The organism is Acinetobacter sp. PK01 (genome assembly GCF_022819285.1).
GTDB lineage: Bacteria > Pseudomonadota > Gammaproteobacteria > Pseudomonadales > Moraxellaceae > Acinetobacter > Acinetobacter tandoii.
The window spans coordinates 634385-749727 of sequence record NZ_CP094643.1 but is presented as its reverse complement, the minus strand read 5'-3'; the positions used below and the strand labels follow the sequence as shown (position 1 = coordinate 749727).

The 115343-nt window shown below is 39.9% G+C and carries 125 protein-coding genes and 1 tRNA gene (2 of these 126 running past the window's edge); 60 read left to right on the top strand and 66 right to left on the bottom strand.

What is annotated here, in order from left to right:
• The 9 genes from MP622_RS03595 to MP622_RS03555 all read right to left on the bottom strand — a co-directional run.
• A protein-coding gene (locus MP622_RS03595; protein ID WP_243792557.1) for a terminase small subunit crosses the window boundary here: on the bottom strand, window positions 1-387 show its 5' portion. 117 nt of this gene lie to the left of the window's left edge; 387 of the gene's 504 nt are visible here — the first part of the coding sequence; the start codon lies at window positions 385-387; its stop codon lies beyond the left edge, outside the window.
• 147 nt (window positions 388-534) lie between these two features.
• Window positions 535-984 carry a glycoside hydrolase family protein gene (locus MP622_RS03590; protein WP_243792556.1) on the bottom strand — a complete coding sequence of 150 codons (450 nt, stop codon included), beginning with the start codon at window positions 982-984 and terminating at the stop codon, window positions 535-537.
• A complete protein-coding gene (locus tag MP622_RS03585) occupies window positions 981-1352 on the bottom strand; it encodes a hypothetical protein (protein WP_243792554.1) in 372 nt (123 codons plus the stop codon). The genes MP622_RS03590 and MP622_RS03585 overlap by 4 nt, the downstream gene beginning before the upstream one ends.
• 274 nt (window positions 1353-1626) lie before the next feature.
• Complete coding sequence (locus tag MP622_RS03580) at window positions 1627-2172, bottom strand: hypothetical protein (RefSeq protein WP_243792552.1); 546 nt, start codon at window positions 2170-2172, stop codon at window positions 1627-1629.
• Window positions 2173-2329: 157 nt separating this feature from the next.
• Window positions 2330-2716 carry a hypothetical protein gene (locus MP622_RS03575; RefSeq protein WP_243792551.1) on the bottom strand — a complete coding sequence of 129 codons (387 nt, stop codon included), beginning with the start codon at window positions 2714-2716 and terminating at the stop codon, window positions 2330-2332.
• A gap of 9 nt (window positions 2717-2725) precedes the next feature.
• Complete coding sequence (locus tag MP622_RS03570) at window positions 2726-3157, bottom strand: hypothetical protein (protein ID WP_243792549.1); 432 nt, start codon at window positions 3155-3157, stop codon at window positions 2726-2728.
• 160 nt (window positions 3158-3317) lie between these two features.
• Window positions 3318-4244: a helix-turn-helix domain-containing protein gene (locus MP622_RS03565; protein ID WP_243792547.1), complete on the bottom strand. Its 927-nt coding sequence runs from the start codon at window positions 4242-4244 to the stop codon at window positions 3318-3320.
• 12 nt (window positions 4245-4256) lie between these two features.
• Window positions 4257-4706 carry a phage regulatory CII family protein gene (locus tag MP622_RS03560; RefSeq protein ID WP_243792545.1) on the bottom strand — a complete coding sequence of 150 codons (450 nt, stop codon included), beginning with the start codon at window positions 4704-4706 and terminating at the stop codon, window positions 4257-4259.
• Window positions 4707-4730: 24 nt separating this feature from the next.
• Window positions 4731-4982 (bottom strand): hypothetical protein, encoded by a 252-nt coding sequence (locus MP622_RS03555; protein ID WP_243792543.1) that lies wholly within the window; start codon window positions 4980-4982, stop codon window positions 4731-4733.
• Window positions 4983-5116: 134 nt separating this feature from the next.
• On the opposite strand from MP622_RS03555, the gene MP622_RS03550 reads away from it, so the two are divergent.
• From MP622_RS03550 to MP622_RS03540, 3 genes are read left to right on the top strand one after another with little or no spacing between them, the layout of a single operon-like run.
• Complete coding sequence (locus MP622_RS03550) at window positions 5117-5779, top strand: S24 family peptidase (protein WP_243792541.1); 663 nt, start codon at window positions 5117-5119, stop codon at window positions 5777-5779.
• Between the two features lie 12 nt (window positions 5780-5791).
• Window positions 5792-6919, top strand: coding sequence for a DUF262 domain-containing protein (locus MP622_RS03545; RefSeq protein ID WP_243792540.1), 1128 nt, complete (start codon window positions 5792-5794; stop codon window positions 6917-6919).
• Window positions 6900-7622, top strand: coding sequence for an MAE_28990/MAE_18760 family HEPN-like nuclease (locus MP622_RS03540; RefSeq protein WP_243792538.1), 723 nt, complete (start codon window positions 6900-6902; stop codon window positions 7620-7622). The genes MP622_RS03545 and MP622_RS03540 overlap by 20 nt, the downstream gene beginning before the upstream one ends.
• Here MP622_RS03540 and MP622_RS03535 read toward each other — a convergent pair.
• Window positions 7617-8633, bottom strand: coding sequence for a DNA cytosine methyltransferase (locus MP622_RS03535; RefSeq protein WP_243792536.1), 1017 nt, complete (start codon window positions 8631-8633; stop codon window positions 7617-7619). The two genes, MP622_RS03540 and MP622_RS03535, sit on opposite strands and share 6 nt — an antisense overlap.
• A gap of 422 nt (window positions 8634-9055) precedes the next feature.
• Here MP622_RS03535 and MP622_RS03530 point away from each other — a divergent pair, with 422 nt between their 5' ends.
• From MP622_RS03530 to MP622_RS03520, 3 genes are read left to right on the top strand one after another with little or no spacing between them, the layout of a single operon-like run.
• A complete protein-coding gene (locus MP622_RS03530; protein WP_243792534.1) occupies window positions 9056-9556 on the top strand; it encodes a class I SAM-dependent methyltransferase in 501 nt (166 codons plus the stop codon).
• Window positions 9546-9812 (top strand): hypothetical protein, encoded by a 267-nt coding sequence (locus MP622_RS03525; RefSeq protein ID WP_243792532.1) that lies wholly within the window; start codon window positions 9546-9548, stop codon window positions 9810-9812. The genes MP622_RS03530 and MP622_RS03525 overlap by 11 nt, the downstream gene beginning before the upstream one ends.
• Before the next feature lies 1 nt (window position 9813).
• Window positions 9814-10956: a tyrosine-type recombinase/integrase gene (locus MP622_RS03520; RefSeq protein ID WP_243792529.1), complete on the top strand. Its 1143-nt coding sequence runs from the start codon at window positions 9814-9816 to the stop codon at window positions 10954-10956.
• Between the two features lie 287 nt (window positions 10957-11243).
• On the opposite strand, the gene MP622_RS03515 is transcribed toward MP622_RS03520, so the two are convergent.
• The 4 genes from MP622_RS03515 to MP622_RS17375 form a co-directional block, all read right to left on the bottom strand.
• Complete coding sequence (locus MP622_RS03515; RefSeq protein WP_104441810.1) at window positions 11244-12191, bottom strand: hypothetical protein; 948 nt, start codon at window positions 12189-12191, stop codon at window positions 11244-11246.
• A gap of 1306 nt (window positions 12192-13497) precedes the next feature.
• On the bottom strand, window positions 13498-13713 hold the full coding sequence (locus MP622_RS03510; RefSeq protein WP_243792527.1) for a hypothetical protein: 216 nt from the start codon (window positions 13711-13713) through the stop codon (window positions 13498-13500).
• On the bottom strand, window positions 13710-14576 hold the full coding sequence (locus MP622_RS03505; RefSeq protein WP_243792525.1) for a Rha family transcriptional regulator: 867 nt from the start codon (window positions 14574-14576) through the stop codon (window positions 13710-13712). The genes MP622_RS03510 and MP622_RS03505 overlap by 4 nt, the downstream gene beginning before the upstream one ends.
• On the bottom strand, window positions 14573-14704 hold the full coding sequence (locus MP622_RS17375) for a hypothetical protein (RefSeq protein ID WP_279577667.1): 132 nt from the start codon (window positions 14702-14704) through the stop codon (window positions 14573-14575). The genes MP622_RS03505 and MP622_RS17375 overlap by 4 nt, the downstream gene beginning before the upstream one ends.
• Window positions 14705-14995: 291 nt before the next feature.
• Here MP622_RS17375 and MP622_RS03500 point away from each other — a divergent pair, with 291 nt between their 5' ends.
• A complete protein-coding gene (locus MP622_RS03500) occupies window positions 14996-16153 on the top strand; it encodes a hypothetical protein (RefSeq protein WP_243792523.1) in 1158 nt (385 codons plus the stop codon).
• 190 nt (window positions 16154-16343) lie between these two features.
• Complete coding sequence (locus tag MP622_RS03495; RefSeq protein ID WP_243792522.1) at window positions 16344-17441, top strand: hypothetical protein; 1098 nt, start codon at window positions 16344-16346, stop codon at window positions 17439-17441.
• A 72-nt stretch (window positions 17442-17513) separates the two neighbouring features.
• Here the strand turns inward: MP622_RS03495 and MP622_RS03490 are convergent, their stop codons facing one another.
• The 3 genes from MP622_RS03490 to MP622_RS03480 all read right to left on the bottom strand — a co-directional run bounded on the left by MP622_RS03490 (window position 17514) and on the right by MP622_RS03480 (window position 21079).
• Complete coding sequence (locus MP622_RS03490; protein ID WP_243792520.1) at window positions 17514-18206, bottom strand: hypothetical protein; 693 nt, start codon at window positions 18204-18206, stop codon at window positions 17514-17516.
• A gap of 93 nt (window positions 18207-18299) precedes the next feature.
• Entirely contained in the window at window positions 18300-19295 is a 996-nt protein-coding gene (locus MP622_RS03485) for a phage portal protein (protein ID WP_243792519.1), read from the bottom strand.
• On the bottom strand, window positions 19295-21079 hold the full coding sequence (locus MP622_RS03480) for a terminase family protein (RefSeq protein ID WP_243792517.1): 1785 nt from the start codon (window positions 21077-21079) through the stop codon (window positions 19295-19297). The genes MP622_RS03485 and MP622_RS03480 overlap by 1 nt, the downstream gene beginning before the upstream one ends.
• A 145-nt stretch (window positions 21080-21224) precedes the next feature.
• Between MP622_RS03480 and MP622_RS03475 the strand changes: the two genes are divergently transcribed.
• From MP622_RS03475 to MP622_RS03355, 26 genes are all read left to right on the top strand, one after another.
• Complete coding sequence (locus MP622_RS03475) at window positions 21225-22046, top strand: GPO family capsid scaffolding protein (protein WP_243792515.1); 822 nt, start codon at window positions 21225-21227, stop codon at window positions 22044-22046.
• Window positions 22047-22063: 17 nt separating this feature from the next.
• Window positions 22064-23074: a phage major capsid protein, P2 family gene (locus MP622_RS03470; RefSeq protein ID WP_044738530.1), complete on the top strand. Its 1011-nt coding sequence runs from the start codon at window positions 22064-22066 to the stop codon at window positions 23072-23074.
• A 7-nt stretch (window positions 23075-23081) separates the two neighbouring features.
• Window positions 23082-23765 (top strand): phage terminase small subunit, encoded by a 684-nt coding sequence (gpM, locus tag MP622_RS03465; RefSeq protein WP_243792513.1) that lies wholly within the window; start codon window positions 23082-23084, stop codon window positions 23763-23765.
• 95 nt (window positions 23766-23860) lie between these two features.
• Complete coding sequence (locus MP622_RS03460; RefSeq protein ID WP_151503854.1) at window positions 23861-24313, top strand: head completion/stabilization protein; 453 nt, start codon at window positions 23861-23863, stop codon at window positions 24311-24313.
• A complete protein-coding gene (locus tag MP622_RS03455; RefSeq protein ID WP_243792512.1) occupies window positions 24310-24519 on the top strand; it encodes a tail protein X in 210 nt (69 codons plus the stop codon). The genes MP622_RS03460 and MP622_RS03455 overlap by 4 nt, the downstream gene beginning before the upstream one ends.
• 2 nt (window positions 24520-24521) lie before the next feature.
• Window positions 24522-24881 (top strand): putative holin, encoded by a 360-nt coding sequence (locus MP622_RS03450; protein ID WP_044738534.1) that lies wholly within the window; start codon window positions 24522-24524, stop codon window positions 24879-24881.
• Entirely contained in the window at window positions 24878-25150 is a 273-nt protein-coding gene (locus tag MP622_RS03445; RefSeq protein ID WP_243792510.1) for a phage holin family protein, read from the top strand. The genes MP622_RS03450 and MP622_RS03445 overlap by 4 nt, the downstream gene beginning before the upstream one ends.
• Window positions 25147-26001: an N-acetylmuramidase family protein gene (locus tag MP622_RS03440; RefSeq protein WP_243792508.1), complete on the top strand. Its 855-nt coding sequence runs from the start codon at window positions 25147-25149 to the stop codon at window positions 25999-26001. Before MP622_RS03445 ends, MP622_RS03440 begins: the two co-directional genes overlap by 4 nt.
• Window positions 25998-26528 carry a phage tail protein gene (locus MP622_RS03435; protein ID WP_243792506.1) on the top strand — a complete coding sequence of 177 codons (531 nt, stop codon included), beginning with the start codon at window positions 25998-26000 and terminating at the stop codon, window positions 26526-26528. The genes MP622_RS03440 and MP622_RS03435 overlap by 4 nt, the downstream gene beginning before the upstream one ends.
• Before the next feature lie 8 nt (window positions 26529-26536).
• Entirely contained in the window at window positions 26537-26977 is a 441-nt protein-coding gene (locus MP622_RS03430; protein WP_243792504.1) for a phage virion morphogenesis protein, read from the top strand.
• Between the two features lie 94 nt (window positions 26978-27071).
• Complete coding sequence (locus MP622_RS03425) at window positions 27072-27701, top strand: phage baseplate assembly protein V (protein WP_131321795.1); 630 nt, start codon at window positions 27072-27074, stop codon at window positions 27699-27701.
• Complete coding sequence (locus MP622_RS03420; RefSeq protein ID WP_044738540.1) at window positions 27698-28042, top strand: GPW/gp25 family protein; 345 nt, start codon at window positions 27698-27700, stop codon at window positions 28040-28042. The genes MP622_RS03425 and MP622_RS03420 overlap by 4 nt, the downstream gene beginning before the upstream one ends.
• The gene (locus tag MP622_RS03415; RefSeq protein WP_243792502.1) at window positions 28039-28944 is read left to right on the top strand and encodes a baseplate J/gp47 family protein; all 906 of its coding nucleotides are present in this window, start codon (window positions 28039-28041) and stop codon (window positions 28942-28944) included. The genes MP622_RS03420 and MP622_RS03415 overlap by 4 nt, the downstream gene beginning before the upstream one ends.
• On the top strand, window positions 28941-29471 hold the full coding sequence (locus tag MP622_RS03410; RefSeq protein WP_016168136.1) for a phage tail protein I: 531 nt from the start codon (window positions 28941-28943) through the stop codon (window positions 29469-29471). Before MP622_RS03415 ends, MP622_RS03410 begins: the two co-directional genes overlap by 4 nt.
• 3 nt (window positions 29472-29474) lie before the next feature.
• Complete coding sequence (locus tag MP622_RS03405; protein ID WP_243792500.1) at window positions 29475-32402, top strand: phage tail protein; 2928 nt, start codon at window positions 29475-29477, stop codon at window positions 32400-32402.
• Window positions 32402-32815 carry a hypothetical protein gene (locus tag MP622_RS03400; RefSeq protein WP_243792498.1) on the top strand — a complete coding sequence of 138 codons (414 nt, stop codon included), beginning with the start codon at window positions 32402-32404 and terminating at the stop codon, window positions 32813-32815. Before MP622_RS03405 ends, MP622_RS03400 begins: the two co-directional genes overlap by 1 nt.
• A 103-nt stretch (window positions 32816-32918) precedes the next feature.
• Window positions 32919-34094, top strand: coding sequence for a phage tail sheath protein (locus MP622_RS03395; RefSeq protein WP_044738545.1), 1176 nt, complete (start codon window positions 32919-32921; stop codon window positions 34092-34094).
• Between the two features lie 37 nt (window positions 34095-34131).
• Window positions 34132-34647, top strand: a complete 516-nt coding sequence (locus MP622_RS03390; protein WP_044738546.1) for a phage major tail tube protein — start codon at window positions 34132-34134, stop codon at window positions 34645-34647.
• A 62-nt stretch (window positions 34648-34709) separates the two neighbouring features.
• Window positions 34710-35048 carry a phage tail assembly protein gene (locus tag MP622_RS03385; RefSeq protein WP_044738547.1) on the top strand — a complete coding sequence of 113 codons (339 nt, stop codon included), beginning with the start codon at window positions 34710-34712 and terminating at the stop codon, window positions 35046-35048.
• Window positions 35045-35182, top strand: coding sequence for a GpE family phage tail protein (locus tag MP622_RS17420; RefSeq protein ID WP_151503994.1), 138 nt, complete (start codon window positions 35045-35047; stop codon window positions 35180-35182). Before MP622_RS03385 ends, MP622_RS17420 begins: the two co-directional genes overlap by 4 nt.
• A gap of 15 nt (window positions 35183-35197) precedes the next feature.
• Window positions 35198-38149, top strand: a complete 2952-nt coding sequence (locus MP622_RS03380) for a phage tail tape measure protein (RefSeq protein ID WP_243792497.1) — start codon at window positions 35198-35200, stop codon at window positions 38147-38149.
• 5 nt (window positions 38150-38154) lie between these two features.
• Window positions 38155-38595, top strand: coding sequence for a phage tail protein (locus MP622_RS03375; RefSeq protein ID WP_243792495.1), 441 nt, complete (start codon window positions 38155-38157; stop codon window positions 38593-38595).
• Entirely contained in the window at window positions 38592-39899 is a 1308-nt protein-coding gene (locus MP622_RS03370; RefSeq protein ID WP_243792494.1) for a contractile injection system protein, VgrG/Pvc8 family, read from the top strand. The genes MP622_RS03375 and MP622_RS03370 overlap by 4 nt, the downstream gene beginning before the upstream one ends.
• 141 nt (window positions 39900-40040) lie before the next feature.
• On the top strand, window positions 40041-40316 hold the full coding sequence (locus MP622_RS03365; protein ID WP_151503841.1) for an ogr/Delta-like zinc finger family protein: 276 nt from the start codon (window positions 40041-40043) through the stop codon (window positions 40314-40316).
• On the top strand, window positions 40309-40509 hold the full coding sequence (locus MP622_RS03360; RefSeq protein WP_131321813.1) for a TraR/DksA C4-type zinc finger protein: 201 nt from the start codon (window positions 40309-40311) through the stop codon (window positions 40507-40509). The genes MP622_RS03365 and MP622_RS03360 overlap by 8 nt, the downstream gene beginning before the upstream one ends.
• Window positions 40506-40667, top strand: coding sequence for a hypothetical protein (locus MP622_RS03355; protein WP_243792492.1), 162 nt, complete (start codon window positions 40506-40508; stop codon window positions 40665-40667). Before MP622_RS03360 ends, MP622_RS03355 begins: the two co-directional genes overlap by 4 nt.
• Window positions 40668-41138: 471 nt before the next feature.
• On the opposite strand, the gene MP622_RS03350 is transcribed toward MP622_RS03355, so the two are convergent.
• The 5 genes from MP622_RS03350 to MP622_RS03330 all read right to left on the bottom strand — a co-directional run bounded on the left by MP622_RS03350 (window position 41139) and on the right by MP622_RS03330 (window position 46325).
• Window positions 41139-42113, bottom strand: coding sequence for a hypothetical protein (locus tag MP622_RS03350; RefSeq protein ID WP_243792490.1), 975 nt, complete (start codon window positions 42111-42113; stop codon window positions 41139-41141).
• A gap of 148 nt (window positions 42114-42261) precedes the next feature.
• Window positions 42262-43005: a hypothetical protein gene (locus MP622_RS03345; RefSeq protein WP_243792488.1), complete on the bottom strand. Its 744-nt coding sequence runs from the start codon at window positions 43003-43005 to the stop codon at window positions 42262-42264.
• A 3-nt stretch (window positions 43006-43008) separates the two neighbouring features.
• Window positions 43009-44004: a hypothetical protein gene (locus MP622_RS03340; RefSeq protein ID WP_243792486.1), complete on the bottom strand. Its 996-nt coding sequence runs from the start codon at window positions 44002-44004 to the stop codon at window positions 43009-43011.
• A 73-nt stretch (window positions 44005-44077) separates the two neighbouring features.
• A complete protein-coding gene (locus tag MP622_RS03335) occupies window positions 44078-45424 on the bottom strand; it encodes a hypothetical protein (RefSeq protein ID WP_243792484.1) in 1347 nt (448 codons plus the stop codon).
• Window positions 45425-45542: 118 nt separating this feature from the next.
• On the bottom strand, window positions 45543-46325 hold the full coding sequence (locus tag MP622_RS03330) for a hypothetical protein (RefSeq protein WP_243792483.1): 783 nt from the start codon (window positions 46323-46325) through the stop codon (window positions 45543-45545).
• A gap of 311 nt (window positions 46326-46636) precedes the next feature.
• On the opposite strand from MP622_RS03330, the gene MP622_RS03325 reads away from it, so the two are divergent.
• The 3 genes from MP622_RS03325 to MP622_RS03315 all read left to right on the top strand — a co-directional run bounded on the left by MP622_RS03325 (window position 46637) and on the right by MP622_RS03315 (window position 47981).
• A complete protein-coding gene (locus tag MP622_RS03325) occupies window positions 46637-46831 on the top strand; it encodes a hypothetical protein (RefSeq protein WP_243792481.1) in 195 nt (64 codons plus the stop codon).
• 2 nt (window positions 46832-46833) lie between these two features.
• Window positions 46834-47652, top strand: coding sequence for a Rha family transcriptional regulator (locus tag MP622_RS03320; RefSeq protein WP_243792480.1), 819 nt, complete (start codon window positions 46834-46836; stop codon window positions 47650-47652).
• Window positions 47653-47765: 113 nt separating this feature from the next.
• Window positions 47766-47981 (top strand): hypothetical protein, encoded by a 216-nt coding sequence (locus tag MP622_RS03315; protein ID WP_243792478.1) that lies wholly within the window; start codon window positions 47766-47768, stop codon window positions 47979-47981.
• 31 nt (window positions 47982-48012) lie between these two features.
• Here MP622_RS03315 and MP622_RS03310 read toward each other — a convergent pair whose 3' ends face one another.
• Together MP622_RS03310 and MP622_RS03305 are read right to left on the bottom strand one after the other, a co-directional pair.
• Window positions 48013-48999, bottom strand: a complete 987-nt coding sequence (locus MP622_RS03310; protein ID WP_243792476.1) for a hypothetical protein — start codon at window positions 48997-48999, stop codon at window positions 48013-48015.
• Window positions 49000-49022: 23 nt separating this feature from the next.
• A complete protein-coding gene (locus MP622_RS03305) occupies window positions 49023-49367 on the bottom strand; it encodes a helix-turn-helix transcriptional regulator (protein ID WP_243792474.1) in 345 nt (114 codons plus the stop codon).
• Window positions 49368-49459: 92 nt separating this feature from the next.
• Between MP622_RS03305 and MP622_RS03300 the strand changes: the two genes are divergently transcribed.
• The 3 genes from MP622_RS03300 to MP622_RS03290 all read left to right on the top strand — a co-directional run bounded on the left by MP622_RS03300 (window position 49460) and on the right by MP622_RS03290 (window position 52819).
• Window positions 49460-49651: a DCL family protein gene (locus MP622_RS03300; protein WP_243792472.1), complete on the top strand. Its 192-nt coding sequence runs from the start codon at window positions 49460-49462 to the stop codon at window positions 49649-49651.
• 93 nt (window positions 49652-49744) lie between these two features.
• Window positions 49745-52465 carry a toprim domain-containing protein gene (locus tag MP622_RS03295; RefSeq protein ID WP_243792470.1) on the top strand — a complete coding sequence of 907 codons (2721 nt, stop codon included), beginning with the start codon at window positions 49745-49747 and terminating at the stop codon, window positions 52463-52465.
• A 75-nt stretch (window positions 52466-52540) separates the two neighbouring features.
• On the top strand, window positions 52541-52819 hold the full coding sequence (locus MP622_RS03290; RefSeq protein WP_044738563.1) for an HTH domain-containing protein: 279 nt from the start codon (window positions 52541-52543) through the stop codon (window positions 52817-52819).
• Window positions 52820-52852: 33 nt separating this feature from the next.
• Here the strand turns inward: MP622_RS03290 and MP622_RS03285 are convergent, their stop codons facing one another.
• The 8 genes from MP622_RS03285 to efp form a co-directional block, all read right to left on the bottom strand.
• Window positions 52853-53878, bottom strand: coding sequence for a site-specific integrase (locus MP622_RS03285; RefSeq protein WP_044738564.1), 1026 nt, complete (start codon window positions 53876-53878; stop codon window positions 52853-52855).
• A 144-nt stretch (window positions 53879-54022) separates the two neighbouring features.
• Window positions 54023-54099 (bottom strand) — tRNA-Val (locus MP622_RS03280).
• A 28-nt stretch (window positions 54100-54127) separates the two neighbouring features.
• Window positions 54128-56155, bottom strand: coding sequence for a DUF3488 and transglutaminase-like domain-containing protein (locus tag MP622_RS03275; protein ID WP_243792468.1), 2028 nt, complete (start codon window positions 56153-56155; stop codon window positions 54128-54130).
• A gap of 3 nt (window positions 56156-56158) precedes the next feature.
• Window positions 56159-57085, bottom strand: a complete 927-nt coding sequence (locus MP622_RS03270; RefSeq protein WP_044740301.1) for a DUF58 domain-containing protein — start codon at window positions 57083-57085, stop codon at window positions 56159-56161.
• Complete coding sequence (locus MP622_RS03265) at window positions 57085-58080, bottom strand: AAA family ATPase (RefSeq protein WP_243792466.1); 996 nt, start codon at window positions 58078-58080, stop codon at window positions 57085-57087. The genes MP622_RS03270 and MP622_RS03265 overlap by 1 nt, the downstream gene beginning before the upstream one ends.
• A 50-nt stretch (window positions 58081-58130) precedes the next feature.
• Window positions 58131-58433 carry a YbdD/YjiX family protein gene (locus tag MP622_RS03260; protein WP_116759280.1) on the bottom strand — a complete coding sequence of 101 codons (303 nt, stop codon included), beginning with the start codon at window positions 58431-58433 and terminating at the stop codon, window positions 58131-58133.
• 46 nt (window positions 58434-58479) lie between these two features.
• The gene (locus MP622_RS03255; RefSeq protein ID WP_044740298.1) at window positions 58480-60579 is read right to left on the bottom strand and encodes a carbon starvation CstA family protein; all 2100 of its coding nucleotides are present in this window, start codon (window positions 60577-60579) and stop codon (window positions 58480-58482) included.
• A 170-nt stretch (window positions 60580-60749) separates the two neighbouring features.
• A complete protein-coding gene (gene efp / locus MP622_RS03250; protein ID WP_016166692.1) occupies window positions 60750-61319 on the bottom strand; it encodes an elongation factor P in 570 nt (189 codons plus the stop codon).
• A 90-nt stretch (window positions 61320-61409) separates the two neighbouring features.
• Between efp and epmB the strand changes: the two genes are divergently transcribed.
• Genes epmB through MP622_RS03235 form a run of 3 tightly spaced genes read left to right on the top strand, consistent with a single transcriptional unit; the run spans window position 61410 to window position 66279 of the window.
• The gene (gene epmB, locus MP622_RS03245; RefSeq protein WP_151503825.1) at window positions 61410-62426 is read left to right on the top strand and encodes an EF-P beta-lysylation protein EpmB; all 1017 of its coding nucleotides are present in this window, start codon (window positions 61410-61412) and stop codon (window positions 62424-62426) included.
• A 14-nt stretch (window positions 62427-62440) separates the two neighbouring features.
• Window positions 62441-64186 carry a hypothetical protein gene (locus MP622_RS03240; protein ID WP_026441062.1) on the top strand — a complete coding sequence of 582 codons (1746 nt, stop codon included), beginning with the start codon at window positions 62441-62443 and terminating at the stop codon, window positions 64184-64186.
• The gene (locus MP622_RS03235) at window positions 64168-66279 is read left to right on the top strand and encodes an EAL domain-containing protein (protein WP_243792465.1); all 2112 of its coding nucleotides are present in this window, start codon (window positions 64168-64170) and stop codon (window positions 66277-66279) included. Before MP622_RS03240 ends, MP622_RS03235 begins: the two co-directional genes overlap by 19 nt.
• An 83-nt stretch (window positions 66280-66362) precedes the next feature.
• Here the strand turns inward: MP622_RS03235 and rpmE are convergent, their stop codons facing one another.
• From rpmE to MP622_RS03215, 4 genes are all read right to left on the bottom strand, one after another.
• Entirely contained in the window at window positions 66363-66590 is a 228-nt protein-coding gene (rpmE, locus tag MP622_RS03230) for a 50S ribosomal protein L31 (RefSeq protein WP_016166696.1), read from the bottom strand.
• A gap of 201 nt (window positions 66591-66791) precedes the next feature.
• Entirely contained in the window at window positions 66792-67769 is a 978-nt protein-coding gene (locus MP622_RS03225) for a bile acid:sodium symporter family protein (RefSeq protein WP_151503823.1), read from the bottom strand.
• A 160-nt stretch (window positions 67770-67929) separates the two neighbouring features.
• A complete protein-coding gene (gloA, locus tag MP622_RS03220) occupies window positions 67930-68331 on the bottom strand; it encodes a lactoylglutathione lyase (RefSeq protein WP_016166698.1) in 402 nt (133 codons plus the stop codon).
• A 1-nt stretch (window position 68332) separates the two neighbouring features.
• A complete protein-coding gene (locus MP622_RS03215; protein ID WP_243792463.1) occupies window positions 68333-70492 on the bottom strand; it encodes an MFS transporter in 2160 nt (719 codons plus the stop codon).
• A gap of 182 nt (window positions 70493-70674) precedes the next feature.
• Between MP622_RS03215 and MP622_RS03210 the strand changes: the two genes are divergently transcribed.
• The 3 genes from MP622_RS03210 (at window position 70675) to MP622_RS03200 (ending at window position 75388) form a co-directional block, all read left to right on the top strand.
• Window positions 70675-73317 carry an ATP-binding protein gene (locus tag MP622_RS03210; protein WP_243792461.1) on the top strand — a complete coding sequence of 881 codons (2643 nt, stop codon included), beginning with the start codon at window positions 70675-70677 and terminating at the stop codon, window positions 73315-73317.
• A 240-nt stretch (window positions 73318-73557) separates the two neighbouring features.
• Window positions 73558-74517 carry a hypothetical protein gene (locus MP622_RS03205; protein WP_243792460.1) on the top strand — a complete coding sequence of 320 codons (960 nt, stop codon included), beginning with the start codon at window positions 73558-73560 and terminating at the stop codon, window positions 74515-74517.
• Between the two features lie 4 nt (window positions 74518-74521).
• The gene (locus MP622_RS03200) at window positions 74522-75388 is read left to right on the top strand and encodes a histone deacetylase (RefSeq protein ID WP_243792458.1); all 867 of its coding nucleotides are present in this window, start codon (window positions 74522-74524) and stop codon (window positions 75386-75388) included.
• A gap of 61 nt (window positions 75389-75449) precedes the next feature.
• On the opposite strand, the gene MP622_RS03195 is transcribed toward MP622_RS03200, so the two are convergent.
• The 3 genes from MP622_RS03195 to MP622_RS03185 all read right to left on the bottom strand — a co-directional run bounded on the left by MP622_RS03195 (window position 75450) and on the right by MP622_RS03185 (window position 77829).
• Window positions 75450-75806, bottom strand: a complete 357-nt coding sequence (locus tag MP622_RS03195; RefSeq protein ID WP_243792457.1) for a roadblock/LC7 domain-containing protein — start codon at window positions 75804-75806, stop codon at window positions 75450-75452.
• Window positions 75807-75866: 60 nt separating this feature from the next.
• Window positions 75867-76850 (bottom strand): hypothetical protein, encoded by a 984-nt coding sequence (locus MP622_RS03190; protein ID WP_243792455.1) that lies wholly within the window; start codon window positions 76848-76850, stop codon window positions 75867-75869.
• A gap of 436 nt (window positions 76851-77286) precedes the next feature.
• The gene (locus MP622_RS03185) at window positions 77287-77829 is read right to left on the bottom strand and encodes an ATP/GTP-binding protein (RefSeq protein ID WP_044740290.1); all 543 of its coding nucleotides are present in this window, start codon (window positions 77827-77829) and stop codon (window positions 77287-77289) included.
• Between the two features lie 545 nt (window positions 77830-78374).
• On the opposite strand from MP622_RS03185, the gene MP622_RS03180 reads away from it, so the two are divergent.
• Window positions 78375-78719 (top strand): hypothetical protein, encoded by a 345-nt coding sequence (locus MP622_RS03180; protein ID WP_044740289.1) that lies wholly within the window; start codon window positions 78375-78377, stop codon window positions 78717-78719.
• Window positions 78720-78921: 202 nt separating this feature from the next.
• Window positions 78922-79968 carry a nitronate monooxygenase gene (locus tag MP622_RS03175; protein ID WP_243792453.1) on the top strand — a complete coding sequence of 349 codons (1047 nt, stop codon included), beginning with the start codon at window positions 78922-78924 and terminating at the stop codon, window positions 79966-79968.
• Window positions 79969-80009: 41 nt separating this feature from the next.
• Here the strand turns inward: MP622_RS03175 and dusB are convergent, their stop codons facing one another.
• From dusB to MP622_RS03075, 20 genes are all read right to left on the bottom strand, one after another.
• Window positions 80010-80984, bottom strand: a complete 975-nt coding sequence (dusB, locus tag MP622_RS03170) for a tRNA dihydrouridine synthase DusB (RefSeq protein WP_243793443.1) — start codon at window positions 80982-80984, stop codon at window positions 80010-80012.
• A gap of 597 nt (window positions 80985-81581) precedes the next feature.
• On the bottom strand, window positions 81582-82016 hold the full coding sequence (locus tag MP622_RS03165) for an excinuclease (RefSeq protein ID WP_044740285.1): 435 nt from the start codon (window positions 82014-82016) through the stop codon (window positions 81582-81584).
• Between the two features lie 16 nt (window positions 82017-82032).
• Window positions 82033-83256, bottom strand: a complete 1224-nt coding sequence (locus MP622_RS03160) for a beta-ketoacyl-ACP synthase (RefSeq protein ID WP_151503817.1) — start codon at window positions 83254-83256, stop codon at window positions 82033-82035.
• A complete protein-coding gene (locus MP622_RS03155) occupies window positions 83256-83981 on the bottom strand; it encodes a 3-ketoacyl-ACP reductase FabG2 (protein WP_243792452.1) in 726 nt (241 codons plus the stop codon). Before MP622_RS03155 ends, MP622_RS03160 begins: the two co-directional genes overlap by 1 nt.
• The gene (locus tag MP622_RS03150) at window positions 83978-84415 is read right to left on the bottom strand and encodes a 3-hydroxylacyl-ACP dehydratase (RefSeq protein ID WP_243792450.1); all 438 of its coding nucleotides are present in this window, start codon (window positions 84413-84415) and stop codon (window positions 83978-83980) included. Before MP622_RS03150 ends, MP622_RS03155 begins: the two co-directional genes overlap by 4 nt.
• The gene (locus tag MP622_RS03145) at window positions 84412-85608 is read right to left on the bottom strand and encodes a beta-ketoacyl-[acyl-carrier-protein] synthase family protein (protein ID WP_243792448.1); all 1197 of its coding nucleotides are present in this window, start codon (window positions 85606-85608) and stop codon (window positions 84412-84414) included. Before MP622_RS03145 ends, MP622_RS03150 begins: the two co-directional genes overlap by 4 nt.
• Window positions 85601-86158, bottom strand: coding sequence for a DUF3261 domain-containing protein (locus MP622_RS03140; RefSeq protein ID WP_243792446.1), 558 nt, complete (start codon window positions 86156-86158; stop codon window positions 85601-85603). Before MP622_RS03140 ends, MP622_RS03145 begins: the two co-directional genes overlap by 8 nt.
• Entirely contained in the window at window positions 86148-87449 is a 1302-nt protein-coding gene (locus MP622_RS03135) for an NAD(P)/FAD-dependent oxidoreductase (protein ID WP_243792444.1), read from the bottom strand. The genes MP622_RS03140 and MP622_RS03135 overlap by 11 nt, the downstream gene beginning before the upstream one ends.
• Window positions 87450-87467: 18 nt before the next feature.
• Window positions 87468-89792 carry a hypothetical protein gene (locus tag MP622_RS03130; protein ID WP_243792442.1) on the bottom strand — a complete coding sequence of 775 codons (2325 nt, stop codon included), beginning with the start codon at window positions 89790-89792 and terminating at the stop codon, window positions 87468-87470.
• The gene (locus MP622_RS03125; RefSeq protein WP_243793442.1) at window positions 89767-90408 is read right to left on the bottom strand and encodes an outer membrane lipoprotein carrier protein LolA; all 642 of its coding nucleotides are present in this window, start codon (window positions 90406-90408) and stop codon (window positions 89767-89769) included. The genes MP622_RS03130 and MP622_RS03125 overlap by 26 nt, the downstream gene beginning before the upstream one ends.
• Before the next feature lie 5 nt (window positions 90409-90413).
• On the bottom strand, window positions 90414-90833 hold the full coding sequence (locus tag MP622_RS03120) for an acyl-CoA thioesterase (RefSeq protein WP_005090845.1): 420 nt from the start codon (window positions 90831-90833) through the stop codon (window positions 90414-90416).
• 9 nt (window positions 90834-90842) lie between these two features.
• The gene (locus MP622_RS03115) at window positions 90843-92375 is read right to left on the bottom strand and encodes an aromatic amino acid ammonia-lyase (RefSeq protein ID WP_243792440.1); all 1533 of its coding nucleotides are present in this window, start codon (window positions 92373-92375) and stop codon (window positions 90843-90845) included.
• Window positions 92376-92380: 5 nt separating this feature from the next.
• Window positions 92381-93295 carry an acyltransferase gene (locus tag MP622_RS03110; protein ID WP_243792439.1) on the bottom strand — a complete coding sequence of 305 codons (915 nt, stop codon included), beginning with the start codon at window positions 93293-93295 and terminating at the stop codon, window positions 92381-92383.
• A 17-nt stretch (window positions 93296-93312) separates the two neighbouring features.
• Window positions 93313-94047: a glycosyltransferase family 2 protein gene (locus MP622_RS03105; protein WP_044740276.1), complete on the bottom strand. Its 735-nt coding sequence runs from the start codon at window positions 94045-94047 to the stop codon at window positions 93313-93315.
• A gap of 13 nt (window positions 94048-94060) precedes the next feature.
• The gene (locus MP622_RS03100; RefSeq protein WP_243792437.1) at window positions 94061-95722 is read right to left on the bottom strand and encodes an AMP-binding protein; all 1662 of its coding nucleotides are present in this window, start codon (window positions 95720-95722) and stop codon (window positions 94061-94063) included.
• A 51-nt stretch (window positions 95723-95773) separates the two neighbouring features.
• Entirely contained in the window at window positions 95774-96328 is a 555-nt protein-coding gene (locus MP622_RS03095; RefSeq protein WP_243792436.1) for a septation protein IspZ, read from the bottom strand.
• Window positions 96325-96573, bottom strand: coding sequence for an acyl carrier protein (locus MP622_RS03090; protein WP_016166723.1), 249 nt, complete (start codon window positions 96571-96573; stop codon window positions 96325-96327). Before MP622_RS03090 ends, MP622_RS03095 begins: the two co-directional genes overlap by 4 nt.
• A gap of 9 nt (window positions 96574-96582) precedes the next feature.
• Window positions 96583-96843, bottom strand: coding sequence for a phosphopantetheine-binding protein (locus MP622_RS03085; RefSeq protein WP_016166724.1), 261 nt, complete (start codon window positions 96841-96843; stop codon window positions 96583-96585).
• On the bottom strand, window positions 96836-97639 hold the full coding sequence (locus MP622_RS03080) for a lysophospholipid acyltransferase family protein (protein ID WP_016166725.1): 804 nt from the start codon (window positions 97637-97639) through the stop codon (window positions 96836-96838). Before MP622_RS03080 ends, MP622_RS03085 begins: the two co-directional genes overlap by 8 nt.
• Window positions 97633-98256 carry a beta-ketoacyl synthase chain length factor gene (locus MP622_RS03075; protein WP_016166726.1) on the bottom strand — a complete coding sequence of 208 codons (624 nt, stop codon included), beginning with the start codon at window positions 98254-98256 and terminating at the stop codon, window positions 97633-97635. Before MP622_RS03075 ends, MP622_RS03080 begins: the two co-directional genes overlap by 7 nt.
• Window positions 98257-98564: 308 nt before the next feature.
• Between MP622_RS03075 and MP622_RS03070 the strand changes: the two genes are divergently transcribed.
• Complete coding sequence (locus MP622_RS03070; protein ID WP_243792434.1) at window positions 98565-99779, top strand: DUF1615 domain-containing protein; 1215 nt, start codon at window positions 98565-98567, stop codon at window positions 99777-99779.
• A complete protein-coding gene (locus tag MP622_RS03065) occupies window positions 99746-100393 on the top strand; it encodes an HAD-IB family hydrolase (protein ID WP_016166728.1) in 648 nt (215 codons plus the stop codon). Before MP622_RS03070 ends, MP622_RS03065 begins: the two co-directional genes overlap by 34 nt.
• A 79-nt stretch (window positions 100394-100472) precedes the next feature.
• On the opposite strand, the gene grxD is transcribed toward MP622_RS03065, so the two are convergent.
• Window positions 100473-100814, bottom strand: a complete 342-nt coding sequence (grxD, locus tag MP622_RS03060; RefSeq protein WP_016166729.1) for a Grx4 family monothiol glutaredoxin — start codon at window positions 100812-100814, stop codon at window positions 100473-100475.
• Between the two features lie 239 nt (window positions 100815-101053).
• Here grxD and MP622_RS03055 point away from each other — a divergent pair, with 239 nt between their 5' ends.
• Window positions 101054-102265 (top strand): aspartate aminotransferase family protein, encoded by a 1212-nt coding sequence (locus tag MP622_RS03055; RefSeq protein WP_243792433.1) that lies wholly within the window; start codon window positions 101054-101056, stop codon window positions 102263-102265.
• A gap of 75 nt (window positions 102266-102340) precedes the next feature.
• Here MP622_RS03055 and MP622_RS03050 read toward each other — a convergent pair whose 3' ends face one another.
• From MP622_RS03050 to surE, 3 genes are all read right to left on the bottom strand, one after another.
• Window positions 102341-103270, bottom strand: a complete 930-nt coding sequence (locus MP622_RS03050; protein WP_243792431.1) for a LysR family transcriptional regulator — start codon at window positions 103268-103270, stop codon at window positions 102341-102343.
• A gap of 95 nt (window positions 103271-103365) precedes the next feature.
• Entirely contained in the window at window positions 103366-104175 is an 810-nt protein-coding gene (locus tag MP622_RS03045; RefSeq protein ID WP_016166732.1) for a peptidoglycan DD-metalloendopeptidase family protein, read from the bottom strand.
• Between the two features lie 126 nt (window positions 104176-104301).
• Window positions 104302-105069 carry a 5'/3'-nucleotidase SurE gene (surE, locus tag MP622_RS03040; RefSeq protein ID WP_044740268.1) on the bottom strand — a complete coding sequence of 256 codons (768 nt, stop codon included), beginning with the start codon at window positions 105067-105069 and terminating at the stop codon, window positions 104302-104304.
• Window positions 105070-105173: 104 nt separating this feature from the next.
• Between surE and MP622_RS03035 the strand changes: the two genes are divergently transcribed.
• From MP622_RS03035 to MP622_RS03020, 4 genes are all read left to right on the top strand, one after another.
• Entirely contained in the window at window positions 105174-105545 is a 372-nt protein-coding gene (locus MP622_RS03035) for a hypothetical protein (RefSeq protein ID WP_016166792.1), read from the top strand.
• Between the two features lie 178 nt (window positions 105546-105723).
• Window positions 105724-106107 (top strand): hypothetical protein, encoded by a 384-nt coding sequence (locus MP622_RS03030; protein WP_016166793.1) that lies wholly within the window; start codon window positions 105724-105726, stop codon window positions 106105-106107.
• 118 nt (window positions 106108-106225) lie between these two features.
• A complete protein-coding gene (gene dacC / locus MP622_RS03025; RefSeq protein WP_016166794.1) occupies window positions 106226-107374 on the top strand; it encodes a D-alanyl-D-alanine carboxypeptidase PBP5/6 in 1149 nt (382 codons plus the stop codon).
• A gap of 100 nt (window positions 107375-107474) precedes the next feature.
• Window positions 107475-108014, top strand: a complete 540-nt coding sequence (locus MP622_RS03020) for a gamma carbonic anhydrase family protein (RefSeq protein ID WP_243793441.1) — start codon at window positions 107475-107477, stop codon at window positions 108012-108014.
• A gap of 113 nt (window positions 108015-108127) precedes the next feature.
• Here the strand turns inward: MP622_RS03020 and MP622_RS03015 are convergent, their stop codons facing one another.
• Window positions 108128-108664 carry an isochorismatase family protein gene (locus MP622_RS03015; protein WP_243792429.1) on the bottom strand — a complete coding sequence of 179 codons (537 nt, stop codon included), beginning with the start codon at window positions 108662-108664 and terminating at the stop codon, window positions 108128-108130.
• A gap of 454 nt (window positions 108665-109118) precedes the next feature.
• Between MP622_RS03015 and MP622_RS03010 the strand changes: the two genes are divergently transcribed.
• The 5 genes from MP622_RS03010 (at window position 109119) to MP622_RS02990 (ending at window position 113670) form a co-directional block, all read left to right on the top strand.
• Window positions 109119-109604, top strand: a complete 486-nt coding sequence (locus MP622_RS03010) for an NUDIX hydrolase (protein WP_044740265.1) — start codon at window positions 109119-109121, stop codon at window positions 109602-109604.
• 4 nt (window positions 109605-109608) lie between these two features.
• On the top strand, window positions 109609-110745 hold the full coding sequence (gene mnmA / locus MP622_RS03005) for a tRNA 2-thiouridine(34) synthase MnmA (protein ID WP_243792427.1): 1137 nt from the start codon (window positions 109609-109611) through the stop codon (window positions 110743-110745).
• A gap of 14 nt (window positions 110746-110759) precedes the next feature.
• The gene (gene hflD / locus MP622_RS03000; RefSeq protein ID WP_016166800.1) at window positions 110760-111491 is read left to right on the top strand and encodes a high frequency lysogenization protein HflD; all 732 of its coding nucleotides are present in this window, start codon (window positions 110760-110762) and stop codon (window positions 111489-111491) included.
• A gap of 61 nt (window positions 111492-111552) precedes the next feature.
• The gene (purB, locus tag MP622_RS02995) at window positions 111553-112941 is read left to right on the top strand and encodes an adenylosuccinate lyase (RefSeq protein ID WP_243792426.1); all 1389 of its coding nucleotides are present in this window, start codon (window positions 111553-111555) and stop codon (window positions 112939-112941) included.
• A 78-nt stretch (window positions 112942-113019) separates the two neighbouring features.
• Window positions 113020-113670: a DUF2238 domain-containing protein gene (locus tag MP622_RS02990; RefSeq protein ID WP_243792424.1), complete on the top strand. Its 651-nt coding sequence runs from the start codon at window positions 113020-113022 to the stop codon at window positions 113668-113670.
• A 251-nt stretch (window positions 113671-113921) separates the two neighbouring features.
• On the opposite strand, the gene sohB is transcribed toward MP622_RS02990, so the two are convergent.
• Window positions 113922-114884 (bottom strand): protease SohB, encoded by a 963-nt coding sequence (gene sohB, locus MP622_RS02985; RefSeq protein ID WP_016166803.1) that lies wholly within the window; start codon window positions 114882-114884, stop codon window positions 113922-113924.
• Between the two features lie 197 nt (window positions 114885-115081).
• Window positions 115082-115343, bottom strand: the final stretch of a protein-coding gene (gene pstB / locus MP622_RS02980; protein WP_016166804.1) for a phosphate ABC transporter ATP-binding protein PstB. The gene runs 650 nt beyond the window's last position; 262 of the gene's 912 nt are visible here — the last part of the coding sequence; its start codon lies beyond the right edge, outside the window — the gene reads right to left on this strand; it ends in the stop codon at window positions 115082-115084.

Below are 115343 nucleotides of genomic sequence, written 5' to 3'. Positions count from 1 at the left end.
GACTGCGCGCTGTGGAATATTCATCATGTTTGAACGGATGGTCCCGAAAACAATAGATTGAGCACGTTCAAATTCAGCGATCAAGGCAACTTCACCCTTCTTTTCCGCCAACTCTAACTCAGCCAATTCTGTTTCTGCTTTGGCTTTTCTTATTTTTAAAAGATTAATGTCATCAGGGATTTCACCTGTAGCTTCATCGGCTGCCTTATCTTGTAACCACTTGGCAATATGCGCTGTATTAAACTGCCATTCTTGCCCTTTTCCACGCCCTCGGACTACAACTGGACAGTCCTGACGAACCCAAGAATCAATCGTAGTTAAGGCAACTCCAAAAACGTCTGAAAGCCCCGTCCTGTTTACGATCTGACCCTTTTTAGCATCCGCCATACCAACCCATTTTCCAGCCCAAATTTATATTGAGATATAGTAGTTTGTTGTGATTTTAAAATTCACGCAGATATGAAATCCTGCGAGGTCTTTGCCCCCGCAAGCAGTACCCCCCAGAAAGTACCTACAGAAATGATTTTTCTCACTTTAAAATCCATTCTTAATCACCCATTTGCCTGTACGCATTTGCTCTGAGTGGCGCTTGGCTCGTTGTGGTGTCTGCTTTGCCCAGAGTGAGTTGAGCATGCCTTTAGCCGCATCTGTGTAGCGACCAGTACGTACCATCTCTAGCGTATTCTTAAAGCCAAGCAATCCATCTGTTCCCATTTGGAATGCCATAGACAGCAATACACCACGGCGGGCTTCATCAAGCTCCTTGACCCATGGCAATTTACGTTCAAGCTCACTCAGTTTCTTTTGAATGTCATTGCTGAGTAGATAGGCTGATTCTTCTGCAGTGATGCCACCGCCCTTGCGTGCATCAATTAAACGACCGACACCAATAGTCGAATAGCCCAAATGATCTTTATATTCAGTAAGGACTTCGCCTTCTTCCCCACGTAATAGCCGCGTGATGTTTGATGTGAAGTCTGTCATTTCTTACGCCCTTTGCTTAACCAGTCTTTAAACATGTCTAGCAAGTAATTAAAAAAGCCGACCTCTTTCCAAGCTCCTAACTTCACCCATTGGAATAGCTCTTGGAACATCAAACCGCCTAGAGCACCTGTTAGAAAGCCAATACCACCAGCATGTTCTGGTGCAAGCTTGGTAAAGTACATAATCAACAGAGTTAGGTAATGTGCAGTAAATGCACCTGACAGTAAAAACACGGCGTAGTCTTTGGGTGTTTTAAGCTGTTCTTTGTTGTATCGAGTTGCCACGGCTGCCCCCATCATTCCTGCAACAAAATATTGAAGTTCGCTCAAATATTTCATTGCAGCTGCTAACCAGTCTGGAAATGACATTCTTATTGGTCTCTAGATTTGTGAATATATTGCGTATTGTTGTTCTATATACAGGGCAATTTCATTATTCACTTTTTCACATAATCAACTCAGCAACATGACTTCATACAATAAAAAAACCACCTGAAGGTGGTCTAGTTTTACAGGTAAATCAGTGATCAAATGGTTTTTCAAAGGTATAATCAAAGCTCAACTTAGACACTTACGCCAACTTTTTTATAAATTTCGTGCTTGAATCACTAAATTCTCATTATTTAATAAACACACCTAATCCTTATAAATCTTTTCTAATGTCACCCATATAAACAAGTATTTCAACAGCAGACTTTCTTAATTTTTCAACTTCATCACTTAAATATTCTTTTAGATCGTCTATATCAGTTTTATTATCAACTGATAACTTAAATTCATTAAATTTATAGTCTAAATCAGAATTTATTAAACTTAATCTAAGTGGATTAATAAAAAATTCAGAATTCCTGTCCATGTTTAAAAGCAAATTATAATTTGTCTGATAGCTCCAATATTTGTTTTTAAATTGATCATAAGACTCTTGATATTTTTTTTCTTCAATTTCTATCTTGCTACTATTTTCATTCTGTAGTTCAAAGATACGAAATGAACAATATTTAACCATAACTGTTAAATGTAATACATGAGCTTCAAAAAAACTCTTCTCCAGATCGAAGAGATGATCTCTTATAAAAGAATAATCGTGCTGTCTTTTCCACTTGATGAATAGAATTAGAGCGAGTATAAAAGCTAAAATAGTGCAGATGTTAGAAAATAGTGCTACATATTCTTGAAAATCATTCGGCATTTTATTCTTTCTAAAAACATACTTTTTACTAAGCTACATCAATTAGTTAAATCAAAAAAGCCCTTATTTCTAAAAGCTTCATCTTAATATTCAGACATGCCTAAATAAGCATCATTTTTTCAGTTTTTCACAAATCAACTTCGATAAACCATAGACTCTAGCTATACGCCGTGATCTGCACCGTCCGAGTCGATAAATTAAAATACTGGGCAATTTCATCTACTCTAAAGCCCTGCTCAAGCATGGATTTGATTCCTGCATTACGGTTTTTTATCAGAATGTGTTTACACTGAGACAACACCAACAACTCACCCCCAAAGACCAGACACAATTTCTGAGCATCTTCATACCCTAGTATGGTCACAAGGTTATGATCCATCTTTAAACGGGTAGCTTGTGGTACATATAAAAAGAGCTGACCAACACCTGTTCTTTTTTCTGTTTTATATTTCGGACATTGGCTCACCAGATATAATGCTTTCTGCCGTCCAATGACTTCGGCAACTGATCGCAAATCCCCTTTTAAATCTAAAATATTCTCCATGCTTCCCCCTTAAAATCTCGCAAAACGGCGGTGGACTAACATAGCTGCATCTCGCGCGTGTTCATTGGTTCGACCAAGCCAACCGGTAATTCTTTTAAAGGTGTCCGCTTTATATTTGGTACTGTTGTTCTGTGGGTGAATCATCTTGTGAAGATAACCCTGCTCTTTACACCAGTCTTCCCATATCTGTGCATCACGTTTAACAGATCCAACGCCCTGTGCCTTTTCACGGCCACCCGTAAACCAAGTACGTTGCCGAGCATCTTCTATATACAAGCAAACGTTTTGGATTCCCCATGTCTGTACTTGCTTTTGTACTTTCAGCATTGCCTGTGTAATGGATAAAGACTCTACCTGTTCTAGCTCACCGCCATTGCCTCGGTCTGCTGCAACGGCGAAGCCTGTATTCACCCCTGTATCAATCCCAATCATTATTTTCATGCGTACATCGTCCCCAATTCGCTTTTGTTGTCTAAGAACATCTGATTGACTGCCCCGATGTATCCGCACCATCCAAAGACATCACTCCAGTAAGTCCAAACGCCGTTGGTGCAATTCCAAAAGGTTCCATCGTTTTCAATGTGTGTTGCGCCGTGTGGAATCATGCTGCCTCCCGCAAGTTGCCACTGAAGCCAACCTGTTTCAGGTAGGACTCCCATTTTTTGGCTTGGGTTGGATCTTCGAGTTTTACGGCGATACGTGCTGCGAGTTTTTCAAAGGACTCACCTGGTTCGCTGTACTTGCCTGAAAACTCAGGATGGTGAGCAAGTTTCTGTGCGAAAGTGGCTATCTGTTTTTCAGTCAGATGCTTTGGGTTATTCGCTGCAGGTGTTTTACTGTACCCAGCTTTGGTGTCTTGGGAATACTTGCTTCGATAGGCGTTTAGCAACCAATCTGCAAAGTGGAAGTTCATGAGTTCATCGCAAAGGGATTTGTCTTGGTTGTAAATCTCGAATGCTCGTTTTTCCCGTTCCGCCCATTTCGCTGTCAGGATGGTTTTTGGATCGATGCTGTCATCGGCCAAAGAAATTTCTTCTCGAAGTTTTTTGAAGCAAAGCCAATCTTTTTTGTTTTTAGATTCTATTGGAAGATTCCTTGGGAGATTCTGTGTCCCAATTTCGGTACTGGTCTCGGTACCGTTTTCGGGACTGGTTCCAGTGCCGTTTTCGGTACTAGTCCCAATATTGGAACCTGTACCGAAATTGGAACTAGTTCCGTTTTTACCACTAGTCCCCTTTTTGGTACTGGTTGATTCATCTTCCCGACCAACCACACCCAGCAATTGGTAAACTTTTACGCCGTTGCCGACGATCATACCTGTAAATTTAATCAGGGCTTTTTTCTCTAGGTCGTCTAAAACTTTGATGATGGTTTTGCGGTTCATCTTGGTGTCTTTAACCATTCGCATAATGCTTGGGTAGCATTTGTGGTCTTCCCCTGCACGGTCTGCCAGTGAAAGTAATATGAGGCGTTGTGTAGAACTGTCTACTTCCGCTCTCCAAGCCCAAATCGTTGCATCTAAACTCATATGGGTTACCTCTTATTCGTCATCTACGCACTGGTGTATTTGTGCGTCCAGTTCGGCAAGTATTTCGTGTAGTCGGTGAATGACCTTAGACATGTCTATGGCTTCCCCGCGTGTGATGCGTCCGTCTGCCATCATTTCTTTAAACAGCGTGTAGACGTTTCCGCCTTTCATGCCAAAGCTCAGCACTAAATCTGTGAGTGCTGTATCTCGGTTTTCTGGTATATCGGGCAGATCTATAGCGACCTTGCCGTGTACGGCATTTAGGCTTTGTAGAATTCGGTAGTCGTTGGTCAGCGTCATCAACTTGGATGCTTCCAGCAACGTTAAGTGATGGGTGTCTGTATTTGGATTGACTTTGCTATTGAGCACGGCGGGACTTTTGATACCCATGCGAGGTGCGAGTGCATTTGCTCCACCTTTGTAGTCGTGCACAGTGTGGTAAGCAGCATCTAATATGTTCATAACGGGTTCCTTTGAACGTGTTTATTAGATGGTTGATTTATTACCATTTTGGTTGTTGTCAACTAATGCAGGATATAAACCAAAATGTTGATGTATTTCAGCTTCAGAAACTTTTCCTTTACTCGCTGTAGACAAGGCTTTGCGTAGATTTTTACGAGGCTCTTTATACCCATAAAATAAATGAGTTTTTATATAACCAACTGTTGTTCCTGCATCTTTTGCATATTGTTCTAATTCATTTGGGCTTTGCTGAAGTATGAAATCTCGGAAATTCATTGATTGATCCTCTCGTATCAATCGAAATATTACCTTTTAGGTAATGTAAATACAATCTTTTTTCTTGTTTACCTTTTTGGTGATGAAACTACAATTATCAAATGTGACTTGTCACAGAAAATTAAAGGAAATATATGGACAGCAAATCAATCAGATACAAAAACACTCGCTTACTTGTTGATCAAGTTGGCGGCGTGTCTAGTTTTGCTGACAAAATTGGGAAAGGACAATCTCAGACTAGCCAATTTGCAGGTACGAACCCAATCAAAGGTATTGGCAATAAAGTAGCCCGTGAAATTGAGGTAGCTTTCGATAAGCCACATGGTTGGTTAGACCTACCACATGATGAGCAAAATATAACTGATGGAAATGTCTCTGAACCAATCCCTATGAAAGGTGAATTTGTTCCTGTTATTTCTTGGGTTCAAGCTGGTGCTTGGACAACTGTTGAAGCTGTGCCTGCGGGTACACAGTTTGAAGAATGGTTACCACCAAACCCAAAGTGTGGAAAACACGGTTACGGACTAGAAGTATCAGGTGAGTCAATGCTCCCAGACTTCCGCCCTGGCGATAAAATTTATGTAAATCCTGATTTTCAAATAAGTGATTTAAAAACAGGGGATTTAGTTATCGTTGCTTGCGACGGTGAAACAGAAGCTACTTTCAAAAAATTGATAGTAGAAAGCAATGGTATGTATTTAGAACCTTTAAACCCCAAATGGCTTGGAAAAATCATGGAACTTCGTGAAGGATGCAAACTTGTTGGAAAAGTTGTTGGGTTATATAGAGATGTTTAAGGAATCATTAAAATGAAAGATGTAGAATTATTTCAAACAGATCTATTTTCTTCTTTTGATCAAACATTAATTGAAGATGAAATTAAAAAAAATCAGAAAGATTTCGATTTTGATATTCGTGAATATACAGTCGATTTTCTAGTTCAGCAATTTAATCCTAATCCTGATGGTAATTCAGACATTTTTATACCTGAATACCAACGAGATGATGTATGGTCTGATAAGCAAAAATCTTTATTTATTGAGTCATTATTAATTGGCTTACCAATTCCATATATTTTTGTTGCTGATGTTGATGATAATGAACTCGAAGAATCTGATGGGCGAATAGAAATTATTGATGGAGCCCAACGTACTAGAACCATCCATCAGTTTAGAAAAAATAAATTGAAACTCTGTAATTTGGAACGTCTTCCATCTCTCGAAGGTGGAAGATATTCTGATTTGCCTCCTGCAAGACAACGTCGTTTTAATCGCACAACTGTCCGCCTAATTGAATTAAAAAATATTAATGAGGACGGGCGTAGGTTAATGTTCGATAGATTAAATTCTGGTGGTAGCCCACTTACTGAAATGGAAAAACGTCTCGGTACTGAGAGTGGGAAATTTATTGAATTTTTACGTAGATTAGCAAGTGATACGCGATTTGTCGAACTTACGCCAATGCAATCCAAAAAGGAAACTCGTAGAGAAAGAGCTGAATATGTTTTAAGGTTTTTTGCTTATCGAGAAAACTACTTAAATTTTGAGAAAAGCGTCCGAGACTTCCTAGATGATTATCTTGATTTGAAAACTAAATCCTTTTCTGATGCTGAAGAAAAGAAGCTTGAGCAAATGTTTTTTGAAATGTTAGATTTCATTAAATTAAATTTTAGTTTTCAGTTTAGAAAAGCAAAAAATACTTCAAATGTTTCACGAATTCGATTTGAAGCTACTGCTGTCGGAACATCATTAGCACTATCAGTCAATCCTAATTTGCGATTTGCTGATGAGGTTGATACATCTTGGGCTTATCAAGAACCATTTTTAACAATGATGCGTTCTGATGCAAGTAATTCAAAACCTAAGGTAAAAGCTCGAATTGAGTTTGTTCAAAATAAGTTATTAGGTTTCGAAACGAATGAGCTCTATACAGATTAATAACACTCATTTATTTGATGCTTATTTAGAATTTCAAGATAAATGTGATGAAATAGAAAGATATATCGCATTTTTAGATAAATTAGATAGTGGCAGTGACAATCATCTTTTATCTAAAAATAAAGATAGCTTTTGGGAAAATACACCCATTACCCGTGAGGTGCAAAAGACTATCCGCGCCTCTACATACCTTCTAATTTATAATTTACTTGAATCCTCAATGTGTAATGCGTTAGATGCAATTCACTTAACATTAGAAAGTGAGAGTATTGATATACAAACAGTATCAACCAAGATTAAACGTATTATTTATAACAATCTTAAAAATGGTTTAGGTGAAAAATCTATCGATGAATTGGTTACAAATAATATCGATTTAAGACCTATTATCATGAAACATGGTTACAACAAAAAAGACCTACTAAGTGGGAATCTTGATGTCGATGTGCTACGTAAGATTGAAAAAAAATATGGCTTTGAATCTTTTCCTGTAGATGGAAAAAATGGCTTATATTCGCCTAATACAATTAGGGAAATCAAAGTTAAAAGAAATGAATTAGCTCATGGCTCATTATCATTTGAACAATGTGGTCAACAAATTCCCATTCTATCAATGAGTAGCAAATATAAAGATGCTAGAAATTTAATGCTTGCTGTATTTAATGGTCTTAATAATTTTCTTAATCAAAAGAAATATTTATGACTGTAAAATACTCAAACCTATAACTTCACCTAATCTTACTGGAACCGCATTACCAATCATTCGACCAACAGCCTTGAAACTTATCTGTTTAGGAGTCTCGGTAAATTGATAATTTTGAGGAAATGTTTGTATTAATGCGGCTTCTCTTAAAGATATACCTCTGTCTTGCTCAGGATGACCGAATCGACCATTACCATATCCATAACATAATGTAGTCATAGTTGGAGCTGGTTTATCCCATTCCATACGCCCGTATACAGAAGGATAAGTTTGTCCTGAATTTCTTTTATGGCATTCAGCTCTTAGCTCTTCAGGCCAATCTCTCCAAGTACCACCTGGTTTTGAATATTGAATACGTTTCATATTCAATTCGGACAAAGTAGCAGAAATATGTAATGGATCTTTATTTACACGTACACCTGCGCAAATTGGCTCAAGACTACCAATTGTTTCTTTTACCGTGATCGGTTTTTGATGCGTAGGTGGTATCAGTTCAATTTTTCCGATTCGCGATGCAAGAACGACATGACGTTTTCTTGTCTGTGGGATTCCATAATCTACACAGACCACTTCTTTAGCAAAAACTTGATACCCTAAACTCTCAAGTTCATCAATAAAATCTTGATAAACTTTATGACGAATAACTTCAGGAACATTTTCCATTGTTACTAATTCTGGGTTTACTTCTTTAATCAAACGAGAAAAATGGTACAGCAAAGGCCATTTTTTATCTTTAGTTGTGTCCTTACCTTGATTGTAAGTAGAAAATGGTTGACATGGTGCGCATCCTGCCAAAAGGCGAATTGCAGATTCTGAGTACCACGATTTAATCTCTTCTGCTGTTACCTCAGCAACATCTTTATGAACAAACTGTGCTTTATTATTTGTTTCGTATGCGAATTTACATTCGTTAGCAATGTCATAGCCTGCTTTGACAACAATACCAGATTTGATCAAACCCGCTGTCAACCCGCCAACACCACAAAATAAATCTACAGCTTCAATTTGCATTTAAAGTACACCTCACAACAACATATATCATATATGTTTTTTCCACTGACATCGAGCAGCTAATAAAAAATATTTAAATAATTTAAAGCGCGATTCATTATAAATATTGCCAAAAATATTATTTAATTATTGCATAAAATTACCTTTTTGGTAATATTAATTTCGTAAACAACAAAAAAGCACCCCTGCCTTCGAACTCATGGGTGCTTTTACAACTTAATGCGAGATAAGTATGAAACAAAAGCCTATATCCAGTCAAACGACACCTATCCTTTTCCAACACCCTACTACAGTAGAACTGCGACCTGCGCTTCGCTCAATCATTTGGGCGAACTTACGTGACTTTGCTCTTTTCCTAGGTCTAGCTTTCGTATGCTGGTTAGTTATCACTGCCATTTTAATATCTGTTGGAAGTTAAAGTTATGAAAGCTAAAGTCTTAGACCCTTGTTGCGGTTCCCGCATGATGTACTTTGACCGCCAAAATTCCAATGTAGTTTTTGGCGATATACGTACTGAATCTCATATTCTATGTGATGGTAGAACACTTGAAGTATCACCAGATATAAAAATGGATTTCCGTGAAATGCCTTTTACTGATGGCCAATTTAATCTAGTTGTATTTGACCCGCCACATTTAATTAAGGCAGGTCCATTAAGTTGGTTGGCTTTGAAGTATGGAAAACTCCATGAAAATTGGCGCGACGACTTAAGAAAAGGTTTTGAGGAATGCTTTCGTGTATTAGCAACTGGTGGAGTTCTGATTTTTAAGTGGAATGAAACACAAATTAAAGTAAGTGAGATTTTAAATCTAACCGATCAAAAGCCAATATTTGGTCATATCAGTGGTAAACGTGCAAATACACACTGGTTTACTTTCATGAAGCTGGAAAACTTCAAGGAGGAAACTCCAAATGACATCTAATATCCAACGCCTCAAGCTCAGCGTATTTGCTGAACGCTATTGGCAAGACGAAGCATCCCGCCCAAAACGCGACACATTGGTCAGCCATATAAAACGTGGTTGGCTCAGTGGTAAAAAAATTGGTAAACAATGGTATGTCGAATGCACATCTTGGGGTGCGCCTTTGTACTATTCAGATGATGTGCCTAAGGTGGAACTAGAGTCTCCACCTAAAACGGGTAACTCTATTGCAGACCGAATATTAGCGGAGATTTAATATGGCTCCTCAAGGTCGTAAATCGGGGAACTTGGACTTACCTCCCCATGTCGAAGTCGACAAAAAGCCCAATGGCACTATGTACTTTCGCTACCTACTACCAAACGGACAGCGTAAGTCACTGGGTAAAGACCGTAATGAAGCCATTAAGGCAGCTCAGGCACTCAATACAGTGCTTGAGCGTAACCCAGACATTGTGTCTAAAATTCTATCTTCAGTAGAAAAAGCACATAAACAAAGTAGTGTTCCCAACTTTGGCCAAGCCTTGGGTGAATATGAAAAGCTACATTTACCCAAGAAGAAACTTGCCAAAAATACCTTGGTGAATGTCACGGCGAATATTGGGAAATATCAGGACATGTGGGGGCATCTTTACTGTACCGATATTACCCTGCTCATGATTTCAGAATACCTGAAAAAGCAAACAGACTTTCAGGCAGAAAAGCACCGTTCACAGCTTATCGATATCTGGAAATATTTAGTGGCCAACGGCTGGGCACCAGATAATATTGCCGAGAAAACTTTAAAACCAATACGACCTGAAAAGCTGCGTACTCGTCACTCCAACGAGTCAATTGAATTAGTAAAGTCGGTTTGTCCGCCCTGGTTAAAACTGGCAATAGATCTTGCACTGCATTCTATTCAACGGCGTGCTGATCTGGTGGTAATGGAACGTTCAAGCATTAACATTAAAGACAACACTATGACCGTACTGCAGCATAAATCGCTGAATTACGACAAGCCTGTGTTTATTGAAGTGGACATGCATCCAGAGTTAAGAGAAGTTGTGCTGCAGTGTGTAGAGCATTCTATGAAGCTGCGCTGCCCTTACCTGATTGCAACTCGACCAGAACGCATTAACGAGCAAATCCGTAATGCGAAACTGCATCCTTTTGCAGTAACGGAAGATCACATTACCAAGCAGTTTAAGAAGTATCGGGACTTGTCTGGTGCGTATGATCATTTGGAACCAAACCAACGTCCATCACTGCATGACTTACGTGCCTTGGGAATTTATAACATTACGCAAAAGTATGGGAAGAAGTACGCGCAGGCACTGGCTGGACATGCAAATGTGAAAATGACGGATCACTATTTAGAAGGTCATGAAGCGCCAAAACCAGAGCGGATTAGCTACCGTTAGTCATACCAATAAGCTGATGCTTTCATTTCATGGATCATCAGCTTTGGTAGATTTAACCCAATTTAAAAATTTGTATAATCGCCTTATGTTAAATGGCAGAAAGTATAATTTTTTATTATAAAAAATTACCTACTTAAAGATAATGCATAAAATCTTGACTGGTTTAGTTAGTTCATTGTGTAACTTTGACTTTGGTCGATCTGGAAACAAGACGCTATCTTATCCTATCTCATTTCTTATCTAAATTAATCGCTGTTGTCTTTCGTCTTAGAATCTAATATTTAACTTTATTCAGTTTCAGCAATCATGCCACATGCAGTGACGAATATTTTTCTATATTTATTAGCATATGCTGGTTTTCTTAGTGCTCCTGCACTCCAGAATAATCCAAATTTTTGTACTTGGTTAGGGTGATCTAAAGCTAGATTTCTATCTTTATATAAGTCTAAAATATAAAAATCATCTATTATTTCACCATCTACTTGGTCTAAGCGTAAGTCTAGCTCTTCTTGATTATAAGCACCCTCATTTTCTGTCTTGTCTCTGTTTTTTCTAGAAATTGGGACATTATTGTACTTAATAAGTTTATCAATAAAATCGCGGTCACAACAAAACTTATATATATCATAAGATCTTAATTTATAAAGTTTATTTTCTATTTTTTGAACGCTTGATAGGGGGTAAATTTGAAGATTAGTAGAGCCCCTTCCCCAATCTGTCACAAACGAATAATCTTTAGGTAAATTTTTTAAATATGTAATATCAATTTTATTATCTTCATTGAAAAGGCTATGCATTATTGTTCTATCAAAATTATATAGACTTTTTCCACAATTCCCCTTACCAAACCTACAATGTATTAATTGATCCCGAGCAAAATATTCTGGCATTGACCCAATAGCAATAAATCCGAAATTTTCTTCTAATGATTTGTTTATATCTGATTTTGCCATCAACTCTATGATTTTTTCTTCATCATTTAAATCATATTTAGAAATATATAAATTGGCATCCCAATTATCGTCATAATTTTTACTCCAATCTTCTAAAAGAGCGACAATTAGATCTACTTTTAGATTTTGTAATTTTTCTTCTTCTGTCAGATATTTTCCTTCTGCGGTACAGAAACCTCGTCTTTCATTGTATGCCTCATATTGCCAAACAATTAGTTTGAACAACAAATAAATCAGTAATATCGACATTCCGCCAAGCATAATTTTATGTGCTAATTTCATCTATTATCCTTGTTTATCACAATGCAACTTTCTTGGACTCATTTTTTCCTCATCTTCTATGAGATGGCCGTAATGTATATTTTTAGTTAATGATTTATTCATAGATTTTTAATTATGATTTTAAAATTTTTCTAAAATTAACATAATGCGCGTTAAATGCAATTCATTTTCTATTTCATATAATTCAGTGTGTTAATTGGTTTGATAAATCCCAATTCAAATGTATTGGTATTTTTGAATAGTTTATCATGTTCCATGATTGCTTATTAAACAATGTTCCACGGCTTTGTGTAGTCTCATTTAACCCTAAAAAAGAAAAAAATGTCCAGATGAAATAAGAAGAGATGTCCAAGTAGCTATTTACTTAGCTACCGTTAGTCATCGTTTTTAAATTTAAATGGGCGAGTTATTAACAGTAGGAAAATATTTCATTCCCCGAAAATACCCCGAAAGTTCCCCGAAAACAAAAAGCCCACTTTTGAAGTGGGCTTTAAGTTGCTGAATTAACAGCTATATTTGGTAGGCATATCCAGACTCGAACTGGAGACCTCTACGATGTCAAATTCAGCACATCTTATTTAAAAATAATGGCTTATATCAGGCTGGGGAAAATTTGGGGAATTTTCGCGATATATAGACAATTAAATAAAGTCCCATAAATGATGATTGATCATTAAAAAGACAATTTTAGGCAAATCTTAAAATAATTCTTAACTTTTGGGTATGGTTCAAAAGCTGTAACTAGAGTAACGATTTTTAAAAGTAGTACTTAATATATTGAAATAAATATAAATATTACCCTTAGAGATACTGTAACGATTGCGTGACGATTCTGTAACGAGTTACGGTGTTTTACTGTAACCCTCGGTTTCAAAATATATTATTTATTATCAATAATTTACTTAATTTTAAAGGCTTGGGGTTTCGCTAAGTTACTCACCTTGAGTAACCGTGTAAGTCATTGTTTATACGTTAATAAAATCGTGAATTTAGCGTTATTTAGACGGGGTTACAGAATTCGGGAAAGTCGTTTTGACCCTTAGATTCCCCTACTTTTCCCTTGCTGTCTTATGGTCAGTTTTTCTTGAGTGCAGGGTTTTGCAGATTTGACGGGATTTTTGCAGAACTGCCCTTTCCTCTGTTTTTTCTGTGCCAAGCCCAGTCTATATAAGGCGTTGGGGAGAGCTTTTTGTCCCGAAATTTTAAAGTGATTCCGAGACAAAAAGCCCGCAGGTGACGTGGGGGGTCAACCGCCCGTGTGAATCCTGAATGTGCAGGTGGCTGCACATTCGTAGGATGGTTGGGTTCATGGTTTTGCTGCGAGTTGCTGTTGGATCTCGTGGACTTGGAGGTGAAGGCTGCACATGATGGCGTTGAACTCGTCACTTGGAATGCCATCGTCATAGTGCATGCGGGACATGGCAGAGATGAACAGCTCCAGCTTTTCTATGGAGTCGCCTACTGTTTCCAATAGGTCTTCTAAGTCTGCTGGTGGGTTGCCTGCTTTAAGATGTGGAATCATGCTGCACCTCCCAACTGTACTGCGGTTTGCTTGAACACTATACAGCGATGGGTTTTGTCATCTATCACACTACGCACGGCATGACCGTGTTGTATGTAGTGCGGGTATGGATAAGTACTGGCTACAAGTTCCTGTATGAGTGCTTTGCTGTCTGGTAGTCCGTGGATGGCTGTGCAGACTTGTGGTAGGTTCAGTGCGATGTGGTCTGGCTTGTGGCTATGGTTGAGTAGATGTAAACCGTACTTGTGGATGGCTTCCCAAAAGTGTTGCAGCACTGCATTGTTCCGAGCGACCACTGGGACGACTGCATGTATAGACAGTGTGGTTTTGTGCAGTCGGTTGCTAAACCATGTGACTTCGACTTGGTCGAGTATGCCTTCGGCATTGGTCATGAGTTGGTTTACGGTAAGTTCTGGACTGCCTGAGTTTAGGCGTACTTTTGTGCCGACTTGTATGCCCTGCTGCTCGATGAGTTGTTGGTTTTGGAGTAGCGTTGCCATGGCATTAAATGCATTGATAAATGCGATTTTGATTTGTGCGGCTTTCTCTCCAGTAAAGCCCATGACCAAGAACATCCAACCGTCTTTGGTCATTTCATACTTAGGAAGTAGACGGCCAGTTGAATCAATATATTCACTCGTCACAAAATTGTGCTGAGTAAATTCAACCAGCTCAAATGTGAGCGCGTTATCTTCACTGAGCGCAATATTGCGCTCAGTTGTATTAGAGTCACATTTTAGCTTTTCAATTTTACGCAACACATCTCTATGATTCTTACCAAACGCATCAGCAACTTTAAGACTATCGGTTTTGATTTGTTGATCTTGAATAAAGACAGCTTGGCTTAGGTCGAGTGCATTCATTTTGCACCGCCTTTCACCCAATGGATGATGCGTGATTTAAAACTTAGTTTTTGTGCAAAGTCTGGAGAAGTTAGACGTTGATAGCAGATTTCATCTAGGCATAACTGTGCCTTAGTTTTTTTATTCATGTCGGAATACCTGTGTTTGGTTTGTTATGCCATCCCAGCGACCAAACTAGGGTGGCAGACCGAACGGGGTTGGTCGACCGTGAAACACAGGTAAAACGGCAGGCGTTAGCCTCCCCATCCGATCCACCATAACAACGGGTGTACCGAATTATAGACAAAAAAAATCCGCTAGTAGCGGTTGTCTACCATATGTTTCTAAACGAGCGACCAAACTCGACCACGATGTAGGTGGTTTTTTTAGAGTAGCTTAGATACTATACGCGGGTCAATACTTTATAAAAATTTTAGAGAATGTATCTTTCTATCATCATTTTAATAGGCACTATCGTCTTATTATTTGGCTATATAAAATTCCATATTGATTTACAGTTTTCACCTGACGAACGAAAATGGTATGAAAAAATTCGCTTTGTTTTTCCCATACTAGTAATACCTATATTTGGGGTTATTTATTATTATTGGAATAAATATCCTGATATCTTGATTGATAGAGATACTCAATTAGCTTCTAAGGAAGTAAGTACCCAATTAGTGTGGACTATTGAAGGATTACTCACTCCTCAAAGTTCTCCTGAGCCTATGAGCAAATTTGAAGAAACTGGAAGTAAATATGGGACATTTGGAGACAGCTATGGCTCATTAAACACATTGTTTACTGGCTTTGCTTTTTCAGGCTTAATTATTTCTATTTTTATTCAACTTCTTGAGTTAAGACAAACACGTAAAGAACTTTCTGGTCAGAAAAAAGCTCTTACGGATCAAGAGATACAATTAAAAAAACAAACTTCTATTTTAAAAAACCAATATGAATTAACTAGTTTTCAGCATATTGAAGCCATCAAACAAAATTTTTACCATCAATTTTATGCACTAATGGAAGAAAGAAGATTTAGGTTAAAAAATTTAGAAGTGTACACAGACCTTAACGCAAATTTAAGTACTCATCAATATGAATATACAACAAAAAATTCAGTAGTAGGCATTAATGCCTTTAGGGTTTACCTTGAACAAATTGAAGCTCAATTATGTACCAAAATTAATAGAGTTAAACAAACAAAAAAAACAAATATACTTTTTATGCGACATTTATTTTTCTGTTTTGAATCACAAAGATTTTATCAAATTTCACCAATATTAAATTTAACAGATAACTTATTAATGACCATTAAAGATTTGAATCGGAACATTAGTATTGATCAGGAAATCGATATTGAAATTTATATTAATTTAATAGCTTCATCGCTATACCCTGAAGAAGCAGCAATTATTTTTTGGTATGGAATTCTCAGTCCTGAATGGAAAAAACTTATTGAAGAGACTGCTTTATTAAGATATTTCAGCTATGGTCATGCTCATGATTTAGCACCGATTTTCTATGATCTTAAAGCTTTTGGTGAAAATAATAATTGGAAGTCAATTTACGAAAAATTTAACACATATCAGCAGTAGAGCTATATAGTTAAAAAATTTAAATCATTATTTTGATTATTCTAGAGTTGGAGCCGTTTCTTGGTTTTCATGAAGTCTTAAGTATGAATTTTGTCATTATCCTTTAGAAACTTAGATACTCAAAATAAGTCAATAATGTTGTATAGTTAGCATAAATTTTCTTTTTAATAATTATAGTTTGGGGTTGGTTGTGGCGGATAAGAAAGCTGAAGCGTTGAAGATAGTAGAGGATGAAGTAGAAGTACCCACTTCATCCAGAGCCGATCATGAAGCATGGTTTGATGGAAATATCCATCACTATAAAACATTAGCTGCCGTGGTCGCTGCGACTTTGAAAAGCACCCTTGATGGTCACGGAATTAGCTATGTAGATATCCCTTATAGAGAAAAGGGAAAGAAAAGCTTTTTAAAGAAAATTGATGATAAAAAGAAAAAGAAAGATTACTCACCTGATGATATGACAGATTTAGCAGGTATTCGTGTTATCACGCTAATTGAATCTGATATTCAAAAGGTAAGCGACTTAATACATAAACTATTTAATGTACATAAAGAAGATAGTGTCAATAAAACTGAATCATTGGGTGAAGATAAAGTTGGCTATAGATCCGTTCATTTTGTTTGTGATATTGGTGAAGCACGTGAAGAATTACCAGAATGGAAATTTCTTAAAGGTCGCTGTTTTGAGATTCAAGTTCGAACAGCATTAATGCATGCTTGGGCTGAAATTGAGCATGATCGTGGTTACAAACTAGGTGGAAAACTCCCCTCTGATCTAGCACGTAGATTTGGGCTTTTATCTGGTCTATTAGAATCTGCTGATCTAGAGTTTAATAGGCTGACAGTTGAAATTGAAGAATATGCGAAGTCATTAGATACTAATATAAAAGAAAATAATTTGGATATTGAACTTACAACACTTGGTGTTTCTAAATTAATAAAAAAACGACTTGAATTTCTTAATTATATGATAAGTCCTGAAGAGCGTTTATCAACTGTAATTAAAGAACTTGAAGATTTTGGTATCTACAATTTAAATGACTTTGATAAAGAAATATCAAATCTTATAAAATATATTTCTAAGGACTATAAATCCACAGAAATCGGAATTATTAGAGCTGTTATGATGTTCTCAGATTTAGATAAATACTTTAATAAAGTCTGGATAAACTCAGAGTTTAAATGGGAACATATCAATAAAAATAAAATCAGTTTTCTACAAAAAAGATATCCTGATTTAAATCTAGAGAAATATCTTCATAGCCTTGATATTGACATAATTGAATAAAATTTAGCTTATAAATTTTCCTAATAAAAAACCTGCGTATAGCGCAGGTTTTTTTATTTTATGCTTTCAAAATTAAGAAACCAGATTATTAAGCTCAACAATAACTTGATCAAACTCATTTTTAAAAGAATCGTATTTAGCAAGAATGCTAGGTAAAAATTCTGCTGCAATTAGATGGTTATTTCCACCTTCATAAAGAACAAATGTATCGACTTGAAAACCAGATTCTGCATTTCCTCCACTAAATGCTACCCCCCCTACATTTGTTAGTGGAATGAATTTATGCTTTAGTGTGTTGGCTAATGACGAAAAATATTTAAAGCTATCATTTTCGAAACAATTCAATGCATTCAACAAACTTGTATATACGCCCGTTGTTTCTTCTGATAATTTATTCCTAACATTGTTAAAAGTAATTTTATCAATAGTTAACTCATGACCAGATCTTGTTTGCAATTCAACCAACCCTAATTCATAGATTAACTGAGCCGTCAAATCTGCTAAGCTGTGAATTTGAATTGTCATTGCATACAATTGATTGGTTAAAAATAATTCTAAAAAATTTTGTGAATCATCTTCTGAATAATCAGTTGAGTTAGCAATCAGTCGCTTTAAGTGGTTATAAAATGTAACTTCACTTGTTAAAAAATTATCACTCGTTGTAATAAAATTCTTATTCAAATGAATCATTTCTAATACATTCTCAATACTCTTAAAACTTTCACAATTGTGAAGGCTATTTGTTTGGGCAACTAGTTCTGTCACTTTTTATTCTCAAGTGGTAAAAAAATATTAATCTGATCCAATCGTTTTTTTTCAACCCTATCTAACAAAAATTTTATTTGAAAATTTAATTGACTATTTTTCAACAAACTTGATTATTTCTTTACTCAACCACTCATTAATCGGATTCGCAATCCGTTGCATGAGTGGTTTAATCTCTGCATTCCAGTGAACCTCTTGCGCTTCCGTAATCGACCCAAAACCCCCCGTATTATTTGGAATAATGCCAAGCAACTGGGGCGGTGTACGCATAGCTGCCAAAATGTCATCCCTAGTAATGGACTTAATATGTGCAAACTCATCCTTTGCCGCCACTTCAGACACAGGTATCAACTTAATACCATCGGGCTTACCACTCGGTGAGTACAAAAACAGATTTCTAAAGTTCCCTGGTCCTTTGCTGTCCTTGAGTGCCTGACGTAAATTGTTTACATCGTCTTCATTCTGCTGTGGATCGGTCAGGTACAAAATAAACCCAGCATGAGAACCATTGTTATAGTACTTGCGACGGAACAAAGTTGCAGACTCATTGAGCCAAGCTGACTGCAAAGCTGCTAAATACTCAGGTGTACCATACACTTCCTGATTAATATCGCACTCACGTATCTGAAAAACTGAATCACGCTCAAAATGGTGGTACTTCCAGTTTTCCGTAATCATTAAAAACTCTTTCGGGTCTTGCTTACGTCGCATGTATTTGGCTAATGGCGTAGTCACCTGCACCACTTGGTTTGAACGACTTTTAATGGCTTCTACATAACCCATGCCAAACACCAAAAAGTCCATAACCAATTGTTCAAAGGCTTTGGAAGACATCAACTTATTCGGCTTAAAAGCAGACACCAACTGATTACGCTTATAAATAATAGCAGTCGACAAATAAGGTGTAGAACGGAAAGACTTTGCCAAACCCTCTAAACTAACTGGTGGCTCATAGTAAATGCCATTCCAATACACCTGAAACATGCTCATATAGTCATGCGTATTTAAAACAGGTTCAGGGTCACCAAAGGTAAAGGCTTGAATGGCATTGTTTTGCGCCACAGCAGGCAAGTTTTGAGTCTCAGACATTAGAATATTTCCATTGCAGCAGTATTGTGGACGTTACGCCCTTCCAGTGGTTCATTGGCAAAGACATGCATACACGCCCAAGCAAGGTCGGCATGCCCGACTTCTTCCGAACGTGTGGCTTCAAAAGTGAATTGACGACCTGAGCCAGTCATGGTTTTTTTGATGGCCATAAAGCTTTGTGCGACATCGGTCCAGCCTGCATCAAACTCAAAACGACCTTGATGCACCACATCCATCGCTTTCAGTACCAACATGGTTTTAACTTCGACCGAATAGCTAAAGGTGGTCAGTGCTGGGAAGAACTGGCGTACCAATTGGGCTACGCCCGTCCCCATGCCTGTAGTGTCTAAACCAATGTAGGTCACGCGGTAGTTTTCACAGACTTTTTTGATGTAAGCCGCTTGTGCCTGAAAATCCATGCCTTTGAATTGGTGGCGTTCCAGTAAGCGGAATTTTGGGTAATTAATCGATGGCGGTGCAATGACCACTAAGCCTGCGGTATCACCAGTTTCGGCAGGGTCATAACCGACCCATACTTCCTGATAGCCAAATGGACGCAGTGCCAAAGGTTTAAAGTCTCTGTCCCAGAGTACCCATGAGTCCACCATGCACGGTTGCATGACTGAAAGTGGAAAGACTGAATGCCCATCATCCATGAACATACACATGAGCAAGTTGGCAAAACTTTCTGCCGAATACTCAAAGCGTAATTCATCAATATCGAACAAGTCACAGCCACCGCGTTCGGCATCTAAAATGGTGACAATCTGCCGCCATATTTTGTCTTCACAGAGTCGACCATCTTTTAAGGCTTCATGGCTGACATCAATATTCAGGCGTTTATCTTTGGCTCTGCCTTTGTTAAAGATTTCCCCTGTCCAGAAGTTATAGGCTTCGTGGCTTTTTGAAGATGGTGTGGAGAAATAGGTTTTGCGCCAGCGTTTATGCATTGCCATACCAGAAGCAACTTTCTGTAAGGTCTGGAAGCCATGCACCCAAAAGTATTCATCGAAATAAAAATTGCCGTGGAAGCCCTGAGCAGTTTTGGCGTTGGTGCCTAAGAATATAAGTTCTGAAGGTGGACCTTCTTCAAAGTTAAGGACGATTGGATCGCCTTGTAAATCCAGATCAATCGACTCCGCGGCAAAGGACTTAATGTAGGATTTGAAAACGTGTGCCTGGGCTTTGGAGGCAGAAAGGAAAATCTGATTGCCCCCGCCTGTAATGGCATCGACAAAGGCTTCACGTCCGAAGTAATAGGTTGCCCCAATTTGGCGGCTTTTTAAGATATTGCGTGAACGCTGATTTTTAGCTTTGAACCATGTGCGTTGGTAGTCGAATAGCCCTTCTTCAAAATCTGCCTGAACCTTTTCAATCATTGCCTGAGTAATGAGATTACGCTTCGGCATCTTCTTCGGTTTGGCATTACGGTTTTGAATTTTTGGGTTAATGTCGGCTTCATTACCACCATCGGTCAGGTATTTTTCACGTCGGGCGTATTTGTCTTTTTGACGTTCTAACAAGTCGATTTCTTTGAAATCCCCTGGTGTTTTCTTATCTAATAAATACAAGGTACATAAACGGGCTTCGAGTGCCTGTGCTGCAATTCCTTCAGGTGCATCTTTGTCCCATTCATCACGGGCTTTCCATGAGTGAACGGTCTTTTCATTTTCCTGTAGGTATTCCGCAATACTGCTAATACGCCAACCCATCCAGTAAAGGAACTTTGCCTTTATTCGGTTGTCAAAAGTTAGCTCGAAGCGTTCGGTGTCAAATGTATTCATGCGCCAATTAAAGCAATGCATTTTGTACAATGCTTGATTTGGCTTTTGTAGCATCCCCTCTTACAAATCCAATTTATTTACTAATGCCGTCGGACTTTTAATGATGCTCATTATTTGATGAGTAAATTCCAGAACGGTTAAACACATGACAAATAAATCTAAGTTCTTTCGTGTTGCAGTCGAAGGAGAAACTATTGATAAGCGCGTGATTGAACGCTCTTGGATTGAACAAGCTGCAAAAAACTACAACCAGTCTGTATATGGCGCTCGTATTTGGGTTGAACACTTACGTGGTGTCATGCCCGATTCTTCCTTCCGTGCTTATGGTGATGTACTTGCTGCAAAAGCCGAAGAAGTCGACATTAACGGTGAAAAGAAGCTGGCATTGTTTGCACAAATTGATGCAACTGCCGACTTGGTAGAAATGAATAAAAAGCGTCAGAAGATTTTTACCAGTATTGAAATTGACCCGAACTTCCAAGGCAAAGGCGAAGCCTATTTGGTGGGCTTAGCTGTGACCGATTCACCTGCCTCTATCGGCACTGAAAAATTGAGCTTTTCTAGCATGGTTGCCAAGTTTGGTGAAAATGCAGAAAAGAATGCCTTCTCAATTGCTGAAGAAGCTCAAATTGAATTTGAAGATGACAGCAAAGGCTTATTTGCTGGAATGGTTCAGAAGTTCAGTGACCTGTTTTCTCCTCAAATTGAACAGCAAGGCGCAGAAGCCAAACTGAACTTTACCGAAGTCAAAAAAGTACTCGAGCAAATTGCAGAAACTTTTGGCAAGCAAAGTACGGCTTTCTCAAAAATGCAGCAAGAACTGAATGAGATGCAAACCAAGTACAGCGAACTTGAGCAAAAGCACAACGCCCTTTCAGATTCATTCAATCATCAACCTGACCCAAATCATCACAAGCGACCTGAAAGCACTGGGCATTCGGGCAGTAATGCTGCTGTTGTTTATTAATACGGAATTCTTTAATCATGCGTAACGATACACGTAAAAAGTTTAATCACTACATGGGTGAAGTTGCCCGAATTAACGAAGTGGACAGTGCAGCGGTTCAGTTCACTGTTGCCCCGACACCTTCACAAAAGCTGGAAGAAAAGATTCAACTCTCTAGTGAGTTTTTAGGGCGCATCAATGTCATTGAAGTGGTTGAAGCGACAGGTCAAGCCATTGGTCTTTCTGTAAATAGCACCATTGCTGGGCGTACCGATACCACTGGTGATGCCAAACGTAATCCATCCGATCCGACAGGTTTATCGGCAAATACCTATGCTTGTCAAAAGACCGACTTTGACATTGCCTTGCTCTATTCAAAAATTGATGCCTGGGCAAAGTTTGCCGACTTCCCTGAAAAATGGGCAGGTGCTTGTGCCAAAGCCATTGGTTTAGACCGCATCATGATTGGCTGGAATGGGACAAGCATTGCAGCAACCACCAACCGTAACACCAATCCATTGCTGCAAGATGTCAACGAAGGCTGGCTACATAAAATTCGTACCCGTAGCCCTGAACGCAACATGACCGAAGTTGTAGTGGGTTCAGGAAAAATCACCGTTGGTCCTACGGGTGACTATAAAAACTTGGATGCTTTAGTCAAACAGTCTGTAGATAGCTTGATTGATGAAGTTCATCAAGATGCAACCGACCTTGTGGTGATCTGCGGTCGTTCATTATTGAACGATAAAAACTTTGCCATTTTGAACCAAGACCAAGACAACCAAAACACACTTGCGGGTCAGGTTTTGGTAGGTCAAAAACAGATTGGTGGCTTACCTGCTGTTCGCGTCCCCTTCTTCCCAGACAATGCCTTCCTGATCACCTCTCTCGATAACCTGTCTATTTACTATCAAGAAGGTGGTAAACGTCGCTTCATTCGTGAAGAACCTGAGAAAAACCGTGTTGCTGACTATCAATCAAGCAACGAAGACTATGTGATTGAAGCCTATGAAAAAGTGGCTTTAGTTGAAAACATTGAAGTCCTGTAGGTGATCTATGAACCATGCACGTAATCACTTCCTTCGCGTTTTAGCAGAGAAATCTGCTAAGGCGGATGCCTTTGGAGCAACCCGCCAAGATGCTTCCGTTTACCAGCTTCAACTGGCTGAATTAAAAAACGATAAATCACTGCTTTCACACATTAAATCGGATGAAAGCCGTGCAGAAGCAAAAGCCAAATTGATTCCGAAATACCTACCTTATGTCGAAGGTATTCTGGCTGCCAATCAAAAGGTGGAGGACGAAATTGTCACCACCATCATGCTGTGGTGTTTAGATGCTGGCATGTTTGACTTAGGCTTAAAAATCGCTGTGTTTGCTTTAGAACATGGTTTGGATATGCCCGATTCCTTTAGCCGTGATACTCCAAGCATTGTGGCAGAAGAAATTGCCAATGCGGCTTTGAGCAAACTGAAAGCGGGAGATGTGTTTGATTTGAACATATTGCTTCAAGCGGAACAGCTCACTGAAAGCTATGACCTGCACGACCCAATTCGCGCCAAGTTGTACTGTGCAATTGGCAAGATTTTTCTTTCTGTCGAGAACTATGTGCCTGCCATTGAGTACATGAAAAAAGCCATTGCCAAGAAAGACAATGTCGGCTGTAAGCAAGACCTTGATCGTGCTGAAAAGCTCTTGGCCAAACAATTAGAGGAACAGCAAGCTGCTGCGTCTTCTTAACCTGTGCCCCCCGCACCTGGTCGGCATGATGGGGATGACAAAACTTTTAAGTTGTTGTTCTGAACCATCATCCACCGACCACCTAGGATATGACGATGACTGGTTTTAGCTTTAATGCCCCAACCACCACACCAGATGAGCTGATTGTGAATGATAGCTTCTTTCCCAATCTGCAATTGAACCTGATCCGTGAATCCGTGCGCTTAGATGGCAGTGTTTCTAATGCTCGTCTGAAAGATGCGGCTATCGCAGCCATATTGGAAATTAACGACCAACTGCGCGCACTTAAATTAAAAGCAGCAACGCTCAACGAACTTGCAACATCCACGATCGATGGCAAGCCCAACACTGAACTGTTGTATTTACGGGCAGTTCATTCAGCCATTGCCGCAGACATTAACGAAAAATATCGAAGCTATGACAGCACCAGTGATGCTCAGAAACGTGCTGAACAATTAGCACCGACCATTGATGACCATCGACGTAACTTACGCTGGGCTATCCGGGACTTGTTGGGGACAAGTCGCTGTACTGTGGAATTGATATGAAAAAAGTGAAGTCTGTTCAGGGGGACACGATTGATCTGATCTGCTGGCGTTATTACGGTCGCACTGCGGGTGTCACAGAAACTGTATTGGAATCTAACCCTGCTTTGGCTGAACAAGGACCAATACTCATACTGGGCACTGAAGTGATTTTGCCTGATATCCCTACGCAACAGCAGACAACAAAAACAATTAACTTATGGGATTAAGCATGCCTGAACCAACTGCTACAACCACCACCGCAACAGCCCTCAGTCTAAGTGCTGTCTCCATTCTGCCCTTTATTAACGGCAATGCCTTACTGGGCGCTGTATTGGGTGCCGCATTTATTGCGACTTATGAAAAAGACTTATCGGCATGGCAACGTTTACGCACCATGCTGCTTTCGACAGGTATTGGCTACTTACTTGCCCCTGAAATTACCAGTCGAACCTTTATCACCAGTGATGCCACTGCTGCCCTGATCGCGTCGACCTTTTCACTGTTTATTTTAGTGAAGGCGGTAGATTGGGTAAAGGCATCCAAACTTTCTGACATTTGGAAAACTTTTCGAGGTGGAGGTGCCTCATGATCGAACTCTTATTTCAAACCATTGCCGTTTTAGCTTATCTCTTTTGTGGTGTTCGGATTGTCTGCTTTAGCCGTGAAGAAACATCATTTCACCGTGGCTATTCTTGGCTTGCAGCTTTACTGATTGCCTCATTCCTTGGGCAGTCTGTGCACATTCTTTTCTTTAAAGATCCTGTCACCCTATGGGATGCCATCTTCGCCATATTACTTGCTCTGATTGTGCTACGTAGTCGCGGTAATGTTGCCAAACTGATCTGGAGTTCATCATGAAATTATTGAAGTTTGGAACTAAAGGTTCAGCCGTTTCTGAGCTACAGCAACTCCTGATTAAACACAGCATGAAGGGGAAAAATAACAAGTCACTATCTGTGGATGGTGATTTTGGCGAAAGCACTGAATATGCCGTGATTCAATTCCAGAAGAAGATAGGCATTAAAGTGGATGGCATTGTTGGGAATGCGACACTCAATGCCCTCAAAGGTCTAGACATTTCTAAGCACTTAAAAGATGAGGACTTAACGACTGGTGCAAAACGCCTTGGTGTACCTGAAATTGTCATTCGCGCAATTGCTGAAGTTGAAACACTTGGCGATGGTTACTTGCCTGATGGTCGACCAAAGATTCTATTTGAACGTCACAGTATGTATTTCTACCTCAGCCAGAAACGTGGAAAAGGCTTTGCTGACCAAATGATGAAGCAGTTCCCCAATGTCGTGAACACCCAGACAGGTGGATACCATGGCAAGGCTGCTGAGTACACCCGTTTGGCTTTGGCCAAACAAATTGATGAAGACTGTGCCCTAATGTCTGCTTCTTGGGGACGTTTTCAATTGATGGGTGAAAACTGGAAAGACCTTGGCTATTCATCTGTACAAGAATTTATCGAACAGCACTATCAAAGTGAAAGCCTACAGTTTGAAGCTTTTCTACGTTTCTGCGAGTTCAAGTCAGGTACGGTCGCTGGCAAAAAGTGGACTTTACTGGAGGCATTATGCCAGGAGAACTGGGATGCTGTATTTAGTCTGTATAACGGTCGCAATTATAAAAAACTCGGCTATGACACCAAGTTTCTTCGCGTTATGAACCGCCTAGATCCTAGCTATCAGAGCAATGCAGCATGAAAAAGCCCAATAACCTTCGAGAGTATTTGGTGAGCCATCTGAAGTTTCTTCAGGATAATCCAGACAAACTCAGCATGCATATTGAAAATGGTCGCTATCGTTCTACCCTTGCCAACGGCTACGGCATGGAAAGCATTTCTCCTGTGAAGTTCATTATTCAGGACTTCACGGGGGATCCCGACTTGATTGCCTTCTTGCTATTTCAATGGCTGCGGGTGAATCAGTCTGAATTGCTCGCCAATTTAGACAAGAACAAGAATGCTGTGAAGTTTGAAGCTGAATTTCTGGACAATGACAAAGCCGATGTGATGTTTGAATTTGAGCTGACAGAACGTGTGATTATTCAAAGACAAGACAATGGCAGCTACAATTTTTCTTATCCTGATGAACCTCAATATTCACCAGCATTGCCCGTGACCGAGTGTGAAATGGCCGATGAGCAAGGCAATATTCTAGCAACATGGACCAGTATTGAGCCTTCTAATACTGTTGCACTTGAAATGCCTTTGGCAAAAAAACCTCAGTGAGTTAAACCATGCGTGAAAACTTAGATGATTTGGTTAAATACCTGACGCCATTACTGAATAAACTCAGTGATGGCGAAATGTCTAAACTGAATAAAAAAGTCGGTGCAGATTTAAGACAGAGCCAACAACAACGGATTGCGGCTCAACTTAATCCCGATGGTTCTAGCTATACTCCAAGACGGTTACGAGACGGTAAACGGATCCGTCGCAAAATGTTCACCAAATTACGTGCCCAACGATATTTCAGAAATTTTTCTAATGCCGACAAAGTCAGTGTTGGATTTTTAACTAATGTCGTTTTTGTGGCACGTATTCACCAAGAAGGTTTACGTTCTCGCGTCAGTCAAAATGGTCCTACTATTACCTACCCCAAACGTGAACTGTTAGGCTTCACACCAACTGATATTCAATTGATTGAAGACTCTGTAATGCGACACTTAAAAACTTAACTTTGTCGCTAAAATGAAGAAGTTCTATTTGTAATATCCCCTCTTACAAATTGCCATTAATGCAAGACACACAGCCTTAACGCAAAGTAGGCACATGAGTGCTGAAATCCATCGTCGCTTAGAAAATTTGATCCGTTTAGGTCGAATTAAAAGCGTTACCCCTGCTAAACCTTTTCATACAGTCACTGTCGATCTAGGCGATATCGTGACTGATGAATTACGTCTATTCAATCTTCGTGCAGGTGCAGACCTGAGCCATGACTTACCTAGTATCAATGAAGAGTGTGTGGTCTTTAGCCCTACAGGTGAGCTGACGCTCGGCATTGTTTTGGTGGGTTTAAATAATGAAGCGTTTCCCACTCCGTCATTGAATCCCAACATCAAATTAAGAGTTTATGAAGATGGTGCCATGATCAGCTATGACACAGCCAACCATTCCTTACAGGCAATTCTTCCGAATGGCGGTACTGCCATTCTCACCGCAACTGGAGGAATTACCGTGAATGGTGACACCACCATCAATGGAAATCTGCAAGTGAATGGCAGCACAGCAATGACTGGCAATAACACCGTAGGCGGTAGCCAACTCGTTCAAGGCAGCAGTCATTCTTCAGGTAACTTTAGTACCGAAGCTGATGTAAAAGCCGGAAGCATTAGCCTGAAAAATCATAAACATGGTGGGGTTCAAGCGGGTGGCTCTGATACAGGAGTATCCAAAGCATGATGTCACGTGAAACTGGTCAAAGCCTTGATGTGATTCCCCATATCAAACAATCCATTCAAGACATTCTCTTTACCCCAATTGGTAGCCGCGTGATGCGTCGTGAATATGGCTCCATGATTTTCAAACTGATTGACCAACCCTTTAATGATGCTGTGCGTCTGCAAGTCATGGCAGCCAGTGCTACAGCCATTATGACTTGGGAAGACCGAGTCAAACTGACCAGTGCCAAGTTTTCCAAAGCCGAAGATAGTCGCTTCCAGATTGACCTAGAAATGCAGCTCGTCGGTACAGATCAAACCAAGAAACTCTCTATTCCTTTAAATTACGGGTCTTCGCTATGAGTGTTGATTTTTCGCAATTGATTCAACCAGATATCATCGAAGAAATTGACTTTGAAGCTCTATATACCGAGCGTAAAGAAGCACTTATTCAGCTCTGGCCAAGCGAAGAGCAACCCTCTATTCGCCAAACACTGACACGTGAAAGTGAACCTCTGGTTAAGCTGCTTCAGGAAAACTGTTATCGGGAAATGATTTTACGGAATCGGATTAATCAGGCTGCTCGTGCCCTGTTATTGGCTTATGCAACAAAAAATGATTTAGACCAACTCGGCGCTAACTTCAATGTTAAACGTCTAGTTGTTTCTCCAGCCGATAATTCCACTACACCACCAACTGAAGCAGTCATGGAATCAGACGATGCTTTCCGTGAACGGATTCAACTGGCTTTTGATACCTTATCTGTTGCAGGACCTGAAGCAGCTTATAAAAAATTTGCCCGTGATGCCGATGGCCGTGTGGGGGATGTTTCGGTGGTTTCACCTCAACCTGCCTATGTCACTTTAACCATTTTACAAGCGGACTCTTTGACTGGAGCTGCTTCTCCAGAACTGGTTCAAATTGTCACAAATGCGGTGACCGCAGAAGATGTTCGTCCTATTGGTGATCGAGTCACTGTTCAATCGGCATCAATTGTTAACTATGCCATTAATGCCAAACTCTACATTGGCAAAGATCCAGAAGCAGCAACGCTATTGCAACAAGCAATTGCCAATGTAACTGCCTACGCCACGAAACAAAAACGATTGGGCAGATCCATTCGCATGTCTGCAATCTATGCAGCTTTACATATTGATGGTGTAAATCGAGTCGAATTGATTAGCCCTACGGCAGATGTCGTATTAACACCTGCCCAAGCATCCTATTGCACCAGTATTTCAGTGATGATCGGAGGGGTTGAATGAGCCAATTACTCCCTCCGAATAGCACTCAATTCGAGCGAAATTTCACAGCAGTTACATCACAAAATAGTGCCTTATCTGTAGCAATCAAAACACTGGCTTCCATCGATGATGCGCCAGATCCATTTTTATCATTTCTTGCTTGGCAGTATTCAGTCGACTCATGGGACACCAGTTGGCAACCGTCATTACAGCGTCAACTGATTAAAAAATCCTTTCGCCAACATCAAATTAAAGGAACGCGTCAGGCGGTTCGTGAAGTACTGGCACAGTTTGGCTATCAGTGCATTTTCAAAGAATGGTTCGAAGCCACCCCTATGGGTACACCAGGAACTTTCACCTTAGAACTGGATCTCAATGGTCTGGAACTGACCGAGGACACCTATGCCGAAGTGAATCGGCTTGTAAAAGATGCAAAGCCTGCCAGTCGTCACCTCACCAATTTAATTATTAATGTTCAACCCATCTGTATTCCGCGAGTTGCTGTCGGCACTCATGGCGCGGAAACAGTCACAATTTATGTCGAGTAGAATATGGCAGCAACCTACAAAGGTATTTTAACCAATAACGGTAAAGCACTGATTGCCAGTGCAACCCTCAATAATAAAATCAACTATTCTCATATTGCGGTTGGGGATGGCAATGGCTCAGTGCCTACGCCTTTAGAAACGCGAACTGCATTAGTAAATGAAAAAGCTCGTATCGCTCTCAATGTCGTCGAGATCAATCCAAACAACACCAATCAAATCGTCTGTGAAGCTATTATTCCTTCAACTACAGGTGGTTTCTATATTCGTGAACTTGGGCTTTATGCAGGTTCAACCATGGTGGTGAATGCCAACTATCCACCCACCTATAAACCTTTAGCCGATGAAGGTGGCGCACGTGAAATTGCGCTGAAGCTCGTTATTAATATTCAAAATTCTGAAGTTATCGCACTCTATTTAGATAATTCATTAATTTACGCGACTAGAGCATGGGTCGATACCAATTATATTCGTCGTAATGAATTGGTGGATAATCTGACCACCAGTGATTCAACGAAACCGTTGACGGCAAAGCAAGGTAAAGCACTTCAAGACAATAAATTAGATAAGACTGCAAATGCTGTAAGCGCAGAAAAACTAAGATTATCGGGCGATAAACACCTGACAAGTACAACATCAGGTTGGGTGAAGTTTGCTACCGCTAAAATTCTGCAAAGCGGTGATAGTGTCAGAATCGATTTTACGGGTGGTCAAGGTTACAACGCAGGATTAGTCGCACAATGTGCTATTCAGAGCATTGTATTGCGATCAGGTAATGGAACGCCTGCGACAGGTATGAATTGCGTCTGGTATACAGTTGATGGCCTCAATAACTTTTTGAATGTTGGGTTTGTCGCATTAGGCTCAGATAATTATGAAATCTGGATTAATGCAGCAAGTTACATGCGTGTTCAATGGGTGGCATTTGTGAGTTTAAATTCACAGCTTGATATTAATCCACAAGTTGTACAAGTGAACGCTCCCGATAATTTAGTTGGAGCAACAAATTACATTTTGCCTCGTATAAGCAGTAATGTTGCTTCTGCTAGTAAATTACAAACAGCTCGAACGGTCAGTTTCTCTGGTGCTGCCACGGGTTCATTCAACTTTGATGGTTCAGTAAACTCGTCCTGTATTCTAACCCTTGCCAATTCTGGCGTGGTTGCGGGGACTTATGCATCCACCATTCAAATTCCATCCATTACGGTAAATGACAAAGGCCAAATCACAAGTTTGTCACAACAGAACATCCGTTCAGCTTCAGTTACCCAAAGCGGTGTAGTTCAACTGAATAACACATTGACCAGTACCGCTATAGATCAAGCCTTAACGGCTGCCCAAGGTAAAGCATTGCAAGACAGCAAATTAGCGAATAGTTCTAATCTTTCAGATTTAACAGATGCTGCAACTGCAAGAACAAATTTAGGTTTGGGTTCAGCTTCGACGTACAACATTGGGACTTCTGGGTCTGCGGTACCATTACTGAATGCAACAAATAAATGGGCACCTCAATCGATTAGCGCTTCATACCCTTCATTACGTCTCGAACTAGCAAATGTAAATGAGGGTTCAACCAGTAAATGGTGGGGGATTGAAGCTTCAGGTACTGGGGATGCGTCTAGCTGCTATGTATGGAGACGTTCTGAACCAAATAATAATACAGGTCAAATAGTTGTTTATTTCCCTTTAGCATCGGGCACACTTGCGCTGACCAGTTCAGATATCACAGGCAATGCAGCGACTGCAACCAAACTTGCTACAGCACGGGCAATTAATGGTGTCAATTTTGACGGTTCAGCAAACATTACAATTGCTGATGCTACAAAGCTTGCGTTGACAGGCGGTACGGTTACAGGTGTAACGACTTTTAATGCCTCAATTACACTTAAAAGTGGGATTAACTCCGCGGTGGCGGTCAGCTTTCTTAATTCTGGTTCTGCTCAAAATATTAATGTTGGTGGCTTATTAGTATCGAACTCATATTCAGATGCATCATTGGTACCAGTGAATGGGATCTACGCTAAAGGTGATATCAAGACCATTGGGTCTATGTATGCCAACAAATTCGAAGGCGATCTCACAGGCAATGCCACGACTGCGACTAAACTTGCAGCAACGAAAAATATCAATGGCACCCCATTTGATGGTTCTGCTGATATTAATATTAGTAATCTTCCTGCGGATATTACTATTGGGAACGGTAATACCGAAGGTTATAACTTATTAAAATTCGGCAACTACAATAAAATTTCTGGTGCAGGCTATGCACAATATTTACATACAGGAAAATGGAACAGCACTAATAGACAAATTGGTCTGAGTTTGGCCAACGATGTAGGCGCTACGATTTCTACACTTTTTCTCGGTGAAGATGGTGCATATTTTCATAACGGTACTGCTTATAAGCTTGCGCGTTTAGTTGACAATGTTGCGAGTGCAACAAAATTAGAAACAGCACGCACCATTGGCGGAGTCAATTTTGATGGTACGGCCAATATCAATTTACCTGGTGTAAATACGACAGGTAATCAAAACACCACAGGTAATGCTGCAACAGCCACCAAACTGGCAACAGCCCGAACCATTGCCTTAACTGGAGCTGTCACAGGTTCGGCTACTTTCGATGGCTCAGGCAATATTTCTATTGATACGGTTGGTTTAGGTGTTGGTCAGACTTGGCAAAACTTAACAGCAAGTCGTTCACTTGCAACTACGTATACCAATTCTACAGGTAAACCCATCATGGTATCTGTCGCATGGGAGCAGAGTAACCAAGGTGAAATGACGCTTACAGTTGGTGGAGTTGCTGTAGATCGAGGTCGTCAAAACCAAGTTGGTGGTGGTGCAGCAGTTCAGGCCATTGTTCCAGCAGGTTCAACCTATAGTGTGACAAGTACAGCCAACACCATCGCATTCTGGTCGGAGTTAAGATAATGAAATACTTTAAGAACCCTACAGGTGAAGTCTACGCATTCGAAGCAGATGGTTCACAAGATGATTTAATTACAGATGAATTTGTAGCAATGACCGCAGATGAAATTGATCGCCATCTCAATCCACAAAACTATCTCAGTGATGAAGAAAGAGAACAGCTTCGACTGGCTCAATTCCAATCACTCACCCGTCGTCAGTTTAAATTGGCATTATTGGAAAATAACCTACTCGAAACCGTCGAGCAGACCATCAATACAATTGAAGATCCAACGCTCAAGACCCGTATTCAAATTGAATACAACGAATCAGAACGGTTCGAACGTAGTAATCGATCTGTTCAATATATGCTTGGATTTCTGAATTTAACTGCTAAGCAAGTCGATGAAATGTGGTTTTATGCCTCTACTCTCTAAATTCGAATTTGTAGCATACCCTCTTACAAAACCCCACGCTTAAAACGTGGGGTTTTATATGCAAGCCTTTTGTTGAACTAGAACATCAACAAAAGGTTGCCCTATGGCATTAGATGAATATCACCACGGTGTCCGAGTTGCAGAAGTCAATAACGGTACACGTTCCATCCGAACGGTGGCTACCAGTATTATTGGCTTAATTGCAATTGCTTCAGATGCCGATGCTACGCTGTTTCCACTAAATACACCTGTGCTTGTCACCAATATCCAAAGTGTAATTGGTAAAGCTGGTGTACTTGGTACATTAAAATCTTCACTACAAGCAATTGTCGATCAGACTAACACCACCGTAGTGGTAGTCCGTGTAGATAGTGCACAAACCGAAGCAGAACAAAGCTCGCTTGTCATTGGCACCACCACAGCAGCAGGTCAATACACAGGCTTAAAAGCTTTGCTTACAGCCAAAGCAAAACTTGGCGTCACCCCTCGCCTCATTGGTGCACCAGGACTTGATACCCAAGCTGTGACCACTGCACTTGTAAGCACTGCACAAAAGCTACGCGCATTTGCTTATGCATACGCCTATGGCTGCGAAACAAAAGAAGAAGTGGTGGCTTATCGTGAATCCTTTGCGGCCCGCGAGCTTATGCTCATCTGGCCACAGTTCATTCGCTTCAACACGGAAACCTCCCAAAACGAAGCCATTTCCCCTGTGGCTTATGCGCTAGGTCTACGTGCCAAAATCGACAACCTTACAGGTTGGCACAAAGTCATTTCCAATGTGGCAGTCAATGGTGTGGTTGGTATCAGTAAAGACGTCTGGTGGGACTTACAGCAAACAGGAACTGATGCCGACTATCTCAACTCAAATGGCATCACCACACTGATTCGTGAAGATGGCTTTCGCTTCTGGGGTTCACGTACCTGTGACACTGATGGTCTATTTCCTTTCGAGAACTATACCCGTACTGCGCAGATTATTGCCGATACCGTTGCTGAAGCACACTTGTGGGCAGTCGATAAACCATTGCACCCATCATTGGCAAGTGACCTGATTGAAGGCATTCGCGCCAAACTCAGTGACCTGACCAATAACGGCTATCTCATGGGTGGTGAGGCTTGGTATGACGAAACCAAGAACCCAGTAGAAAACCTCAAAGCTGGTAAATTCCGACTGTCTTATGACTACGGTCCTGTTCCACCTCTCGAAGATCTTGGTTTCTACCAAATGATCACAGACGACTACCTCGCAGATTTTGGCGCACGGATCACGGCATAACGCTGTGATTTGTCCGCCCCTTATTTGAGTAAAACACATGGGACTACCAAACAAACTTAAAAACCTGAACCTATTTAATGATGCTGAATCATTAGTGGGTGAAATCGCTGAATGTACCCTACCCACCCTAGGACGTAACTTTGAAAATTGGCGTGGTGGTGGCATGAATGCTCCAGTCGCGATCGATCAAGGCATGTCTGAAGACTCTATCGACTTTGAATGGAAAGTTGGTGGACTCAACCTAACCTCAATTCGTCAATACGGCATTACCTCTGTCTCTGGTGTCTTGCTACGTTTCGCTGGTGCTTACCAACAAGATGATACGGGTGCTGTCACTCCTGTCGAAGTGGTGCTTCGTGGTCGACATGAAGAAATCAACATGGGCACACAAAAGCCAGGTGATGACACCGAGCAAACCATCAAAACCAAATGGACCTATTACAAACTCACAGTCGACGGCAAGAAAGAAATCGAAATTGATATTTTGGCGATGAAAGAATTCGTCAATGGTGTCGACCGTTTAGAAGCGCAGCGCAAAGCCTGCGGACTGTAATGCCTTACCTACTGCATCGCATCATGCAGTAGGACTCTTTTCATATTCAGGAAATTATCAACATGACCACCCAACAACAAGCTGAAAACCTAGCTGCTATTCAAAACCCAAATGAAGCCAAATACACCCTTGAAACTCCTCTTCAAGTCGGTGGGCAAACCATTACCGAAGTCATCATTCGTAAACCAGGCACAGTGGCACTTGCGGGATTGTCCCTACAAGACATTTACCGTTCCGATGTAAATGCCCTTTGCCAAGTCATTCCCAAATGTGTTTGGCCACAAATCCCTCGTGAAGCCATGCCACTGATTGACCCTGTCGATCTGGGACAAATTGCAGGACACATCATCTATTTTTTGATGCCGAAGTCGCAGCGTGCAGCGACCGATATCCAGTTATAGACAGCATTCCAGATGTCATCGCAAACATCGCTCTGATCTTTCATTGGTCGCCACGAGACTTCGCAGATATGAGTTTAAGCGATTTGTTTATGTGGCACCAAAAGGCTTTAGAGCGCAACCAAACCCACGAGTAAAGGTAATACCCACCAATGTCGACCTTAAATTTACAAGTTCTTTTTGATGCAAAAGACAGAATCACAGGACCTATGAAGGCGATTATTGGGGGTTCACATGACCTCAGCAGCGCCTTCAAACAAACCCGTACCGAACTTAAAGCCTTGCAAGATCAGCAAGGCAATATCAACCGTTATAAAGAAACCCAAACGGCATTAGAGGCCACAGCCAATAAACTCAAAGACTATCGTGCTGAACTCAAGCAATTGCAAACTTTACAGAAAAGTGGCAACACGCTTACAGAAGCCCAGCTCAACAAAATCAAGAATCTCGAACAAGGTATTCGTCGACTTAAATCCACCGAAGCCACTCAACGCAGTGAATTACAGTCACACATCCAAGCCCTGCAAAAATCAGGGATAAATGTCGATAAACTGTCCAAAGGTGTAGAGCAATTAAGCGATGAAGAAAGTGCCCTGAAAGACAAAATCCACCAAACCACCATGGAGTTAAATAAACATCGCAATGAACTAGACAAAAATAGTGAGGCTCAAAAGCGTTTTGCCAAAACCCAAGCCATCCTACAAAAAGGTTCGGACTTCGCCAAAAAAGGCTTAATGGTTGCAGGTGTTGCAACTGCAACCATGACAGTACCTGTCAAACTGGCGATCGACTATGAATCATCCTTGGCCGATGTCAAAAAGGTTTTTAACGGCACGGCAGCCGAGTTCAAAACCATTAACAATGAAATTGTAGAAATGTCGACACGCTTGCCCATGGCAGCCAAAGATATTGCGGCTATTGTCGCAGCAGGTGCACAGTCAGGCATTGCCAGTAAGGAATTGACCACCTTTGCTGAAACAGCCGTGAAAATGGGGGTCGCTTTCGATATTTCCGCAGAAGAGTCAGGTCAATCCATGGCAGAGCTACGTACGGCCTTTCGTATGTCACAAGCTCAAGTCACCACCCTTGCCGACCAGATTAACTATCTTGGTAATAACACACCTGCCGCAGCCAAAGGTATTTTGGAAATTGTGCAACGTATTGGACCATTAGGTGAAGTGGGTGGCTATGCTGCTTCCAGTATTGCTGCTCTTGGTGCAACTTTGCGAGGCATGGGCATTCAAGAAGAAATTGCAGCAACAGGGATTAAAAACACCATGCTGGCTTTAGTCGCGGGTGAGTCTGCAACGAAAGGACAAATCGCAGCCTATAAAGAACTTGGTCTAGATTACGGCAAAGTCGCAAAAGACATGCAGCAAGATGCTAATGGCACAACCCTCATGGTACTTAAGAAAATTGCGACCTTAGAGAAATACAAACAAGCTGCTGTACTTTCCGATCTCTTCGGCAAAGAGTCCTTAAGTGCAATTGCTCCACTACTCACCAACATGAGCGCATTGGAAAAGAATTTGGGCTTAGTAGCAGACAAAAGCAAATATGCAGGCTCTATGGAGCAAGAATATGCAGCTCGTGCAGCCACTTCTGCCAATAACATTCAATTGCTCAAAAACAGTGTCGCCGCTTTAGGTATCGATATTGGCAATGTCTTACTTCCTCCACTGAACAGTGTCATCACCAAAGCCCGTTTATTCACCAATACCATTACAAATTGGGCAAAAGAAAACCCAATACTCGCAGCGAGCTTAACTAAGGTAGCCGTTGGAGGTGTCATCCTACTAGGTGCAGTATCAGCATTGGCTTTAGGCGTACTCACACTGGTCGGTCCTCTGGCTATGTTAAAACTATCCATTGCCACTGTTGGCACTGGAGCTGGTATTGCAGCTTCAGCGCTCAAACTCATGTTGTTACCCATAAAAATGATTGGACTCGCCTTCCTAACAACGGGACGTATACTACTTGCCAACCCAATGATTTTGGCGATCACGGCCCTTGTAGCTGTAGTAGCAGGTGCTGCCTACCTTATTTACAAAAACTGGACACCAATAACCCAAATGTTTAACCAAGTTTGGACAGGTGTAAAAAATGCTTTTAGCTCAGGAATCAGTTTCATCAAAGGTATCATTCAAAGTGTAGATACCACTTTTGCAAATAATCCTTTGCTGAATCTTCTTGTTCCAATCATCGGTATTCCTCGTACCATAATTGCAAACTGGTCTGTTATCTCAGGATTTTTCAGTGATATTTGGCAACAAATTACGAGTACTGTTTCGACGGGTGTAAATACGTTATCAAACTATGTGAGTAGCGGGTTTTCAACTGTAAGTCAGATCATTTCTACAGCCTGGAATAACGTTAAAAATACAGCATCTGCCGTATGGAGTGGCATCAAAAACATTGTATCTACCGCGTGGAATGCACTTTGTACTATTTTCCTTACCGTCACCCCATTGGGTTATATCATTCGTAATTTCAATGCCATTGTGGCCTTTCTGACGAGTTTAGGTTCCCGTATGGTCGGTATTGGTAAAAATATTGTCGATGGTTTAATTAACGGGATCGTATCTGGCTTTAATCGTCTTAAAGGCGTATGGGAAAAAATTAATAACTACATGCCCGACTTCATGCGTAAGAAAATGGATATTCACTCCCCCAGCCGTGTCATGGCAGGCATGGGTGGTCATATTGTCGATGGCATTGGAGTTGGACTAAATAACCGTACTCCAGCACTGCAAACCCAGTTCAAGCAAACCCTCGGCATCTTTGATACCTCCATGCCGACTGTCGGCTCAGGCATGAAGCGACCCTTTCTAGACACCGTTGGACTCACTGAAAAACCTGTACCTGCAAAGCACCTCAATGGACAAAGTGACCGCAGCCAACAAGCCCCAAAATTCCAACGTGTTGCTGCCATTCAAAGCCCAAGAAGTATCAGCATTACCAACAGTGACAGCATTCAAATCCACATCAATACCAGTGGACAAGGACCACTGCACAATGCAGCCAATGAAGTACGTCAAGCCTTAGAGCAGCGTGATCGGCAGCGCAATGCTCAACTTCGTCGTATGTTGACCGATCGGGAGTAATGCACATGATGATGGCTTTAGGATTATTTGTATTTGAACTTTCTACCGTTTCCTATCAGGATCTACAACGTACGACCGCTTGGCGGCACCCAAGCAATAACCGTGTCGGGAATACCCCTGCGTATCAGTTCACAGGGAAAGATGAAGAAACCATTAACTTATCTGGAGGCATCTATCCTGAAATTACGGGCTATCAAAACTCGTTGGATATGCTGCGTAATATGGGCGACACAGGCAAGCAATACATTCTGATTGAAGGCACAGGCAAAATTTACGGTCTGGTGGTCATTAAAGAAGTTCAGGAAACTCGTTCCAACTTTTTTCATAATGGTGGTACCCGAAAAATCACCTTCAGTGTTTCGCTGACCATCACAGAAGATACCACCAAGAAATTGATTGGTCCTACAGGTCAGGCATTGTTGAGTTTAGGAGGCTTATTCCTATGAGCCTCCTTCCATCAAATACAACGCCCTATTCAAACTTGAGCAACTACCCGCATGCCATTTACCGCATTACTGTAAATGACATTGATATTTCATCTACTCTTGCTTCACGCCTGATTGGGCTAACCTTGCAAGACAACCGAGGCATGGTGGCCGACAGTGTTGATCTGACTTTAGATGACAGTGACCATGCGTTAGAAATTCCTTCCGTCGGTGCTGAAATGAAAGTCTGGCTCGGTTGGTCAGATACAGGTTTAGTCTATAAAGGTGCTTATCTGGTCACAGGTGGTTCACACTCTGGTGCACCCGATGTACTCAGAATTTCGGCAGAAAGTACTGACCTTGCCGAAGCCTTTCGTCAAAAGCGAGAACGTTCTTTCCATCAACAAACAGTCGGCGAAATATTTCAGGCATTGGCGTTTGAATATGGTTTAAAGGTATTGGTACATGCCAGTTTAAGCAGCCGTTTGGTATCACACATCGACCAGAACGATTCCGATGCCAACATCATGACCCGCATAGCCGATGAACACGATGCCATTGCCACAGTCAAAAATAACACCCTGCTTCTACTGCCGATTGGTGAAGCTCAAACCAGTTCAGGATTAAGTCTGCCCGCAGTTGAATTGGTCAGAACTGATGGTGACCAGCACAGCTACGCTTACGGTCAAAGTCACGACAAAGTGGAATGTGTGAAAGCCTATTATCACAAACCTCAAAAGGGTGAAAAACTCTATGTCATTGTGGGCAGCCATACCGACACCCCCAAAGAGATCCGCTTTATTCATCGGGATAAAAAAACTGCTGAACTAGCAGCTTTGGCAGAGTTAAAACGCTGTAAACGTGCAGAGCTTTCGCTGTCTTATACCTTGGCAAAAGGTCGACCAGATTTACTCCCGGAACAAGAGTTTTCTTTTGTGGGTTTAAAGGCACAAATTGATGAAATTGTTTGGCTCGGCAAAACCATTACCCATGATTTAAATGAGTCTTCTGGCTATACCACTCGCATAGAGCTTGAGGTGCAATTGCCCAATGCAGATGATGTGTCTGTGTTGTTTGATGACACCACTAAAATTGAGCAAGAGAAAAAAACTAAGACCCATTCAGGGCAAAGAAAGGCGAAAAACTATAAGACTTATACAGGCGTGAAAACTTGGTACTCGGCAAAACCTAAACCACAGGTCTTAACTGTGGGAGATCAAAGTCAGCCCTTAATTTTGGTGCGAACTTATAAATCTAAAAAAACCGCGCAAGTGGCAGTGAAACGTGAATGGGCACGTATTCAAAAAGCCAAAGGTGCGACATAAAAAAAGCTGCCAGTTGTTCACAGGCAGCTATAAAGAGGGTCTATTTAAAATAACGTTATTTAATACATTTATCAATATAAAAGCACTATATTTAATACTTTTATTATACAATTAAAAATATAAACCTATAAAAGGTACTTCATGGCAAATACAAGAAATCAGAACACCTGTCCGCATTGCGGTTTTAAAGTCATCATCCGTCATTCTCACATTGAAAATGCTCTTTTAAAAACCCTGTACGGTCAGTGTCAAAACCTAGAGTGTGGTTGGACTGGTCGGGCGCATATGGAGTGGGCTGCCACTATTTCCCCTTCTGCGATGCCTAACCCTGAAGTCATGCTTCCCCTTGCCCCATGTGCTATTGCTAAATCAGTCGTTAGCCATGATCCACGTCAACTTCGGAGTCGTCATGGCTGACATTATTGATATCGCGCAACAACGCCAGTTAGAACAAGTTCAGATTCAACCCAAAGATTATTCAAAGCCTTCTCTTACCGAGTGTGAAGAATGCGGCAATGACATTCCACCAGAGCGTCAAAAGTATGGTGCTGTGACTTTATGTGTGGCTTGCCAGAGTAATTTAGAACTGAAACGGAGTTTATACCGATGATGCCTTTTGCAGTGCTGTTCATTGTTTTGTTTGTGGTGGCTTTGCTGGTTTTATGGATGATGCTGGATTACCAGTACATTCGTATGCAAAGCATGTTGAAACAGGAATATAGCGTAATTGAGCGTTTGACAGTAAAGGTTAAAGTCAAGGAGGTGTAAATGTGGCTTTATCCTTTTTTAATGGGGACGTTAATCGGCTGTATTTCTGTCAGTATTTTTTTCTTATATTTCATTAGTTAAATCGTATTTCACTTAGCAAATCACATTCAAAAATAAAAATCTCAATTTGTAGCATCCCCTCTTACAAATTGAAGTCCGTGAAAAATGCTTCTTTCAAAAATAGACTCATCAGACAAAACAAAACCCCAAAGATTCAGAGTCTTTGAGGTTTCTGTATTCAATCCCTACACGACTAAGGATCAAATCCTGTCTGAAAGTATAGCATTAATCATCAAAAGTTTAGAGGTAATCATGGAAAAATATGGCTACTGGAAAGTTAGTATTCTCATTTTATTGTGCATGATCATCTGGCGATGTTCGTATATTATTGCAGCACTAAAATTATGGTTTTAACTGCCATAAGCATTCTTAATGTTCATTTAAAAGCTCGTTTTCGAGCTTTTACATGGTTTACTTTTTAGCAACATCTGCAACAGACTTAGCAGCTTCTGAACTAGCTTTAAGAATTTCTGATGCTGCTTTTAAATTATTTAATAAAGCCTCATTGATATGAAAATCTTCATTTTCAACTCTTGTAACACCAAAATACTTCGATATAAGTGATAACTTTACTTCTTCAATCTTTTCGTCTGATACACCTTTTAAATAAGGTCCCATAGCTTTTAACTCTAAAGCTGTAGACTGCTCAATCTGTGCCATCTTTCTATGTTGAGATGAACGCTTAATAAAATAAGTACAGAGCGCAACAACAATACCAGTCATAAAAATTTTGGAGACAATAAAAAAAATTATTGACTGTGTATTCATAAGTGTTTCTAATGACTGATATTTTTCAAACGACGCATACGTAAAAATACCTGCACCAATTAGAACTGCAATAAAGAGGAGTTCAAAAAAAATTGCTAAATTAAAATTATTCTTACTACTCGTGTTATAAATATTATAAGCCTCTAAATTTCCTTCAAAAATTTGGGCTGCTGTATAGTTTTCAATTTTACTGCGTAACACACTCACTTCATCATCAATCATCTTCTTAGCTGACATTTTTTGACTAATAAAGTTTGATGCAAAAATTTTATATTCATCTAGCCAACCCATAACATTAGTAGGTATCCATTTATCTCCATAAATAAATTTTCCATCTTTACCAAACTTTAATTTTCTAATATGGTAAACGGATAATGAATCTAATTTCTCAGAGATATATTGATCTAATACTTCATCTATTAAATTTTTATTATCTTGCAAAAACCTATAAAAGTCTTGGATAGTTCTCGCACAACTATCCATTCCTGACTTGAACTCAATTTTATCATTTTCAGAATAGTCATCAGGAAAAATAACTTTTCCATCAAGAAATAACTGATAAAAACCTTTAAATTCAGTTAAAATTTGGTCCATCCTAATTTGAGAATTTAATGTCATCTTAATTCTTAAACCCTAATAAAGTCGTTTCCAAAGATTTCTCTAATTTATTTAGCATCCACTAAGCCCTTCTCTTGCCCATTAATTTATCTTATTCCACCCAAAACAAATGCAAATACATTATGCAAAAGGTAATGTATCAACCCTTTTAAGCAGCTTCGTCTAAAGCATTTCTTTTACTTTTATCTTTGTTAATTTTTTCTAGTTTTAAAAAATTCTGTGCAGCTTCTGGCTTTAAAAAGCCCCAAAGTACATACAAAGAAAATATGAAAACCGCGATAAAAAAGAGAAACACTACAGTGAATACACTACTTGAAATTGCTGGGGCCTGTTCTTTGTAAAGGACAGGAAGAAGTATCATTAAAATTAAAGGGCTTGCCCCAAATATATTAATAAGAATGTACCAAAATGTACCCCATAAAGAATCAGACTTTAATTTCTTCTCAGTATACTTAGGCTTTAATTTGTATAGATTGGTTTCTTCATCCTTTTCAAGATAATCTTTTCCTATTTTAAACAGCTTTACCGCTTTTACTCGGTCACGACACGACATAATAAGTGATAGCAAATCTAAATCTTTATTTTTGATATTTAGATAATTCTCAAGCTTTGAAACCTTAACGTGGTACTCCAACTCACTAGCATATTCTTTTAAAAACTCATCTTCTAAAAGCTTTTCATGCTCAGTAATTTGTTCGTTACGCTTTTTTCTTCTGTGGTCTGAATAGTCTCGTATTCCTGCGACCACACCAGATTTAGCAATGAAATAAGTAGATGCCACTAACGATGCAATAACGATCAAAGCATAGATAAGTTCTAGGCCATAATTTTGTTCTAAAATTTTTAGGAATACTTGGGTCGCATCTAAGTCACTATTCAAATTAACCGCCATACTCTACCCCTTCGCCTTCAACACATCAGTCGCAGCCTTCACCATTTCAGTTGTGCTTTTCATTTGGTCAGAGATCAGGTTACTCATGTCCTTATGAGCTGCGCCATCTATTTCACGTCCGAAGTATTTCAGCGCAAGTTCTTTACGTACTGAAGCGGCTTCTTCAGTTGGAATACTTTCCATGAAACTTGGATAGGCTTGTAGCTCTACTTGAGTTTGGTAGTTTTGGTCGGCAAGGCGTTGATAGTGAGCAGATTGTTTTAAGAAATAAGTAATTAAGGTAATACCTACAGCAAGGATTGAAAGTTTTAGGACCCAAAACTCGATATTTCCTAAATATTCATTTGTGACTAACCAATTTTTAACAAACAAACCTAATAGAGAAAGCCCAACAGTAATTCCTATTGCTATAAAAAAATACCTTCTATAATCATTTTCTAAACTACGATATTTTATTACTGCCTGATCATAAAAGTTTTCAGTTTTGGCATTATCAGAAATTGCTCGTGTACGCCTAAAAGCTCTTATTTCTTCATCAATTTGATTAGCTGCAGTTTTCAAATAATCGAAAACCAAATCATCAAATGTTTTTTTTATAATTTGAAAATTTAAAAAACTGCCATATATAAAGTTAACTATTTCATTAATTTGATATGACTGGGATTCATCTAATTTAAAATCATGATCCCAAAAATCATGTACCAAACTAACTTCTTCACTTTTAACTTCAATTGTTTTTACAATGTCTTCTAATCTTTTTACAAAACCATCAATATGCACCAAAAGAGACAATTCATTTGATACATTAAAATCATCCAAAAGGATTCTAATTTTTTCAAACTTAGAAGATATATCTTTATATTTCTCATTTCTATCCAAATATAAAAAAAGCTTACTATTTGAAATTATATCCAAACGAATAATTAAATCATTTCGTAATTTCTGAAATTGAGCATTTTGTTCCAAAAGGGCTTCTGCTCCTAAAGCGATATTTGACATTTTAGCACTCACCCCAAAACCCCTCCCAAATCTTATAAAAATCTACAAAACAAAATCTAGTCAAAGAGACCTATCAAGCCTCTTCCTTCTTATCTTTTTCAGCCGAACTTTTATCATCTTTAGCAGGTTCATCTTTTTTAGAATTACCCAATGCCCCATTCGCATGATCCATAGCTTTCATAACTACTGCGCTGACATTTGTTGGGAAGTCTTTAAATTTCTCACCAGCAACATCAATCATGCCTGCATCTTTACCAAAGTAATCAGGCACAAGGTCTTTATGAATTTGTTTACGATCGTCAGGTTCTAATTGGTTAATGAAAGGACGTAACGAGCTTAACTTTAGCTTCATGCTTTCACTGTGACGCCAGTGAATATATGCTCTGTATGCAATTCGGCTTGTATAAATAACAGTAGAAAATAATAAGAATGAAAGAACCAATCTAAAACCAAGATAGATTTCTGCATATCTAGCTGTTTGGGCTAAGGCTTTTAGTTTTACTGGATCTGTTTCTTGGACATATGTTTCAAAGTAACCATTTAAACCAGACCAAGCCAAACATATAGATACAACAATAATCACAATACTAAGTATGGTTGCTGCCCAATAAGTCAACATTTCCCAAAAGGCTTTTTTTGCATAGTGCTTTGAAACTTCCTTTTCAGTTTCATGACTCACAATACTTTTATATGACTCTAAATCCCCAAATAATTCGACAAGTTCGGTCTTACTTTTGGCTAGATCTGTTTTAATTTTTTCAATTTGTTGAGTAATATTTTGTTCTGTACTCGCCTGTAAATTACTAATTTCTAGCTGTAAATTGGCTAAAGTCTCAGAACCTTTTGCACTTATTTCTCGATGTATTTGATTTATTCTGCCTTCACCTGTAACCAATAAATCATCGATTCTACTGTATAATGCTTCCATTCTAGCATTTAAATCATTTATTTTATGATTAATAGTTTCAGAATCATCATTAACATAAGAACCATTATTTAAATCTTTATTTTCAACAAAGTCGTGGATTTTTCTACGAATAGCTTTTACATCAATATCAAATTCATTATTGTAATTATGAAACTTTTCAGGACCCTCACAAAAATCAAGCATTGCCTCAAATAAAACCATCAAATTATTTTTAATTTTTACATTTAAATATTCATCATTTAAATGATTTATAAGTGTATCGAACCTATTTACAAAAGTCACCTCAACAATATTATTGGCGTAAAAGTACCTATCTAATTTTAGAATAAAATCATATAGTCCAAAAAATATACCTTCAAGATCTTTAAATTCTTTACTACCAATTGGATAAATTGGATTTCCAACAAAGATAAGATCATAAGAAATATTTAAACTTATAGCTAAACTGTCACAAACTTTAAGATTTTCAATATCAGATGGTCTAAACAACATTTCTATTCTCTTTATTTTTATTGATTAAAATCAATCAGTACTGAATGAATTTTAAATTCTGTAACTAACATTTTACTCACCCCAAAACCCTCTCAAAACTATAAACATTTAAAAAATTTCAATCTTCAAAAGCATCATCAACTTCTGGATAATTTTTAACTAAATGATCACGAACAGACTTAGACGTACTAAACACATCACCCGTCCAGTTATCTCTTAATTCAATTACACGCTCAGACTTAAAAGTTCGTTCACCTTCTGCCGTATCTGCGACAAAATACCAGCGATTATTTCCCCACTCTTTTTGCACACCAGTTACATCAATGAATCTTGTAGTTACTTTCCCAAATCTATCTTTATAATCAAGCTCATATCGATATAAAGCCGATAAATCTACACCTGAACGTTCTTTAACTTCATGATGGAATTCATCTTCATCATCACTATCAAATTTTGGAATTTCATTCCAAGGCTGATAACTTGGACTACTTGGTGAAACATAAAGTGTCGGCTCTTTATAACTTGGAAGCTCAGGTACTTTTTCAGGTACGCTTTCAGGAATATTTTGAGGTTTAGCTTGCACACTTACCTTATTATTTTTATAAATATTAAATTTTTTCTTGCTTCCATATCTAAGAAAAAAGAACGCAGCAACCATACCAATCAAATATAGAATCGCATCTACATCACTGTCTTTTGGCATAGTTTGCTTAGGTACTGCTATACAAAGCATAATGAAGATGATTAATGTAATTACAAACCAATATAAGAGAATATTTCCTCGTGATAGTTGCTGATGATTAATAGTCAAAAAGAAATGTTTTGGTTTAATTAGATAATAAAATAATGAAAAAATAAAAATAGAAAAAACACCCACAATAAAGTCAGCTAGATATAGCACTTTCCCACCCAATTCATAATTTTTTATAAAGTATTGACTCCCTTATAGTATCTAAGCTACTCTAAATTTACCACAGCAAAATCTGTGGTCAGGCCTAGGAAACCTGCATAATCTAACAGGCGTAAAAAAGTCCGCCCATGCGGCTATTTTTTTGCGTAAAATTCGGCTACGCCTTTTTTGGTAGGCTGGATGAGGCAGCTTCGCGCTGGCCGTTACTGTTAGAACGGTTTTCCTAGCCTTGTTCAGTCTGCCACCATTACCCTAGGAAAGTGATGGTGTCAGGTTTAAAACTTGACTAACAGGACAAGCCAATGAAAACATTCGCTTCTACGCATTCGTGCACGCAAAATAAAGTACAAGAACACACCCCCATCTACGATCTAAACGCGTACCTCCTACGCCAAAGAAAACTCAAACACCAAAAACTGCTCAAGAACTTTGTCGAAGCCACTGTATTTATAAGCATAGCTGCCATGACCTTCTCCATTCTATTTTGGGGAGCATAATCATGAACGAACTTATCGACATCGAACATGCGGTCTATATACAAAACGACCTCATCAAAACCGACAGCTTAAAAGTTGCCGAATACTTTGGTAAGCACCATAAAAACGTTCTACAGAAAATTGAAAACCTAGAATGTTCACCTGAATTCACGTGGGCTAACTTTTCAGCCCACGTGCAACCTATTCAGGCTGGAGCTGTCACCCGCGATTCCAAATATTATGAAATGACCAAAGACGGCTTTATCTTTTTAGTTATGGGTTTTACTGGCGCAAAATCAGCCCAAATAAAAGAAGCCTACATCCAAGCCTTCAACCACATGGCAACCCAACTGCAAAACCAACACATTTGTGGGGACGAACTAAAAACAGGCGCCATCGTCCAACTGGTGTCGGGCGGCCCACAACTTAGCGTTAGCCAACTTCTGACTAATGCTCAAGGCATTATCGAAACTGCCGAAGTCCTTTGGTTTCATCAGCACAAACTACAAAAGGAAACTGTACCTATCGCTTGCCTGTGTGCGTTGGGAGCATCGCCAGTGCTGCAAAACATCTGGTCGCTCATTTACGACTACGGCATAGACCAACTCAACCACAGTGCAAAGCCCAACACCATTGCGCTAAACCTCAGCCAACTGCTTGCCTGCATTCCAACTTTGCCACCCAAAAAGCAACTTATACAGCAGCTAAAAACCAGTACTGCGCCATTCCCCCAGTGTATAGACCACTCTGTCGCTGTGCGTAGCACCATTGACCGTTCACTGTACCGATGCTTCGTATTCCAAAGTAGAGCAAAGCCACACAGCGCCTTGCTTATGCAGTAAACTTGAATTGGTTACATATTCATGTTGTAGTGCGACACTACAGGTCGCACTACGCTATATTTCGGTACAGATTTTTTAGAAAATAAACCCATGATCAATAGACAGGGGGAGCAATGCATTCAACAATCGAAATTAACAGCCATAAAGATATGACTGCCGAACAAATACTGGAAGAAATTCAATATCCACTTGAAAACTTAGAACACTTCCTTTACGCCATGACCAAAATGAAAATTGATGACACTTTAAAAGATGAAGAGTTTACAGCCATCATTAATACCCTTCACTATCAGGTCGAACAGATCTCTAAAGCGGTACGGAACAAATAAACAAAAACCTCAGCTTAGGCTGGGGTTTTTGTTATTTAAGAAGGTCACCATTCTTAAATAAAGAAGGATCAACTTTGAAATGCTTAATAAATCGTATTAATCTTTCTTTTTTCTCTCTTTCTTCAATCAAATCTCTACTCAGAATTTTTAACTTTAAATCTAATAGTGAAGTATCTTTAAAGCATTCCAAATACTCATCATTACTACTACTTATTACTAACAACAACAGAGCTTTTTTTTCACCATAATACATAGAATTTCTAATTACGCTGAAATAAAAAGATTTTTCTTCTTCATTAAGAATTTCTTCATGCTTTACGTAATTGATTAATGACTTATAGTTTTTAAAACTAGAATAGAAACCATTAGATCTCGTATTTTTCGTTTTATCAGTAACAAAATTACGTAAAACCTTTCTGACATCTTCTTTGGTGAGGGATTCAATTCTATGATGATTTTTCTCTAAAAATTCCGTAAATGTATCTGATAATTCACTGAATATTTTTACAGAATCCCAAGTTTCACTCTTAACTTTAATTAGGCCAATTTTTTCAAATTGAGGAAATTTTATACTATTTATAATCTCTCTATTTTGTTCCAACAAACTATAAAACATATTCTTAAATGAATCTTTCTGCATCACCTTTGAAACTCTATATTGCAAAATAGCTGTATAAGCGATTACTCCAAGAGTTAATGATGTGAATAAAGTGTTCAAACTTCCGTAAATATCACCTAGAGGCCCTAGATCTGTCAATTGAAGGGTGCCTGTGACGACCCCTTTAGAATTTTTTATGGTCTCAGGAATCCCCCACAAATTTATTGCTACAAATTTAAAAGCTAATGGCAAGAAAAAATATAATATTAATGCTAATAAGATTATGGCCACTATGACAGCAGGTACAAAATATTTTTTAACTTTCTCTTTAAAGCTTTCAGGAAGATTTGGTATAACCCATCTAAAAACAACAAAACAGATGAAAAAACCTAAAAAACAACCAATTAAAATGTTTAGCATACTCAGTTCTTTATAAATGAAGATTAATTTTTAAATTGATTTGAATAAGTCTCAACAAGTGAAACCAATCCCCCACGCATTTCTTCACGCGTCTGTCTGTACAGCTCTAGCAGCTTCAGTTCTTCATCAGAAAGCTCACCACTTTTTACAGGTTGTTTGCCCCACAAAATAAACGGAATGTTAAAGCCGTGGTCTTCCAGCTTGTCCAAATAGTCCGTGTTCAAAGGCTCGTTATGCTTCTCAAAACGCCCAACCGAGTTCTTTTTTACCCCAAGTATTTCTGCAAGTTCGTCCTGAGTCTGTATCCCCAAACGCTTCCGTTCTGCTTTTAAACGACCACCACGAGTCAATAAATCATCATTTTTCATACTTTTTCCTAAAAAAGCACTTGTAAAACACCATATTTAGTACTAAATTTAGAAACACTAAGTATCTAAGTACGATTAATGGTGATTTTCGCATGACTTCAACAAACATTCAAACAAAACCAAAGCACACAGAACTAACCCAAGTACGTTGGACTAAAAAACAGCTCAAAGCCCTAAAGAAAATCGCATTCGAGAAAGACACTAAAATTGCCATCTATATCCGTGATTTTATGGTCAAGCACCATCCCGAACTGCAAGACACCCCAAACGACACGCAATTGTAATCAAAGCAGTTTTTATGCACATCGTATTGCTACAAAAAAGTAAAAAAGTACACAAACTCATACAGTTAAGTCGTTAAATTTTAGTGGGTCTACATGTCAAATATTAACGTTCTCATCGACGAAAAAATAAATCAGCTCTTCAGCTTTAAGCGTGTTGGAGACTGGTATCGTCAGGGAATTTGCCCCAACTGTGGCAAGAAGGAACTCTACACGCACGCAGTCAATCCGCGTGTGGTCAAATGCGCCCGCCTCAACAAATGCGGCTATGAAGAACACGTCAAAGAAATCTGTGAAGACCTATTCAAAGACTGGTCTAAAGACTTTCCACGCACCAAAGAAAACCCACATGCCGCAGCAGACGCTTACCTGCTTCATGCTCGTGGTTTAGACCCAAACCTGCTCAAAGGTTTATACACCCAAGAACTCTTCAGAAATGACCTCAAATACCCAAACGAAGTTACCGCAACCGTCCGTTTTAAACTGGCAGATGGCATTTATTGGGAACGCTTTATCGACCGACCAGAACGTTTTGGTCGTCAAAAAGCAAACTTCATAGGCAAATACGAAGGTCACGCTTGGACTTTAGACAAGCTCGATGCCTTGTGTAATGCACCTTCTATCTGGATTACTGAGGGCATTTTTAATGCTATTGCGCTGAGTTTTAGCAAACAGCCCAGCATTGCGACCCTTTCAACCTCTAACTATCCAAGCATTATCCTCAAGCAAATTGCCGAACGTTGTATCGAACTCAAAAAAGACCGTCCGCGTCTACGTTGGGCATTCGACAACGACAAAGCAGGCAGAAAGGCCATCAAGAAGTTTCACCTTCGTGCCTTACAGGAAAAATGGGACTCTACCGCAGCCCTGCCATCAGGTACTTTGGACTGGAATGACCTTTACCAACGAGACCAACTTCATTCCGAATACCGCGACCAGTACAAACACTATGGTGAACTGCTTATCGCCGAATCTCCAGAGCAAGCAGGTTTGCTCATTTACAACTATAAGGATGCCCGTAGAAAAACCTTCTGGTTTAACCACAACTTTCGCTTGTACTGGTTCAACCTTGACATGGACAAATACACCAAAGAACTGGAACGCATAGAAGCAGATCCAGAGCGTGATTTACTACTCGATAACCAAAAGCGTGAACTGGCTTTACAGCAATGTGCTGCCGTTTCCGAAATCTGTAATCGTCAGCTCAACCCACTGTATTTTCAGCGCAATGAAATTACCGATGAGTCCTGGTACTACTTCCAAATTTTAGACTCAGAAAAGGAAATGAAAGCCACCTTTACTGCGGACCAAATCTCGGCAAAAGGAAAGTTTGCCCCACGCCTGTTGTCGGTTCAGGTTGGTGCATGGTGGACAGGCAATGACCATCAGCTTTTAACCTTCATGAAAAATCAAACCGAGCGTTTACGTGAAGTCAAAACCATCGACTTTATTGGCTACAGCAAAGAATTTAAGGCTTACATTTTTAACCAACATGCCGTCTACAAAGGGCAAGTCATCGACATTAATGACCATGACTTCTACAAAGTTGGTCGTATTGAATTAAAGACCTTGGCAAACAGCCCAAATGTTCAGCTCAATCCAAAATCCACCTTTCAACCGACATGGTGGAAAGACTTTTACCGTGTCCGTGGCGCAAAAGGACTTATCGCCCTGGCGTGGTGGACAGGCTCATACTTCGCCGAGCAAATCCGCGCTATGCACAGCTCTTTCCCTTTTATCGAAATTGTCGGGGAAGCAGGTGCAGGTAAATCACGCCTTATCGAATTTATGTGGAAGCTCTCAGGTCGACCAGACTATGAAGGTTTCGATGCCAACAAATCCACCAATGTCGCGGTGTACCGTAATTTCGCCCAAATCTCTAACTTGCCTGTCGTACTTATTGAGGGTGACCGCAACGACCAAAACGGCAATGCCGTAGGTAAACCCAAGTTTTCATGGGATGAACTGAAAGATGCCTACAACGGTCGTGCCATTCGCTCTAAAGGCTTAAAAACCGCAGGCAATGAAACCTATGAGCCGCCATTTCGTGGTGCCATCATGATTAGCCAAAACACCGCTATTCAGGCATCCGAAGCGATTCTGACCCGTACTTTACACCTCTATTTCGACCGTAAAGGACAGTCACTCGAAACCAAACGCATAGTCGATGAACTCGACCGCATGAACATTGAAGATGCCTGCACCTACATGACCCATTGCCTGCGTCATGAAACTGCATTTCTTCAAACCTATGCAGAAAAACTCGAACAGATTGAAAAAGAGTTCCATAACAACGGCATTACCCATACCCGTATTGCCCTCTGCCATGCACAGGTTTCAGCCCTGATTGATGCCTTGGCAAAGCACGTTTTACACGATGTTTTAGACCTTGAAGATGTCTGCGCCGCCAAAGACATGCTATTCGACATGGCACATGAACGCGTTAAACAGCTCAATGGAGATCATCCACTGGTAGAACAGTTCTGGGACGTTTACGAATACCTCAATTCAAGCCGTTCTAGCGACTTCTCAATTAACCATTTCGAGCATGATGCGCACCAAATTGCCATCAACCTAAACGAAGTCTACAAAGTTGCAGCCAAAAACTATCAGCAGCTCCCAGACATTAAAGAAATGAAGAACCTTTTAACCTCTAGCCGACGCTATAAGTTTGTCGATAAAAGCCGAGTCGTGAAAAGCCACCGCTACCCTGCGGACGAAGTCAAAAACGCACTGGAAGACCGAACCCTGCGCGAACACACCGTTCGCTGTTGGATATTCCAAAATCCTGCCATTTCAGGAACACCCAACTCATGAAAATACAAAACAACAGTAAATATAGAAACTTAACTCATGCACAATTCAGAACAGTGGTACACAAGGGAGGCATAAATGGCTGAGTACGTGATTACGGTTGAAGCAGACCGAGCACCTGAAATTTTACTGGGTCAAAAACTCTTTGGTGGCAAAGTCACAGCCCTAAATTTAGGTAAACGTAAACTCGTATCTGCCTCAGAACTTGCCGAAAAATATGGCTTATCCAACACCACAGTCCGAACCAAACTGGCAACCATTAACCAGGGAACTTGTGGCAAACATTTATATGACCCTGAACTGGCAGATGCCATGCTGTCCAAAACCTCCCGCACCCACAGACGCAGAAAGGAATAAGAAAAACCAATTAATCACCCGCCTAGCGCGGGTTTAATTATGCCTGTTAAACGCTTCCACCAAATCATCCGCATTGGGGTTGTAGTAAGTATTCACCAACACATCAATTTTCTTATGTCCAGTAATCTTGGCCAACACTTCTACAGGCAATTTTCTAACCCGAACCATCCGCGTAATGGCTTCATGTCGGGTATCGTGAAAATGCAGACCACTTAAACCCACCGCTTCCTTTCGTCTTTCCCACATTAACCGAAACGCATTTTCAGACTGCGGAATCACCTTTTTACCATCATGCTTAATCAAATCCAACAATGCCCGCGCTTCTTCAGTCAAAGGTACATTGCGAGGCTCACCATTCTTGGTTTTCGGCAGGTGAATATGATGCTCATGCACATCTTTCTTTTGTAGCGTAATTAATTCACCCCGACGTACAGCCGTTTCCAAAGCAAACAAAAATCCCCATGCGACATAATGCTGTGGCAAAACTGGAGTTTCCCCCACTTCATAATCCAACGCTTTCAGCATTAACTCAATTTCAGACTTATGAATACGACGCGATCGCGCTTTTGGCTTCTTCGGCTTGGTAATCAGCATCCATGGGTTTTCATCGATTAGAAACAGCTCTTTTTGTGCATAAGTAAAAATAGCACTATAAAAAGAGATCTCTTTTAAAACCGTATTCGCCCCAACCTCTCCAGATCGGCGGTTGCGCCAGTTGGTCAGTTGCTTTGGAGTAATGTCATGCACAGACGTACCCGACAGAAAACCAAATTTTTCATCAAATATACCAAGCTGACCTTTAATCCAACTGCGGGAACTTTTAGACTCTTTATATTGGCCAACATGCTCGTAGTAGTGATCGACCAACTCTCTAAACGAAAATTTAGGCTTAATCCCTTGCTCTTCTTCTCTGGTAGCAATTTTGGACTCTAATATTTTTTTCGCAGCCCACTGTTCACATTCTCGACTGGTGTCACGGGTGCAAGATACACGTTTTCCATCAATTTGAAGCTGAATACGGTAAACATCGCCTCTTTTAACGGGCTTTGGCATTTTCATTGGTGCAATTCTTGGTGCATTTCTGGGGAAGTTTATTAATTATTTCTACTATTTTTTAAAATATCTAGGCAAAACAACAAAACTCAAACCATAAAAAAAGGGCTTACAAGTCGTTGAAATTGCTTGTAAACCCTTATTTTGTCTTGGTAGGCATATCCAGACTCGAACTGGAGACCTCTACGATGTCAACGTAGCGCTCTAACCAACTGAGCTATACGCCTATATGTCACGCATAATATTCAGTTTTTTTCACTTAGACAAGATCTTTCTTTTATTTTTCAATACAAACGTGCAAGTTTTAAGCATTTCAGCAAATTGTTCAATCTCTTGCTCACTATGCTTCGGTGCATACATAATCTTTCGGTGTAAATGTGCGATATTTTCAAAGATCTGGATATCATCCATTTCTATTTCATCACTAAGGCGGTGCATCCAAACAGTGATTGTTTCAGACTCCTGCTTACGTAAATCATGCTGTAATTTTTTAGAAAACCGCCAAAGTAAACGATCAATTTCAGAGATATTTTTCCATTTTAGATAAACGATAAAAAGAAAATACCCTGCTAAAAGAGATAAAACACTCAAGACCAATACCATAACCATTGCATAGGTTGAACGAATACCTAAACGAGTTAACCAGCTTTGTTGTGATTCGGCATTATAGCCAACTACCTTACTTTGCCATTGATAGCTTGCATAATCACTCCAAATACGCATTTTTTTTAGTAAAGCATACTGCTGATAACTCACATTAAACCTTTCTGCTCCCCAAACATTTTGCTCAGCATCCATATAGTTTTGCATCCCTGAGTCTATGCGCTGTGGTACAATAATCGCTGTCGGATCAATCCTCATCCATTTACCATGCAACTTTACTTCTGTCCACGCATGAGCATCGAGTTGTCTAAGTTCCCAACTTTTACCATCGGGTGCTAAATCTCCTCCCTGATATCCCACGACAATACGTGCTGGCAGTCCCACATATCGCATCAATAAAGCAAAACTTGATGCATAATGTTCACAGAAACCTTGCTTCGATTGAAAAAGAAAATCATCAATACGGTTCTGTCCCAGTAATCCTGGCTGTAGGGTATATGCAAAATGTTGGTGCTTATACCAATCAATAACATGATGGATATATCGTTCTGGATCATGACCCGCTTGTTCAAATAATTGCTGTGCTAATTTTTGTGCGCGAAGATCCAAATGCGCTGGGTATTTAGTGGTACTTTTTCTAGTAGTTGGATCCTCTTTAACAAAATCAGCAAGAGTGCTTTTTCCTAACCACTGTAAATCTATCGGTTCATTCAACTGTACAGCGCGATTTGGCACGATACTGCCATCTTTTTTTAAGAAATATTGAGGATTATTCGGGATCGATTGATCCAGCCCCATGACCCAACTGCTCTGCGGATCCGCTGCTAAATATCGATATTTAAACTGCACGTGCTGAACCAGTCGTGTCTGATTTTCAGAGTTATAATTTTGCTGATTAAATGGGCTACTGGTCCACGTTTGACCATCATAGTGATCGAGTACCATCGCTCGCCAATACAGCTCTGAACGTGGTGGTAGCTTCGACATATCCCCCAAAATACGGAATGCTAAAGCACTGGATTGAGATAATTCTGCAATATCTCCTGGAGACATGCGATCACTCATGCCTGTAACGGCTTTATTTTCAGGAAGGGGGATATGCCATAACGGCGGTAAGCGTGGAAAAAATAAGAACAGCAACACAAAAAAAGGTAGCGCGAGGCCTATGAACTTTGCAACATGTTTTAAATCCTGCTTAAACCCACCTGTTATGCTCTCTTGATGCTGAAAACCTGCGGTTTGAAGCCGATATAACCCCATAAAACAACTAACTAAACAGGCAAGTACGATACTTGCCATCCAGATGGACTGGCTAAATAAAAATGAACTCGCAGCCACGAATAAAGCAAAATTAAAAATAATAATGACATCACGCGTATTTTTAATTTCTAAGGCTTTTGCAAAAAGAAACGTGGTTAATATAGCAACTCCAGCCTCAACGCCAATAAAGGTGCCATAGCTAAAATAAATGCTCGCAAGTGCTGCGAGTACCCCCAAAGCTGTCCACAATTTTGAAAAAGCGTGTAATTCACTTTGTCTAAAATGAATATATAGCGTTGTAATCGCAGTCAGTAGAAGTGCCGAAAGCATTATTGGCAAATATGCAGCTTGCGCTATCAAAATTAAACTTAAGCTTAATAAAATGGTTAATTTGACCGAAGAGCTAAGTGTATTTTTCATTATTTAAGCCTGTGCCAGCAACCGTTTAGCTTGTAGCATTTGTTGCTCCCCAAGCCCTTTGACCAGTTCAGCATGTGGTAGAAGTAAACGATAAGCATATTGCTGTTGCTCACATTGTTCGACCAGCCCCATCATCAAACTCAACTTTTCTTCATGATCTGTACTCGGCATATGTAGATAATCAATATCTATGCTATGTAAATCATCATGTTGCTCAAAAACTTTCACATAAAGCCCTTGTCCTCGCGCCACCTGCTTCCAAGAAACAGCTTGGATAGAATCACCTTGTCGAAAATCGCGTAACTCTCGAAATTCATCCAAATCTAATTCCTGTGCTTGTCGTGAATACTGCTGTTGCATTATTGAATATTGAGCATGAGGTGCAATCCAAGATTGCCCTTTTAAATACATATAAGTCCATGCCCGAACTAATCCAAAAGGATAGACTGAAAAAAGCTTGATTGTAGGATATTCAAATGCTCCACGTTTATTTGCTTTGAGTTCAATTACATAGCAATATCGAAGATCTGCAAACATGATCCGATGTATCTGCGTATCAACACTCATCCATAAATAACGTGCTTGAGGTTGAGACTGTTTAAAGTAGAGCTCTAAGCTTAAAGGCTGCCCCACTTGCCCCAGTTCCGTATAGGAAACTTCAATCTGCAAACCATGCAATTGCTTAAAGGTAAGATAAAAACTAATACATAAAATGGCACTAATCAGAAAACAAAAACCAAGAATTAAATTATTGGCATAATTTACCCCCGCAATAAAGGTAATTAAAATCAATACCAGATATAAGTAACCTTGCTGATACATAAAAACCAACACATCTTTTTGCGTCAATGCTTTCTGTTGCTCAAAACTAAATCTTTTTTTTGTCCATTTCGACCACAATGACTGAATCAACGTAAATTTCCTTGCCATTAACTGATCGGAATCTGTCGCATAAGCTGTGCAGTTTCACTTTCACTAAGACCTATTCGATGTGCCGTAACCGCAACAAAAACAGCTTGGACATCATCCGCAGTGACGAAACTACGCTGTTCGATTAAAGCATGTGCTTGTGCTGCTTTTTTTAATGCCAATAGCCCGCGTGTTGATAAACCGTGACGCCCTTTACGGCTTTCTTGCGCCAAATCTAGAAGATAATCCATGACAACATCGCCCACATAAACCTGCTGCACCAAATGTTGTAATTGCAATATCTCATCTTGCTGAAAGACTTGTGCCAAAGTTGAAATTAAAACTTGTCTTGAATCTTGCTGTAATAATAATTTTTCTGCTGAGCGCGAAGGATAGCCCAGAGACAACCGCATTAAGAAGCGATCTAGCTGAGATTCAGGTAAGGCGTATGTTCCACTCTGAAATAGCGGGTTTTGTGTTGCAATCACCCAAAACGGTTGCGGTAAGGCATAACGAATCCCATCGACAGTAACCGCACCCTCCTCCATCGCCTCTAATAAAGCACTTTGCGTTTTCGGGCTACAACGATTGATTTCATCAGCCAAAAGAATTTGAGTAAAAATTGGACCGTGTTTAAACTCAAACATATGCTCTTTTTGATTAAACATATTGACGCCAATCACATCACTCGCCAACATATCATTGGTAAACTGAATACGTTGAAATTGCAGACCTGCAATATGTGCCAAAGCACTTGAAAGCGTGGTTTTTCCTAAACCAGGTAAATCTTCAAAAAGTACATGTCCACCTGCCAACAAACAGCTTAGCGCCAACTTGGTTTGTTGTTCTTTATCTAAAATAATCTGGTTAATTTGAGTCAAAAAAGTCTGAACTTTACTGGCATAGGCTTGAATTTTGGCATCTATTTTTCGTGTGTCTTCTGCTAAGTGTTGCTCTTCTTTCTGTTTTGCCCAAATCACAAATGTTCCCCAATAAAAACGGTGCATGATTAACATACACCGTTTTCAACTTTTTCCAAAGGAATCAGTGACTTTCTAAATGTCCATCAACACGGACATTTCTTTAAATTACCACCAGCCGTCGGATAACGTGAATCTATACAATGACGATAAAAGGTTTTTGCATCCATTGGCGTTAAATCAGGATGGTGCTTTTTCATATGCTCCACATAATTTTCATAATCTGGAACACCAACCATCAACCGAAAGCTTTGCTGTAAACCCTGCCACAATGTTGCAATTCTTGACCAATTTTTTGGCGAAAAAATTAAGCCTTTTTGCGACATGATGGTCATCTTGATGATTTTATAAATCACCGTTTTACCACCTTTGGCAAATCTAAGATTCATCTTACTCACCTCACCTTATGTACTTGTAAAGTCATATCGCAAAATATTAATGTGACTTAGAAATTGTGACTTCTTCAGGATCTGCATACACAGCTGGTGCTTCATTGACTGTTGGCACTGGGCTTGCCAATGCACGACGAATTACACCAATCGCAGCAAAGATCATCACTACCGCTACAATCATAAAGAATGCACAAAGTGCAGCATTAATTTGATTCGACAACACAATCGTTTGCATTTCTTCAAATGTTTTCGCTGGTTTTAAAATTTCACCCTTCGCAATAGCAGCTGAGAATCTATCTGCTTGCGCCAAGAAACCAATTTTTGGATTTTCATGGAAGATTTTTTGCCAACCTGCCGTCATACAAGTAATGATTAAGAAAACTGTCGGGATAATGGTGACCCAAACATATTTCTCTTTCTTCATTTTAAACAGAATGACTGTACCCAAGATCAACGCCATAGCCGCCAACATTTGGTTACCAATACCAAATAACGGCCATAAACTGTTAATACCACCGAGCGGATCAACAACGCCTTGATAAACGAAGAAACCCCATCCTGCGACAGCAACTGCTGTCCCAACCATGTTTCCAAAAAAATTGTGTGTGTTTTTAAGTGAAGGAACCACAATACCTACAGTATCTTGCACCATAAAACGACATGCACGTGTACCAGCATCGACCGCAGTTAAAATAAACAATGCTTCGAATAGAATCGCAAAGTGATACCAGAATGCCATCATCGAACGGTTATTAAAAATTTCCGTAATGATGTGTGCCATACCAATTGCAAACGTTGGCGCACCACCTGTACGTGAAAGAATGGTCGTTTCACCCACCTCTTTTGCAAGCAAACTTAACGTTTCAGGGGTTACAACAAAACCTAAATTTCGTACTGCCTCTGCTGCGGATTCTACAGTCGTCCCAAGAACAGCAGCAGGTGCATTAATTGCAAAATACACCCCTGGCTCAAGCACAGTCGCACAAATCATTGCCATAATCGCAACAAATGATTCCATTAACATTCCACCATAACCAATCACACGAATATTGACTTCGTTATCGATCAATTTAGGCGTTGTTCCTGAAGATACTAAAGCATGGAAACCTGAGATTGCACCACAAGCAATGGTAATGAAAAGAAATGGGAACATAGAACCTGCAAATACAGGACCAGTTCCATCAACAAAATGCGTCACAGAAGGCATTTTCAACATCGGCATTGCAACCATAATTCCGACTGCAAGTCCTGCAATGACCCCGATTTTTAAGAATGTAGATAAATAATCACGCGGTGCTAACAATAACCACACAGGTAAAACAGATGCGACAAAACCATAAATAATCAAACACCACGTTAACTGTACGCCTGTTAAAGTAAAAAATGGCCCCCAGTATGGATCTGCAGCAACATTACCGCCATAGACAATTGCCGCCATCATCAATACAAAACCAATGATGGAAACCTCTGCGATCTTACCTGGACGTAAGTAACGCATGTAAATGCCCATGAACAACGCAATCGGTATTGTTGCAGCAATAGTGAATACACCCCAAGGACTATGTGCAAGTGCTTTGACCACCACCAAAGCCAATACAGCCAAAATAATGATCATTACGCCCAGCGCGCCAAGCATGACCACAATACCAGCAAATGAACCCAACTCCTGCTTTGCCATTTCACCCAGTGATCGTCCATCACGACGGGTTGAAATAAACAAGACTAAGAAGTCTTGAACAGCCCCAGCAAGAACAACACCCACCAACAGCCAAATTGTACCAGGCAAATATCCCATTTGCGCTGCTAGAATCGGCCCGACTAAAGGACCTGCACCCGCAATCGCCGCGAAATGATGACCAAAAAGTACATATTTATTGGTCGGTACATAGTCCAGACCATCATTTAAACGATGAGCTGGGGTTAAGCGTCTTGGATTCAGTTCAAAAACTTTGGTTGCAATAAATAAACTATAAAAACGATAAGCAATGCTGTATACACAGATAGCAGCTAAAACTAGCCAAACTGCGTTAACATGCTCGCCTCGACTAACCGCTAATATTCCAAAAGATACCGCGCCTATAATCGCGACTAAACTCCAGATCAATTTGGAAGGGAGTGTAGATTTTCGTTGAATCGTATCCATTCATGACCTCATTTAAGATTCATTAAGCAGTTTGATTTTCTTGTTCGCGTTATATCTGCCGAATTCCTTGTCGACTTTACTCCTTCTACTTTAGTCTGCCTCTACGACTTTGGCATAAAAAAAGGGATGATTTTTCATCATCCCTTCGATAATAGTCTATTTTTAAACTATTATGCACGTTCTAAATAGTCACCCGTACGAGTGTCCACACGAACGCTTTCTTCTTGCTGCACGAATAATGGAACACGTACTACAGCACCTGTTTCCAATTTCGCTGGTTTACCACCACCGCCAGAAGTATCACCACGAACACCTGGATCAGTTTCAACGATTTTTAACACCACGAAATTCGGTGCACTTACATTTAATGGCACGCCATTGAATAACATAATCGTGCAAAGTTCATTTGAATCGTCTTTTAACCATTTTGCAGCGTCGCCCATTGCTGTTTTATCAGCCGCGATTTGCTCAAAAGTTACAGGATCCATAAAGTTCCATAGTTCACCATCGTTGTACAAGTAGTTCATTTCTACTTCTACAATGTCTGCACCTTCAAGAGAATCACCAGACTTAAATGTTTTTTCTAAAACTTTACCTGTTTTAAGGTTACGTAATTTAACACGGTTAAATGCTTGACCCTTACCAGGTTTTACGTATTCGTTTTCCATGATTGAACATGGGTTACCATCAAGCATAACCTTAAGGCCTTGCTTGAAATCATTTGTAGAATAATTGGCCATGACTGGCACACTCCAAACTTGCTAACTTAAAATCTGTTAATGCTAGAATAGTCTATTAATGCTAGACTAGCACTATTTTTAACACGTGGCATGATAAACTATTTGTATCAAGAGCAAAACTGGCAAACTCAACTGAGTAACTTAATTACAGACCCTTTAGAGTTGCTTGAGACGCTCCAGTTATCACCAGACCAATTATTATCAGGGGCAATCTTGGCTTCTGAACAGTTCAAATTGCGTGTTCCACGTGCGTTCGTCGGAAAAATGAACATCGGTGATGCCTTAGACCCACTTTTATTGCAAGTCCTTCCTCACCATTTAGAATTAAATGAGCATCCTGAATTTGTGACTGATCCTTTAGGTGAGGAACAAGCCAATCAGCAACCTGGCGTATTACATAAATATAAATCGCGTTTTTTGCTCACTTTAACAGGCGCATGTGCAGTACATTGCCGTTATTGTTTTCGCCGACATTTTCCTTATCAGGAAAACTTGCCTAAAAATGATGATTGGATCAATATTCGTGCTTATATCGAAAGTCAGCCTGATGTAAACGAAGTAATTTTAAGTGGTGGTGACCCGCTTACTCTCTCGAATCGTAAATTAAAATTATGGCTGGAACGTCTAGAATCTGTCCCACAAATTAAATTTTTGAGAATTCATTCACGAGTTCCTATTGTAATCCCCAACCGTGTCGATGAAGAGCTCGTTTCTTTATTAAAAAACAGTAGGCTACGCATAATTCTGGTGGTACACTCAAACCATGCAGCAGAATTAGATGATTTTACCTGCGCCAAACTTGAGACATTGGTTCAGAATCAAATCACCGTTTTAAATCAGTCAGTGTTATTAAATGGGGTTAATAATTCTGCACAAGTTTTAGTCGATCTAAGTTATCGACTATTTGAAGCTGGCGTGATGCCTTACTATCTGCATGTTCTTGACAAAGTCAAAGGTGCGCAGCATTTTGATTTGGCTTCAAATGAAATCGATGAAATTTATAAAGAGGTTTTAGCAAGCTTACCAGGTTATTTGGTACCTAAACTTGTCAGGGAAATTGCGGGCGAAAAAAACAAAACACCGCTTTTTGGAGTTTCAACTTTCTGAGTTAAATAACAATTATGAATATGAGCACCGCAGAAATGTTTCAAACGCCAACTGAATTAAAGTTGGATAAATTGAGTTTTTGCCAAAGCACGGTGACGGACATTCAGGATTGGGTGTCCAATTTATCTATTTTACAATTAGGTGACTCTTCTCGTGCACTATTTAATGCCCTACTTGAAATTTCTGAACTTCAATGTAGTGAAACTCTGCGTTTTGATTTAATTCATGCTATTCATCCGACCATTGAAAATGTATTAACCAGCTTAGAAAAACATTTTTTTAATCAAGGTCTAATTACAACGGATCGAAATGACCATATTATTGAATTGGCCATGTTATTACGCAGTTGTTTTGCAAAAACATATATTGATATTGCGAAACGCTGTGACCAACAACTGAATCAGCAAAAATTCTCCCTTTTTGCTTTTAGTCAAAAGAAAAACTTGCAAACTGCACGTATTCTCGCAAGTTATTATGGCTTACAACAGCTTGCTCAACTCTTGTATCAACAACAAATTCTGTATACCAATCCACTGTCTGGTCAATGGTTAGTAACTCATCAGTTAATGGAAAGTGCGATTCAACATAATTTTAATCAAACCAACATTAACCAATTGCAAGGTACGCAACACCAACTACAAACGATTGGTCAAATCTATGCGCAAATTATTCTTTTAGACATCCTAAATCCGCATCAGATTCGACCATCCGAAATTCAAGGGCTGTTCTTATGTAGTTATGATTGGGCAAAGTTAATTCAGGTTTTACCTAAAGAAACGACTTTATCACGCTATATTGTAGATACTTCTTTAGACCATCCACCTGTATTTAACGCGCATCAAAATAGTAGTTTTAATCCATCAATTTATATTTCTACTCAGAATCTATTAGATCACCTTACTGAAGCTCAAGGGAAGCATGGTGAATATCTATCTCGAAATGAGAAAATTTTCCTCACCCCTGCTTTACACTTCCATATTCATAGTTTACTCACAAGTAATGCTGAACGCCGCCATGAGCGTTATGAATATTCTGCTCAATTGCATATCTGCTTCGGCTTAAATGTTGCCCATTTCTATTTATCGAAGGGCAAAAACTTTAATGAAACACTAAATTTAGATGCACATTACGGTCTGCAATCTGAAAGTAATATTTTTAGCTCTATGAATGATCATAATCTATTAAGTACGAGCAATATTAAAACTTTAGATCGTGAAGCAAAACAAATTTATCCAGCTGAAGTTCTTGATATTAGTGTCAATGGTTACCGCATTAAGTGGTCTGGGAATACCCCAAAAAACTTAAAAACAGGTGAATTTATTCTGGTACAAGAAAATGCTCAAAGTGAATGGCGTGGTGGCGTTGTCCGTTGGATTAAACAATCGACTGAGAAAAGTCTTGAACTGGGACTTGAAATGCTTGCACAAGATATTTTCCCATGTGCAGTTTACGTAAAGACTGATCGTAATACAGGCAACTACTATCCAGCCTTATTAGTTCAAACTGCCGAGTTGAATGAAGTGTCAACCACCCTCATTTTACCCGGTTCACACTTATTCAGAGAAAAACAAACGATTCATTTACGCCTAGAACAAGATGAACTGAAAGTTTATTTACTAAAAGCACATTTAATTACACAAAGCTTTATGCGGTTCGATTTTGAATTACTAAATGATCAACAAGAACATTTGGTTGAAAATTTTATTCGGAAACAAACCAACGAAATTAAGAATCATGATTTATGGGAAGCATTGAAGTGAGAAATCCACTATTGTCCAAAAAGTTAAAACGTACGGAAACTCGTTTACTCATAATCGATGACAACCAAATTCGTTTTAACAAAATCTGTGATTTATTAACGACAAGTGAACATCAAGTACACGCTTTTTTATTAGATGACTTACAAACTTTCGAAAAGCAACTCCATTTAAATTGGGATATTGTTATTTTCGGTCGTGCCTACGATTTAAAATATGAACAGGCCTTAAGTCTTATTCGTCTGTCTAAGCAACCTGAATTACCGCTTATTTTACTCAAACCTGATGATTATGAGCCGAACCAATACGTAACCTATATTCGAAAAGGCGTCTATGATGTCGCCAATTTAGATTTTCCAGATCGATTTTACTTGTCTTTATTACGTGCGCTCTCTTTTAGTCGCCTAAATCAAGGCCAACAACATCTCATGCAAGAGCTTGAAAATGTACAGACACAAGCACAGGCATGGGTAAGCGAAAGCAATAAAGCTGTTGCGATTATTCAAGAAGGAATTCATATCGGAGCCAATGAGGAATATCTTCATCTCTTTGGTTTAAAAAGTGAAGATGAAATTATTGGTCTGCCTTTACTGGATGTATTACAACCGCAAGATCTGAATGATTTTAAACTACGCTTTAAAAAAATATCGCAAGGGCAATTAGATCAAGGTCGTTTTGAGCTGACGACACTCAATAGTCATGTTCAAACAAATCCTTTAAAAATTGAGTTCTTAGCAGCCACTGAAGATGATGCCCTTCAAATCACGATTGAGTTAAATCAAACTGAAAACATTGCATCAGTTCAGCCTACGGTTGCTCAAGTTGAAGCCCCTGCCGCACAACCCAATACCTATCAACTGATTAACAGAACCATTGCCAAGCAGCCTGCTGATTTTAATGCGCTTGTACTTTTCTCACTTGCATCTTGTCCTGAATCTATATTCCAACAAGATTGGGCAACCTCAAATGCCTATTTTTCGAATATTCATAGCTTCTTAAAAGAACAAACCAATGTTCCATTGTTTAAGGTCAATCATGCGTTATATGCAGGCCTATTCCAAGGTTCTAGTGAAAGTGTGTTGGAGTCCAAACTAATTGGATTAAGTGCTTTATCTAAACCACAACTATTAGGTGTAAATCAACAAACCTTCCCATTAAATTTAAGAATGGGTTATACGTTAATTCAACACAATATAAAGGATGAGCAACAGTTCCAACAGCTAATAGAACGAGCGTACAACACAGCTCTACCATCTGGGCAAGAACAAAATAATATTGAACTTAACCCAATAGCCCATCCTCATATTGAATTAATTGATTCTCATCTGAATTTGCAAGAACACTCTAGCTTATTAAAAGCACTGCAAAAGAGTTTAGAGCGGGGTGAAATTCATCTTAAATATCAACAACTGTATGATAAACAAGATAGTAACCTATACACCTACGAAGTTACCAGCGGCTTCATTTACAATAATGCTTGGCAAGATATTACATCAATTCGTGAACTTGCAGATGACCCAGAATTCTCGATCAAACTGGATCGTTGGATTTTAGTTGAGGCATGTAAACAGTTACATAACTTTATTACCCAATATCCTGATGCTAAAATTATTGTCAATTTAAACAAAGAAGTTCTCTTCTCTGACCGTACATTCCCTGCATTTATTGCTAAATTAATTACGATTGTGGGTAGCAAACAAAGTCACCCGCTCATTTTACAATTCTCTGAAGAAGATATTGCCAAGAATCTAAATGATGCACAAAAATATACAGCTCAATTAATTCAGAGCGGTGCAGAAATATCATTACGTGAATTTGGTAACTCGATTTATAGCGAATCTATTTTGAATCAGATGAGTATTAATCATGTGACGTTGCATCATCAGTTAGCACAGATGCTTGACTCAGACAAATCTACTGAAGAATTACAAGAGCGTATTAATCATTTCCATGAAATTAAAGCAACACAAATGTTATTACGTGAACTGAATAATATGACGATGTTCGCCAATGCATGGAATGTGGAAGCACGCTATCTGCAAGGTGACTATTTCCAGAAAAAACTGGATCATTTAATTGATGTACAAGACCAGTAGGTCTTGTACTTTTATCTTATTTTTTAATATTTCTATAGACATAAAAAAACGAGCCAATGGCTCGTTTTTTTTCAACTGGGGTATTAGTCGCGTTTGATAGAACGAGACATACCAGCAAAACGTTGCTTGAATTTGTCGATACGACCACCAGTGTCAACGTTCTTTTGCTTACCAGTGTAGAATGGGTGGCATGCAGAACATACGTCTAAGTAAAGAGCTTCTTTACCAACAGCTGAACGAGTTTCAATTACGTTACCGCAAGAACAAGTAGCTACTAATTTTTCATATTTTGGGTGAATATCGGCGCGCATGGTCGATTACTCCTAAGTGTAAGAAAGGCTTATGCTGTCATCGCAATTGACCACTCTTGCATATTGCAAGGAAAGCTTTAAAGCAGGTCAACACCACAACAGACCATTCTCTTGGCCCACCGAGACGGATACCGTCAGAGCTAAGCACAACAAGTGGACATTATTATACGCCAAATAAATCCAGATAGCGAACTATTCTCTTCATTCGTCTGGATTTTGTTTCGACCAACGATTTGCAATGATGCCACACACCATCAACTGGATTTGGTGAAAAATCATAATTGGTAAAACAATCATCCCTAAAGGCTGACCAATAAATAAAATTTGCGCCATTGGAACACCACTAGCGAGCGTCTTTTTGGAACTACAGAAAAAAATTGCAATTTGGTCTTTACGGTTAAAACCGAATACCTTTGGAAGATAATAGGCCAACAACATGATTACGGTTAAAAAGACCGAACATGCCAACACCAAAAGCAACAAGGTTTGCCAACTCACTTCATTCCATAATCCCGCAACGACTGCACTACTAAAGGCGCCATAAACCACCATCAAGATCGAACCTTGGTCAAAGCTTTTAACCAAGCGCGGTACTTTTATCATATGTGGGTAAACGAGTGGGCGAAACAATTGTCCCAAAACAAAAGGCAGTAACAGCAATAAGGTAATTTGAATGATGGAGGATGTTGGATCAAATTCATGTTCCGATTTGCCCAGAATAAACACACTCACCAATATGGGGGTAATAAACATTCCAATGATATTAGAAAATGAAGCACTACATACCGCGCTGGCGACATTGCCTTTGGCAACTGAAGTGAATGCAATTGATGATTGTACGGTAGATGGTAGGAAACACATGAACAAGAAACCCCAATAAAGCTCTTGCCCTAACATTGGTAACAGGACAGGTTTTGCAAGTAAGCCTAAAATTGGAAATACTGCAAAAGTGAAAGCAAATACCAATACATGAAACTTCCAGTGCATAATCCCTTGAACGATTGCTTCACGGGAAAGTTTCGCACCATGTAAGAAGAATAATATTGCAATTGCAATCGTAGTAATGACATTAAAGAAATGGGCAGCCGAACCAGAGACAGGAAGAAAAGATGCCAGTACAACCATGGCAACTAAGAGTAAAGTGAATCGATCCAAGGCAAGAAGCTTGAGCATGTTCATTGCTTAACGTCCTGTTATATATATTTTAAAAAAGTAAAGATGAAATAAAACCCAGTAGACAAATTTTACCCGTAGGTCAACTTCATCTTACTGGGCTATTTAAATATTGCTAGCTTTTCAACTGCTATATTCGATATTTAGTTAATCAATAACACGATACTTAGTTATTACGTGCATTTGAATCTTGCTGAATCAACTCAATTTTATAACCATCTGGATCTTCAACAAAAGCGATCACGGTTACACCGCCTTTCATTGGTCCTGCTTCACGTACAACTTTACCGCCACGTGCTTTAATCTCTTCACATGCTTTATAGGCATCATCAACCCCAATTGCAATGTGACCATAAGCATTACCTAAATCGTAGTGATCAGTATCCCAATTATGTGTCAATTCAAGCACTGTGTTATTGGCTTCATCGCCATAACCGACAAATGCCAGTGTGAAACGACCTTCTTCATAATCACGTTTACGGAGCAAAGTCATACCCAGCACTTCGGTATAGAACTTTAATGACTGTTCTAAATTGCCTACACGTAGCATCGTATGGAGCATTCGCATATTATTCATCCTTCAGTTGAAGTTGTTTGTTTTGATGATCACGGAGTAACTTCGCGACCCAAACCACCAGAATTAAAATTGGAATTCCAATTAAAGTGGTCATCAAGAAAAATTTCGGATATCCAATATTAGTCACTATAGTACCCGAATACCCTCCTAAAATTTTAGGTGTAAGGGTCATCAGTGAACTAAAAATAGCGTATTGAACGGCGGTAAAAGAAACACTCGTCAGACTAGAAAGAAAAGCGATAAATGCAGCCCCCGCCAATCCAGAAGCCAAATTATCGACAATAATCGCAAAATAAAGCCATAACGTACTATACGATTTAATCACCTTACCTGTAATTTGCACATTTTGCTTCGCATCTACTGAAGTGAGTATCGGGTCTATCGTCAACTCTAAAGCAGATTGTTGCTTAGATAGTTGGTAAGTATGACTAATCTTGACGACTTCTGAAGCATTTAGCGTATTTAATTGAGCTGTCACTTGCTTATTTTTAGCATTTTCTAATAACTTGCCATCAATCGCACCACTAAAAATGCCTTGTGCATCTAGTTTTGCAGGATATTCTTGACCACCTAACCATAAGCTGATGGGTTGCTCTGGTTTTAGTTGTGCAACATCAACACCTTGAATCTGGCCTTTCACCACAACAGATTGCTGAACCTCTTTCGGGCTTAAAGCATTATCCGCAGTTAACGGAAATAAGATAATGGCTTGAGTCGCTGAACCCATTAAATAAGGCATCTCTACAGATGATTTTTCATCAGACTTATCAGCAAATGCAACTGAAGCATGAATTTGATTGGACTGACTCAGTACTTGAGCTGGAACATTCAGCTTCCAATAACCCACTTCATCTGCCTGAACTTGATAATGCTGTGCACCAATAGAAACGTCGACTTGCTGCAAAGGTTGACCTGATTTTACCAAGCCAATAAAAATAAGATTGGTTGAACTTGCAAGAATGGCACCAACAAACATCAGTTTCATGATATTCATCCGCTGTGCCAATAAGCCGCCTAAGAAACCGCCTAAAAGGCTAAAAATGACACCGTAAATTTTCACGGCTTCAGCAATTTGCTCTTTGGTGAAATTCAAATCTTGATAAAAAACATTGGAAATCACACCAGCAATAATATCGGAAATACGATAAAAACCAATCAATAACAAAAGCACTAGAGCGAGTTTTACCCCATAACGTCTAAAGAAATCTGCAATCGGATTGACCCACGTTTCAAATGCCATTTGCTTATTCACTGCACCCATTTTGACTAACACTGCACCGACAATCAGTGCTATAGCCCCTGAAGCCAGAAAACGTAATGCCTCAAAACAAAACAGTAGAAATGAATCTTTGATCGCCAAAGATGCAACCAAGGCTTCGATTAAAGTGCCAGAATAAATATAGGACAAGACAAAACTAATAACAGCAACAAAGAACACCATGACCAAACGATAATAGTCTGAACGTTGATATTCTTTATAAACACGATTGACTAGGGGTTCTCGAATAATCAAGGTCGTTAGAATACCCACCAACATCACGGCTGCCATGGCAAGATAAGTTGTTTTCCACGCAGTATAAATATAATTGCCTTTCGCAGTACCTAATGACGCCGCCAGAAACAACGCTCCTGCACCCGCTACAATCATCCCGATGCGATAACCTGCATTATAGGTCGATGCTAAAACCGTCTGCATTTCAGTTTCTGCCAGTTCAATACGGTAGGCATCAATGACAATATCTTGCGTTGCAGCAGAGAAACCTAACAAAACTGCGCCAACTGCCATTTGGTACAAATAGCTTTGTCCTAAAGCAGGATCTGAAAATGCCATAATACAAATGGCACAAATAATGAGGCATTGCGCAATCAGCAACCATGCACGGCGACGCCCCAGCCGTTTGGTTAAAAATGGAACGGGGAGTTCATCGATCAAAGGAGCCCAAACAAACTTAAAGGAATAACCCAAAGCTGCCCAACTAAAAAAAGTCACAGCACTTTTTTCAATACCTGCTTCACCAAGCCATAGTGATAAACTAGAAAAGATTAGTAAGATCGGAATACCGGCTGAAAAACCAAGGAACAACATAATTGCTGCTCGCCGATCGAGAAATGCCTGAAATGCCGCTTTCCATCCATTTGCTTGAGTTGTCATTCGGTTATTATTTTCTACAAAAAATCATGTGTGCTATTCAACCGTTTAAGTGCTCTGGTTTCAACAGTATTTATGAAATGATTACGGTATTTTGACGAGAAAAACAGCGGCATTGCTTGAATTTTTCCACTAAACCTGTATACCTTAAACCTCTACCGCAATATTTTGTTTTGGATTTCACAGTGACCCAAAAACTTGAACAGATGAATTCTTCTTTATCCACTAACCTTTCAAATAATAAAGCACGAGATCCGCAAAACCACCTGATTACTGCCTTCGAGCAAACCGAAATTCAAAATACGTTCAATCAAACACGTTTAAAATCAGAACAACTTACCCATATCCCAAATTTAACCAACATTCCGACTTCAACTAAACGTATTAAACCGCTCAATAATTTTCTTGGACAAGACCGTGCACGTGCTTCTGTAGAAGCAGGCATTGCTTTACCGTATTCTGGCTATAATATTTTTGCTGTAGGTACTGCCGGCTTAGGTAAACGCACCATGGTTAAACGCCTGTTACAACAACACGCCAAAACCATGTCTACTCCAAATGACTGGGTTTATGTCAATAATTTCAAGTCATCTCGCCAACCGATTGCACTTCAACTTCCTGCGGGACAAGCACCCAAATTTCAAGCTTTACTGCACCAAACATGGCAAACCATCTTAAAGCAACTTGAACGTCGCTTTACGACTGAAACCTATCACAATCGTATTGAACTGATTCGCCAACAAACAGGTGATGAACAACAACAAGCCTTGGTTGAATTAACCAAAGAAGGCGAAGAACTCAGTTTGAAATTAGTCACGCGCCATGATGAGCACTGTTTTATTCCTGTGCAATTTAAAGATGATCAACTACAAGAGATGTCGCAAAAGGATCTGGATGCATTAAATAGCAAACAGCGTGCAGAAATTGTCTCAAATATGCGCTATATGGATAAAAAGCTTGAGCGTTTAGGTCTGCACTTAGGTGATCTGGAAGATGATGCACGTGACAAAGTTCAAGAACTGAATCGTGAAATTGCCAATCAAGTGGTCATGCCGCGTATTGATCTATTACTCAATAAGTTTTCTAAAGTTGAAGGTTTAGCCGAATACTTAAAACTTTATGCCGAAGACATTATTAACAATGTCGAAATTGTACTTGAGCAAGAAGAAGATGATTTCACACCTGGGCTGTTTAGCCGAATACCAGCGCGTTATCAAGCCAATATTATTGTAACCTATAAGCCGAATAGTGGTGCGCCTGTCATTTTTGAAGACTTCCCAACCCACTACAATTTATTGGGACATGTCGAACAACTCACACAACATGGCACGATTACCACTGATTTCACGCTGATTCGTCCAGGTTCATTGCATAAAGCCAATGGGGGTTTCCTCATGCTTGAAGCAGAACAATTACTCGAACAACCTTATGCATGGCAAGGTTTGAAGCGTGCACTTAAATCTGGAAAATTAAAGCTGTCTTCGCTTGAACACATGTTAACGCTTACGGGTAGTATTTCTATTGAACCTGAAGCAATACCGCTCAATATCAAAGTCGTATTATTGGCAGAGCCAGAAGTCTATTATGAAATTTTGGAGCTCGAACCTGAACTCGGTAGTGTATTTAAAATTCGTGCCGATTTCACCGACACACTGCAACGTAATGACGCCAATGAACAAGCTTATATGCAGTTGATTGCAGATTATGTACAAGCTGATAAATTATTACCTTTTGATCGCTCAGCCTTGGCTGCTTTGCTCACAGATTCGAGCCGCCAAGCCGAAGACCAAAGCTCCCTCTCACTCCACGCCTTGACTTTGGGTGACTTAATTCGTGAAGCTCACCACCATGCTGTACAAGCAGGCGATAAAATTGTAGCTGACAAACATATTAATACCGCCTTACAACATCGTCAGTATCGCTTAGGCTATTTACGTGAACTGTATTGGCAAGATCTCTCCCGTGGTACACAACTAATTGAAACACGTGGTCATCGCTTAGGACAAATCAATGCTTTATCCGTCATCCACTATGCAGATGTTGAATTCGGCTTACCTTCTCGCCTAACTGCCTCTGTATATCAAGGTGGTGGCGATATTCTGGATATTGAACGCAGTGTTGAACTGGGTGGCTCATTACATGCCAAAGGCGTTCTTTTAATGTCGAGCTTCTTAAAAGCACATTTTGGTCGTGAACAGATTCTACATTTCTCCGCTGCCCTCGCCTTTGAACAAAGCTACGGTCAGGTCGATGGCGACAGTGCAACTGTTGCTGAGCTATCAGCACTGATTTCTGCAATTAGCCAATTACCGATTGATCAGTCATGGGCGATTACTGGCTCTATGAACCAATTAGGTCAAGTACAACCTATTGGCGGCGTCAATGCTAAAATTGAAGGCTTCTTCGATGCCTGTAAACTGCAAGGACTTACAGGCAAACAAGGGGTTATTATTCCACGTCAAAACATGCAACACTTAATGTTACGTCTTGATGTTCGAGAAGCTGTTGAACAAGGTCAATTCCATATTCATGCCATTGAAACGATTGATCAAGCCCTTGAAATTTTAATGGCTCGACCTGTGGGCACACTCGATAAAAAAGGTCGCTATAGCAAAGGCTCAATCTACGCTGCGGTCATGGAACAGCTTGAATATTGGCAGGCAATCGAAGATGGTGCAGAAATTGAAGAAGCACCAAAGAAAAAAAAGAAAAAAGCCAAAAAAGATAAGAAAAAAGCCAAAGTCCCTGAGCAATTGACTGATGAATTACTTAAAGAAAGTAATGAAACAGTAGAAGTGTCTGCAAGTGAGCCAAATCTTCAACACTAACTCAATTTAAACCCTAAACAATGACCAGTCTTTCGAGGCTGGTTATTCATATTCACTTTTGAACAAAGGTATAAAAATCAGCCAATATAATGAATAAAAATAATATAAGTGATTTTATTCAAATATTTTTTTGCTATTGTATGACCTTATAAATCTCTAATAAAACTTGAGAATAAATCAGACATTTCATTTAAAAGAGATGTACTTCAAAATGATTTTTTGCATAAAAATGAGGCTAGGATGAACGAAACCGATCACGAAATTATTCAATTGTTCAAACAACATATTCATCCGCTATCCTCTAAACTGACCGAAATGCTCAATGAGCATTTTTCACATCAGACCGAACGCCGAGGCTGTGGCTACACACAGGCCACTCGAGTATTGGCTGAATACATCAATATCACTCGATTGCCACAAGATTTTTCTGATTTAAAACTTTTTAATCAATTTGAAACAAAAGGATTAAAAACTTTGCTAGAGCAATCTCAGTTCGCAATTTCAGATTGGCATAATTTAGATCTAAATCATGCAGCACATACACTTCCTGACTCAACGCCTGAAGAGTTTAAGTTAGAAGTACAGCAGCAAATTAAACTGCAACAAAAACTCCGTGAAATTTCTTCACAGGCAACATTAGAAGAAAGTAAACTTTTATGTAGTTTAATTGCCGATATTATTTTACCTAGAACATCTGAACAAACAGGTCTGGTGGAATTAAAAGCTTTAGAGGAAAAGCCTAAAGTGGGATCATGCCCAATGGCAGAAAATTTCTTCCTTAAAATTGCACATGGCCGTATGCTCAGACAAGGTGAAATCAATATTTTTGTCGATGAACAGCAGCAACCGATTTTATTAGAAAAATTAAATATGGGAGATAATCACTCTTGTATTAGCTTGAAACCTGTTTTAATGAATGGCGTATGTTTACCCGCTGGATCATTGTTTTCTGTGAATTATGATCGTGCCCTTATTCAGGAAAAATTAGCCAATCAGAAATTTAAAGGCTACGTTATACCTTATTCAGCCATTAATGGGTTTTGGTTTTTACGCCTTACAACCTTAGCTGTTTCCCCAGAAAATCGTGAGCGAGCTTTTACAACACATTATAAACAGCAAGTTGATAATGGCTTATTTAGTCCAGGAACGACTCAACTCCAACAATTACGTGATATTGCTTTAATGCAGATTCAAGGTTAATCCCATGCTTCAGGTTTGTTACTCTCCACAGTACTTCGCACAAACTCATACCAATAGTATGGAGAAATTAACTGCGGTGGCTGAGGCACTAAAACCCTTGGGCATAGCAAATTTTCATGAGCCTCATCCTCTATCAATAGAGAGTTTAAAGCAATTACATGCGCCTGAATATGTCGATGCATTTCATACAGGAAGCCCTGAAAAAATGGCAACATTTCAGGGTTTTAAACCGTGGAACACGCAACTTCGAGATGCAGTTTATCAAATTAATGCAGGTCAGATTCTTGCAGCTGAATTAGCATGGGAACATCAAATTTCTGCCAATATTGCTCAAGGATTTCATCACGCTGTTTATGAGTTTGGTAGCTCATTTTGTACATTTAATGGTTTAGCACTCATCGCCCATAAATTTACCAATAAGCGTATTTTTGTACTCGATTGTGACCAACATGGAGGGAATGGAACAGCCGAGTTTACCAAGCGATACGAGAATCTATTTAATTATAGTATCTATGGACTTGCCTTTGGCTGCCCCACCTACGAACGTTCTGAAACCTGTCACATACATAAACATAATGGGAATTTTAGCCAATATATCATCGCCATTTATCAAGCTTTTAAAAGGGCAATTGAATGGAATGCTGATCTGATTGTTTATCAGGCTGGCATGGACTGTCACCAAAATGACCCTTGTGGTTCTACTTGGTTTAACACCGAGTTAATAGAAAAACGGGATGAAATGATTTTCCGACTCGCTAAAAAGCATCAGATTCCCTTAATGTTTGTTTTGGCTGGTGGCTATCAAGCTCTGCCTGAATTAGTACAGCTCCATGTAAGTACCTTTAAAACTGCACACCAAATTTATTATTAGAATAAGAACCAAAAAAAATGCCAATGTGATTTACATTGGCATTTGAATAGCTTTGATTTTATTAAGAAAAATCAAGACCTTTTTCAAAGCCTTTAAGTTCATAACGCGCCATAGCCAAGTTTGATTTAGAGCGGTCGAGTACCAAGTACAAAAATAATGTTTCATTGGTATCTAATGGGCGAATTAAGTGATATTGCTTGCCCAATGTAATAAGGATATCTTCAATATTATCATTGAGTTGCAAGGCTTTTGCCACTTTACGTTTAGCACGAATCACTTCAGTATTACCCGCGGCTGCAAGTTCTAAATCTACACCAGTCCCCTGTGTAGCTAAAGCAAGACCGCTGTCGCTATCTACCAGTGCTGCTGCTACAAAACCATCTAAACTTGTTAAAGCATCTAGACTAACACGTGCCATTTCTTGTTTCCTCTTGATATGGGAATTACCCCGTTAAAATTATGACTAGGCGCAGATTATTTATAAACCCAGTTTTTTGCGTAATTTTCCAATAAAACTACGGAGTTTATGTCCTTGGCCAGATTCTACTTGTTTTGTATCTTCCTGAAACTTCACTTCATTTTGATTTACAAAACGCCCCAATTGCAGTAAAACAGCACAAGATACAAAATTCAATATCTGATCATGACTTAAATTCAAAAACTGTTTTACATCGCTTATTTTTGCACCATGCGAGAAACATGCCGCCATTTTTAGAAACTCATTTCGCTTCAAATCTCGTTCAAATTGCGGCCAAATGTCTAATTTAAAATTCTGATTGAGATTAACCACTGGTAGTTTCAAATCTGTTGATGCATTTACCACTTTCCACAACCATACGCGTAAATCATAAATCTCTTTATTCTTTGTCGTTTCTTGCACAAATTGGGCAGTTGCATAGGTTTGATTCAAGGTTGAATTCAGTTGAATAGTTTTACCTGCTTCCACCCACACCCTTTCTGTACGCGTATCAATCAATGCTAAAAAACCACTCGCATCAAATAATTGAATAAAACCATTTCTAGGGGTAAACATTTCAGTAAATACCCTCTCGATTGACATTTGTTCCTGTGGAGTAATCGTTGGCAAAATTGACGTTGCTTTATTACTTACAGGTAACGAAAAAGGCATAGCCGTGACTGGTATCAATTTTTCAGACAGCCATTCATGTAGATGCTCTAAATTTGAAAAAGGGTAAAAGAGTTGATCACCTATAATACGCCCAGCATGTTCGACCTTTTTGACTAAACGCAAATAGGTAATATGTGGATTACTCAAAACTTTCTGAATACCTGGTGCATTAAAGAACACATCATTTACAAGCAACAGATCAATTTTACTCTCTGCCAAATTTACCCATTTCACCTGTGTTGAAGATGGTAGTGCAAGTAAAACCTGCGTTTTAATATGACCTAATGTACTTAAACTTAGTCCAAATACTGCAATATTTAAAATGCTCTTCATTCAAAATTAACCATAATTTCAAGATTTAAAACACATCTTTACGCCGACAATTCCATCAATTTTTCATTTAATTTTTGAAAGTAAAAATACATTTTCATCAATTAAATTATCATTATGGACAAAATCCATTAAGACGATTGGAGCAATCAAGTGTTACCACCGATAAAAAACTTTCCCAATTTTTTTCACTTAAACTTATACTCTGAAATTTATAAAGTGGGCTATTCTTAATCAATGCAAAAAATACTAACCACTGTAACTTTACTCAGATTCTCAAAAGATATTTTGAGATTCGGTAACGAGTTCAAAGCAATATAAAGCTAAAAAACAATCAACAAAAAATAGATAATATTATTTATAAAACAAATAGTTGCTTATGAATAGTTTCTTAAATGGCTGTATCATTTCACATAAACTAGACATTTGAACTGCACCTTCAAATCGCTATAAGGTTTTGGCTTTCAAGCATTGCAATTAATGTCTCAATTAAAAGTAGTACATCATCTTTTTCACGCGCATCCACAGCAAATATAGGATAATTTTTTTGATGGATACGCATCCAGTCTCTATAAGTTTTTAACTTTAATTCATGTTCTACATCTATATGGGTTATACCCACCACAATATTAGAACCATAATTTTCAAATGCGTTTAAATAAAATTCTAAATCGAGCAATCTTTCTGAACTACTATGATCAATCAGCAATACTATCCCTATGGCTCCTTTACAGACAATTGACCACATAAAATCAAATCGGTCTTGCCCTGGGGTTCCATATAAGCCTATTTTTGTATCATCATCTAATTTAATCTCACCATAATCAATTCCGACTGTGGTTAAAAGTTTAGAATGAGCTTGGGTATCGGTATTCACTGCTTCTGTGCTAATTACTGCTACATCAGAAAGTGTTTTAATCGCAGCAGACTTACCTGCCCCCATCGTCCCACCAAAAACAATTTTGTATTGTTGTAAAATCATGACTTAACCAAATAGAAAAAGTGTGACTTAATTCACATTATAAATTATTTTATTGACATAAAACACCAATTTTTTAACATTTAATCAAAAGTAAATAATAAAATCCCTTAATATTTATATGTGTTTAATCCAATTTAATGCTTAAAATCTTATTGAATAAAATTTAAGCATTTGTTTTAAATGATGATTTATGTAATTAACTTAAATATATATTCATTTAAATTCAATTGGCATTTTTGTTCAAAACAATAATTTATATTCAACCTAAAATTTTTCTAGACTTATTAGAAATAAAACAAGCCATAAAAAATCAGCTCTTCATAATCACTGTACACTATAAAGTATATCTTAACAATTTCATATTTTTATTGGTACAAAAGGCATCACTAACGATTTACAGAATAATACCTACATGTTTCACACCCACATCAGAGTATCAATAATAATTACAAATACTTAACATTTTTTGAGCATACTTTCAGCAAATTTACTTTATATTTTGTCTATCCCTTAGTCGGATAGAACAAATAAAAAGGAAACTTCTTATGAATAAATTGCTTATTGTTTTAGGTCTAGCTGCTGCTGTGACTTTAGTTGGATGTAGTAAAGAAAAAGCTCCAGAAACTGGTGCTACGACAGGCGAGCATTTGGAAAATGCTGCTCAACAAGCGAGCCATGATATGGAAAATGCTGCTAGTGAGGCTGCTGCCAAAACTCAAGCTGCAACGAATGAAGCCGTAAATAAAATTGACAATGCAACGGATGAGGCTGCTGCTAAAACCGAAGCTGCTGCTAAAGACGTGAAAGATGCCGCAAAAGATGCAACAGCACATGTTGCGGGTGCTGTTGAGCAAGGTGCTGCTGATGTAAAAGAAAAAGCACAACAGTAATATTTAGTAAAAAACACCCTACTACAGGGTGTTTTTTATTGCTTATATTTTTTATTTAAAGCTCTATAACACAGCCACATAAATTATAAAATTACATACAAAGTCAGTATTTTCTAACCCATATTTTTAGATTAAATAGTGAATATTATTTGCTTAATTTATTCAGCTTGGGCACAGTTAAGTAAATACATGGAGCCTGATTATGTCTTTACTAGAACAACTAGAAATTAAACATCCTATTTTTCTAGCCCCAATGGCAGGTGTGTCCACACCGACATTGGCAGCCGAGGTTTCTAATCAAGGTGGATTAGGTTCATTGGGCTTAGGAGCAAGCTCTGTAAATTCTGCACGCGAACAAATTCTTGCAACTCAAGCCTTAACTGATCATTCATTTCAAGTGAATTTTTTCTGCCACCAAAGCCAAGTCTTAGATCAAGCGATTGCATCGAAATGGATCGAATATTTAAGCCCACAATTCTCGCGCTTGAATGTCGTTGCTCCTCAGCAGCTAGCATGTATTTATCCAAGCTTTTTAGACAATGATGATTTTTTAAATCTTGTACTTGATACACGCCCTAAAGCCGTAAGCTTTCACTTTGGTATTCCACACCCACATCAAATAACAGCATTAAAAGCTGCTGGCATTCTCACGATGGTCTCTGCGACAAACTTGCCAGAAGCACTAGCAATTGAAGCAGCAGGTATTGATATGGTAATTGCTCAAGGAATTGAAGCGGGTGGTCATCGTGGTATTTTTAATCAAAGTATTGATGGTGCAATCAAAACCTCTGATTTAGTACAACTATTAAGCCAACATTGCCATATTCCAGTAATCGCGGCAGGTGGAGTCATGACTGGACAGCAAGCACATTCATTACTACAGCTTGGTGCTCAAGCGGTACAACTCGGCACTGCATTTGTTCAATGTAAAAGTTCAAATGCCAACACTGCTTATCGTAAAGCATTATTAAATGCACCAGTTACACAAATTACGGACAGTATTTCTGGTCGCCCTGCCCGTGGATTAGTAAACACTTGGCACATGACAGTGGATCAACCAGACCGTCCAGCTGTACCCGCTTACCCATATGCTTATGACTTGGCCAAACAGTTACATGCAGCAGCAAGTCAACAAGGTGACCATAGCTATGGAGCATTCTGGGCAGGCTCGAATGTGGCTCAAATTCGGGAATTGGAAGCTGCTGATTTGATCAATCAATTGGTGCTGGAATTAAGTCAGGCACAATAAATAAAAAGCCCAGCAATAGCTGGGCTTTTAACATCCGACTTTTAAATATCAAGTAAATTAACCTGTTCAACTTGAACATCGTGCATGGTTTGACCTTCGCTCAACAATAAGTTGAAATAAGTTTCAACAACTTGAGCCTGCTCTGCTGTGGTTTCAACCTTATACATGTTCTGGCGAAATTCATTGCTTGCTCGTAATCCTTTGGTATACCAAGCAATATGCTTACGTGCAATTCGGCAGCCTGAGTATTCACCATAAAATTGATAGAGTTCGGCTAAATGTCCGAGTAGAACCTCTTTGACTTCTGCAATCTGTGGTGCAGCTAAATGCTGTCCTGTCGTTAAATAATGTGCGATTTCTCTAAAAATCCAAGGTCGGCCCTGTGCAGCACGCCCAATCATAATTGCATCTGCACCCGTATAATCCAATACATATTTGGCTTTTTCAGGACTATCAATGTCACCATTTGCAATTACGGGAATATTCAGTGATTGTTTAACTTCTTTGATTAGGTCATAACGTGCAGTATTTAAATACATATCTTCACGAGTACGCCCATGCAATGCCAAAGCAGCAATACCTGCTTGCTCAGCTCTTTGCGCTACACGCAAAATATTTTCATGACCATTTAAAAAGCCCAAACGCGTTTTTAATGTAACAGGCACATCTACCGCAGCAACAACTTCATCTAAAATCCGCGCAACCAAATCTTCATCTTGTAATAAAGCAGAACCTGCCAACTTATTACATACTTTCTTGGCAGGACAACCCATATTAATGTCGACAATTTGCGCTCCATTTGCGACTTGGTAACGAGCTGCCTCTGCCAAATCTTTCGGATCGGAACCTGCAATTTGCGCTGAAATTGGAGCTAACTCTCCATCAAAGTTAGCTCGATACAAACTTTTTTTGCTCATACGCAGGGTTTTATCGGCTGTCATCATCTCACTGACCGCGTGTCCAGCACCAAAGTATTTACAAAGTGTCCGAAATGGGCGATCTGTCACACCTGCCATCGGAGCAACCCAAAGTTTCTTGTCTATTGATTTATCAAACAATTCTTTAATAGTGTTGTTTTGACTCAATTTTTAAATTCCCACATTCTCAATCAATTTGAAATACTCTCCAACACGTTTAGCTATTCTTTAGCCCTCATTTTCGTCACTTCAATAGTCATGACGTAAATGTTTAGTATGGTTAAAAAATAGCTTCAATTGGCGAATATATAATAGGCTGATGGTAAAACTCGATATTATGTCAGGAATGATTCCTCACACGTTACAACAAGAACTTTGTGAAAGCACCTTTAGCTTAGGAAAGGATTCAATAGCTTGGAGCAGAGATACGAATCAACATGGCTATTGTAAATCTAGAAAGCCACATGATGTCAAAAAATTTGGAACAATTCATGAATCTAAGTTAATAAAGACACATGCTAAGTGGGATGACATACAAATTGATGATGCCATGAAAGGATTTCATCGTAGAGAATCCGAGTAGCTAATCTTATTAACAATCTAATATGGTCAATTAAACTCGGATTTAGGTAAATCCGAGTTTAAACAGTCTTAAAAAGATGTGTATATCTGGGGTAGTCAATATTCTCGACTACTCTAGAATTTCACCAAATTCCCTTTTAATGCTACGCCCGCCAGAGCTGTTCCTTTCGCACATTGGTATGTAGTGGTGCTGCGTTTTTCATTTGATTTATAGAAACTCACCACATTGGTCACGGCATTTGCCCCATTGGCTTTAGCTGTGTTTTGAAATTGAATCAGTGCAGAACGTAATACATGGTCACATGAACTTTCTGCTGACTTGGCAAAACCATTGGTTTTTTTGTTGGTCACCAAATCTTTTTGAATCACTTTGCCACCCGACTTGGTTCCCGCCAAATAAAATTTAACGGATCCATCCAATACCCCATCGGCAATTGCACGATTCACCGCATCTTGGAAATTAAAATCATACATCTGGTCTGCCGCTTGAACAGAAGCAATACCACATAAAGAAAATACTGTTGCTGCAAAAAAATTATTAAAAGACATCATTATAACCTTTGTTTTATTCAACACGTTTAAAAATTAGAGAGGTGTTAATCCCCCCAAAAGCAAAATTATTGCTCATGATGATTTGCGTTTCTGCGGAACGCATACCTGACACAATATAATCTAAATCACCGCAAGCACTATCAATCTGATCTAAATTTAACGTAGGCACCAACTGTTTGCGGTGCATCATTTCAATACTTAACCATGCTTCAATAGCACCACATGCCCCCAATGTATGCCCAAAATAACTTTTTAATGAACTAATCGGTTTTTTACCCAAGATTTGCGCTGTCGCCTGTGATTCAGCAATATCTCCTTGATCAGTTGATGTCCCATGTGCATTGACATAATCAATATCAGCGGCAGTAAGCTGTGCATCTTTCAATGCAAACTGCATACAACGCCCCATCATTTCAGAATCAGGTCGAGTCACATGCTGACCATCAGTATTGCTTCCATAACCGATGATCTCGGCATGAATTGTAGCGCCGCGTTTTTTGGCATGTTCATATTCTTCTAAAATGAGGCAACCTGCACCTTCTCCCACCACTAAGCCATCTCGATTCGCGTCAAAAGGGCGTGGTGTTACTTCAGGTCGATCATTTTGCATACTGGTCGCTAAGAGTACGTCAAACACAGCTGAACCTGCGGCACTCAACTCTTCTGCACCACCTGCTATCATTACGGTTTGCTTGCCATATTTAATAGCTTCATACGCTTGTCCAATGGCCATAGAACCTGAAGTACAGGCACTTGAAGTTGGCAGCGTCAAACCTTTTAAGCCAAAATAGATGGTCATATTCACTGCACTGGTATGTGACATCATCCGAATATAAGTCGTCGCATTCATTTGGTTCATATTATTATCAATCAACATCGAACCAAATTCACGTACAGCATCCACACTTCCAGCAGATGAACCAAACGCGACACCAGTTTCACCACTTTTTAAAATATCATTATTTAGTAAACCTGCATCTTCTAATGCTTTTTCAGCACAGACCACCGACATTAAAGCAACGCGTCCCATGCCTCGTGTAACCTTGCGATTAAAATGCTTGGGTACGGTAAATGATTCGACTGGGCCGCCCAATTTACTGCGTAAATCGGAATAAATTTCCCAATCAGGCATATAACGAATACCACTTTTGCCTTGTGCAAATTGTTCAAAAATTTGGTCTGCGGTTTCGCCTAAAGAGGTAATTCCAGACATTCCTGTCACAACAACACGTTTCATTAGATCAGCCCCCCATTGACTGAAATCACTTGGCGGGTGATATAGCTGGCATCATCACTACATAAAAACTTCACGGCTTTAGCCACTTCTTCCACCTGCCCCATGCGTTGCATCGGAATCATTTTCAAAGCATGTTCCTTGACTTCTTCGGTCACCATTTCAGTTTCAATCAAGCCCGGAGCTACACAGTTCACCGTGATTTTACGTTTTGCCAACTCTAGCGCCAGTGCTTTGGTCGCACCAATCAAGCCCGCTTTAGCTGCACTGTAGTTGACTTGACCACGGTTGCCCATCAATCCAGACACTGAAGACAAGGTCACAATACGACCACCTTTTTTCAAGCGGATCATTGGCATCATTACTGGTTTTAACACATTATAAAAACCATTTAATGAAGTTGAAACCACATCATCCCAGTCATCATCGGTCAATGCAGGAAAGGCGCCATCTCGGGTCAGTCCTGCATTCAGCACCACCCCATAAAAAGCACCATGCTGCGCAATATCTTGCTCTAAAATCGTTGCAATTTTTTCACGATCATTCACATCAAACATCAACACATGGCTGTCTTGACCTAAGGCTTGAATCTCCTGTGCCACTACTTCTGCTTCTGACTGTCTTGAACGTGCATGTACCGTGACATCAAAGCCTGCTTTGGCTAACTCTAAAGCAATCGCTTTGCCAATTCCACGACTCGAACCTGTTACTAAAATTCTTTTATTCACACTAATTTTCCAATAATTTCGTTCATATTTTCAGGCTCAAATACACTCAACATGGCACTGAATTTGTGTTCTTGATATTCAATTTCACAATGAAACTGCCCTAAACCCTCATGCAGATAACTTTGTTCTACCCGAATCCGCACGGTTGCGCCTAAACTAAAATAGGCACAAGGCAACTGCATTTTACGCGTTCCCAATAAAAAACCAATTTTTGGTGGCAATCCCTGAGTTTGTCCTTTATAGCCTGCATAGACACTGATGGTCTGTGCCATCAGCTCAATGCTGCTCCATGTTGGCAAACCTTCTGACTCACAAAACATCAAATCCGGTGTGATATGAAGTTCTGCAATGGCAAACTCATCATTCACCTCAATGAGATGGCTGACAAAAACCATGGGTTTTTCGTGCGGAATAAACTGTACTGCATCCATCATGGCAAAACTGTCCCCAAAATTAGACTAATATTGCTGCCACCAAACGCAAATGAATTACTCATAACATAACGTATTGACGCTGTTAAATTAGGATCGAGCACATAATTTTGCCCAACCAAAGCATCGTCCAATTCACCAGCATGATGCAGCGGTAACCATGATTGATCCAATAAAACCTGTTGGCAAATAAAAGCTTCAATTGCACCCGCTGCCCCTAGACAATGCCCTGTTTTATGTTTGGTGCTACTTAATGCCACCATATTGTCTGAAAACACAGTATGTACAGCTTTAATCTCCATCGCATCATTTTGCGGTGTAGAAGTACCATGCAAGTTCAAATAACCAATATCGCGGGCTTCAAGCTGTGCAGCAGCTAATGCTTTTTGCATCGCTTCAGCAGCCCCTCGCCCTTCTGGATGTGGTGCTGAAATATGCCAAGCATCCATTGACTCACCACTCGATAGCAACATTACAGGTGCTGGTGATTTCGACAATATAAATAGTCCTGCGGCTTCACCAATATTGATGCCATCACGATTAGCACCACAAGGCTGACAAATACTGCTCGATAAACTTTCCAAACTGTCAAAACCATTTAAGGTAAGTTTACATAGCGTATCAACGCCTCCAACCAACACAGCATCGGCCAAATCGGCATTGAGCAAACGTTGCCCCGCTGCCATGGCTTTAGCCGCCGAGGAGCAAGCGGTAGAAATGGTATAAGCAGGCCCTTCCCAGCCCAAATACTGTTGTAAGGCTTTCGCTAAACTGCCCATTTCTTGTTTTTGGTGCTGTACAGACTGTGGTGCTGACTGTTGAAACTGCATTTTTAAAACTGGTTCATTATCCGCAATTCCTGACGTTGACGTGCCGATAATCACCGCAAGACGTTGTTTTGGAAACTGTGCAGTATAAGTACGAATTTCGGTTTCAATTTGTGCCAAAGTCGTCAAGGCAAAGCGTAAATTACGCGAATCGGTAATGCTCAAAACTTCAGGAATGTCTTGAATTAAGGTTTGATCAGCAGCACCTACCCATACCTTACGCCCGGCAATCAGATCCTCTCGTTGCGACAAGGTATTTTCGGCGCTTGTTAACGCATGTTGAAGCTCCGCAGGATTTTGTCCCAAAGCTGACAGCGCTGCACTGAACTGAATACCGACGGCTGAAGTATGCTGTACATTTTTAGTCATCGATACCGCCTTGATCATCTTCTAAAGTATTACTCACCGCACTGATCACCATTTGATACGGCACTTGAAAATTATCCAGTTCAATTACCCCTTCATTTTGCTGAATTTTCAACACAGGCTGCTGTTGAATATAAATGGTATCTGCTTTTTGTATAACAGTATTTTGAGCAGCATGTAATGCAGCAAAATTTGGATATGTTGCATACAGAATATCGCGCACCACATAATCAAATGGTAACAACTTCATCGGCTCAATACGCTGTTCAACTTTAACCTTTTGACCGTCAAAACTGAGCTTAAACAACTGCTGCCCTGTAAGGCTGAGCGCCAACATGTCAAGTGATTGTCCCTGTTGCTGCTGGTACAGTAAAAAGCTAAAACTCTGTGTTTTCCACTGTACTTCTATTTGATCTTGGCGTTGGTAATTTTGTGCCACCCACTGCGGAGTCGCCAATCCTTGCGCTTTAGGGATCCAACTTTGACAGGCACTACAAAGCAAAGCACTGGCTAAAACCCAACTGATGGTCTTTAAACACAGCTTAAGTTTCATCAGTCAGCAACTCATTCTGTTGTTGTGCTTCGCGGCAATATTCTGCCAAAGTGCTCAAGCGTTGCTTGGCATTACGATGGATCGGGTTAGTCGTATCCCATGCATAACCTGCCAGTAAAGATGCAATCATACGGCGGATTTTTTCATCCTGCTGGGTCGAAAACACCACATCCTGAAACTCTCCTGAATACCATGACTCAACATAGGCACGGAACACTTGAATACCTTTACGCAGTGGCTTTTCGTATTGCTCCATCCAATCTACTGCCTGCCCTTGCAGTACTTGCTCGACCAAAGGCACCGCTAGACTGGAAGATTTCAATGCAATCGTTACACCCGAAGAAAACACAGGATCTAGAAACTCACCTGCATTGCCGAGTAGTGCATAGTTTTTAGATGCCAAATGTTTCACATCGGCAGAGTAGCCCACCAAAGTACGTACTGGAGTATCATGTTTGGCGTGACGCAGCACATGCGACAAGCTCACATCATCAGCTAAAATACGTTTCTGTAAGGCTTCTAAATCATAATCTACACTGCCGTCATAGCCGTATTTTTCAAAAAAATCTTGCTCCGCCACAATACCAAATGAAGAACGCCCATCAGCAAAGGGAATCAGCCAATACCATGCACGGTGGTCTTTTTCATGCACGGTAATTAAAATTTTCTCGCGGTCAAATTCAGGATCATCCAACAAACCATCTTCAATATGGGTAAAGACCGCACGGCGCACTGGAAAGTCCGACGGGCTTTCTAAGTCAAGAAACTTTGGCAAAATGCGACCAAAACCACTGGCATCCAATAAGAATTTACCCTGAATTTGATAGTTGTTGCCTTGCTCATCTTTGACCGTCAAAATCGGCTGTGCGGATGCGACATCGACCGCCAAAACTTCATGACCAAAACGAATATCTGCGCCCATTTTTTCGGCTTGCTGAGCTAAAAGCTGGTCAAAATTGGCACGTCTTACCTGCCATGTGGTGCCAGGACCTTCACTAAATTTTTGGGTAAAGTCATAAAAACTGCGCTGCGTACCTCTTAAAAAGGCTGCACCATTTTTAAACTGAAATGCATATTCATCGGCATGTGCACGAACCGTATCCAATAAGCCCGCTTCTTCTAAAAACACCATACACTGCGGTAATAAAGACTCTCCAATGGAGAAGCGTGGGAAATATTGCTTTTCGATAACTGTGACTTGATGGCCTTTTTTGCGTAGCAAAGCTGCTGCCGAACTGCCTGATGGTCCCGCCCCAATAATTAATACATCTGTCTGTTGCATGGTGCTCATTGCACTGTACCCTTTAACTCAGCTCTTTGGCTGATATTGTTGAACCACAACATGTTTTACATCGGAAGATGTAAAAAGTGTGGCGTAAAGAAATGAAAAAATAACGCCCAATAAAACTGTTAAGCCAAAACTGTGAATGGCATAAGTATGACTAAACGACAATAAGCCAAACCCGAAGAAAGTCGACATCATACACAGGAATAAAGCCATACCCACCACCTGCGGGTGATCATGTCCGTGGCGGTAGAAAATCGCATAATCGACCCCAATTCCAATGATCAAAAAGGTGCCCATAATGCTGAATAAATTAATCTCGACACCCAGCCATGCTTGAATCGCAAAAGTGGTCATTAGAGCCATACTGACGGGCAGTACCAAAGGCAGAATGGATTTTTTGCCATAAAGTACACCCAAGCCAATGGCTAAAAGCATCAAAGCACTGAGCAATAGCCACTGCGCCTGTTCACGATGTTGTTTGAATAACTCAGATAGTTGATGAACAGGACGTAACAGTTGCACATCAGCATTTTCAAGCTGCTGCACAGCGTTCACATCATGCACATTTTGTAGCATCACTAAACGTTGCGTGGGGCTCATCTGCAGAAAATGCAACGGATGATCTTTAAAGACTGCTTCGGTCAATAACGGTTGGTCTTTTAAATGCGCTTGCCAATTTAAAACATCGGCGGTATTGAGCTGTAACGCTTGTGCATATTCCACTAAAGCATGCTGAGGAATCGCTTGTAACATCGCAACATTCTGTTTTTGCTGCTCAAGCGAGGGAATCCACTGCCCTAAAGCTTGCACAGCATCTAACTTGCCAACCTGCTGTAAGGGAGCAAGTTTTGCCAGCAGTTGCTGTTCATGCTGTTCTAACTCTGCGGGTGTTCGGCCCTGTACCACAAAATATTCACTGCTTTGCTGTTGCATAAAGCGCGAGCGAATGTATTGATCTTCTTGCTTTAAGGTAGCATCCATACTTTGTAAATTACGGATGTCATCATTACTTTTCAGAAAGGCGAGGCTGCTGCCTGTTACCAGTACAATCAGTGAAATCATGCCATAGCGCAGCGTGTTGTGGCTTTGCACATAATTACGTGCTTTGCCAATAAAACCCAGTGAACGTATCGCTGGTTCCGCATTCAGCGCAGGCAAACGTGGCAGTAATAAAATGCTGGTCACCCATGCAGCACTCAATCCAACCATGGAAAAAACTGCAATTTGTTTAAACCCTGGAAATGGGGTAAAACTCAGCACCACATAGGCCAATAGCGTGGTCATCAACCCCACAAATAGACTCGGCAGCAACGGTTTTAAAACAGTAAATCCATCAATCTGACGGTGCTGAGACTGCATGGCCATGAAGTAAAATGAAAAATCGACACAGACTCCAATCAAACTGGCACCAAAGACCAGTGTCATCAGATGAATTTCGCCAAAAATCCAATATGTTACCGCAAAGGCCACCAGACTACCTGTACCCACCGCAACCATTTCCGTTAGCATGGGGCGTATCGAACGGAAACCAAACCAGACCAGCAGTAAAATGCCAATAGTCGAGCCCACGCCAATGGTCGAGATTTCCTCTTTAGCAGAATTGGTACCAAACTGTGCAAACAGTAACGTGCCTGTCCAGTGCGGTTTAATCTGCAACTGGTTGAGCTGCTGATTGATGCTTTGAATAAAGGCAGCGGTCTGCTCTTGGTAGGCAATGTTATAAGGGCTGTTGTTGAGCTGAAGCACCATCAGGCGCGAAATGCCCTGTTCATCACGAATCGTAGCAAAGCCTTGCTCTAAATTGATGTCAGCATTGATTTGTAAGGTACTTAAACCCACTGCATAACGCGGAAACAGCAGTAAAGGATCTTGCTTGAGCATTTCAGCCGTAATCGGCATGCCTGGACTCATCAGTTGCAATAAGCCCTGCTCCATCAACGCAGCATAGTCCTGCCCCTGCACAAGCTGCTGATCAGTCTTGGATAATAGCCCTACTTTGTGCTGATACAGCGCTTGGGCAAATTGATCAGGATCAAGCTGCGGACGCACAGGTAAAAACAGCTGACTTTGATTAGCTTGGGTTTTAAGTGTTTGCGTTGCCTGTTCTAATTGCTGATCCGTTTTGGCATCCAACACCACAAATACTTTGTCATTTAACTGCTGACTCACATATTGCTGTGCTTGTTCCAGATGAGCATCTTGATGGGCCTCAGGCAACAGAGCAAAGATATTGGTTTCAATCTTGATACCTTTATTCAGCCAAGCCGTGCCCAGTGCCAAAGCAATGACACACAAAATCAGTAACCAAAGGGCGCTAAACTTATTTTGCCAATTGGAAAAGCGCATTTTCCGCAGCCGTTAAAGTTTGAGGTTGAGCCGTTTGCTGACTAAAACGAATGACGGTGCGGTTATTGGCCTGTTCCAAAATCATGATACGATCCACATAGCGCTGACCTTGCGCATCAACTTGGACAAAAAGCTTTTTAAATAGACTGCTTTTCGGCGTTAAGCTGACATTCCACTGTGTTGGACTATAATTGGCAAACACCACGTTGAAGTTTTTAGCGAGAGCCGTCTCATTGCCCGACATCAACTGTAAAAACATCGTCGCTACAGAGCCATACGGGGTTTTGTCAACTTCAATTTGACTGGAAGTACGCTGCGTCTTTTGTACCAACTTACGCGGTGTCACCACCAAATCGGCTTTGACTGGACTTTGAATCTGCCACAGCACACCTTGATTTTTGCTGAACAGTACCGTGCCTTTGGACACATAAGTTTTATTCAGAGCTGCCAGTTTTTTCTGCTGCTCAAATTGGGCACGCACCACAGGCGTTGCACCGAGTTGAGCAAACACCTGCTTCAATTCAGTATTTTGTGCATTCACTGCGGGAGCAAGCAAAGTCATCGCACTTGCCATACACGCAACGGAAATCGTCTTAGAGAGTTTGTATCGAATCATGCTCATTACTCCGCCTTAAACTCAGGCCATGCATTTAAACAGTCCAACAACACCTGCGGCGACTGGAAGCACATTTCACGTTTTTCAATGTGTACCGCCACTTGCGAAGTAAAGCCCTTGGTCAACTTTCTGCCTGAAACCGCATCGAAAATAAGATATTCAATTTTCAAACGATTTTCCCATTCTTTCAAAACAGCACGCACACGAATTTTTTGCTCAAACTCAATGCCCTGCACATAACGCACATAGCTTTCAATCACAGGCCATGCATAGCCTGAGTCACGCATCTGGTTATAGTTATAGTGAAATTGATCTAACAGTTTGCATCGTGCAATTTCAAAATATTTTAAATAATGACCGTGCCACACCACATGCATGGTATCGACATCATGAAAGGGCACTTCAATAATTACATCAGCATACATGCTCATTTCCTATGAATATTGAACAGCAATGCTGTCTAACAGTTCTAAATCTTCAAAGCGATTGACCAATGCCTGAAGTTCATGTTGCAAAGGACGATCTTCCTCTACATAGGTGAAGCTCTGAAGCACCCAGTGTTGAAATGCTGTTAAAACAGGGCTGAGTTCTGTATCTACGCCTTTGAGTTTAACCGCCTGAACTGCTGCACAACTGAGTGCCGCAATCACTTGTTCGGTCAGGGTAATGACACGACTGGCATCACGCGCAGCAATGGTACCCATGCTGACTTTGTCTTGATTATGACATTCAGTTGAGCGTGAAAAAATCGATGCCGCGAGTGTTTGTTTTAAAGCTTCTGCTGTCCATGCCGAGACCCCGATTTGTACCGCTTTAAAGCCATGATTCAGTGGTAAACGCTCAGGACTTGAACCAGTTAAATTGCGCGGCAAACCATTATTCATTTTATAATCCACCAACTGCGCCAATTGACGATCCATCAAGTCGGCAATATTGGCAATCATGATTTTTAGACTATCCATCGCTTGGGCAATATGTCCGCCATAGAAATGGCCACCATGCAATACACGTAGGTTCACTGGGTCAATCAATGGATTGTCATTACTTGAATTCAGCTCATTTTCAATAAACTGACGCAACCACAGTTTGGAGTCTTCAAACACTCCAATTACATGTGGCGCACAGCGCAGTGAATAACGGTCTTGCAGACGCGAACTTTGGTGCTCGGTCTGTACCTCACTGTTTAACCATTCGCGTAACTGAGCTGCAATATGTTGCTGTCCTAGATGTGGTTTCTGCGCAAACAAGACTTCATCAAAATGGCTTGGATTGCCCTCTAAGGCCAAAACATTCAGTGCAGTAATCAAAGTACCGGCAAAAGAAATCTGTTCTGCTTTTTTATAGTTCAGGCAAGCAATCGCGGTCATGACCGCTGTACCATTCATTAGGGCCAAGCCTTCTTTAGGACGCATCACCAACGGCTGCACACCTTTTTCAGCATACACTTGTGCAATCGGTACGATCTGACCTTGATAGTACACATCGCGCTCACCGACCAAGGCCCCCGCGATATAAGACAAAGGGGTCAAATCCCCACTGGCACCTACCGAACCTTCTGAGGGAATCACAGGAATGACATCTTCATTCAGCATCCAGACCAAACGCTGCAACAAGGCATGCGAAACACCCGAATAACCGCGTGCCAAAGAACATAAACGCACCACCGCCACAGCTCGCGCTGTAATCAGGTCTAAGTTTTGCCCCATGCCACAGCCATGAAAGCGCGACAAATGTAGCGGGAGCTCATACACTTGGTGAGTTGGAATTTCAACTAAGCATGAGTCGCCATAACCCGTGGTCACACCATATATGACGCCTTCGTCTTGCAACAGCTGATCGAGGAAATCTGCACCACGTTGAATCAATGCTGTCCATTCAGCAGAGGTAGGCAATGCCACCTGTTTTTCTTTACGTGCTACAGCCACAACATCTTCAATACTGAGCGGAGTTTCCCCAACAATTAACACAAGACTTATCCTTTATTCCAAAAATTATAAAAATTAAACCATTGATAAGGCGCACGTATGCAATGCTGCTCCAGCAGTTCCACATACTGTCGTGTGGTCTGTTGCATGGCCTGTAAACGCTCTTTACGTGGCCAATTTAACTGCTCCGCAACTTGATGAATATGCACTTCAAAATGTGTATCGACTCGATAGCAAAACACCGCCAACACAGGGGCTTTTAATAAACTGGCCAGAATCCAAGCGCCCTGCGGCCATAGTGCCTGCTCGCCTAAAAAAGCAACAGATTGTACCCGATCCGACTGCACAGGTACGCGGTCTGCCGCCACAATCACCCATTCACCCTGATCCAATTTATCCTGTAAAATCAGTGCTGTTTCGATTCCTAGCTCATCCACCGAAACCAAATTAACATCGGCATGTTCATTCAGTTTTTTTAAAAACTCATTGAACTTGGTGGCATGTTTTTGATACACCAACACATTAATTTTCTGCGAATGCTCTGCTTTAATTGCACGCAGTAATTCAATATTGCCAAAGTGTGACACCACAATGACCGCGCCTTTTTGATAGTGTGAACGAAAGTGCGCATGACCATGTAGCTTTAAGTTCTGCTCAGGAATATGCCCAAGCCAACCTTCAATTTTATCTAAAATACATTCGCCAAATTGCATCAAATGCGTATAGCTGTGCCAAAGCTGCGGCTCAGCTTGAAACGGTGACTGTGCACCTGCAAAATGATGAAGTTTTTTTAAGTACAACAGGGAAGCCTGACGCGCGGTATTGGAAAAGAGCCAGTACCATAAAATCACAAAGTACAAGATGACCCGGCACAGCCAGCGCCCACCCAAACGGTAGAAACCCAGCATCAGCATCAGCGGCAACATCCCGCCCCGCTCTTTCACGGCGCTCCATTTCTGCATATGCTTCTCTGACCGCCTTAGCCTTTGACTTTCTGATAAATCAGTTTGGGGAAACGCAGCAGCATGCCACCCAATAAGCGGCTATGCGCACGCGCCATACCCAGATTGTCACGCCAAACATCGAAATGTGAAATGCCGCCTTCAGGGTAAATCACATGCGTGGGTAGATTGATAAACGGCACATTGTCCCATTTCAAACGCACCAAAATTTCCGAGTCAAAGCCCATACGCGGTTGAAACTTGGCTGTATTTAAAATGTTTACCGTCTGTGCCAAAGGATAAACACGAAAGCCACACATGCTGTCTTTAATGTCAAAAGACAGGCTGTTAATCCACACCCAAATGTGCGTTGCATAACGGCCATAGAGACGTTTTTTCGGAACAGTCGCATCAAAAATCGGCTGACCAATAATCATGGCTTCAGGATGTTGGATAGATGTGTCTAAAAAGCGTTGCACATCCTGCCAGTCATGTTGTCCATCGGCATCTAATTGCAAGGCATGGCTATAACCGCATTGATAAGCATGCTTTAGCCCAGTGGTCACTGCCTGCCCCTTCCCCTGATTGTATGTATGTTCAACCAGATCGACTAATGGGTGGTCATACGCGAGCTGATGTAACAGTGCTGTACAATCAGTATCACTGCCATCATTCACCATAATAATCGGTAACTCAAAAGAGCTTAAATGCGACAGTAACGCAGCCAAATAATGCGGATGGTTATACACAGGAATCACAAAGCAGTGTTTCATTTTGTCTCTCGGCTTAAACGTCTGAAGGGACAGCAAATAGCAAACGTCCTGATGCCAATATTTTGTCATCGTTTTTTAGCTCAAAACTGATCTTATGTGCTTTACGGCTGAGCACTAGTTCTACCGTTTGATAGGGTTGGATCAGCCCTTGGAATTTTAACTGCTCAAAACCATTACACCACAGTAAATCTGCCCAGTTTTGTTTGGCAAAATGCTGGATAAATCCTATTTGTCCTACGCCCGGATAAATTGGGAAGTTCGGGAAATGTCCTTTAAAACACTCTAACTCAGGCATAAATTCTAAAGCATAACTGATCTGCGTATCCTGAGATTGCTGCGTCAATACCACAGGCAAGGTCATCGGTTGAAAGAGCGATTTTAAATACTGTTTGTTCAACTTCGATTGTGCATTTTGTGGCATTTGCGTTAAAAAACGCCACTGCCGCGGAATTGCGATACTTTCCAACTTCTGTTGTAGTTGTTTTTTCAGTTGTGCAGTAAATGCAGCTTTGCCCTTTTCGATGAGCAACCCCCTTGCATCCTCGGTCAGTACAACCACCACCGCCAAAATCTGACGTTGTTCTTTTTCATGAATTAAAACATGGCACTGCTGTATTTCAGCTAACTCAGCGATTTTCGCTTCAATTGCATCGAGACTTAAACGCTTTTCTTCGAGTTTGACAATGCGGTCCAAACGCCCCAATAACTGAAATGGACTTTTGTGATTATCTGCATCCACGAGCTGAACTTTATCACCTGTCAAAATCCAATCCATGCTAAAGGCATGGTTGGTTTTAACGGCTAACTCTTGCTGCTCGGCGCAGTTAATTTCGACATTAGCAAAAGGTGTCCATAGTGCATTATCTGCCTGACGGTGAGCGATACCACCTGTCTCAGAACTACCAAACACTTCGGTGATCGGACGGTTCAGCAAAGGGCGCACACCAGCATCCAACTTTCCACCAGAGGAGTAGACCATATGACAGTCTTGCAATACCACATCTGTGGTCCAGCGTTTCAGCAAAGCGGGGCTGGAAATCACATAACTAGGCAACTGTAAATGGGTAATTTTATTTTGAACATCAACCACATCCTCAGGGAAAGCCAGTTGTTTTTGATAGAAACTGCGTCCACTGGCTAAGGGCCACAACAACTTAAACAACAAACCATAAATATGTTGATGACTCACTGTGGCAATGGCTACCGTCTGCTCAGGCAAATCAAAACTAGCTTCTAAACCACAGACTTCATTGAACAGTTGTTGCAAAGTGCGGGGAATCTTTTTCGGCTGCCCAGTTGAGCCCGAAGTATAGAAATACAACTGTGCCTGATTGAAAAAGGCAGCATCAAATTGAAGTTCGAACGTCGATGGCACAGTCGACGGCAAACGTTTTAAAAAATAAATCTGCTGCTCAGCCAGTTCTTTTTCTAAGTCACTGACCCGATGCGGAGGCAACAGTACTTCTTTACCTGCCTGCAAGGCCGCAAACAATAACACCAAAAACTCATAACTGTCTTGTTCCCAAAGCGCCCATACAGTTTGATTCAAGTGTTGAATTTGCTCAGCTTGCTCAGCCACATCCGACCAAAAGGCTTGGAAAGAAATCAGACTTAAGTCGCCCTGAATACACAAGGGACGAGATGAATGTATATGGTGTTGAAAATGACAAGACATAAAATTTATTTTTAAAACCGTATTTCTAATCGCTATAGTTCGGAGTCGCTGTTATTTCTGTGCCTGATGCAGTCGTTGCTGGCGTTTGCGCAAGATGAACTCACCCAGTAACAAACCACCCATCAAGACATAAGAAATCAGACCGTTATACAACACCCAAATATTCATCGGTGCAAAAAAAACAGTGATCAACGCGATGACTGCATTGATGCAGAAAAATCCACACCAGACTTTAGTGACTTGACGGGTCCACTCTACCCCTTCTTTGGGCAAATCAGGCTCGACCAAACGTGCAAAACGTTCAATCATCGATGGTGGTCGGATCAAGGTACTAGCAAAAATAAACAGTGCCCCAAGGCTCATAAAGACAGGGTAAAGCTTAAGCCATGCATGATCTTTTAAAATCAAACTGAGTCCACCACATAAAATGGCAAAACTCGTTAATGGCCACAGCAACGCATTACCCTTGCTCAATAGACGAAGAACACCCAGTGCAATCAATAAGGCGCTAACCCAAATATACTGTCCATGTGCTAAAGCATAAGCCACAAAAAAAGGATAGAGGATCAATCCGACCACTGCTACCCCTTTTAAAATATTGCTCATGCAGCAGACATGTTCTGAATAACAGTCACAACATCTTGCACTGTACGGACATTCTTAAAGTCTTCAGGATTTACTTGCTTACCTGTCAATTCTTTAATTTTTACAACCAAATCGATGGCATCAATACTATCTACATCTAAATCAGATGCAAGATTTGAATTTAACTGAACATCGTCTTGTTCAATCTCAAAAAGTTCATCCATCCATTCACGTAACTTTTCGAGTACTTGTTCTTGAGTTAGCATTACAACCTCTTATGCCGTTTGTTGCATTTCAACCAAAGCCACTAAGCTTTGAATTGATTTAAAATATTCTTTAGTTTCAGTCGACTCTGCATTCAAATGTATGCCATAGCGCTTTTTCAAAGCTAAACCTAATTCTAAAGCATCAATTGAGTCCAAACCCAAACCATCACCAAATAAAGGTGCGTCTGTATCAATGTCGTCAATACTGATGTCTTCAAGGGCAAGGACATCAATAATCATTTGCTTTAATTCATCAGCAAGATTACTCATTTACGGATAACTCTTGGTTAAAAAACCACTGTAATTGTTGATTTAATTGACGCACATTTTTGGGATTAACTGTTACGTCATCCAATACGTCTTCCACACGAATTGCATCCAGTACTTTCACTTGAATATGAAAGGGACGATCTGGAATATGATACCATTTTTCGTTTTTCGTGAGTGTCGATGGTGTACATGTAATCAGTACGGGACGAATTGGGACTCCAGCACGCAACGCAATATTAGCTGCACCACGTTGAAAATCATTCAACTGTTCACCCTTGGCAGTCCGCGTTCCTTCAGGAAAAATGAGCAAAGATGCTGCATGATCTTGTTGTAATTTTGACACACAATCCTGAATAAACTGCTCAGAACCAGCATTTAAAACATAACCTGCATTTTGTACAGGCCCTTTAGTAAATGGGTTTGACCATAGCGTCTGTTTCACGACACAGTTCGCCCGTCCCATCAAGCCAATTAAAACCACCACATCGATCAGTGTCGGATGATTGGCAATCACCAGTTCTTGTTGACTTTGTTGTAGTTTCTCTAAGCCCTCAACTTCATAAGTCATAATGCCGAGTTTTACCATCATTTCGGTAAAACCCTTAAAGCTATGCTTAATAACCTTTTGTGTCCGCTGCGTGCGAATATCCAAGTCTTGTGAACTCAACTTCACCATTGGGGCAATCAAAGCACCAATCGCTACACCACCAAGACCAAAACTGGCAAAACTCAATCCAGTTGCGCCAACACGCCAGATATAATTGGCTGTTTGTTTTATTTGCATTTTTTTTAGCATTTGGTCCACGCTTCGTATTGACTCTGGTCAGAGTTTTGCCAGAAATCATAAAATTTCAAAGCCTGTCTAAAATGTACTTCTGCTTCAAGCAGGGTATTGGCATTCACGATCAAATTGACTGGCTGCAATGAAACTAAAGCTGCCATCGAAAAAGCAGAAAACGCTTGATGTTCTACATAAATATCAGGCAATGGTTCTTCATAATAAACCACTAAGACTTGGCGTGCATTGGGGGCTGTTTTTAACCATGCATATGCTTCAATTAAACCATCATTCCATGAACCAGCTAAACTGGTTGCTGGAGTGGCATCCTGACATAAAATGGAATATAACCCAGAAATTGCATTATGCACTGAAGTCGAAAACTGGGTCGGCGATGGTGTTTGATCATTCAGCACATCTTGCAAAATAGTGAGGGTTTTCGCCTCATCGCCACATTGTGACACCCATACAATATAATCAGCTTTTCCAAGATCTAAAACGTGGATAGCATTATTTAATGCGAGTTTCGCAAGTGATGATAACCGTCGACGCTGCATCGCAGGTATTCGCGCTATAGAGCTCAGCTCCTGGTCAGCTAGGCTCATAGTTAAGTTGGATACGTGTAGTTGCATCATGACAAGCAGTTTTTTAAAAAATTATTATCAATGCTAAAATTATAGCATTTACACAAAAATAACACAAAAACAACGAAAGATTAAAGTTTACAATCAGGTTTCATATCGCCTCATGTTTAGAATCCGCCAGCAATTCAATAAAATATTTAAAAGCCTTCATCCTTCTCATCCATCTTTTAAAGGCAACAACTAAATTATTTGACAGTTGATAGGAGGCAATATACATATATATTCATAACTTTTAATCAGCAACATAGTATACTGCACCTGCTCTATTTGCTCACCCCCTTACCTATTGTCCAGAGACTATGAGAAAAACTGCTTTTTCTGTATCCCTAATTCAATCACTAAAGCCATTAAGTGTATTAGCACTCTCATTTAGTCTTATTGCCTGCGGCGATCACTCATGGTGGAAAGATGACGAGCCTACTTTAAATAGTGATCAAATTAATCGTCTTATTCCTTCACGTGTAAATGAGCGCAGTTCTTGGGCCAAAGATATTTTTGACATTACCGAGCAGTTAGGTATTCCTCAAACTAAAGAAAATATTTGCAGTATTGTGGCTGTAGTCGATCAAGAATCTAACTTTGTTGCCGATCCTAAAGTGCCTGGTTTGGGTGAAAAAGCAGTTAAAGAAGTGCAAGACCGTCTCACCGAAAAATTTACCGATAAATTGGGTGAAAACATTGGTGGGACAGTTGCTGGTTATTTTGAAGAAGTTTTAAAAACCCAGCCTAGTCCCGAAGATAATTACTTAAGCCGAATGCGCCGCGTACAAACTGAGCGCCAATTGGACGAACTTTATCGGGAAATATTCGACTACATGTCGCAACATTATCATGTCAGCGCACTTACAGGCGCAGCCAAATTGGTTGGACAAGATGTCGGTGAAAAAATGAACCCAATTACGACTTTGGGTTCTATGCAGGTTCACATCGGCTATGCCAAAGCACATAAACGTCAAGGTGGCAGTATTGCAGAGCTACGTACAGACCTATACAGCCAATACGGTGGACTATATTACGGCATTCACCGTTTAATGATGTATCCAGCGGATTATGACAAGGCGATTTACCGTTTCGCTGATTACAACTCAGGTATGTATTCAAGTCGCAATGCAGCTTTCCAAAGCATGTTAAATGACTTGACCGAAGCTGAACTTAGCCTTGACGGTGATCTTCTACTTTATAATAAAGATGGGTCTGTACGTTCAGCAAAAAGTGAATCAGAGCGTGAGTTAATCAATGTATTTGCTCAAAATAATGTTTTAGTTACACCACGCCAAATTCGCAGCGATTTAAAGAAAGAAAAAGAGAAAGACTTTGAAGAAACTGCGACTTATCGCGCAGTGACTAAATTATATGAAGAAAAAACGGGTAAAAAGGCATTTTATGCCATGATGCCTCAAGTCGTCATTTCTGGACCAAAATTAAGTCGCGATTACAATACCAACTGGTTTGCCAGCCGTGTAAATGGACGTTATGAAACATGTATGCAACGGGCGAAACGCATAAAAATCTAGCATTATTCGATTTTGATGGCACTTTGTGCAAAAAAGACAGCTTTACTGGCTTTATTTTTTTTGCACTATCCAAAAGACATATCGTCAAACAAGGCTTGAAACTCCTACCATGGATTCAAGCCTACTATTTAAATGTCTACCCTGCTCACGCCATGCGACCAAAACTGTTTTATGGCATGTTTAAAGACATTGATTATGCTGAAATTCTACAAATTGCTGAAGAATATGCACATCAACTGATGCACGAATTAGACCCTAAATTTATTGAGCAATTGCGCCAACATCAAGCACTTGGACATGACGTGGTTTTGGTTTCAGCATCAGTCGATTTATATCTAAAACCATTATGCCAATTATTGTCGATTGATCTTATTTGTACTGAAACTGAAATTCGAGATGGTCGACTTACAGGATATTATCAATCTGCCGACTGTAGTCGAATTGAAAAGAAAAACCGTATTTCTCAGCAATACTCTGTGGCTGAATATGCAAGCATTTACGCTTATGGCAATAGTGAAGAAGATCTCGAAATGTTCAGCCTTGCCCAATACACCTATATGGTAGGACGAGACCAGAAACTTCCAGCTTTGCCAGCTCATTTAAAAATGGCTTAAGCTCCAATATCAGTTTTAATTTTCAAGCATAAAAAAAAGCCAACATGATGTTGGCTTTTTTACTTACAGCAGAAACAAATTATGCTTCTGGTGCTGGACTGTATTGTTCAACTAAAGGCTTTAATTCACCTTTTTGGAACATATCAAGCATGATATCGCTACCACCGATCAACTCACCGTTAATCCACAATTGTGGGAATGTCGGCCAGTTTGCAATACGCGGTAATGTTGCACGAATATCTGGATTTTCTAGAATATTAACGTAAGCAAACGGACGACCAATTTGACTGAGTGCTTCTACAGCACGAGCAGAAAAACCACACTGTGGAAATTGCGGAGTGCCTTTCATATAAAGAAGAACTGCGTGTTTAGCAATCTGGTCACGAATTAACGCTTCTGTATCGCGTGTTTGTTCAGTCATTGATGAATCCTCAACTAATCTGCCTTGCATTATACCCAAAACACAACAAAACAGTATGCTTAAAGCAATATTTCCAGTTTTATTTACATTCAGGCTTTAATTCTAGATGAGATTTTGCTTATATAGGGTTTGTTTTTCAGTTCTGTCCAGAATTGTAAAATCAATCCACTAACATCCCCCTACTTTCGGTAAACCGATGCTAGTGAAGTCTATTATTTCTTTTCAAATACGAGTTAGTTATGAATACCTTTACTCAAGCCCCTATACAAACTGATCAACCATCTCATTTGATGCCTGTGTTTGGCCGTCAGCCGATCAGCTTTGTCCGAGGCCGAGGAGCGTATTTATACACTGCGGATGGAACTGAATATTTAGATGCCTTAACAGGGATTGCAGTTTGTGGTTTAGGACACTCGCATCCTGAAGTGACCCAAGCTATTGCAGAACAAGCGGGCACGCTTATTCATACCAGCAACTTATTTGAAGTCCCTTGGCAAACTGCTGCTGCACAAAAACTTGCACAAGTTGCTGGCATGGAAGAAGTATTTTTCTCGAACAGTGGCGCAGAATCGAATGAAGGCGCAATCAAAATTGCGCGTAAATTCGGACACTTACAAGGTATTGCAACGCCTAAAATTATTGTCGCAGATCATTCATTTCATGGGCGTACCTTAGCGACTTTATCTGCTACAGGCAATAAGAAAGTCCAAGAAGGCTTTGGACCTTTGGTTGAAGGTTTTATTCGCGTACCTTTTGGTGACATCGAAGCCATTGAAGAAGCTGCAATTCAACATCCAGATATCGTGGCTATTCTGGTTGAACCGATTCAAGGTGAAGGTGGTGTAAATACTGCACCGCAAGGCTTTAGTTATTTAGAAGATATTCGTCGCATCTGTAATCAACACAATTGGTTAATGATGCTTGATGAAGTTCAAACCGGTAATGGTCGTACAGGTAAATATTTTGCTTATCAACACACCAATATTGTGCCAGACGTACTTACCACAGCTAAAGGTCTGGGGAATGGCTTCCCGATTGGTGCTGTGATGACCCAAGGTCGTGGTGTAGGCGTGCTCACTGCTGGAAACCACGGTTCAACTTATAGCGGTACTGCTCTAGGTTCGCGTGTAGTTTACACGGTTATCGATGTGATCGAGAAAGAAAACTTAATTGAAAATGCAGCGAATATGGGCAGCTACATTGTGCAACAATTAGCACAACAGCTTTCTGATCAAAAAGTAGCAGTACGTGGTTTTGGTTTGATGATTGGTATCGAATTACCTAAACCATGTGCAGAATTAGTTCATATTGCACGTGATCAACATCAGTTAATTATTAATGTAACTGCAGGTTCAGTGGTTCGTTTATTACCACCGTTAAACATCACGCAAGAGCAAGCAGATCAATTGATTCAACGTCTAGTTACTATGATTCAAGCTTACCTTGTTTAAATACAAAGCGATGTAATACATATTACATCGCTTAACAAAAAAAGCCGCGTATAGCGGCTTTTTTATTTCAGCTTTTTATGAAGCTTCTTGATAAATTCTGCCACCGGGTAATTGGCAAAAATATTGTTTCAATGCATCTAAACAGCGGTGAATTTTCATCGGCTGTTGTTCACGTTTCGATGTAATTGCATATAAATAGAAATTAGGTAATTTCCACTCTGGTAATACTTCTACCAATGCACCATTGACTAAATCTTTTTGAACATCAAGATATAAAATTCGAGAAATTCCATGTCCTTGTAGACATAAAGACTTGGCAACCAACACATTATTGGTGGTCAAACGCGAGTTCATTTCAATACTCACAGATTCACCAGACATGCCATGTTGGAAAGCAAAACTTTCATAGTTTTTCATTAAGTTAACGGGAATCAGATCATGATTCTTTAGATCTTCAGGACGCGAAATTGGTGCCGTCTGATTTAAATAACTTGGTGAAGCAACTAACACTTGTTCAACGCGGGCCAGTGGAACCGCGTGTAAACTATGATCTTCAATTTTCGGACTCATGCGTAACGCAATATCAATTCGACCTTCAATCAAATCAATATAATGATTGTCCGCTTCCAAATGAACAGCTAAACCTCGATGGGCCGACATCCAATGTGATAATGCAGGAATAACGTGATTTGCACCTAACTCTGGAGTTGTCGCAATACGCAACTCCCCAACTAGGTCATCGCGTAATTCGTTAATACGAATCTTCCCACGCTCTGCAGCAGCTAGCATCTCTTGGCAGCTATGAAAAAAAGCTTGTCCAGCTTCAGTCAAACTCAATTTCCGTGTCGAACGATGTAGAAGGATCACTTCCATCTCGTGTTCTAAAGAACGAATCTGTTGGCTTACAGCACTTGTAGTAATTCCTAACTCTCGTGCGGCTCCGCTAAACGAACATTTTTCCACAACACAAGCAAACACTCCCATTGCTCGTAGTTGATCTAACATAAATTTCCCTCTAAACTTATGAGATGCTCCTACCTTTCGATAAAAGCAACTCATTGGATTATACGGTGAAATTTTAAAGTTGTAATGATCTTAATTTAATTTATTGGTAAAACATTAGTCGGATTGATTGGCTTACCATTTAAACGTACCTGAAACTCAAGCATGGTACGGCTTGCACCAGATGAACCCATCTCTGCAATTTTTTGACCAGCCGTTACATTTTCTCCGCTTTTCACAATCATCTTACTGTTATGTGCATAAGCCGTAATATAACCATCAATATGCTTAACTAAGATTAAATTACCATATTCTTTCAGCCCATCAGCAGCATAGACCACTTGACCATTTGCTGCGGCATACACTGGATCACCCACATTACCACTATAACGAATACCTTTCACATTATTGGCTAAATTGAAGTTTTCAATGACTGCGCCATTCGATGGTTTAACCCAACGTAAAGAAGTTACTGGCGTTGGAGTTACAGGTACAGAGCTGGTCGAAGGTGTTGTCGTGACTGCTGGCGTGGTTGGTAAAGTAATTGCCTGACGTTGAATCGGAGCAGTTTGTGTAACTGCCTGTGTCGTTGTAGTACGACGGCTATTACCCGAGCCTTTCAACTTAAGTGACTGTCCTACATAAATACGATACGGCGGTGCAATATCATTCATATCAGCAATGCTGACATAACTTAGTCCGTAACGTGCCGCAATTCCACTCAAGGTATCGCCAGAGCGTACAGTATAATAGTCGGGAGCCGTCGCGTAACGGGTCGGATTATTAATTTGAGGTTTGGATGCACATCCACTTAAAATAACAGTGGTAACAATAGCTGTTGAGATGACTAGGGTTTTCAACAATGCTGTTGGCGTAGCAAAGATCCGATTTTGCGACATCGCAGGCATTTATCTTCCTCTCTATATATGTCGTTATTGGTTTTCATGCGCGTAAGAGTAGCAAAAATATTTTGAAAAAATCCGCATTCACGGACTTTTTCACAAAGTTACAACATTTACAAGACTTTTGATGCTTTAGCGATACTGTTCATGTAAGTTCTGTAAAATTTCATAATTGGTCGCATCCATTTGAATGGGTGTAATACTGACAAAACCATTTGCAACAGCAAAGAAATCTGACTCAATCCCCGCAATTCCTTGTTTTGGTTCAGCCACCGCCTCTCCCGACAAACCAATCCAATATACTTGGCGACCACGTGGATCGACATGACTAGTAATCGGTTTGGATTGATAGCGGCGACCTTGATAGGTAATTTTCTGACCTTGCAGCTCAGCAACATCAGGAATATTAATATTCAAAATATGACGCGGTGGTAACTCTGGCAAACCTGCCTGAATGAAGTCGTGTACCCATTGTGCCGCAACTGCATAATCTTCTGGATGCTCATAACCACGTACATTGCTTCCTGCTAAAGAAACTGCGATTGCAGGCTGTTTCATTAAACGCCCTTCAAATGCTGCACCAACTGTTCCTGAATACAGCACGTCATCACCAAGGTTGGCACCGCTATTAATGCCACTGACCACCAAATCAAATTCAAAGTCGAAGAGTCCATTCATGGAGAGATACACACAATCTGCGGGTGTGCCATTCACCGCCCAAACATCTGGCGCAATTGAGATTGGTCGCAGCGGTCGATCTAAAGTTAAAGCACTGGAAAAACCACTTCGTTCACTTTCAGGTGCCACAATCACCACACGACCTAATGGTTTTAACGCATGTGCTAAAGCTTGTATCCCTGGCGCAAAAACACCATCATCATTGGCAATAAGAATATTCACAAAAAACTCGCTTTAAAAAGTGACTGACTAGAACATTTCATTGAATTATATGTGAAATTATATATATTAGCGCTCAATATCTATCACTAAATGAGTGCCTTACAATGATTAAAACTTTATCATTTCGTAGTGTTTTGGGATTTGGTCTTGCAGTTTTATTTACTCAAGCAGTTAACGCAAATGATGGTTTAAGCCCAGAAGAGGCAAATAGCATTGTAAAAGAAGATATCGCTTCCACCCAAATTATGGCTGAAGTTTGCCCTGCAGTTATTGGGAAAAATGCAAAATTAGATGCAAATGTAAAATTACTCACGCAAATGTATTTAAAAGACTACACTGGCTCAATGACTTTAGATCAACTGCAAGCTGATCCAGAGTACAAATCTATTTTGCAAGAAACACGCAAAGCTGCCCAAGAAACCAGTAAAGAAGAACAACAAGCTGTATGTATGGATGTTGTTGAATATCAAGCGTAATTGCTAAAATTGCTTACGAATGACTTCAAGTCAAGTTATTCGTAAGTTCAAGCCAGCCTTTTCCAAAGTCCACAACTTCTTCACTATTTCAACCATTTATATACATTTCCCCTCTTCCATTTCTACATAATCTGTTTAACCTTAGCTCAAATAGATTGATCTTTTGAGTTTATTGTTTATGAAATTCGCCGCTTTAAAAACAACATCTTTAGCTTTACTCACCACTTTTACTTTTTCTTTCGCTCATGCTGAAGAAAGCAAAGACGAAAATATTGAAGTCACACCAAACCAAACAGTTACTCAACAAGAACTCGCTGCCATTTATGTACTTTCAGAAATCTGCCCGAGCCTAATTGACAATAAAAATGGCTTCGAACAAGGCTATGCCAAACTAGCACAGGAACATCTTCCTGAAGAAAAAGATGCTGTTTCTGCTTTGGCTGAATTAAGTAAAAATAAAAAATTTAAACCAATTTTAGCTGAGGCAAAATCTGATGCTAAAACTGCGGGCGATGATAAAAATAAAGAAATCTGTCAAGAATTGACCACCTATAGCAATTGAAACAAATTGGTTACAATACTTTTGAAATAAGCCGATTTCATAGGTAGAAGTCGGCTATGCTTTGTCCTAGAATGCTAAGTTCTTTGTGCTTACATCAAGATATTGGAACCCGCTAGAAATGATCCGTAAAAGCGCCCTTGCTGCAACATTACTATTACCAAGTTTCTCTTTCGCAGCAACTGTCTTATCTACGCCGCCAGAACTCAATAATAAATCTTATGTTTTGATGGACTATGAGACAGGGCAAATCCTCGCAGCGAAAAATGAAAATGAAAAGTTAGCACCTGCTTCAATGACAAAAATGATGACCAGTTACATCATTGAACAAAAACTGTTGAAGGGCGAGCTCACTGAAGATGAAAAAGTTCGTATGAACGAATCTGCATGGTGTCGTGGTAGTAGCACAGAATCATGTATGTATGTTCCTTTAAATGGTACTGCGACTGCCTTAGAAATGTTGCGTGGTATTATTATTCAATCGGGTAATGATGCATCTAAAGCAATGGCTGAACACATTGCTGGAAATGAAGGTACTTTCGCTTACATGATGAATGAAGAAGCGAAACGTATGGGCATGACCAATACCCACTTCATCAACTCGACTGGTATGCCAGCAGATGGCCATTACTCAACTGCAAAAGATATGGCAACGCTTGCGCAGCATATCATTCATGACAGTTCAAAATATTATCCAATCTATTCTGAAAAAGAATTTACCTATAATGGGATTAAACAAGGCAACCGTAATGCCTTGCTTTATACAGACCCTAGTGTAGACGGTTTAAAAACAGGTCATACTGAAGAAGCAGGTTACTGCGTAACCACTTCATCAAAACGTGGTCCAATGCGTTTGATCTCTGTTGTATTTGGTACGCCAACCATACAAGAGCGTGCAACACAAACACGCAGCTTACTGGCTTGGGGCTTTGCAAACTTTGAAACCGTAAAAGTACAGCCTGCAAACCAAGTTTTAGCTAAAGCAAAAGTTTACTTTGGTAAAGAAAACGAAGTTCAAATTGGCTTAGCTGAAAACTTCAACGTAACCATGCCTAAAGGCAAAGCAGACGCAATTAAAACACAACTTGTGGTTCAACCTAAACTGACAGCTCCTTTACAAAAGGGTCAAGTGGTTGGTAAGTACGTTGCAAGCTTAGATGGCAAAGTGATTTCAGAAAAACCATTGGTTGCATTACAAGCGGTTGAAGAAGCTGGATTCTTTGCACGTTTAATCGATCATATCAAACAATTCTTCGCAAACTTATTTTAAGATTTAACAACTTAAACTAAAGTTAAAGCATTCGTATGCAAATACGGATGCTTTTTTCTTTTATACTCAGATATAAATTGCTGAATGATGCTGTATGAACATGAAAAAAAATATCCGTCCTTATTTAGATAGCAAACCGAAGATTGATGCAAGCTGCTATGTTGATGATGCCTCTATTGTGATTGGAGACGTCATACTGGCAGATCATGTTTCCGTATGGCCTTTCGCTGTGATTCGTGGTGATGTAAATAGTATTCGCATTGGCAAATACAGTAATGTGCAAGATCATTGCATGCTACATGTTAGCCATAAAAATGATGCTAAACCGAATGGTTCTCCCCTTATTATTGGTGAAGATGTCACAATTGGACATCATGTCACTTTACATGGCTGTACGATTGGCAATCGTGTATTGGTCGGAATCAACAGTATCATTTTAGACGATGTGATTATCGAAGATGACGTGATGATTGGTGCGGGTAGTTTAGTTCCACCACGTAAACGTCTAGAAAGTGGATATCTCTATGTCGGTAGCCCAGTGCAAAAATCACGTCCTTTAACCGATAAAGAAAAAGAGTTTTTAACTTACTCTGCACGACACTATGTGAAAGTGGCAAATAATTACCGAGAAAAAGATTAATATTCTGTATAAATTTTATTTTAAATAGCCCCTTAGTTTGGGGCTATTTTTTAATGTCTCATTTATTAAGTAATATTACGTGACCATACGTGGTATAGATTCGCTTCTTAAGCTTAGAAATTAAACTCAGCACTTGTAGTAAGTTTAGCGAAAGCTCCATTCAACGTTGAGTTATGGTGCATTATAATTTGCTGAGCTGAGAGTTGCTCAGAATCAATAGTTGTATGTGCATCCGAAATAAGGCTTACATTAAAACCCAAATCAGCCGCAGCTCGTACAGTTGTATCAATACAATACTCTGTTTTCATTCCGACAATTACCAACTCTTCGACCTTAAGCTCAGTCAAAATTTTATGTAAGTTTGTTTCTCTGAAACAATTTGGGTACTGCTTTTCTAAAATATGGTAATGATTGCCCATTTTAAGTTCACTAATTAACTGAGTCATTGGGCTTTCTGGACTTAAAGGCGTGTGAGCTAAGCCAACATGACGCATATAAATTACAGGCACCTGAGATAGGTCTGCTTTTTCTATCAGAAGATTAATATTATTCAGTACATGATTATTATTGAATGGTGCAATAGCTTGTTTGAATAAACCGTTTTGCATATCAACTATAATTAGTGCTTTACGTGCAATTAAATTAGACATTTAGAGCTCCGTTCTTACCAATAATGAACAGAGCATTACCCTAGCCATTATTGGCTGAGGGTTAGATTATAGAATTGTAAGGGACGTTCTAAAATTTACACACAGCCTTGCAAGAAGGTTGTGGTCATCGTGAATGAGATATTAGGAAAAGCTTTTTTCATTTTTGATATGATTAAAATTAGAACTAAACCAACATATCATAGATTTCTCTGTAGAACAGCAGATCTAAACAAAAACCGTCAATTCAAAGCGTAATTAGGCTTGATATATCGTTAGATCTTTTCAAAATAACACCATACCCTAATACCATTTCACAAGTTAGTGGGAGCTTAAGAAATAAAACTGAATGACCAAAACAACAGCGGATTGATTCCCCCAAAGAAAACTGCCTGTCAACATAGCCACCGCCTTCTAAATTTTGTAGAATACCCCTTTTATTCCATGGTACTTTTTTATGACCGCTTGGGCAGCTCATGTCACTGTAGCTACTGTCGTTGAAAAAGACGGAAAGTTTTTGTTTGTCGAAGAACACAGCGAAGGTATTACACATACGGTGTTTAACCAACCTGCTGGGCATGTTGAATGTGGTGAAAGCATTATTCAAGCGGCGGTTCGTGAAACCATGGAAGAAACAGGTCATGCGGTTGAAGTAGATGCTCTACTAGGCATTTATACTTACACTCCGCCTATGTTCCCTGATCGTACTTATTTTAGATTTTGTTTTTTAGCACATGTTCTAGAGTATTTTCCTGAAGCTGAACTCGATCAAGGTATTGTTGGTCCAAAATGGATGACCCTAGATGAACTTCAAGAAACTGCTCGCGCACGTAGCCCTTTAGTCATTAAAGCGGTCAAAGATGCGCTCGCTGGGCAAAAATACCCTTTATCGCTCGTTTATGAGCACCAAAACTCTCCTCTTATCTCAAATCTGGATGCTTAATCCTATGCAACAACGTGTCATCGTCGGTATGTCTGGTGGTGTAGACTCTTCTGTATCTGCAGCACTTCTTCTTCAACAAGGATATCAAGTTGAAGGACTTTTCATGAAGAACTGGGAAGAAGATGACGGCACGGAATACTGTACGGCAATGGAAGACCTTGCCGATGCACAAGCCGTTTGCGATAAAATTGGGATTAAATTACATACCGCAAATTTTGCGATGGAATATTGGGATCGTGTGTTTGAACACTTCCTCGCTGAATATGCTGCTGGTCGTACCCCAAACCCAGACATTTTATGCAATAAAGAAATTAAATTTCGCGCCTTTCTCGACCATGCGGTGAATTTAGGCGCCGACTTTATTGCTACAGGTCATTATTGCCGTCGTGGTGAAACCATGACCAACTCTCGTGGTGAAGAATATGCGCCTTTATTGCGTGGTTTAGATCAAAATAAAGATCAGACTTATTTCTTACATGCCGTACATGGTCGTGAAATTAATAAAACCTTGTTCCCTGTAGGTAAAATTGAAAAACCTGAAGTTCGCCGCATTGCAGAAGAGCTAGGTTTAGTCACTGCGAAGAAAAAAGACTCAACTGGCATTTGTTTTATTGGAGAACGTCGATTTAATGACTTCTTGAAACAATACCTGCCTGCTCAGCCTGGAAAAATTGTGCTGGATAATGGGAAAGAGGTTGGTGATCATCACGGCTTAATGTACTATACGCTCGGTCAGCGTGGTGGCATTGGCATTGGCGGTATGAAAGGTGCTGAAGAAGGTGCTTGGTTCGTCTTACACAAAGATATTGAACATAACCGCCTTGTCGTCGGTCAAGGTCATGATCACCCATTAATGCAAAGTACGATGCTTTGGAGTGAAGCGATTGACTGGGTTGCAGGTGAACAAGACATCCCTGCTACAGGTTTCCGCTGTACAGCTAAGACCCGTTATCGCCAACCTGACCAAGCTTGCGTATTATATAAAGATGACACGATGCCAAACGGTGTTCGGGTTGAATTTGATGAATCACAACGTGCTGTTACTCCAGGTCAGAGTGTCGTGTTTTATTTAGATGATATTTGTTTAGGTGGTGGTGTCATTCATCATACCAATGCGCCTAAGCCAGATTTTATTGCATAAAAGGATTGTTCGGTATGGTTGAGTTACCGTTTCAACAGCCTCAAACTTTAAGTCAACGTCAAAATCGTGCATTGGCGCTTGCGGCTGTGTTTCAGGCAACACAACTCACCCATATGACCGCTATTTCTGGGCGACAGAGCATCGGAGATAGCGGGAATTTCTATTTAGAGCAGCTCATTAAAGCCAGCTTGAATATTCGTCCGACCTCCAATCAATCCTGCCAAACCTTGGATTTTTTCAACCAACTTGCTGATATTTCGCTTGGTTTAAAAACCTTAGAAAGTAGTATTACCCAGCCATTTAATCCTGCACCAAAATCCCGCTTACCCAAACTTTCAAATGCTAAGCTTCCAATGTCCTATGCTATGGCATTATTACAATTAGAAAAAAAGGTCTATAGCAATCCAAAGTTTGTAGAAATTATTGAAAAATCCCAGCAAAAGATTCTGAAACAACTCTCTTTTTTCGACAATAACTATACGCATCCGAGCATTCTTGCAAACTTAGCCCAAACCTATGTCGATACCGCAGGACAAATTAATCCTCGCATTATGGTACGTGGCAATGCAGAAGCCTTTAAGGATACAGCGCACACCAATCGAATTCGTGCTGCCCTCTTTACTGGTCTACAAATGGCACATTTGTGGCGTCAGCTTGGAGGAAGCTCTTGGAGCATGATTTTTAGCAAACGAAAATTGCTTCAAGATATTCAAGATCTCGCTCGTTTACAGTATCAGGTGGTTTGACCTAATGAATGCTGTACGAAATTTTCGTTTTACGTTTTATTCCAAAGTTTAAGGAATCACCATGAACGCTTTAACTGCACTTTCTCCATTAGATGGACGTTACGCTAGCAAATGTGATGCTTTGCGTCCTTTCCTCTCTGAGTTTGGTTTAATCCATGCTCGTGTGACTGTTGAAGTGCGCTGGTTGCAAGCGCTTGCGAACCACCCTGAAATTGTTGAAGTTCCAGCATTTACGGCTGAAACAAATGCAGCTTTAGATGCTATCGTTGCTCAATTTTCTGAAGAAGATGCAAACCGCATTAAAGAAATTGAACGTACAACCAACCATGACGTAAAAGCGGTTGAATATTTCTTAAAAGAAAAAATTGCCAATATTGATGAACTTAAAAATGCGGGTGAATTTATTCACTTTGCATGTACATCTGAAGACATCAACAACTTGTCTCATGCATTAATGTTGAAAAATGGTCGTGATGTATTGGTTGATTCTATGCAACAAATTATTGATGCAATTGTGGTGTTGGCTGAGAAACACGCTGAACAACCAATGCTTTCTCGTACACACGGTCAAACTGCAAGCCCAACAACTTTGGGTAAAGAAATGGCAAACGTAGCTTACCGTTTAGCGCGCCAAATCAAGCAATTCCAAAATGTGGAATTACTGGGCAAAATTAATGGTGCTGTGGGTAACTACAATGCACATTTATCAGCTTACCCAAACATTAACTGGCCTGCACATTCCCAAGCATTTGTTGAATCTTTAGGTTTAGACTTTAACCCGTACACCACGCAAATTGAACCACATGACTACATGGCGGAACTTTTTGATGCTTTACGTCGTTACAACACGATTTTGATCGATTTTAACCGCGATGTATGGGGTTATATTTCTTTAGGTTTCTTCAAACAAAAACTTAAAGATGGTGAAGTCGGTTCTTCAACGATGCCACACAAAGTGAATCCAATTGACTTCGAAAACTCTGAAGGTAACTTAGGTCTTGCGAATGCTGTATTGGCACACTTAGGTGAAAAATTACCAATCTCTCGCTGGCAGCGTGACCTTACAGACTCAACTGTTCTTCGTAACATGGGTGTTGGTTTTGCTCAAAGCTTAATCGCATTTGAAGCATGCTTAAAAGGTATTGGTAAACTTGAACTCAATGCTGCGCGTATTCTTGAAGACCTAGACAACGCTCAAGAAGTACTTGCTGAACCAATTCAAACGGTTATGCGTCGTTATAACGTAGAAAAGCCATACGAAAAATTGAAAGCCCTTACACGCGGTCAAGCTATGACACGTGAGATGATGATTGACTTCGTCAATGGTAATGAACTTGAAGCTGTACCCGCAGCCGATCGTGCACGTTTAGCTGAAATGACACCTGCAAGTTACACAGGTAATGCTGCTGAACAAGCAAAACAAATTAAAGATTTAATTGCTAAAATCTAATTTGCTGTTAATTTAAAAAGCGAAGCTTAGGCTTCGCTTTTTTGTGCCCTGCTTGATAACAGATATGAATATAACAACATGATTGAATACCAACTGACTTTTAAACACTGGCTTTGCTTAGCGTTTATTGCTACTACAATTTTAATTACCAGTATTCACCCTCTAGAATTCGAATCATATTTACTTCATCAAGCAGGAACAATTTTTATGCTTATTGTTCTGTTCATTATGATGAAAAAGATCGGACTGAGTTTTCTTACTTTTAGCCTATACTTGGGTTTCCTGTTCATTCACATTGTCGGTGCACATTATTTATATTCCTATGTGCCCTATAATGAATGGTTCCAGCAAGTTTTTCATTTTGATTTAAATCAAACCATGGGCTGGACACGCAATATGTACGATCGATGGGTACATTTAGTCTATGGACTGCTCCTCTATCCTTTTTTCTATCGTGTGTTTCAGGTTTGGTTACCTAGTCTCAAACCTTATGTACTTTTCCTTTTGGTGATCCAGTTTGTGATGGCAACCAGCCTGATTTATGAATGGGTCGAATGGTTAATTGCCATTCAACTTTCTCCAGAAGATGCGGAAAACTATAATGGACAGCAAGGCGATATCTGGGATGCTCATATGGACATGCTGTTAGCGACAATAGGCTCTTTGATTTATGGAATTTTGTACTTGATCTACCCTGCTCTTAACGCAAATTCCACATCTAAAAAATAAATATTACACAGGACAAAAATACGATTCGGATAATTCGAAAGATGAGCAACTGCCAAATAACTGTAAGTTAAAGAAGCACTCAGTCAATCTTAGCATTTGGGGTTATTGTGATGGTGCGATTCATATCACAACTTCTCATTATGAATTTATAAAGGCTTCATACTAATACAAGTTGATTTGAAAATTAAAATTCAGCAGAAAAAAATGCCCATAAAGGGCATTTTAAAATTTCATCATTTTATGCATTAAAATTAAAGCTTAGGATCGCGCATTTGCACCAAATTCGCATTTGCCTTACTTAGACTTTCCATTACTTTATGCATCACAGTTGGAACCAATTGGTCTGCAATTTGTGCTGCCTGTAAGCCAATTTTTTCACCTAAAGTTGGTTTACGACGAGTTTGAATCACATAAACATCATGTTGTGGTAACAAGCTCAATAGGTATTCATCTGAAGTCTGTAGCTTATCGACCAAATTCAAATCTAGCGCATCACGCCCGTACCAGTGTTCGCCTGTCGCTACCTTTTCAACATTTAACTGCGGACGGTATTTTTCGACAAAGTGCTTAAATAGCTCATGGGTTTGTTGCAACTCTTCTTCAAATTTTGCTTTACCTTCAGGGGTATTTTCACCAAACATAGTCACTGTGCGTTTAAATTGTCCCGCAGTGTACAACTCAAAATCAACATGATGTTCTTTTAGCAAACGGTTAAAGTTGGGTACTTGTGCAACCACACCGATAGAACCAACCACCGCAAATGGTGCAGCAATAATCTCACTGGCAATACATGCCATCATGTAACCACCGCTTGCTGCAACTTTATCGACACAAATGGTTAAATGAAAACCTGCATCACGTAAACGCACCAACTGTGCAGCAGCTAGGCCATAACCATGTACCATGCCACCAGGGCTTTCTAAACGAACAACAACACGGTCACGACCTGCCTTAGCAGTCGCTAAAATAAGAGTGATTTCTTCACGAATATTATCTACAGCAGATGCTGCAGTATCGCCTTTAAAGTCCAATACATAGATTTTTTGATTGTTCTTTTTACGCGCGCGTGCTTCTTTGGCCAATTGTTGTGTCAGTTGTAAAAGCTCTAATTTTGAAGCAGTCGTTTGCGCAATTTTTTTTCTTTGTTCATTTACGCGTGCATTTAAGTGACTAACTCGTATTTCCGCAGGCAACTTCGGCAATTGAAATAACATATGTAAGTAATTCTCAATTTTGTTTAGATTGACTATAAGATGGGGCTTTTATTGCAAAAATTCAATATCGTTTTTGCAATAATATAGAGATAAAAAATTGCCTTGTAATCATTCACTTTCTTCATTTAAATCAAGAAAATTTTGCAGGCAAAAAAAACCGCAAATTAAAATTTGCGGTTAGATACAAGTAGATCTGATTAACCAAAACGACCTGTAATATATGCTTCAGTAAGCTGATGATCAGGTTGCGTGAATACTTTTTCAGTCGAGTTCACTTCAATCAAATCACCCAAGTGGAAGTAAGCGGTACGGTCTGAAACACGTGCCGCTTGTTGCATTGAGTGTGTCACGATTGCAATGGTGTACTGTGTAGAAAGCTCGGAAATTAATTCTTCCACTTTTGCGGTCGCAATTGGATCAAGTGCAGAACATGGCTCATCCATCAAAATCACTTCTGGA

Coding starts and splice junctions, on each gene's coding strand:
- MP622_RS03590 (WP_243792556.1), bottom strand. CDS start 984: ATGACAGACTTCACATCAAACATCACGCGGCTATTACGTGGGGAAGAA.
- MP622_RS03585 (WP_243792554.1), bottom strand. CDS start 1,352: ATGTCATTTCCAGACTGGTTAGCAGCTGCAATGAAATATTTGAGCGAA.
- MP622_RS03580 (WP_243792552.1), bottom strand. CDS start 2,172: ATGCCGAATGATTTTCAAGAATATGTAGCACTATTTTCTAACATCTGC.
- MP622_RS03575 (WP_243792551.1), bottom strand. CDS start 2,716: ATGGAGAATATTTTAGATTTAAAAGGGGATTTGCGATCAGTTGCCGAA.
- MP622_RS03570 (WP_243792549.1), bottom strand. CDS start 3,157: ATGAAAATAATGATTGGGATTGATACAGGGGTGAATACAGGCTTCGCC.
- MP622_RS03565 (WP_243792547.1), bottom strand. CDS start 4,244: ATGAGTTTAGATGCAACGATTTGGGCTTGGAGAGCGGAAGTAGACAGT.
- MP622_RS03560 (WP_243792545.1), bottom strand. CDS start 4,706: ATGAACATATTAGATGCTGCTTACCACACTGTGCACGACTACAAAGGT.
- MP622_RS03555 (WP_243792543.1), bottom strand. CDS start 4,982: ATGAATTTCCGAGATTTCATACTTCAGCAAAGCCCAAATGAATTAGAA.
- MP622_RS03550 (WP_243792541.1), top strand. CDS start 5,117: ATGGACAGCAAATCAATCAGATACAAAAACACTCGCTTACTTGTTGAT.
- MP622_RS03545 (WP_243792540.1), top strand. CDS start 5,792: ATGAAAGATGTAGAATTATTTCAAACAGATCTATTTTCTTCTTTTGAT.
- MP622_RS03540 (WP_243792538.1), top strand. CDS start 6,900: ATGAGCTCTATACAGATTAATAACACTCATTTATTTGATGCTTATTTA.
- MP622_RS03535 (WP_243792536.1), bottom strand. CDS start 8,633: ATGCAAATTGAAGCTGTAGATTTATTTTGTGGTGTTGGCGGGTTGACA.
- MP622_RS03530 (WP_243792534.1), top strand. CDS start 9,056: ATGAAAGCTAAAGTCTTAGACCCTTGTTGCGGTTCCCGCATGATGTAC.
- MP622_RS03525 (WP_243792532.1), top strand. CDS start 9,546: ATGACATCTAATATCCAACGCCTCAAGCTCAGCGTATTTGCTGAACGC.
- MP622_RS03520 (WP_243792529.1), top strand. CDS start 9,814: ATGGCTCCTCAAGGTCGTAAATCGGGGAACTTGGACTTACCTCCCCAT.
- MP622_RS03515 (WP_104441810.1), bottom strand. CDS start 12,191: ATGAAATTAGCACATAAAATTATGCTTGGCGGAATGTCGATATTACTG.
- MP622_RS03510 (WP_243792527.1), bottom strand. CDS start 13,713: ATGATTCCACATCTTAAAGCAGGCAACCCACCAGCAGACTTAGAAGAC.
- MP622_RS03505 (WP_243792525.1), bottom strand. CDS start 14,576: ATGAATGCACTCGACCTAAGCCAAGCTGTCTTTATTCAAGATCAACAA.
- MP622_RS17375 (WP_279577667.1), bottom strand. CDS start 14,704: ATGAATAAAAAAACTAAGGCACAGTTATGCCTAGATGAAATCTGCTAT.
- MP622_RS03500 (WP_243792523.1), top strand. CDS start 14,996: ATGTATCTTTCTATCATCATTTTAATAGGCACTATCGTCTTATTATTT.
- MP622_RS03485 (WP_243792519.1), bottom strand. CDS start 19,295: ATGTCTGAGACTCAAAACTTGCCTGCTGTGGCGCAAAACAATGCCATT.
- MP622_RS03480 (WP_243792517.1), bottom strand. CDS start 21,079: ATGAATACATTTGACACCGAACGCTTCGAGCTAACTTTTGACAACCGA.
- MP622_RS03475 (WP_243792515.1), top strand. CDS start 21,225: ATGACAAATAAATCTAAGTTCTTTCGTGTTGCAGTCGAAGGAGAAACT.
- MP622_RS03470 (WP_044738530.1), top strand. CDS start 22,064: ATGCGTAACGATACACGTAAAAAGTTTAATCACTACATGGGTGAAGTT.
- gpM (WP_243792513.1), top strand. CDS start 23,082: ATGAACCATGCACGTAATCACTTCCTTCGCGTTTTAGCAGAGAAATCT.
- MP622_RS03460 (WP_151503854.1), top strand. CDS start 23,861: ATGACTGGTTTTAGCTTTAATGCCCCAACCACCACACCAGATGAGCTG.
- MP622_RS03455 (WP_243792512.1), top strand. CDS start 24,310: ATGAAAAAAGTGAAGTCTGTTCAGGGGGACACGATTGATCTGATCTGC.
- MP622_RS03450 (WP_044738534.1), top strand. CDS start 24,522: ATGCCTGAACCAACTGCTACAACCACCACCGCAACAGCCCTCAGTCTA.
- MP622_RS03445 (WP_243792510.1), top strand. CDS start 24,878: ATGATCGAACTCTTATTTCAAACCATTGCCGTTTTAGCTTATCTCTTT.
- MP622_RS03440 (WP_243792508.1), top strand. CDS start 25,147: ATGAAATTATTGAAGTTTGGAACTAAAGGTTCAGCCGTTTCTGAGCTA.
- MP622_RS03435 (WP_243792506.1), top strand. CDS start 25,998: ATGAAAAAGCCCAATAACCTTCGAGAGTATTTGGTGAGCCATCTGAAG.
- MP622_RS03430 (WP_243792504.1), top strand. CDS start 26,537: ATGCGTGAAAACTTAGATGATTTGGTTAAATACCTGACGCCATTACTG.
- MP622_RS03425 (WP_131321795.1), top strand. CDS start 27,072: ATGAGTGCTGAAATCCATCGTCGCTTAGAAAATTTGATCCGTTTAGGT.
- MP622_RS03420 (WP_044738540.1), top strand. CDS start 27,698: ATGATGTCACGTGAAACTGGTCAAAGCCTTGATGTGATTCCCCATATC.
- MP622_RS03415 (WP_243792502.1), top strand. CDS start 28,039: ATGAGTGTTGATTTTTCGCAATTGATTCAACCAGATATCATCGAAGAA.
- MP622_RS03410 (WP_016168136.1), top strand. CDS start 28,941: ATGAGCCAATTACTCCCTCCGAATAGCACTCAATTCGAGCGAAATTTC.
- MP622_RS03405 (WP_243792500.1), top strand. CDS start 29,475: ATGGCAGCAACCTACAAAGGTATTTTAACCAATAACGGTAAAGCACTG.
- MP622_RS03400 (WP_243792498.1), top strand. CDS start 32,402: ATGAAATACTTTAAGAACCCTACAGGTGAAGTCTACGCATTCGAAGCA.
- MP622_RS03395 (WP_044738545.1), top strand. CDS start 32,919: ATGGCATTAGATGAATATCACCACGGTGTCCGAGTTGCAGAAGTCAAT.
- MP622_RS03390 (WP_044738546.1), top strand. CDS start 34,132: ATGGGACTACCAAACAAACTTAAAAACCTGAACCTATTTAATGATGCT.
- MP622_RS03385 (WP_044738547.1), top strand. CDS start 34,710: ATGACCACCCAACAACAAGCTGAAAACCTAGCTGCTATTCAAAACCCA.
- MP622_RS03380 (WP_243792497.1), top strand. CDS start 35,198: ATGTCGACCTTAAATTTACAAGTTCTTTTTGATGCAAAAGACAGAATC.
- MP622_RS03375 (WP_243792495.1), top strand. CDS start 38,155: ATGATGATGGCTTTAGGATTATTTGTATTTGAACTTTCTACCGTTTCC.
- MP622_RS03370 (WP_243792494.1), top strand. CDS start 38,592: ATGAGCCTCCTTCCATCAAATACAACGCCCTATTCAAACTTGAGCAAC.
- MP622_RS03365 (WP_151503841.1), top strand. CDS start 40,041: ATGGCAAATACAAGAAATCAGAACACCTGTCCGCATTGCGGTTTTAAA.
- MP622_RS03360 (WP_131321813.1), top strand. CDS start 40,309: ATGGCTGACATTATTGATATCGCGCAACAACGCCAGTTAGAACAAGTT.
- MP622_RS03355 (WP_243792492.1), top strand. CDS start 40,506: ATGATGCCTTTTGCAGTGCTGTTCATTGTTTTGTTTGTGGTGGCTTTG.
- MP622_RS03350 (WP_243792490.1), bottom strand. CDS start 42,113: ATGACATTAAATTCTCAAATTAGGATGGACCAAATTTTAACTGAATTT.
- MP622_RS03345 (WP_243792488.1), bottom strand. CDS start 43,005: ATGGCGGTTAATTTGAATAGTGACTTAGATGCGACCCAAGTATTCCTA.
- MP622_RS03340 (WP_243792486.1), bottom strand. CDS start 44,004: ATGTCAAATATCGCTTTAGGAGCAGAAGCCCTTTTGGAACAAAATGCT.
- MP622_RS03335 (WP_243792484.1), bottom strand. CDS start 45,424: ATGTTGTTTAGACCATCTGATATTGAAAATCTTAAAGTTTGTGACAGT.
- MP622_RS03325 (WP_243792481.1), top strand. CDS start 46,637: ATGAAAACATTCGCTTCTACGCATTCGTGCACGCAAAATAAAGTACAA.
- MP622_RS03320 (WP_243792480.1), top strand. CDS start 46,834: ATGAACGAACTTATCGACATCGAACATGCGGTCTATATACAAAACGAC.
- MP622_RS03315 (WP_243792478.1), top strand. CDS start 47,766: ATGCATTCAACAATCGAAATTAACAGCCATAAAGATATGACTGCCGAA.
- MP622_RS03310 (WP_243792476.1), bottom strand. CDS start 48,999: ATGCTAAACATTTTAATTGGTTGTTTTTTAGGTTTTTTCATCTGTTTT.
- MP622_RS03305 (WP_243792474.1), bottom strand. CDS start 49,367: ATGAAAAATGATGATTTATTGACTCGTGGTGGTCGTTTAAAAGCAGAA.
- MP622_RS03300 (WP_243792472.1), top strand. CDS start 49,460: ATGACTTCAACAAACATTCAAACAAAACCAAAGCACACAGAACTAACC.
- MP622_RS03295 (WP_243792470.1), top strand. CDS start 49,745: ATGTCAAATATTAACGTTCTCATCGACGAAAAAATAAATCAGCTCTTC.
- MP622_RS03290 (WP_044738563.1), top strand. CDS start 52,541: ATGGCTGAGTACGTGATTACGGTTGAAGCAGACCGAGCACCTGAAATT.
- MP622_RS03285 (WP_044738564.1), bottom strand. CDS start 53,878: ATGAAAATGCCAAAGCCCGTTAAAAGAGGCGATGTTTACCGTATTCAG.
- MP622_RS03275 (WP_243792468.1), bottom strand. CDS start 56,155: ATGAAAAATACACTTAGCTCTTCGGTCAAATTAACCATTTTATTAAGC.
- MP622_RS03270 (WP_044740301.1), bottom strand. CDS start 57,085: ATGGCAAGGAAATTTACGTTGATTCAGTCATTGTGGTCGAAATGGACA.
- MP622_RS03265 (WP_243792466.1), bottom strand. CDS start 58,080: ATGTTAATCATGCACCGTTTTTATTGGGGAACATTTGTGATTTGGGCA.
- MP622_RS03260 (WP_116759280.1), bottom strand. CDS start 58,433: ATGAATCTTAGATTTGCCAAAGGTGGTAAAACGGTGATTTATAAAATC.
- MP622_RS03255 (WP_044740298.1), bottom strand. CDS start 60,579: ATGGATACGATTCAACGAAAATCTACACTCCCTTCCAAATTGATCTGG.
- efp (WP_016166692.1), bottom strand. CDS start 61,319: ATGGCCAATTATTCTACAAATGATTTCAAGCAAGGCCTTAAGGTTATG.
- epmB (WP_151503825.1), top strand. CDS start 61,410: ATGATAAACTATTTGTATCAAGAGCAAAACTGGCAAACTCAACTGAGT.
- MP622_RS03240 (WP_026441062.1), top strand. CDS start 62,441: ATGAATATGAGCACCGCAGAAATGTTTCAAACGCCAACTGAATTAAAG.
- MP622_RS03235 (WP_243792465.1), top strand. CDS start 64,168: ATGGGAAGCATTGAAGTGAGAAATCCACTATTGTCCAAAAAGTTAAAA.
- rpmE (WP_016166696.1), bottom strand. CDS start 66,590: ATGCGCGCCGATATTCACCCAAAATATGAAAAATTAGTAGCTACTTGT.
- MP622_RS03225 (WP_151503823.1), bottom strand. CDS start 67,769: ATGAACATGCTCAAGCTTCTTGCCTTGGATCGATTCACTTTACTCTTA.
- gloA (WP_016166698.1), bottom strand. CDS start 68,331: ATGCGAATGCTCCATACGATGCTACGTGTAGGCAATTTAGAACAGTCA.
- MP622_RS03215 (WP_243792463.1), bottom strand. CDS start 70,492: ATGACAACTCAAGCAAATGGATGGAAAGCGGCATTTCAGGCATTTCTC.
- MP622_RS03205 (WP_243792460.1), top strand. CDS start 73,558: ATGAACGAAACCGATCACGAAATTATTCAATTGTTCAAACAACATATT.
- MP622_RS03200 (WP_243792458.1), top strand. CDS start 74,522: ATGCTTCAGGTTTGTTACTCTCCACAGTACTTCGCACAAACTCATACC.
- MP622_RS03195 (WP_243792457.1), bottom strand. CDS start 75,806: ATGGCACGTGTTAGTCTAGATGCTTTAACAAGTTTAGATGGTTTTGTA.
- MP622_RS03190 (WP_243792455.1), bottom strand. CDS start 76,850: ATGAAGAGCATTTTAAATATTGCAGTATTTGGACTAAGTTTAAGTACA.
- MP622_RS03185 (WP_044740290.1), bottom strand. CDS start 77,829: ATGATTTTACAACAATACAAAATTGTTTTTGGTGGGACGATGGGGGCA.
- MP622_RS03180 (WP_044740289.1), top strand. CDS start 78,375: ATGAATAAATTGCTTATTGTTTTAGGTCTAGCTGCTGCTGTGACTTTA.
- MP622_RS03175 (WP_243792453.1), top strand. CDS start 78,922: ATGTCTTTACTAGAACAACTAGAAATTAAACATCCTATTTTTCTAGCC.
- dusB (WP_243793443.1), bottom strand. CDS start 80,984: ATGGCAGGTGTGACAGATCGCCCATTTCGGACACTTTGTAAATACTTT.
- MP622_RS03165 (WP_044740285.1), bottom strand. CDS start 82,016: ATGTCTTTTAATAATTTTTTTGCAGCAACAGTATTTTCTTTATGTGGT.
- MP622_RS03160 (WP_151503817.1), bottom strand. CDS start 83,256: ATGAAACGTGTTGTTGTGACAGGAATGTCTGGAATTACCTCTTTAGGC.
- MP622_RS03150 (WP_243792450.1), bottom strand. CDS start 84,415: ATGATGGATGCAGTACAGTTTATTCCGCACGAAAAACCCATGGTTTTT.
- MP622_RS03145 (WP_243792448.1), bottom strand. CDS start 85,608: ATGACTAAAAATGTACAGCATACTTCAGCCGTCGGTATTCAGTTCAGT.
- MP622_RS03140 (WP_243792446.1), bottom strand. CDS start 86,158: ATGAAACTTAAGCTGTGTTTAAAGACCATCAGTTGGGTTTTAGCCAGT.
- MP622_RS03135 (WP_243792444.1), bottom strand. CDS start 87,449: ATGAGCACCATGCAACAGACAGATGTATTAATTATTGGGGCGGGACCA.
- MP622_RS03130 (WP_243792442.1), bottom strand. CDS start 89,792: ATGCGCTTTTCCAATTGGCAAAATAAGTTTAGCGCCCTTTGGTTACTG.
- MP622_RS03125 (WP_243793442.1), bottom strand. CDS start 90,408: ATGATTCGATACAAACTCTCTAAGACGATTTCCGTTGCGTGTATGGCA.
- MP622_RS03120 (WP_005090845.1), bottom strand. CDS start 90,833: ATGTATGCTGATGTAATTATTGAAGTGCCCTTTCATGATGTCGATACC.
- MP622_RS03110 (WP_243792439.1), bottom strand. CDS start 93,295: ATGCAGAAATGGAGCGCCGTGAAAGAGCGGGGCGGGATGTTGCCGCTG.
- MP622_RS03105 (WP_044740276.1), bottom strand. CDS start 94,047: ATGAAACACTGCTTTGTGATTCCTGTGTATAACCATCCGCATTATTTG.
- MP622_RS03100 (WP_243792437.1), bottom strand. CDS start 95,722: ATGTCTTGTCATTTTCAACACCATATACATTCATCTCGTCCCTTGTGT.
- MP622_RS03095 (WP_243792436.1), bottom strand. CDS start 96,328: ATGAGCAATATTTTAAAAGGGGTAGCAGTGGTCGGATTGATCCTCTAT.
- MP622_RS03090 (WP_016166723.1), bottom strand. CDS start 96,573: ATGCTAACTCAAGAACAAGTACTCGAAAAGTTACGTGAATGGATGGAT.
- MP622_RS03085 (WP_016166724.1), bottom strand. CDS start 96,843: ATGAGTAATCTTGCTGATGAATTAAAGCAAATGATTATTGATGTCCTT.
- MP622_RS03080 (WP_016166725.1), bottom strand. CDS start 97,639: ATGCTAAAAAAAATGCAAATAAAACAAACAGCCAATTATATCTGGCGT.
- MP622_RS03075 (WP_016166726.1), bottom strand. CDS start 98,256: ATGATGCAACTACACGTATCCAACTTAACTATGAGCCTAGCTGACCAG.
- MP622_RS03070 (WP_243792434.1), top strand. CDS start 98,565: ATGAGAAAAACTGCTTTTTCTGTATCCCTAATTCAATCACTAAAGCCA.
- MP622_RS03065 (WP_016166728.1), top strand. CDS start 99,746: ATGTATGCAACGGGCGAAACGCATAAAAATCTAGCATTATTCGATTTT.
- grxD (WP_016166729.1), bottom strand. CDS start 100,814: ATGACTGAACAAACACGCGATACAGAAGCGTTAATTCGTGACCAGATT.
- MP622_RS03055 (WP_243792433.1), top strand. CDS start 101,054: ATGAATACCTTTACTCAAGCCCCTATACAAACTGATCAACCATCTCAT.
- MP622_RS03050 (WP_243792431.1), bottom strand. CDS start 103,270: ATGTTAGATCAACTACGAGCAATGGGAGTGTTTGCTTGTGTTGTGGAA.
- MP622_RS03045 (WP_016166732.1), bottom strand. CDS start 104,175: ATGCCTGCGATGTCGCAAAATCGGATCTTTGCTACGCCAACAGCATTG.
- MP622_RS03035 (WP_016166792.1), top strand. CDS start 105,174: ATGATTAAAACTTTATCATTTCGTAGTGTTTTGGGATTTGGTCTTGCA.
- MP622_RS03030 (WP_016166793.1), top strand. CDS start 105,724: ATGAAATTCGCCGCTTTAAAAACAACATCTTTAGCTTTACTCACCACT.
- dacC (WP_016166794.1), top strand. CDS start 106,226: ATGATCCGTAAAAGCGCCCTTGCTGCAACATTACTATTACCAAGTTTC.
- MP622_RS03020 (WP_243793441.1), top strand. CDS start 107,475: ATGAAAAAAAATATCCGTCCTTATTTAGATAGCAAACCGAAGATTGAT.
- MP622_RS03015 (WP_243792429.1), bottom strand. CDS start 108,664: ATGTCTAATTTAATTGCACGTAAAGCACTAATTATAGTTGATATGCAA.
- MP622_RS03010 (WP_044740265.1), top strand. CDS start 109,119: ATGACCGCTTGGGCAGCTCATGTCACTGTAGCTACTGTCGTTGAAAAA.
- mnmA (WP_243792427.1), top strand. CDS start 109,609: ATGCAACAACGTGTCATCGTCGGTATGTCTGGTGGTGTAGACTCTTCT.
- hflD (WP_016166800.1), top strand. CDS start 110,760: ATGGTTGAGTTACCGTTTCAACAGCCTCAAACTTTAAGTCAACGTCAA.
- purB (WP_243792426.1), top strand. CDS start 111,553: ATGAACGCTTTAACTGCACTTTCTCCATTAGATGGACGTTACGCTAGC.
- MP622_RS02990 (WP_243792424.1), top strand. CDS start 113,020: ATGATTGAATACCAACTGACTTTTAAACACTGGCTTTGCTTAGCGTTT.
- sohB (WP_016166803.1), bottom strand. CDS start 114,884: ATGTTATTTCAATTGCCGAAGTTGCCTGCGGAAATACGAGTTAGTCAC.